At 69.5% G+C, this 108,297-nt stretch carries 116 protein-coding genes and 1 pseudogene; 45 read left to right on the plus strand and 72 right to left on the minus strand.

Features of this window, described 5'->3' with window-relative positions:
• The first annotated feature begins 434 nt into the window (after positions 1-434).
• Positions 435-1,460: an Hsp33 family molecular chaperone gene (locus MKK67_RS28105; protein ID WP_243971749.1), complete on the plus strand. Its 1,026-nt coding sequence runs from the start codon at positions 435-437 to the stop codon at positions 1,458-1,460.
• Between the two features lie 241 nt (positions 1,461-1,701).
• Here the strand turns inward: MKK67_RS28105 and speG are convergent, their stop codons facing one another.
• Genes speG through apaG form a run of 3 tightly spaced genes read right to left on the minus strand, consistent with a single transcriptional unit; the run spans position 1,702 to position 3,862 of the window.
• A complete protein-coding gene (gene speG, locus MKK67_RS28110) occupies positions 1,702-2,250 on the minus strand; it encodes a spermidine N1-acetyltransferase (protein WP_313899049.1) in 549 nt (182 codons plus the stop codon).
• Between the two features lie 14 nt (positions 2,251-2,264).
• Positions 2,265-3,434: an acetylornithine deacetylase gene (gene argE, locus MKK67_RS28115; protein ID WP_243971753.1), complete on the minus strand. Its 1,170-nt coding sequence runs from the start codon at positions 3,432-3,434 to the stop codon at positions 2,265-2,267.
• Positions 3,435-3,469: 35 nt separating this feature from the next.
• Complete coding sequence (gene apaG / locus MKK67_RS28120) at positions 3,470-3,862, minus strand: Co2+/Mg2+ efflux protein ApaG (protein WP_007562424.1); 393 nt, start codon at positions 3,860-3,862, stop codon at positions 3,470-3,472.
• Between the two features lie 262 nt (positions 3,863-4,124).
• Between apaG and MKK67_RS28125 the strand changes: the two genes are divergently transcribed.
• On the plus strand, positions 4,125-5,279 hold the full coding sequence (locus tag MKK67_RS28125; protein WP_243971755.1) for a 2'-deoxycytidine 5'-triphosphate deaminase: 1,155 nt from the start codon (positions 4,125-4,127) through the stop codon (positions 5,277-5,279).
• 38 nt (positions 5,280-5,317) lie between these two features.
• Positions 5,318-5,779 carry an Lrp/AsnC family transcriptional regulator gene (locus tag MKK67_RS28130; protein WP_243971757.1) on the plus strand — a complete coding sequence of 154 codons (462 nt, stop codon included), beginning with the start codon at positions 5,318-5,320 and terminating at the stop codon, positions 5,777-5,779.
• Positions 5,780-5,914: 135 nt separating this feature from the next.
• On the opposite strand, the gene MKK67_RS28135 is transcribed toward MKK67_RS28130, so the two are convergent.
• The 8 genes from MKK67_RS28135 to MKK67_RS28170 form a co-directional block, all read right to left on the minus strand.
• Positions 5,915-6,436: a cysteine dioxygenase family protein gene (locus MKK67_RS28135; protein WP_243971759.1), complete on the minus strand. Its 522-nt coding sequence runs from the start codon at positions 6,434-6,436 to the stop codon at positions 5,915-5,917.
• Between the two features lie 390 nt (positions 6,437-6,826).
• Positions 6,827-7,894, minus strand: coding sequence for an HD-GYP domain-containing protein (locus tag MKK67_RS28140; RefSeq protein WP_243971761.1), 1,068 nt, complete (start codon positions 7,892-7,894; stop codon positions 6,827-6,829).
• A 114-nt stretch (positions 7,895-8,008) separates the two neighbouring features.
• The gene (gene pgl / locus MKK67_RS28145) at positions 8,009-8,734 is read right to left on the minus strand and encodes a 6-phosphogluconolactonase (protein ID WP_243971763.1); all 726 of its coding nucleotides are present in this window, start codon (positions 8,732-8,734) and stop codon (positions 8,009-8,011) included.
• Between the two features lie 10 nt (positions 8,735-8,744).
• Positions 8,745-9,725 carry a phosphogluconate dehydrogenase (NAD(+)-dependent, decarboxylating) gene (gene gnd, locus MKK67_RS28150; RefSeq protein WP_243971959.1) on the minus strand — a complete coding sequence of 327 codons (981 nt, stop codon included), beginning with the start codon at positions 9,723-9,725 and terminating at the stop codon, positions 8,745-8,747.
• A 273-nt stretch (positions 9,726-9,998) separates the two neighbouring features.
• Positions 9,999-12,845 (minus strand): bifunctional transaldolase/phosoglucose isomerase, encoded by a 2,847-nt coding sequence (locus tag MKK67_RS28155; protein ID WP_243971765.1) that lies wholly within the window; start codon positions 12,843-12,845, stop codon positions 9,999-10,001.
• Between the two features lie 161 nt (positions 12,846-13,006).
• A complete protein-coding gene (gene tkt / locus MKK67_RS28160) occupies positions 13,007-15,082 on the minus strand; it encodes a transketolase (RefSeq protein WP_243971767.1) in 2,076 nt (691 codons plus the stop codon).
• A complete protein-coding gene (locus MKK67_RS28165) occupies positions 15,079-17,007 on the minus strand; it encodes a glycoside hydrolase family 15 protein (protein WP_279601880.1) in 1,929 nt (642 codons plus the stop codon). Before MKK67_RS28165 ends, tkt begins: the two co-directional genes overlap by 4 nt.
• A 99-nt stretch (positions 17,008-17,106) precedes the next feature.
• Complete coding sequence (locus tag MKK67_RS28170) at positions 17,107-17,694, minus strand: hypothetical protein (RefSeq protein ID WP_243971771.1); 588 nt, start codon at positions 17,692-17,694, stop codon at positions 17,107-17,109.
• Between the two features lie 198 nt (positions 17,695-17,892).
• Between MKK67_RS28170 and MKK67_RS28175 the strand changes: the two genes are divergently transcribed.
• From MKK67_RS28175 to MKK67_RS28220, 10 genes are all read left to right on the plus strand, one after another.
• A complete protein-coding gene (locus MKK67_RS28175; protein WP_007562443.1) occupies positions 17,893-18,480 on the plus strand; it encodes an ANTAR domain-containing response regulator in 588 nt (195 codons plus the stop codon).
• Positions 18,477-19,490, plus strand: coding sequence for a CmpA/NrtA family ABC transporter substrate-binding protein (locus MKK67_RS28180; RefSeq protein ID WP_243971773.1), 1,014 nt, complete (start codon positions 18,477-18,479; stop codon positions 19,488-19,490). The genes MKK67_RS28175 and MKK67_RS28180 overlap by 4 nt, the downstream gene beginning before the upstream one ends.
• Before the next feature lie 987 nt (positions 19,491-20,477).
• Positions 20,478-21,731 carry an NAD(P)/FAD-dependent oxidoreductase gene (locus MKK67_RS28185; protein WP_243971775.1) on the plus strand — a complete coding sequence of 418 codons (1,254 nt, stop codon included), beginning with the start codon at positions 20,478-20,480 and terminating at the stop codon, positions 21,729-21,731.
• A gap of 102 nt (positions 21,732-21,833) precedes the next feature.
• Positions 21,834-23,645, plus strand: coding sequence for a NirA family protein (locus MKK67_RS28190; protein ID WP_243971777.1), 1,812 nt, complete (start codon positions 21,834-21,836; stop codon positions 23,643-23,645).
• Positions 23,642-25,246, plus strand: coding sequence for a sulfite reductase subunit alpha (locus MKK67_RS28195; protein WP_243971780.1), 1,605 nt, complete (start codon positions 23,642-23,644; stop codon positions 25,244-25,246). The genes MKK67_RS28190 and MKK67_RS28195 overlap by 4 nt, the downstream gene beginning before the upstream one ends.
• A gap of 266 nt (positions 25,247-25,512) precedes the next feature.
• A complete protein-coding gene (locus MKK67_RS28200; RefSeq protein ID WP_243971782.1) occupies positions 25,513-28,209 on the plus strand; it encodes a nitrate reductase in 2,697 nt (898 codons plus the stop codon).
• A gap of 211 nt (positions 28,210-28,420) precedes the next feature.
• Positions 28,421-29,899 (plus strand): siroheme synthase CysG, encoded by a 1,479-nt coding sequence (gene cysG / locus MKK67_RS28205; RefSeq protein WP_409568455.1) that lies wholly within the window; start codon positions 28,421-28,423, stop codon positions 29,897-29,899.
• Positions 29,900-29,990: 91 nt separating this feature from the next.
• Positions 29,991-30,242: a DUF4926 domain-containing protein gene (locus tag MKK67_RS28210; protein WP_243971786.1), complete on the plus strand. Its 252-nt coding sequence runs from the start codon at positions 29,991-29,993 to the stop codon at positions 30,240-30,242.
• Positions 30,239-30,577, plus strand: a complete 339-nt coding sequence (locus tag MKK67_RS28215) for a DUF6883 domain-containing protein (RefSeq protein ID WP_243971788.1) — start codon at positions 30,239-30,241, stop codon at positions 30,575-30,577. The genes MKK67_RS28210 and MKK67_RS28215 overlap by 4 nt, the downstream gene beginning before the upstream one ends.
• 184 nt (positions 30,578-30,761) lie before the next feature.
• Positions 30,762-31,256 (plus strand): cupin domain-containing protein, encoded by a 495-nt coding sequence (locus tag MKK67_RS28220; protein WP_243971790.1) that lies wholly within the window; start codon positions 30,762-30,764, stop codon positions 31,254-31,256.
• A 15-nt stretch (positions 31,257-31,271) separates the two neighbouring features.
• Here MKK67_RS28220 and nudC read toward each other — a convergent pair whose 3' ends face one another.
• The 5 genes from nudC to MKK67_RS28245 form a co-directional block, all read right to left on the minus strand.
• On the minus strand, positions 31,272-32,171 hold the full coding sequence (nudC, locus tag MKK67_RS28225; RefSeq protein ID WP_243971792.1) for an NAD(+) diphosphatase: 900 nt from the start codon (positions 32,169-32,171) through the stop codon (positions 31,272-31,274).
• 7 nt (positions 32,172-32,178) lie between these two features.
• Entirely contained in the window at positions 32,179-32,598 is a 420-nt protein-coding gene (locus MKK67_RS28230; protein ID WP_050732864.1) for an HIT domain-containing protein, read from the minus strand.
• Between the two features lie 82 nt (positions 32,599-32,680).
• Complete coding sequence (locus MKK67_RS28235) at positions 32,681-33,286, minus strand: hypothetical protein (RefSeq protein WP_243971795.1); 606 nt, start codon at positions 33,284-33,286, stop codon at positions 32,681-32,683.
• Between the two features lie 61 nt (positions 33,287-33,347).
• On the minus strand, positions 33,348-34,211 hold the full coding sequence (locus tag MKK67_RS28240; RefSeq protein WP_243971796.1) for a universal stress protein: 864 nt from the start codon (positions 34,209-34,211) through the stop codon (positions 33,348-33,350).
• 27 nt (positions 34,212-34,238) lie between these two features.
• On the minus strand, positions 34,239-35,387 hold the full coding sequence (locus MKK67_RS28245; protein WP_243971798.1) for an acyltransferase family protein: 1,149 nt from the start codon (positions 35,385-35,387) through the stop codon (positions 34,239-34,241).
• Between the two features lie 210 nt (positions 35,388-35,597).
• Here MKK67_RS28245 and MKK67_RS28250 point away from each other — a divergent pair, with 210 nt between their 5' ends.
• The gene (locus MKK67_RS28250) at positions 35,598-36,302 is read left to right on the plus strand and encodes a DUF4142 domain-containing protein (RefSeq protein WP_243971800.1); all 705 of its coding nucleotides are present in this window, start codon (positions 35,598-35,600) and stop codon (positions 36,300-36,302) included.
• A 483-nt stretch (positions 36,303-36,785) separates the two neighbouring features.
• Here the strand turns inward: MKK67_RS28250 and MKK67_RS28255 are convergent, their stop codons facing one another.
• The 3 genes from MKK67_RS28255 to MKK67_RS28265 all read right to left on the minus strand — a co-directional run bounded on the left by MKK67_RS28255 (position 36,786) and on the right by MKK67_RS28265 (position 38,842).
• Positions 36,786-37,448 (minus strand): carbonic anhydrase, encoded by a 663-nt coding sequence (locus MKK67_RS28255; RefSeq protein WP_243971802.1) that lies wholly within the window; start codon positions 37,446-37,448, stop codon positions 36,786-36,788.
• A 44-nt stretch (positions 37,449-37,492) separates the two neighbouring features.
• On the minus strand, positions 37,493-38,008 hold the full coding sequence (locus tag MKK67_RS28260; protein WP_243971804.1) for an NUDIX hydrolase: 516 nt from the start codon (positions 38,006-38,008) through the stop codon (positions 37,493-37,495).
• Between the two features lie 93 nt (positions 38,009-38,101).
• Positions 38,102-38,842, minus strand: a complete 741-nt coding sequence (locus MKK67_RS28265; RefSeq protein ID WP_243971806.1) for a DUF429 domain-containing protein — start codon at positions 38,840-38,842, stop codon at positions 38,102-38,104.
• 118 nt (positions 38,843-38,960) lie between these two features.
• Here MKK67_RS28265 and MKK67_RS28270 point away from each other — a divergent pair, with 118 nt between their 5' ends.
• Positions 38,961-39,842: an HpcH/HpaI aldolase/citrate lyase family protein gene (locus MKK67_RS28270; RefSeq protein WP_243971808.1), complete on the plus strand. Its 882-nt coding sequence runs from the start codon at positions 38,961-38,963 to the stop codon at positions 39,840-39,842.
• Positions 39,839-40,309: a dUTP diphosphatase gene (dut, locus tag MKK67_RS28275; RefSeq protein WP_243971811.1), complete on the plus strand. Its 471-nt coding sequence runs from the start codon at positions 39,839-39,841 to the stop codon at positions 40,307-40,309. The genes MKK67_RS28270 and dut overlap by 4 nt, the downstream gene beginning before the upstream one ends.
• A 302-nt stretch (positions 40,310-40,611) precedes the next feature.
• Here the strand turns inward: dut and MKK67_RS28280 are convergent, their stop codons facing one another.
• Positions 40,612-41,478, minus strand: a complete 867-nt coding sequence (locus tag MKK67_RS28280; RefSeq protein WP_243971813.1) for an ATP-binding protein — start codon at positions 41,476-41,478, stop codon at positions 40,612-40,614.
• A gap of 156 nt (positions 41,479-41,634) precedes the next feature.
• On the opposite strand from MKK67_RS28280, the gene MKK67_RS28285 reads away from it, so the two are divergent.
• From MKK67_RS28285 to MKK67_RS28305, 5 genes are all read left to right on the plus strand, one after another.
• The gene (locus tag MKK67_RS28285; RefSeq protein ID WP_243971815.1) at positions 41,635-42,078 is read left to right on the plus strand and encodes an OsmC family protein; all 444 of its coding nucleotides are present in this window, start codon (positions 41,635-41,637) and stop codon (positions 42,076-42,078) included.
• Between the two features lie 343 nt (positions 42,079-42,421).
• A complete protein-coding gene (locus MKK67_RS28290; protein WP_243971817.1) occupies positions 42,422-42,787 on the plus strand; it encodes a YybH family protein in 366 nt (121 codons plus the stop codon).
• A gap of 85 nt (positions 42,788-42,872) precedes the next feature.
• On the plus strand, positions 42,873-44,300 hold the full coding sequence (gene serS, locus MKK67_RS28295; RefSeq protein WP_243971819.1) for a serine--tRNA ligase: 1,428 nt from the start codon (positions 42,873-42,875) through the stop codon (positions 44,298-44,300).
• The gene (gene surE / locus MKK67_RS28300) at positions 44,300-45,070 is read left to right on the plus strand and encodes a 5'/3'-nucleotidase SurE (protein ID WP_243971821.1); all 771 of its coding nucleotides are present in this window, start codon (positions 44,300-44,302) and stop codon (positions 45,068-45,070) included. Before serS ends, surE begins: the two co-directional genes overlap by 1 nt.
• 4 nt (positions 45,071-45,074) lie before the next feature.
• Positions 45,075-45,722: a protein-L-isoaspartate O-methyltransferase family protein gene (locus MKK67_RS28305; RefSeq protein ID WP_243971823.1), complete on the plus strand. Its 648-nt coding sequence runs from the start codon at positions 45,075-45,077 to the stop codon at positions 45,720-45,722.
• Positions 45,723-45,856: 134 nt separating this feature from the next.
• Here MKK67_RS28305 and MKK67_RS28310 read toward each other — a convergent pair whose 3' ends face one another.
• From MKK67_RS28310 to MKK67_RS28335, 6 genes are all read right to left on the minus strand, one after another.
• The gene (locus MKK67_RS28310) at positions 45,857-46,735 is read right to left on the minus strand and encodes a phytoene/squalene synthase family protein (protein ID WP_243971825.1); all 879 of its coding nucleotides are present in this window, start codon (positions 46,733-46,735) and stop codon (positions 45,857-45,859) included.
• The gene (locus tag MKK67_RS28315) at positions 46,735-47,133 is read right to left on the minus strand and encodes an Mth938-like domain-containing protein (RefSeq protein ID WP_243971827.1); all 399 of its coding nucleotides are present in this window, start codon (positions 47,131-47,133) and stop codon (positions 46,735-46,737) included. The genes MKK67_RS28310 and MKK67_RS28315 overlap by 1 nt, the downstream gene beginning before the upstream one ends.
• 11 nt (positions 47,134-47,144) lie before the next feature.
• On the minus strand, positions 47,145-48,086 hold the full coding sequence (gene secF / locus MKK67_RS28320) for a protein translocase subunit SecF (RefSeq protein ID WP_243971829.1): 942 nt from the start codon (positions 48,084-48,086) through the stop codon (positions 47,145-47,147).
• A gap of 232 nt (positions 48,087-48,318) precedes the next feature.
• Positions 48,319-49,923 (minus strand): protein translocase subunit SecD, encoded by a 1,605-nt coding sequence (gene secD / locus MKK67_RS28325; protein WP_243971831.1) that lies wholly within the window; start codon positions 49,921-49,923, stop codon positions 48,319-48,321.
• A gap of 57 nt (positions 49,924-49,980) precedes the next feature.
• Positions 49,981-50,316, minus strand: a complete 336-nt coding sequence (gene yajC / locus MKK67_RS28330; RefSeq protein WP_243971834.1) for a preprotein translocase subunit YajC — start codon at positions 50,314-50,316, stop codon at positions 49,981-49,983.
• A 120-nt stretch (positions 50,317-50,436) separates the two neighbouring features.
• Positions 50,437-51,321 carry an alpha/beta fold hydrolase gene (locus MKK67_RS28335; RefSeq protein ID WP_243971837.1) on the minus strand — a complete coding sequence of 295 codons (885 nt, stop codon included), beginning with the start codon at positions 51,319-51,321 and terminating at the stop codon, positions 50,437-50,439.
• A 123-nt stretch (positions 51,322-51,444) separates the two neighbouring features.
• Between MKK67_RS28335 and MKK67_RS28340 the strand changes: the two genes are divergently transcribed.
• Both MKK67_RS28340 and MKK67_RS28345 read left to right on the plus strand, forming a co-directional pair.
• Complete coding sequence (locus tag MKK67_RS28340) at positions 51,445-51,837, plus strand: YidB family protein (RefSeq protein WP_243971839.1); 393 nt, start codon at positions 51,445-51,447, stop codon at positions 51,835-51,837.
• Positions 51,838-51,918: 81 nt separating this feature from the next.
• A complete protein-coding gene (locus MKK67_RS28345; protein ID WP_243971841.1) occupies positions 51,919-52,260 on the plus strand; it encodes a YidB family protein in 342 nt (113 codons plus the stop codon).
• Between the two features lie 90 nt (positions 52,261-52,350).
• Here MKK67_RS28345 and MKK67_RS28350 read toward each other — a convergent pair whose 3' ends face one another.
• A complete protein-coding gene (locus MKK67_RS28350; protein WP_243971843.1) occupies positions 52,351-53,829 on the minus strand; it encodes a peptidoglycan DD-metalloendopeptidase family protein in 1,479 nt (492 codons plus the stop codon).
• A 190-nt stretch (positions 53,830-54,019) separates the two neighbouring features.
• On the opposite strand from MKK67_RS28350, the gene MKK67_RS28355 reads away from it, so the two are divergent.
• Positions 54,020-54,586 carry a GNAT family N-acetyltransferase gene (locus MKK67_RS28355; RefSeq protein ID WP_243971961.1) on the plus strand — a complete coding sequence of 189 codons (567 nt, stop codon included), beginning with the start codon at positions 54,020-54,022 and terminating at the stop codon, positions 54,584-54,586.
• 48 nt (positions 54,587-54,634) lie between these two features.
• Here the strand turns inward: MKK67_RS28355 and MKK67_RS28360 are convergent, their stop codons facing one another.
• The 7 genes from MKK67_RS28360 to MKK67_RS28390 form a co-directional block, all read right to left on the minus strand.
• Positions 54,635-54,952 (minus strand): hypothetical protein, encoded by a 318-nt coding sequence (locus tag MKK67_RS28360; RefSeq protein WP_243971845.1) that lies wholly within the window; start codon positions 54,950-54,952, stop codon positions 54,635-54,637.
• A gap of 292 nt (positions 54,953-55,244) precedes the next feature.
• Positions 55,245-56,522 carry a porin gene (locus MKK67_RS28365; protein WP_243971847.1) on the minus strand — a complete coding sequence of 426 codons (1,278 nt, stop codon included), beginning with the start codon at positions 56,520-56,522 and terminating at the stop codon, positions 55,245-55,247.
• Between the two features lie 224 nt (positions 56,523-56,746).
• Positions 56,747-57,595, minus strand: a complete 849-nt coding sequence (locus MKK67_RS28370) for a 23S rRNA (adenine(2030)-N(6))-methyltransferase RlmJ (protein ID WP_243971850.1) — start codon at positions 57,593-57,595, stop codon at positions 56,747-56,749.
• A 66-nt stretch (positions 57,596-57,661) separates the two neighbouring features.
• Entirely contained in the window at positions 57,662-58,324 is a 663-nt protein-coding gene (locus MKK67_RS28375; RefSeq protein WP_243971852.1) for a ribonuclease T2, read from the minus strand.
• A gap of 2 nt (positions 58,325-58,326) precedes the next feature.
• Complete coding sequence (locus MKK67_RS28380; protein WP_243971854.1) at positions 58,327-58,788, minus strand: hypothetical protein; 462 nt, start codon at positions 58,786-58,788, stop codon at positions 58,327-58,329.
• A 133-nt stretch (positions 58,789-58,921) separates the two neighbouring features.
• Positions 58,922-59,128, minus strand: a complete 207-nt coding sequence (locus tag MKK67_RS28385) for a hypothetical protein (protein WP_243971856.1) — start codon at positions 59,126-59,128, stop codon at positions 58,922-58,924.
• Between the two features lie 64 nt (positions 59,129-59,192).
• On the minus strand, positions 59,193-60,182 hold the full coding sequence (locus MKK67_RS28390) for an extensin family protein (RefSeq protein WP_243971963.1): 990 nt from the start codon (positions 60,180-60,182) through the stop codon (positions 59,193-59,195).
• Between the two features lie 213 nt (positions 60,183-60,395).
• Between MKK67_RS28390 and MKK67_RS28395 the strand changes: the two genes are divergently transcribed.
• Complete coding sequence (locus tag MKK67_RS28395) at positions 60,396-61,628, plus strand: amidase (protein WP_243971858.1); 1,233 nt, start codon at positions 60,396-60,398, stop codon at positions 61,626-61,628.
• A 630-nt stretch (positions 61,629-62,258) separates the two neighbouring features.
• Here MKK67_RS28395 and MKK67_RS28400 read toward each other — a convergent pair.
• Together MKK67_RS28400 and MKK67_RS28405 are read right to left on the minus strand one after the other, a co-directional pair.
• Positions 62,259-62,735, minus strand: a complete 477-nt coding sequence (locus tag MKK67_RS28400) for a BLUF domain-containing protein (RefSeq protein WP_243971860.1) — start codon at positions 62,733-62,735, stop codon at positions 62,259-62,261.
• A 266-nt stretch (positions 62,736-63,001) separates the two neighbouring features.
• Positions 63,002-64,147: an AI-2E family transporter gene (locus tag MKK67_RS28405; protein ID WP_243971863.1), complete on the minus strand. Its 1,146-nt coding sequence runs from the start codon at positions 64,145-64,147 to the stop codon at positions 63,002-63,004.
• Between the two features lie 165 nt (positions 64,148-64,312).
• Here MKK67_RS28405 and MKK67_RS28410 point away from each other — a divergent pair, with 165 nt between their 5' ends.
• Positions 64,313-64,453 (plus strand): hypothetical protein, encoded by a 141-nt coding sequence (locus MKK67_RS28410; protein ID WP_243971865.1) that lies wholly within the window; start codon positions 64,313-64,315, stop codon positions 64,451-64,453.
• A 246-nt stretch (positions 64,454-64,699) separates the two neighbouring features.
• On the opposite strand, the gene MKK67_RS28415 is transcribed toward MKK67_RS28410, so the two are convergent.
• On the minus strand, positions 64,700-65,170 hold the full coding sequence (locus tag MKK67_RS28415; RefSeq protein WP_243971867.1) for a molybdenum cofactor biosynthesis protein MoaE: 471 nt from the start codon (positions 65,168-65,170) through the stop codon (positions 64,700-64,702).
• A 152-nt stretch (positions 65,171-65,322) separates the two neighbouring features.
• Between MKK67_RS28415 and MKK67_RS28420 the strand changes: the two genes are divergently transcribed.
• Entirely contained in the window at positions 65,323-66,342 is a 1,020-nt protein-coding gene (locus MKK67_RS28420; RefSeq protein ID WP_243971869.1) for a gamma carbonic anhydrase family protein, read from the plus strand.
• A gap of 31 nt (positions 66,343-66,373) precedes the next feature.
• Here MKK67_RS28420 and MKK67_RS28425 read toward each other — a convergent pair whose 3' ends face one another.
• From MKK67_RS28425 to MKK67_RS28475, 12 genes are all read right to left on the minus strand, one after another.
• A complete protein-coding gene (locus MKK67_RS28425) occupies positions 66,374-66,622 on the minus strand; it encodes a hypothetical protein (RefSeq protein WP_243971871.1) in 249 nt (82 codons plus the stop codon).
• Entirely contained in the window at positions 66,619-66,864 is a 246-nt protein-coding gene (locus MKK67_RS33005; RefSeq protein ID WP_409568456.1) for a colicin E3/pyocin S6 family cytotoxin, read from the minus strand. Before MKK67_RS33005 ends, MKK67_RS28425 begins: the two co-directional genes overlap by 4 nt.
• A 187-nt stretch (positions 66,865-67,051) precedes the next feature.
• On the minus strand, positions 67,052-67,780 hold the full coding sequence (locus MKK67_RS28430) for an amino acid ABC transporter ATP-binding protein (protein WP_243971965.1): 729 nt from the start codon (positions 67,778-67,780) through the stop codon (positions 67,052-67,054).
• A 152-nt stretch (positions 67,781-67,932) separates the two neighbouring features.
• Positions 67,933-68,625: an amino acid ABC transporter permease gene (locus MKK67_RS28435; RefSeq protein ID WP_243971873.1), complete on the minus strand. Its 693-nt coding sequence runs from the start codon at positions 68,623-68,625 to the stop codon at positions 67,933-67,935.
• Between the two features lie 63 nt (positions 68,626-68,688).
• Positions 68,689-69,411: an amino acid ABC transporter permease gene (locus MKK67_RS28440; RefSeq protein WP_243971875.1), complete on the minus strand. Its 723-nt coding sequence runs from the start codon at positions 69,409-69,411 to the stop codon at positions 68,689-68,691.
• Between the two features lie 247 nt (positions 69,412-69,658).
• Entirely contained in the window at positions 69,659-70,582 is a 924-nt protein-coding gene (locus MKK67_RS28445; RefSeq protein ID WP_243971882.1) for an amino acid ABC transporter substrate-binding protein, read from the minus strand.
• A 393-nt stretch (positions 70,583-70,975) separates the two neighbouring features.
• Positions 70,976-72,118, minus strand: coding sequence for a branched-chain amino acid ABC transporter substrate-binding protein (locus MKK67_RS28450; protein ID WP_243971884.1), 1,143 nt, complete (start codon positions 72,116-72,118; stop codon positions 70,976-70,978).
• Between the two features lie 50 nt (positions 72,119-72,168).
• Positions 72,169-72,537 (minus strand): DUF6867 family protein, encoded by a 369-nt coding sequence (locus MKK67_RS28455; protein WP_243971967.1) that lies wholly within the window; start codon positions 72,535-72,537, stop codon positions 72,169-72,171.
• A gap of 5 nt (positions 72,538-72,542) precedes the next feature.
• On the minus strand, positions 72,543-73,340 hold the full coding sequence (locus tag MKK67_RS28460) for an ABC transporter ATP-binding protein (RefSeq protein WP_147854151.1): 798 nt from the start codon (positions 73,338-73,340) through the stop codon (positions 72,543-72,545).
• On the minus strand, positions 73,337-74,266 hold the full coding sequence (locus MKK67_RS28465; protein ID WP_243971886.1) for an ABC transporter ATP-binding protein: 930 nt from the start codon (positions 74,264-74,266) through the stop codon (positions 73,337-73,339). Before MKK67_RS28465 ends, MKK67_RS28460 begins: the two co-directional genes overlap by 4 nt.
• Positions 74,266-75,672, minus strand: a complete 1,407-nt coding sequence (livM, locus tag MKK67_RS28470; protein WP_243971888.1) for a high-affinity branched-chain amino acid ABC transporter permease LivM — start codon at positions 75,670-75,672, stop codon at positions 74,266-74,268. Before livM ends, MKK67_RS28465 begins: the two co-directional genes overlap by 1 nt.
• Entirely contained in the window at positions 75,672-76,589 is a 918-nt protein-coding gene (locus tag MKK67_RS28475; RefSeq protein WP_243971890.1) for a branched-chain amino acid ABC transporter permease, read from the minus strand. Before MKK67_RS28475 ends, livM begins: the two co-directional genes overlap by 1 nt.
• 244 nt (positions 76,590-76,833) lie before the next feature.
• On the opposite strand from MKK67_RS28475, the gene MKK67_RS28480 reads away from it, so the two are divergent.
• The 5 genes from MKK67_RS28480 (at position 76,834) to MKK67_RS28500 (ending at position 81,746) form a co-directional block, all read left to right on the plus strand.
• Positions 76,834-78,114, plus strand: coding sequence for a dicarboxylate/amino acid:cation symporter (locus MKK67_RS28480; RefSeq protein ID WP_243971892.1), 1,281 nt, complete (start codon positions 76,834-76,836; stop codon positions 78,112-78,114).
• A 104-nt stretch (positions 78,115-78,218) separates the two neighbouring features.
• The gene (locus tag MKK67_RS28485; protein WP_243971894.1) at positions 78,219-79,124 is read left to right on the plus strand and encodes an amino acid ABC transporter substrate-binding protein; all 906 of its coding nucleotides are present in this window, start codon (positions 78,219-78,221) and stop codon (positions 79,122-79,124) included.
• Between the two features lie 110 nt (positions 79,125-79,234).
• Complete coding sequence (locus MKK67_RS28490) at positions 79,235-79,909, plus strand: DUF1007 family protein (RefSeq protein WP_243971896.1); 675 nt, start codon at positions 79,235-79,237, stop codon at positions 79,907-79,909.
• A complete protein-coding gene (locus MKK67_RS28495; protein WP_243971898.1) occupies positions 79,900-80,892 on the plus strand; it encodes a nickel/cobalt transporter in 993 nt (330 codons plus the stop codon). Before MKK67_RS28490 ends, MKK67_RS28495 begins: the two co-directional genes overlap by 10 nt.
• Positions 80,893-81,029: 137 nt before the next feature.
• Complete coding sequence (locus MKK67_RS28500) at positions 81,030-81,746, plus strand: hypothetical protein (RefSeq protein WP_243971900.1); 717 nt, start codon at positions 81,030-81,032, stop codon at positions 81,744-81,746.
• On the opposite strand, the gene MKK67_RS28505 is transcribed toward MKK67_RS28500, so the two are convergent.
• Positions 81,747-82,334 (minus strand): histidine phosphatase family protein, encoded by a 588-nt coding sequence (locus MKK67_RS28505; RefSeq protein ID WP_243971902.1) that lies wholly within the window; start codon positions 82,332-82,334, stop codon positions 81,747-81,749. It abuts the gene before it with no gap.
• 38 nt (positions 82,335-82,372) lie between these two features.
• Positions 82,373-82,768, minus strand: coding sequence for a VOC family protein (locus tag MKK67_RS28510; RefSeq protein ID WP_243971904.1), 396 nt, complete (start codon positions 82,766-82,768; stop codon positions 82,373-82,375).
• Between the two features lie 403 nt (positions 82,769-83,171).
• On the opposite strand from MKK67_RS28510, the gene MKK67_RS28515 reads away from it, so the two are divergent.
• Positions 83,172-84,863, plus strand: a complete 1,692-nt coding sequence (locus tag MKK67_RS28515) for a methyl-accepting chemotaxis protein (RefSeq protein ID WP_243971906.1) — start codon at positions 83,172-83,174, stop codon at positions 84,861-84,863.
• A 301-nt stretch (positions 84,864-85,164) separates the two neighbouring features.
• Here the strand turns inward: MKK67_RS28515 and MKK67_RS28520 are convergent, their stop codons facing one another.
• On the minus strand, positions 85,165-85,875 hold the full coding sequence (locus tag MKK67_RS28520) for a L,D-transpeptidase (protein ID WP_243971908.1): 711 nt from the start codon (positions 85,873-85,875) through the stop codon (positions 85,165-85,167).
• A 247-nt stretch (positions 85,876-86,122) separates the two neighbouring features.
• On the opposite strand from MKK67_RS28520, the gene MKK67_RS28525 reads away from it, so the two are divergent.
• Positions 86,123-87,241: a metallophosphoesterase gene (locus tag MKK67_RS28525; protein WP_243971910.1), complete on the plus strand. Its 1,119-nt coding sequence runs from the start codon at positions 86,123-86,125 to the stop codon at positions 87,239-87,241.
• Positions 87,242-87,296: 55 nt separating this feature from the next.
• On the opposite strand, the gene recF is transcribed toward MKK67_RS28525, so the two are convergent.
• From recF to dnaN, 4 genes are read right to left on the minus strand one after another with little or no spacing between them, the layout of a single operon-like run.
• Positions 87,297-88,433 (minus strand): DNA replication/repair protein RecF, encoded by a 1,137-nt coding sequence (gene recF / locus MKK67_RS28530; protein ID WP_243971912.1) that lies wholly within the window; start codon positions 88,431-88,433, stop codon positions 87,297-87,299.
• Positions 88,426-88,722, minus strand: coding sequence for a type II toxin-antitoxin system RelE/ParE family toxin (locus tag MKK67_RS28535; protein ID WP_243971914.1), 297 nt, complete (start codon positions 88,720-88,722; stop codon positions 88,426-88,428). The genes recF and MKK67_RS28535 overlap by 8 nt, the downstream gene beginning before the upstream one ends.
• On the minus strand, positions 88,719-88,970 hold the full coding sequence (locus MKK67_RS28540; protein ID WP_243971916.1) for a type II toxin-antitoxin system ParD family antitoxin: 252 nt from the start codon (positions 88,968-88,970) through the stop codon (positions 88,719-88,721). Before MKK67_RS28540 ends, MKK67_RS28535 begins: the two co-directional genes overlap by 4 nt.
• A gap of 12 nt (positions 88,971-88,982) precedes the next feature.
• Positions 88,983-90,104: a DNA polymerase III subunit beta gene (dnaN, locus tag MKK67_RS28545; protein ID WP_243971918.1), complete on the minus strand. Its 1,122-nt coding sequence runs from the start codon at positions 90,102-90,104 to the stop codon at positions 88,983-88,985.
• A 221-nt stretch (positions 90,105-90,325) separates the two neighbouring features.
• On the opposite strand from dnaN, the gene MKK67_RS28550 reads away from it, so the two are divergent.
• Positions 90,326-91,636 (plus strand): MFS transporter, encoded by a 1,311-nt coding sequence (locus MKK67_RS28550; protein WP_243971920.1) that lies wholly within the window; start codon positions 90,326-90,328, stop codon positions 91,634-91,636.
• 24 nt (positions 91,637-91,660) lie between these two features.
• Here the strand turns inward: MKK67_RS28550 and MKK67_RS28555 are convergent, their stop codons facing one another.
• Both MKK67_RS28555 and MKK67_RS28560 read right to left on the minus strand, forming a co-directional pair.
• Positions 91,661-91,870: a hypothetical protein gene (locus MKK67_RS28555; RefSeq protein ID WP_243971922.1), complete on the minus strand. Its 210-nt coding sequence runs from the start codon at positions 91,868-91,870 to the stop codon at positions 91,661-91,663.
• A gap of 62 nt (positions 91,871-91,932) precedes the next feature.
• The gene (locus MKK67_RS28560; RefSeq protein WP_243971924.1) at positions 91,933-93,180 is read right to left on the minus strand and encodes a hypothetical protein; all 1,248 of its coding nucleotides are present in this window, start codon (positions 93,178-93,180) and stop codon (positions 91,933-91,935) included.
• Between the two features lie 330 nt (positions 93,181-93,510).
• On the opposite strand from MKK67_RS28560, the gene flgB reads away from it, so the two are divergent.
• From flgB to flhB, 6 genes are read left to right on the plus strand one after another with little or no spacing between them, the layout of a single operon-like run.
• Positions 93,511-93,915 carry a flagellar basal body rod protein FlgB gene (gene flgB / locus MKK67_RS28565; protein WP_243971926.1) on the plus strand — a complete coding sequence of 135 codons (405 nt, stop codon included), beginning with the start codon at positions 93,511-93,513 and terminating at the stop codon, positions 93,913-93,915.
• 57 nt (positions 93,916-93,972) lie between these two features.
• Positions 93,973-94,380, plus strand: a complete 408-nt coding sequence (flgC, locus tag MKK67_RS28570) for a flagellar basal body rod protein FlgC (protein ID WP_243971928.1) — start codon at positions 93,973-93,975, stop codon at positions 94,378-94,380.
• A 19-nt stretch (positions 94,381-94,399) separates the two neighbouring features.
• Complete coding sequence (fliE, locus tag MKK67_RS28575; protein WP_243971930.1) at positions 94,400-94,714, plus strand: flagellar hook-basal body complex protein FliE; 315 nt, start codon at positions 94,400-94,402, stop codon at positions 94,712-94,714.
• A gap of 56 nt (positions 94,715-94,770) precedes the next feature.
• A complete protein-coding gene (fliQ, locus tag MKK67_RS28580; protein WP_243971932.1) occupies positions 94,771-95,037 on the plus strand; it encodes a flagellar biosynthesis protein FliQ in 267 nt (88 codons plus the stop codon).
• A 51-nt stretch (positions 95,038-95,088) separates the two neighbouring features.
• Positions 95,089-95,850: a flagellar biosynthetic protein FliR gene (gene fliR, locus MKK67_RS28585; RefSeq protein ID WP_243971934.1), complete on the plus strand. Its 762-nt coding sequence runs from the start codon at positions 95,089-95,091 to the stop codon at positions 95,848-95,850.
• A gap of 32 nt (positions 95,851-95,882) precedes the next feature.
• The gene (gene flhB, locus MKK67_RS28590; protein ID WP_243971936.1) at positions 95,883-96,950 is read left to right on the plus strand and encodes a flagellar biosynthesis protein FlhB; all 1,068 of its coding nucleotides are present in this window, start codon (positions 95,883-95,885) and stop codon (positions 96,948-96,950) included.
• A gap of 78 nt (positions 96,951-97,028) precedes the next feature.
• On the opposite strand, the gene MKK67_RS28595 is transcribed toward flhB, so the two are convergent.
• Both MKK67_RS28595 and MKK67_RS28600 read right to left on the minus strand, forming a co-directional pair.
• Positions 97,029-97,670: a Shedu anti-phage system protein SduA domain-containing protein gene (locus MKK67_RS28595; protein ID WP_243971938.1), complete on the minus strand. Its 642-nt coding sequence runs from the start codon at positions 97,668-97,670 to the stop codon at positions 97,029-97,031.
• The gene (locus MKK67_RS28600) at positions 97,670-98,008 is read right to left on the minus strand and encodes a hypothetical protein (RefSeq protein WP_243971940.1); all 339 of its coding nucleotides are present in this window, start codon (positions 98,006-98,008) and stop codon (positions 97,670-97,672) included. The genes MKK67_RS28595 and MKK67_RS28600 overlap by 1 nt, the downstream gene beginning before the upstream one ends.
• A gap of 180 nt (positions 98,009-98,188) precedes the next feature.
• Here MKK67_RS28600 and cckA point away from each other — a divergent pair, with 180 nt between their 5' ends.
• From cckA to MKK67_RS28620, 4 genes are all read left to right on the plus strand, one after another.
• Positions 98,189-100,921 carry a cell cycle histidine kinase CckA gene (cckA, locus tag MKK67_RS28605; RefSeq protein ID WP_243971942.1) on the plus strand — a complete coding sequence of 911 codons (2,733 nt, stop codon included), beginning with the start codon at positions 98,189-98,191 and terminating at the stop codon, positions 100,919-100,921.
• A gap of 193 nt (positions 100,922-101,114) precedes the next feature.
• Positions 101,115-102,182, plus strand: coding sequence for a recombinase RecA (gene recA / locus MKK67_RS28610; protein ID WP_409568200.1), 1,068 nt, complete (start codon positions 101,115-101,117; stop codon positions 102,180-102,182).
• A 106-nt stretch (positions 102,183-102,288) separates the two neighbouring features.
• Positions 102,289-102,513 (plus strand): hypothetical protein, encoded by a 225-nt coding sequence (locus MKK67_RS28615; RefSeq protein ID WP_243971945.1) that lies wholly within the window; start codon positions 102,289-102,291, stop codon positions 102,511-102,513.
• The gene (locus MKK67_RS28620; protein ID WP_243971947.1) at positions 102,510-102,791 is read left to right on the plus strand and encodes a type II toxin-antitoxin system RelE/ParE family toxin; all 282 of its coding nucleotides are present in this window, start codon (positions 102,510-102,512) and stop codon (positions 102,789-102,791) included. The genes MKK67_RS28615 and MKK67_RS28620 overlap by 4 nt, the downstream gene beginning before the upstream one ends.
• Before the next feature lie 43 nt (positions 102,792-102,834).
• Here the strand turns inward: MKK67_RS28620 and rpsQ are convergent, their stop codons facing one another.
• From rpsQ to tuf, 12 genes and pseudogenes are all read right to left on the minus strand, one after another.
• Positions 102,835-103,101: a 30S ribosomal protein S17 gene (gene rpsQ, locus MKK67_RS28625; RefSeq protein ID WP_243971949.1), complete on the minus strand. Its 267-nt coding sequence runs from the start codon at positions 103,099-103,101 to the stop codon at positions 102,835-102,837.
• Positions 103,102-103,121: 20 nt separating this feature from the next.
• The gene (gene rpmC, locus MKK67_RS28630; RefSeq protein WP_243971952.1) at positions 103,122-103,337 is read right to left on the minus strand and encodes a 50S ribosomal protein L29; all 216 of its coding nucleotides are present in this window, start codon (positions 103,335-103,337) and stop codon (positions 103,122-103,124) included.
• A gap of 12 nt (positions 103,338-103,349) precedes the next feature.
• Positions 103,350-103,763: a 50S ribosomal protein L16 gene (gene rplP, locus MKK67_RS28635; protein ID WP_007569280.1), complete on the minus strand. Its 414-nt coding sequence runs from the start codon at positions 103,761-103,763 to the stop codon at positions 103,350-103,352.
• 11 nt (positions 103,764-103,774) lie between these two features.
• Positions 103,775-104,521: a 30S ribosomal protein S3 gene (gene rpsC, locus MKK67_RS28640; RefSeq protein ID WP_007569278.1), complete on the minus strand. Its 747-nt coding sequence runs from the start codon at positions 104,519-104,521 to the stop codon at positions 103,775-103,777.
• A 10-nt stretch (positions 104,522-104,531) separates the two neighbouring features.
• The gene (gene rplV / locus MKK67_RS28645) at positions 104,532-104,918 is read right to left on the minus strand and encodes a 50S ribosomal protein L22 (RefSeq protein ID WP_243971954.1); all 387 of its coding nucleotides are present in this window, start codon (positions 104,916-104,918) and stop codon (positions 104,532-104,534) included.
• Between the two features lies 1 nt (position 104,919).
• A complete protein-coding gene (gene rpsS / locus MKK67_RS28650; RefSeq protein WP_007569276.1) occupies positions 104,920-105,198 on the minus strand; it encodes a 30S ribosomal protein S19 in 279 nt (92 codons plus the stop codon).
• A 5-nt stretch (positions 105,199-105,203) separates the two neighbouring features.
• Complete coding sequence (gene rplB, locus MKK67_RS28655; RefSeq protein ID WP_243958206.1) at positions 105,204-106,040, minus strand: 50S ribosomal protein L2; 837 nt, start codon at positions 106,038-106,040, stop codon at positions 105,204-105,206.
• A 25-nt stretch (positions 106,041-106,065) separates the two neighbouring features.
• Entirely contained in the window at positions 106,066-106,362 is a 297-nt protein-coding gene (locus tag MKK67_RS28660; RefSeq protein WP_007569272.1) for a 50S ribosomal protein L23, read from the minus strand.
• A complete protein-coding gene (gene rplD / locus MKK67_RS28665; RefSeq protein WP_243971957.1) occupies positions 106,359-106,979 on the minus strand; it encodes a 50S ribosomal protein L4 in 621 nt (206 codons plus the stop codon). Before rplD ends, MKK67_RS28660 begins: the two co-directional genes overlap by 4 nt.
• Positions 106,979-107,716: a 50S ribosomal protein L3 gene (gene rplC, locus MKK67_RS28670; protein ID WP_058194332.1), complete on the minus strand. Its 738-nt coding sequence runs from the start codon at positions 107,714-107,716 to the stop codon at positions 106,979-106,981. The genes rplD and rplC overlap by 1 nt, the downstream gene beginning before the upstream one ends.
• 50 nt (positions 107,717-107,766) lie before the next feature.
• Positions 107,767-108,075 carry a 30S ribosomal protein S10 gene (gene rpsJ, locus MKK67_RS28675; RefSeq protein WP_007569268.1) on the minus strand — a complete coding sequence of 103 codons (309 nt, stop codon included), beginning with the start codon at positions 108,073-108,075 and terminating at the stop codon, positions 107,767-107,769.
• 79 nt (positions 108,076-108,154) lie between these two features.
• Positions 108,155-108,297: pseudogene (tuf, locus tag MKK67_RS28680) on the minus strand (elongation factor Tu); the annotation flags it as partial.

The following is a 108,297-nucleotide window of genomic DNA, read 5'->3' on the forward strand; positions in this document are numbered from 1 at the left end:
GATTTTGGCGTTTTGCCTGGGCGCGGGCGAGTCCTGATCCCGGGCTCGCGCTTTTCTGGACTGCGCCCCATATAGGCGGCGGCGGGCCACTTCTGTGGCCGGCTTTGCGCGCCCTCTCCCTCCCCCCTCTGCGGGGGAGGGTGGCCCCTGCGTTAGCAGGGGTCGGGAGAGGGGAGCGACGCTTCCGGATCGGTCCCGACGGGCGACACATCCTGAACCGTCGCGCTGCCCCTCTTGCGGGACTTCGTCCCGGCCCGACCCCCTTCGGGGGCCACCCTCTCCCGCAGAGGGGGGAGGGAAGGCGCGTAGCATCTCCGGGCTAGGTTTCCTTTCCAGCCGGGGATGATCCGGAAACCGATGCGAGACCACCCTGTCCGAGCGAGCAAGGGCAGAAGCGGCCGCCGCGGGAACCGGACCTATCGATCGGAGCGGGCATGACCTCAGGACCAGAGTCGCAATCCCAGTCGCAGGCGGTCGGCAACGGCCATGACGGTGCGGACGATGCCGTGCTGCCCTTCGCCGTCGAGGCCCTCGACGTGCGTGGGCGCCTGGTCCGGCTCGGCCCCTCGGTGGACACGATCCTGCGCCGTCACGGCTATCCGGATGCCGTCGCCCGGCTGCTGGGCGAGGCCGCGGCGCTCACGGTGCTGCTCGGCTCGTCGCTGAAGTTCGAGGGCCGCTTCCAGCTCCAGACCAAGACCGACGGCCCGGTGGCGATGATCGTGGTCGATTTCGAGGCGCCGGATCGCCTGCGCGCCACCGCCCGGTTCGACGCGGAGCGGGTCGCGGCGCTCGGCGAGCGCCCGCTGAAGGATGCCGACCTGATCGGCGCCGGCCACCTCGCCATGACCATCGACCAGGGCTCAGCGGCCAGCCGCTACCAGGGCGTCGTCGCCCTCGAAGGCCAGAGCCTGGAGGAGGCCGCGCACCAGTATTTCCGCCAGTCCGAGCAGATCCCCACGCAGGTGCGCCTCGCGGTCGCCGAAGCGGTGGAAGAGGGCACGGGCCGTTGGCGCGCCGGAGGCCTGATCGTGCAGTTCCTGCCGCAATCGATCGACCGGGCCCGCCTCGCTGACCTGCCGCCCGGCGACATCCCGGAAGGCCACACCCACCTGTCCGGACAGGCGGTCGAGGACGATGCCTGGGTCGAGGCGCGGTCGCTGGTCGGCACCGTGGAGGATCACGAGCTGGTCGATCCGAGCGTATCGAGCGAGCGCCTGCTCTACCGGCTGTTCCACGAGCGCGGCGTGCGGGTGTTCGACCGCCAGCCGGTGCACGAGGCCTGCCGCTGCTCGCGGGAGCGGGTGATGGGCATGATCCGCTCGTTCTCGCCGCAGGAGCGTCGCGACATCGTCGCGGATGACGGCCGCATCGTCATCACCTGCGAATTCTGCTCCCGGCGCTACGATCTCGACCCGCAGGAGGTCGAGGCCGAGATCGGCGCGCAGCCGAACCAGTAGAGTTTCGGCCGATGGCGCCGATCGACCCGTCGATCGGCCTTCCCAATCACACCCTCATCCTGAGGTGACCGCGCAAGCGGGCCTCGAAGGAGCCCTCCAGAAGCCTCAGGGCGTCCTAGAGCCCTCCTTCGACGCCTTCGCTACGCTTCGGCACCTCAGGATGAGGGGAAGATCTGGATTGCACGGGCATCGTGAGCAAGGACGATGACGCCCGCGGCACCTTCTTTACCGGGAAAACCCATCACACCTTCAGCACCGGCTCGGCGATATCGCCGCCGCCGCGGGCCTTCAGATATTCCGGCTGGAACAGGCACATCCGCACGGCGTCGCGATAGCGGCCGTTCACGAAGAACTCGTCCTTCAGGACGCCCTCGGGGTGGAAGCCGCAGCGCTCGTAGATGCGCACCGCCCGGGCATTGTCCCGGTCCACGTGCAGGTACAGCTTGTGGATGTTGAGGACGCTGAAGGCGTAATCCATGGCGATCCGGGTCGCCTGCCAGGCATAGCCGCGGCCCTGGAAGTTCGGGTGGATCGCGATCTGGAATTCGCAGCGCCGGTGCAGGTGGTTGATCTCGACGAGCTCGATCAGCCCAGCGGGCTCGCCGCTCGGGTCGGCGACGATGAAGCGGCGCTCGGTCTGGTTGTGGATGTTGCGCTCGTAGAGCTGCTGCAGCTCGGCGAAGGACTCGTAGGCCTCCTCGAACCAGTAGCGCATGATGCTGTCGTTGTTGTTCAGCTGGTGGACGAAGCGCAGGTCCTCGCGTTCGAGCGGGCGCAGCTTGATGGTGATGCCGATGAGCGCGTTCATGACGCGTAAGCCTCGATCAGGGCCCTCAGGAACCGCTCGCCCTTGCCGAGCGCGTCGAGGGTGATGAATTCGTCGGGTTGGTGGGCCTGGGCAATGTCGCCGGGTCCGCACACGACGGTCGGGATCCCGGCCTGCTGGAAGCGCCCGGCCTCGGTGGCGTAGGGCACCGCGATGGTCCGGTTGCGCCCGGCAAGCCGCAGGCACAGCAATTCGGCCTCGGAGCCGGGTTCGGGTGCGAGCCCCGGAATGTCGACCTCCTCGATCGTCTCGATTCGCCCGTAATCACCGTAGCGGTTCAGGCGCTCGCGCGTCACCCGCTCGACCTCCTCGGCGAACAGGCGCGGGATCTCGCCCGGGTCGAGGTCCGGCAGGCCGCGATACTCCCAGTGGAAGCGGCACTCCTTGGCGAGGATGTTGCGCGCCGTGCCGCCGTGGATCGTCCCGACATGGACCGTGGTGGCGGCCGGGTCGAACCGCCCCGACGCGTCGCCGCGCTCGATCATCCGGTCGGCGATCCGGCTGAGGCCGGCGACCAGCTCGCAGGCCGCCGCCACCGCGTTGGCCCCGAGGGCCGGCCGGGCGGAATGGGCCTCGCGGCCGTGCACGATGGTCAGGCAGGTAACGATGCTCTTATGCGCGTCCGCCACCTCCATCCCGGTCGGCTCGCCGACGATCACCGCGCCGGGGCGCGGCAGGTCCGCGCCGAACCGGGTGATCGCATCCATGGAGCCGAGGCAGGTGGTCTCCTCGTCGTAGGAGAGCAGAATGTGGATCGGCCGCTTAAGATCGGCGGCCAGCATGTCGGGCACCAGGGCCAGCGCCAGGGCGTCGAAGGCCTTCATGTCGACCGCGCCGCGGCCATAGGCCCGGCCGTCGGCGACCCGCAGGGTGAACGGATCGCTGGTCCAGGCCTGGCCCGCCACCGGGACCACGTCGGTATGGCCGGAGAGGACGACACCGCCCTCGACCATCGGGCCGACCGTGGCGAACAGGGCCGCCTTGTCGCCGGCCGCGTTCGGCAAACGCAGATAGGGGACGCCCCAGCCGTCGAGATAGGCGCAGACGGAGTCGATGAGGGCGAGGTTCGACTTGTCGCTCTCGGTATCGAACGACACGAGGCGGGCGAGCATGTCGAGCGGGCTGAGCCGCTCGCCGTTCCCAGACATGGATCCCTCCGGAGCGAGGCCCCGGCGCCGGGACCTCAGTGCAGGCTGCGGCGGACATGGGGGCTGTCGAGGGAGAAGGCGGGAATCTCGGCCTCGAAGCTCTCGCCGGCCACCGTCGCCATGGTGTAGCTGCCGGCCATCAGGCCATCGGGCGTGTTAAGCGGGCAGCCGCTGGTGTAGCAGAAGGACTCGCCCGGCTCCAGCACGGGCTGCTTGCCGACCACACCCGTCCCCCGCACTTCCTGGCAGGCGCCGTGGCCGTCGATGATCCGCCAGTGGCGGGAGCGCAACTGCACCTGCTCGCTGCCGGTGTTCACGATCTCGACCGTATAGGCGAAGAAATAGCGGCTCTCGTTCGGGGAGGATTCCTCCTCGACGAAGCGGGGCTGAACGGTCACTCGAATTCCCCGCGTCTCGGCCTTGTACATCGCCCTATTAGGCCCTTCTTCGAACGGTGCGATTCGATGAAGACGAATTGAACGCGCTTCACTCGCGGTGGTAGTGGGCGGTGAAATCGGCGTCAATTGCGGCGGACTACCTCGCGCGGATGATGTCGCAGGCCTATCGGACCGTGGCGGGAAGCGGCACTGGACGGCCCGCGCTCTCGGTTAAGCCGGCATTAGCCAGTCCCAGCGGAGAACGTGTAGGAACGCGGATCCACCCGGAGGCGCGCGAAGGAGTCGATGCGCGATGAACGCGGGCGCAGGCACGGATGCCGCAGATTCGCAGGCCGCCAAGTCGGGCGACGCCGATTCGAGCGCCGGGACCCGCTCCGGCATCCTGCCGGCCGAGGCGATCGCCGCGCTGGCCCAGGCGGGCGGCATACGCGTGGCCGAGGCCTTCGCGGGCGACCAGATCCAGCCCGCGAGCCTCGATCTGCGCCTCGGCGCCACCGCCTACCGAGTCCGTACCAGTTTCCTGCCGGGCGCGAGCCGCACGGTCCAGGCCTGCGTCGAGCGCCTGTCGCTGCATCGGATCGACCTGCGCCCCGGCGCGGTGCTGGAGACCGGCTGCGTCTACATCGCCGAACTGCAGGAGAGCCTGGCGCTGCCGGGCAACTTGGCGGCCGCAGCCAATCCAAAAAGCTCCACCGGCCGCATCGACGTGTTCACCCGGGTGATCACAGACCGGGGCGAAGCGTTCGACCAGGTCGAGCCCGGCTATACCGGGCCGCTCTACGCCGAGATCTCGCCGCGCACCTTTCCGGTGCTGGTCCGGACCGGCTCGCGCCTGTCGCAGATCCGCTTCCGCCAGGGGTCACCGCGGCTGACCGAGGCGGAACTCGGCCAATTGCACCTGCGCGCGCCGCTGGTCGATTCCGACGCCCCGTCTTTCCACGGCGGCGTCGCGGTGTCGGTGGACCTGTCCGGGTTCGACGGGCTGATCGGCTACCGGGCCAAGCGCCATACTGGCCTCGTCGATGTCGACGCCCCGGGGCGCCACCGGGCGGTGGATTTCTGGGAGCCCCTGGCGGCGGACGGATCGGGCGCCCTGATCCTCGATCCCGGCCAGTTCTACATCCTGGCGTCCAAGGAATCGGTGCAGGTCCCCCCGGACCACGCCGCCGAGATGGTGCCGTTCGATCCCCTGGTCGGCGAATTCCGGGTCCATTACGCCGGGTTCTTCGACCCCGGCTTCGGCCATGCCGGGGCCGGCGGCGCGGGCGCCCGCGCGGTGCTCGAAGTCCGCTCCCGCGACGTGCCGTTCCTGCTGGAGGACGGCCAGATCGTCGGCCGGCTGGTCTACGAGCGGATGCTGGCGGTGCCCAAAACCCTCTATGGCGCGGGGGCCGGCTCGAACTATCAGGCCCAGGGGTTGAAGCTCTCGAAGCACTTCTTCCTGTAGACCCGTCAGCCCGGACCCCGCGCGGGAGCAGCTTTCGCATGGACGCGGTGGACCGAAAAATCCTGGACGTCCTCCAGCAGGACGCGACGCTGCCGGTCGCCGAGCTGGCCGAGCGGGTCGGCGTCAGCGCCGCCCCGTGCTGGCGCCGGGTCAAGAACCTGGAAGCCTCAGGCGTGATCCGCGGCCGGGTCGCCCTCGTGGACCGGCGCAAGGTCAACGTCCCGACCACGGTGTTCGTAGCGGTGAAGGCGCCCCGCCACGCGGCCGACTGGTCCGACGCGTTCCGCCGGGTGGTCGCCGGCTTCCCGGAGATCGTCGAGGCCTGGCGGCTCACCGGCGAAATCGACTACCTGCTGCGCATCGTCGTGCCCGACATCGAGACCTACGACGCCGTCTACCAGCGGCTCATCGCCAAGCTCGAATTCTCGAACCTGTCCTCCTCCATCGCCATGGAGGAGATGAAGTACACGACCGCCGTGCCGACCATTTATATGGAGTGACGGTTTCGGGTCGGGCGGCCCCCTCCACCGTCATTGCGAGCGCAGCGAAGCAACCCAGTGTCGCGCACGGTCTCAGAACGCTGGCGTTTCCCTAGGTTGCTTCGCTCCGCTCGCAATGACGGCGTGGGTGTCACATCACCCCGCCGCGACCTCATAGGTGCGGTGGACCGAAGAAGCCTGCGCCCGGTGGTCGTAGCCGTAGACGTGGATCGAGATCGCCGGGTCCGGACCGTCATTGGCGATCCGGTGCAGGTTCGGCCCCGAGGGCATCATGCAGGCCACGTAGCCGGGTACCCGGACCACATCCAGGGTCGCGACCGCATGCGTGTCGCTGATCGGGCGATACCAGGTCTCGCGCAGGCTGCCGCTGAGCAGCCCGAAGCAGCAGGAACAGTGGTGATCGTGCACGGGCGTCACCGCACCGGGGCTCCACACCATGGCCCAGACGCTGAGCGCCCGGGTGCCGAACAGCAGATTGCGGCCGAGGCCCTCCGGCGGCGCGACGAGCCGCGTCGGGTCCAGCAAGTCCGGCCGCGCCAGGATCTTCAGCAGGGTCGCCCGGGCTGAAGCGAGATAGGCGTCCGGGGAGCGCCGGGCCGAGAGCGCGAGATCCGCCAACATCGCCTCGACTTCGGCTGGATGGGTCAGCGGGGTCATGCGCACTCTCCTCAAAGGCCCTCCGTCAGGCTGCGTGAAGCCTAGCGCGGAGGGGCCGGAGACGGGTTGCGAAGATCGTGGTCGGATGGCCTGCCTGAGCAATTGGATTGCGCGGAAGGGCGAAAGGTAGAAATGTCATTTCAACCTCACCGGAAGATGTGCAGTGAGTTCGCGCGTCGGCCTGATGTAGCGCAATGAGACCAGCGCGCGTCTCATGCGATTTTTGGTCGATCCGTGCGCAGCTCAACCCCGTCATTGCGAGCGCAGCGAAGCAACCCAGGGAAACGCCACATTCGGAGATCGCGCGCTGCCCTGGGTTGCTTCGCTGCGCTCGCAATGACGGCGCGGGGTGGAGGGGCCGGATCGTGCTTCGGCACCCGCAAGCGCCGGTCAGGACCCGGCGACGGAGCGCTCGAAGGCGCGCACCAGAGTCCTGTCGAGCTTGCCGTCCATGCCGTGCAGGATCGCCATGGCTGCGGCGGCCGGCATCGGGGCGCGGTAGGGGCGACGCTCGACCAGGGCCGCGTAGACGTCGCAGACGGTGATCAGGCGGACGATGTCGTCGATGGCGTCCCCGGCGAGGCCGTCCGGGTAGCCGGAGCCGTCGAGCAATTCGTGGTGGTGGCGCACCACCTTGAGCACGGCGTCGTCGAAGCCGCCGGCCTGGACCAGGATCTGGTGCCCGAGGGCGGCATGCGTGCGCATCACCGCCCGCTCGGCCGGGTCGAGGGGGCCGGCCTTGTTCAGGATCGCCAGCGGGATCCTGGCCTTGCCGACATCGTGGACCAGGGCGGCGCGCACGAGCTGCTGACGGTCGGCCGGCGAGAAGCCGAGGTCGATCGCGAAGGTCGCGGCGAGGCCCGCCACCAACAGGCAATGCTGATAGGTGGCGTCGTCGTAGGCGCGCACCGTGTCGAGCCAAGCGGTCAGCCCGCCTTGGCCGATCGCCCCGAGGATCGGCTCCAGGCCGTCATTGACCAGGGCGGCATCGACGCTGCCCGTATCCCGCGCGGCATCGAGCAGGTTGGCGATGACCGCGCCGGCCTTGTCGGCGGCCTGGACGACCAGCGGAGACTTACTGCGCGCGCCGGGCTTGGGGACGTCCGAGACGGGTGAGAGCTGCGCCCGAAGGGCCTCGACCACGGTTCCGACCGGCGTGTCCTCGGGCAGGCAGAGCCGCGCCCCGAGCCCGCGCGCCGCCGACAGGCTGCGGGTGCCCATGCTGCGCATCAGGAAGATCCGCGGCAGGGCCGGGGAATCGGCGATCAGCGTCCGCAGGCCGACGAGCGGGGAGGGCTGCAGCAGGTCGAGATCGACGACCAGGGCGCGGCATGGACTGGAGGGCGCTGCCGCGGCGGCGTCCAGCACCGTGCAGGGGGCGACCTGTTGCAGCGCCAGCAGCAGATCGGCGCGGCGGGCAGCCTGATCGGTGTAGAGGACGACGGTGCCCGCGCGCATCTGGCCCTTCGTGGCATGGAACCGCCGCCGCGACGCGATCGGATCCGGACCACGCAGCAGGCAACCCCATCTAGCGCGACCGTCTTGCCAGACCGTAACGGCCCGCGCAGGCCTTCAACCGGCGGCGGCCGCGTCGAGCAGCCAGGCTACGTCACCGACACTGGTGACCCGGCCCGCGGGCAGATCCTCCCCGGCGGCGAGCCGGGCCAGGGGTTCGCGCTTGCCGGCGCCGGTGACCAGGAACAGCACGTGCCGCGAGGAGGCCAGGGCCGGGAGCGTCAGGCTGATACGCGGCACGAACGGCGCCAGGCCAGCTTCGGGCACGGGCGCGACCAGGCGCGCGGTCTCCTCGACCGCCGGCTTGCCGGGGAACAGGGAGGCCGTGTGGCCGTCCTCGCCGAGGCCGAGCAGGACCAGATCGAACAGCGGTCGGGCCGGATCGAGGGTTTCGGCCCCGTAGAAGTCGAGGAGGGTTCGCTCGTAGGCCCGAACCCCGATCTCGGCGCCCTCGTCGGAGGGGATGAAGTGCAGGTGCGTCGATGGGATCCGGGACCCGTGCCCGAACGCCTCGCGCACCATCCGGACGTTGCTGCGCTCATCGTCCCAGGGGACCACCCGGTCGTCGCCGAAGAACCAGTTAATCCGCTCCCACGGCACCCGGGCGGCATAGTCCGGGCCGGCGAGGAGGCCGTAGAGCACTTTTGGGGTCGAGCCGCCGGACAGGCAGATCGCGATCCGCTCGGCCTCGGTCTCGCCGCAGGCCACGATCAGCCGCTCGGCCGCCTCGCGGGCGACCGCCTGCGGGTCGGGCAGGACATGGGTACCGGTCGGAAGGCTCATCGGCCTTTCCTCACGACTTCTTCGGTTCCTGGTGGCCGCCGAAGCCCTTGCGCATGGCCGAGAGCAGCTTGTCGGCGTAGCTCTCCTGCTCGCGGGAGCGGAAGCGGCGATACAGGGCGTTGGACAGGACGGTGGCCGGCACGCTCTCCTCGATGGCGGCGTTGATGGTCCAACGGCCCTCGCCGGAATCCTCGACGTAGCCGGAGAAATCCTGAAGGTTCTCGTCGCCGGCGAGCGCCTGGGCGGTCAGGTCGAGGAGCCAGGAGGAGACGACGCTGCCCCGCCGCCAGACCTCGGCGATGTCGCCCATGTTCAGGTCGAAGCGGCGCTCGGCCGGGAGCGCCTCCGAGTTGGCGTGCTTCAGGATGTCGAAGCCCTCGGCATAGGCCTGCATCAGGCCGTACTCGATGCCGTTATGGACCATCTTGACGAAGTGGCCGGCGCCGGTCGGGCCGGCATGGATGTAGCCCTGCTCGGCGCGGGGATCGCGACCCTCGCGGTTGGGGGTCTTGGGGATGTCGCCGACGCCCGGCGCCAGGGTCTTGAAGATCGGGTCGAGGCGGTCGACGGTCTCCTTGTCGCCGCCGATCATCATGCAATAGCCGCGCTCCAGCCCCCAGACGCCGCCCGAGGTGCCGACATCGACGTAGTGCAGGCCCTTGGCCTTCAGCTCGATGCCCCGGCGCACGTCGTCGCCGTAGAACGAGTTGCCGCCGTCGATGACGCAGTCGCCGGACTGCATCAGGCCGGCCAGCGCCTTGACCGCCTCCTCGGTGATCGCGCCCGCCGGCAGCATCACCCAGGCCGTGCGCGGCACTTCGAGCTTGGAGACCAGATCCTCCAGGCTCGACGCGCCGACCGCGCCGGCTTCCACCAGCCCGGCCACCGCCTCCGGGTTCTGGTCGAACACCACGGCCGTGTGCCCGTCGCGCAGGAGCCGCCGGACGATGTTGCCGCCCATCCGGCCGAGGCCGATCATGCCGAGTTGCATTGCTGCCATCCCTTACCGATCGCCCCCGCGGCGCGGGGTTTGAGTGCTTCGCCGGCTACGCCAACATTGAACAATGTGGCGCACCCTTTTCCCGGACACCTGTAACGCAGTGAAAGGTGACCCGGGACCCAGTGAGAAAAGCGCCGCACAGCGGCTCACATTCGACGCTGGGTTTAGATGTCTCGACGCTTCGCGCGCTCTTGTGCTGGGTCCCGGGTCGCATTCCGCTGACGCTGCATGCTCCCGGGAAAGGGCGGCCAGACCGTCCGCCCTCTAAGCCACCGCCGCCTTGAGCGCCGCCGCGATGCGCTTCAGCCCGGTATCGAGGTCGCCCTTGATGTGAACCCGCAGCGCCCGGCGGCCACGTTCGGCGAGCACCGCGAAGTCGCCTCGGGCCTGCGCCGCCACCACGGTGGCGAAGCCCAGCGCCCGACCGGGGATCGGCAGGTCCTCGGTGGGCTCCGCGGTGATCTGCAGGAACACGCCGGTATTCGGGCCGCCCTTGTAGGCCTGCCCGGTGGAGTGCAGGAACCGCGGCCCGAATTCCAGGCAGGTCGCGACCTTGCGGGCGTCGCGCACGGCGAGCCGCGCCTCCTGCAGGATACCGGCGGCCTTCGCGTCGCGGGGCACGTAGGCGAGGAGCCCAAGATAGTCGCCGTCCTTCAGGCGGGCGACCTGCGCCTTCAGCGCCGCCTCCAGCCCGTCGGTGGCCTGGGGCAGGGCCTCGGCATTCTTCGGGTCGGCGTAGAGGGCGATGGCGTCGTCCGCGAACAGCGGCGTCTCAGCGGGGAGGGCGCCGTTGCGCTCGGCCTCCGAGAACAGCTTCTTCGTCTCGATCTTGCTGGCCTCGACATCGGGCTGGTCGAACGGGTTGATGCCGAGCACTGCGCCCGCCACCGCAGTGGCCATCTCCAGGCGGTAGAATTCCTGCGGCAGTTGCTCGACGGAGTCGAGGGTGATGCGGGCGATCGGATGGCCTTCGCGCTCCAGGGCGCGCAGGGCCTCGTCCTGCGCCTCCTCGGCGTGGCCGTCGAGGCGGAGATAGATGAAGAACCGGTCGCGGCCGTAGACCGCCGGGACGCTCGCCGGCTCGCCATCCACGGGCACCAAGCCCTTGCCCTGCTTGCCGGTGGACTCGGCGATGAGCTGCTCGGCCCAGGCGCCGAAGCTGTCGATGCCCGGCGAGGCGATGACCGTCACCTTGTCGCGGCCGGCGAGACCCGCCGCTCCCATGGCGGTGCCGAGCAGCACGCCCGGGTTCTGGGAGGGGGGCACCACCGGCCCGCAAGAGCGGACCATGATCCGGGCCGTCTCCAGCAGCGCCTTCACGTCGAGCCCTAGGGCCGCGGCCGGCACAAGCCCGAAGGCCGACAGCACCGAGTACCGCCCGCCGATCTGCTTCACGCCATAGAAGATTTTCTTGAATTGATCGGCCTGGGCCGCCCGCTCCATGTCGGAGCCCGGATCGGTCACGGCGACGAAGTGATCGCCCGCCCGGTCGCCCAGCTTTGCCTTCACGCGCCCCAAAAAGTAGTCGCGAAAGACGTTGGGCTCCAGCGTCGAGCCCGACTTGGACGAGACGATGAACAGGGTCCGGCCGAGATCGATGTTCGCCTCCAGGGCGCGCACCTGATCCGGATGGGTCGAGTCGAGGATCTGGAGCTTCGGGAAACCCTCGCGCTGGCCGTAGGTCAGGCTCAGCACCTCGGGGCCGAGGCTGGAGCCGCCCATGCCCAGCACCACGGCATCGGTGAAGCCCTCCTGCTTCACCCAATCGGAGAAGGCGGCGTAGTCGGCGGCCTTCTCCAGCTCTTCCTCGACGATGTGCAGCCAGCCGAGCCAGCTCGCCTCGTCATGGCCGGACCAGACGGTGGCGTCGCCGGCCCAGAGCCGGCGGATCGAACCGCTCGCCCGCCAGGCCTCGACGGTCTTCTTCGCCTCGGCGGCGAGGGTGTCGTCCATGACAAGGCTCTGGCCGTCGAGGCGCTGGCCGAGCAGCGCGGCGCGCTTGCCCGCGACCGCGCCGAGCAGGTTGTCGGCGGCGTCGATGAAGAGCTGCACGCCCTCCTTCACCAGCTGCTCAGCGACAGCCTCGATGTCGATGCCGGCGCGGGCCAGCCGAGCCATGACGGCCTCGGCGCCCGGCACATCCTCCTCGATCGTCGCCCGGACGGTGCCGTGGTCGCGGAACGCGTCCATGGTGGCGGGCGGCATGGTGTTGACGGTGTTCGGCCCGATCAGCTCCTCGACGTAGAGCACGTCGGAATAGGCCTTGTTCTTCACCCCCGTGGAGGCCCAGAGCAGCCGCTGCGCCTTGGCACCTTTCTCGGCCAGGGCCGTCCACTTCGCCTCGGAAAAGATCTTCCGGTAGCGCTGGTAGGCGAGCTTGGCGTTGGCGATCGCGACCTTGCCCTTGAGCTGGCCGAGCGCCGCCTTCTCGTCGGGGTCGTTGGCCTCGGCGATCTTCTCGTCGAGCAGCTTGTCGACCAGCACGTCGATCCGGCTGATGAAGAAGCTCGCGACGCTCGCGATTTTCGACACGTCGTGGCCGGCCTTGGCCCGCTCGTCGAGCCCGTCGACGAAGGCGCGGGCCACCGCCTCGTAGGCCTCCTGCGAGAACAGGAGCGTCACGTTGATGGAGATGCCCTCGGCCGTGAGCCGGCGGATCGCCGGAATGCCCTCGGGGGTGGCGGGCACCTTCACCATCAGGTTGTCGCGGGCGACCGCCTTGTGCAGGCGCCGCGCCTCGTGGAGCGTCGCCTCGGTGTCGAGCGCCAGGTAGGGCGATACTTCGAGGCTGACGTAGCCGTCGGCCCCGTCGCTCGCCTCGTAGACCGGGCGGAGCACGTCGGCGGCGGCCTGGATGTCGGCGATGGCCAAGCCCTCGTAAAGGTCGATGACGCGGCTGTCGCCGGTCTCCTGCACAGCCTTCAGGCTGGCATCGTACTCCTCCGAATGGCCGATCGCCTTCTCGAAGATCGAGGGGTTGGAGGTGACCCCGCGCAGGCCGTCCTCCTCGACGAGGCGCTTCAGCTCACCCTTCTGGATGAAGCCGCGGGCCACGAAGTCCAGCCAAACCGCCTGATCCTGTTCGTCGTGCAGGGCCTTGAGCGCGTTCATGTCGGTTCCTCGTCGACGGTCTGCGAACCGCACCGCTTCCGTCTCTCCTCCCCCTTGTGGGGAGGAGCCGGAGGTGGGGGTCGGTCAGGATGGGGCGCTCCGGTGCCTTCTGCACCACCCCCACCCCTTGCTTCTCCCCACAAGGGGGAGGGGAATAAGCGTTACGTCTTATGCTTGGCGAGCTGCGCCCGCGCGGCTTCCAGCACCTTCTCGGGGGTAAAGCCGAACTTGGTCTGGAGATCCTTGATCGGGGCCGAGGCGCCGAACGTGTCCATGCCGATGACCGTGCCCTCGGTCCCGGCGTAGCGGTCCCAGCCGATGATGCTGCCCTGCTCGACGGTGACCCGCGCCTTGACGGCGGGGGGCAGCACGGAATCCTGGTAGGCTTTGTCCTGGCGCTCGAACAGCTCCCAGGACGGCATCGACACCACTCGCGCCTTCACGCCCTCGGCCTTCAGCGCCTCGTAGGCGCCGACGCAGAGCTGCACTTCCGAGCCGGTGCCGATCAGGATCACCTCCGGGGTGCCGTCGCTGTCGGCCAGGACATAGGCGCCCTTGGCGGTGCCGGCGGCCGCGCCGAACTTGGTGCGGTCAAGGGTCGGCAGCGGCTGGCGCGAGAGCGCCAGCACCGCCGGCTGGTCCTTCAGCGAGAAGATCACCCGGTAGGCCTCGGCGACCTCGTTGGCGTCGGCCGGGCGCAGGGTGACGAGGCCCGGGATGCAGCGCAGCGACAGCAGCTGCTCCACCGGCTGGTGGGTCGGCCCATCCTCGCCCACGCCGATCGAGTCGTGGGTGAAGATGTGGAAGATCGGCAGCTCCATCAGCGAGGCGAGCCGGATCGGCGGGCGCATGTAGTCGGCAAACACCAGGAAGGTGGCGCCGTAGGCCCGCAGGCCGGACAGGCCGAGGCCGTTCACGATCGAGCCCATCGCGTGCTCGCGCACGCCGAAATGCATGTTGCGCCCGCCCGGCGAGAACGGCCCGAACGAGCCGGCCCCCTCGAAGGTGAGGTTCGACTTGTTGGACGGCGCCAGGTCGGCCGAGCCGCCGAGCATGAACGGCACGTGCTGTGCGATCGCGTTGAGCACCTTGCCGGAGGATTCCCGGGTGGCGATGCCCTTGGCGTCGGGCTCGAAGACCGGGATGTCCTTGTCCCAGCCGTCGGGCAGGCGGCCTTCCAGCAGGGCGGCGAGATCCTCGGCGTGGTCGGCATCGGCCGCCCGCGCCTTGGCGAGCAGGCCCTGCCAGGCATCGTAGAGGGCGGCGCCGCGCTGGCCGATGCCATCGCGGAAGTTCTCCTGCACGCCGTCCGGCACCAGGAACTGCGCGTCCTCGGGCCAGCCATAGGCGCGCTTGGCGCCCTTGACCTCGTCCTCGCCGAGCGCGTCCGAGTGCGCCTTCGGGGTGCCCTGCTTCTTCGGGGCGCCGTAGCCGATCACCGACTTCACGACGATCAGGGTTGGCCGGTCGTTGGTGGCGAGGAACGTCTCGAGCGAGCCGGCCAGCGCGTGCAGGTCGTTGGCGTCGGCCACCCGCAGCACCTGCCAGCCATAGGCCAGGAACCGGGTCGCGACCTCTTCGCCGAAGGCGAGTTCGGTGTGGCCCTCGATGGTGACGGTGTTGTCGTCGTAGATCCAGCAGAGGTTGCCGAGCCGCAGATGGCCGGCCAGCGAGGCGGCCTCGGAGGCTACGCCCTCCATCAGGTCGCCGTCCGAGCAGATCGCGTAGACGTTGTAGTCGAACAGCGGCAGCTCGGGCCGGTTGAGTCGCGCGCCAAGGAAGCGGCCGCCGATCGCCATGCCGACCGAGTTGGCGACACCCTGGCCGAGGGGACCGGTCGTGGTCTCGACGCCGGTGGTGAAATGGTACTCGGGGTGCCCCGGGGTCCGGCTGTCGAGCTGCCGGAATTTCTTGATCTCCTCCAGCGTCACCGCCGGCGCGTTGCCGCCATCGCTCTCGGCGACGTTGGCGAGGTGCAGCAGGGCGTAGAGCAGCATCGAGGCGTGGCCGCAGGACAGCACGAAGCGGTCGCGGTTCGGCCAGTGCGGATGGGCCGGATCATAGCGGAGATAGCGATTCCACAGGGTGTAGGCGACCGGGGCCAGGCCCATCGGCGCGCCGGCATGGCCGGAATTGGCCTTCTGCACCGCGTCGATCGCGAGCGTCCGGATGGTGTTGATGCTGAGCGTATCGATCTCAGCGAAGCCCGCCTTGGCGGGAGTGTCAGCGCCGCTCATGATGTCGCGTCTTCCAGTTCGCCTCTTGCGTGCCGCTTGTCGGCTTCACGCTGCCGAAGGACGGCGGGAGGGGCTCCGTTGGCCTTACCACCCTGCCGATCCGCCGGCCCTTCGCCGCGCGTATAGCTGAGCAGCGTGTTGACGAGCGCGACATGGGTGAACGCCTGGGGGAAGTTACCCACAAGCCGCTTGGCTTGCACGTCGTATTCCTCGCTGACGAGGCCGAGATCGGTGCAGATGCCGATCAGGCGCTCGATGATCGCCCGCGCCTCGTCCCGCCTTCCGAGGCCGATCAGGTTGTCCGCGTACCAGAACGTGCAGGGCAGGAAGGCGCCCTCGTTGCCGGACAGGCCGTCGGTGGTCTGGCCCTCGGTCTCGTAGCGGAGGATGAAGCCGTCGCGCATCAGGTCCCGGCCGATCGCCTCGACGGTGCCGACCACCCGGGGATCGTCCTGCGGCAGGAAGCCGGTATGGGCGATGAGCAGCAGGCTCGCGTCCAGCGCCTTCGCCCCATAGGATTGGACGAAGCTGTTGAGCTCGGGGTCGAAGCCCTTGGCGCAGACCTCGGCATGGATCTCGTCGCGCGCCGCGCGCCAGCGCACGGCCTGCTCCTCGGTGGCGCCCGATTCGTGCATCTCGTGCATGCGCAGGGCCCGGTCGAAGGCGACCCAGGCCATCACCTTCGAATGCGTGAAATGGCGCGAGCCGCCGCGCACCTCCCAGATCCCCTCGTCGGGCTTGCGCCAGGCCTTTTCCAGGTGGCCGAGAATCGCCAGCCCGACCCGCAACCCGTCCTTGCTCACCGGTAGGCCGCGGGCATGGGCCTGGTAGAGCGCGTCGAACAGCTCGCCGTAGACATCGATCTGGAACTGCGAGGCCGCAGCGTTGCCGATCCGCACGGGCTTCGAGTTCTCGTAGCCGGGCAGCCAGTCGAGTTCGATCTCGGGCAGCAGGCGCTCGCCGCCGATGCCGTAGAGGATATGCGCCTGTTCCGGGTTGCCGGCCACCGCCCGCAGCAGCCAGCCGAGCCAGTTGCGCGCCTCGTCGATATAGCCGCCATCCATCAGGGCGATCAGCGTCAGCGTGGAGTCGCGCAGCCAACAGAAGCGGTAATCCCAGTTGCGCTCGCCGCCGAGGCCCTCGGGCAGGGACGCGGTCGGCGCGGCGACGATGCCGCCGGTGGGCTCGTAGATCAGCGCCTTGAGGGTCAGGAGCGAGCGCTGCAGCATCCGGTCCCAGGCCGTGCCGCCGGCGCAGCGCTCGGACCATTCGCGCCAAGCCTGATCGGTTGTCTCAAGGCTCCTGCGCGGCTCGATCGGGGTCGGATCGTCCTCGTGGGACGGGCCGTAGCTCAGCACGAAGCGATGGCGCTCGCCGGCATGGACGGTGAACTCGGAGACGGTGGTCTGCGTCTCAGACCCCTTCAGGTGGACATCGGTGCGCAGCACGACCTTGTGCGGGCCGGAGACGGCGCGCAGGTCCCCCAGCTCCGAGCGCGAGACCCACGGCACCGCGGAGCCGTAATCGAACCGCACCGCCATCTCCATGCGCATGGCGACGCGGCCGTGCACGCCCTCGACCAGGCGCACTAGGTGGGAGCCGTCGCCGACCGGCATGAAATCGGTGACCAGGACCTCGCCAAGCCGGGTCTTGTGCCGGGTCTCCAGCACGAGGCTGCCGGGACGATAGGCCCAGCTGGTCTCGACATGCTCGGCCTCGGGAAAGATCTTCCAGAAGCCGTGCGCCTCGGTGCCGAGCAGGCTCGTGAACAGGGCGGCGGCGTCGAAGCGCGGCCAGCACAGCCAGTCGACGCTGCCCTGCCGGCTGATCAGCGCGGCACTGCGGCAATCCCCGACGAGTGCATAATCCTCGATGCGTGCAGCCATCCGGCCTCCGCTCCAGCGCGAAGCCGGGTCCCCGACCATCCGCTGCAACGCACCTAGGACGCCCGGTTGCGAGGTCCAGAGGTGGTCACGCGCTAAGCCACGCTAATAGAATGCCGTGCCGTCGGACCGGCGTGCGCGTCAGCGCAGGCAGTCGGCCACCACCAGGGCGACGGAGCCCTGTACGGCCGCCGCGCCGTCGCGCATCAGGCTGGCCGCATCGCCGACGGCGCGGGCCGCGGGCGCCAGCCGTTCGGCCACCGAGGCGGCGAAGGGCAGGGCGGCGGGCGGCAGAAGCCCGGCCTCGTCCGACTCCGGGGCCTCGGCGCGGCCGGCCGCCAGCGGATCGGTCACGCGCAGGGGTGTCTCCGGGCAGCGGCGGCCGGGGCAGGGATGGCGGCCCGCGGTCGCGATATGCGACGTCGCCCGCGCCGCGAGCGCAGGCCTTGCGGGCTGCATCGGGCCCAGGGGATACATTTCGGCGAAGGCCAGGGAGGCCGGGCGCCGAACCGGCTCCGGGATCGCCACCGGCTTGGCGAAGGCGGTGGGCGACGGAGCCGCGGGCGCGATCAGGTCGGCGCGGGCCTCCGGCGGCGTCGGCTGCGGCGATGACGGGCAATAGAGGGAGGCGATGCCCAACATCGCCACCACCGCCACGGTCGGCAGGAACGGCATCGACACGCGCCCGGTGGCGGCGTCCGTCAGGGCAAGCTGGTCTGGCCTGCGCATCCGTTTCACCATCCCCGCGATCGTTCCGAGAGGGCCAGCATGCCCCCAGCATTGCGGCGGAAGCTGGACCGTTTCTTTGCCTGGCGGTAACGCTGGCGATCCCCGCGGGGCATACACCTTGCTTGGGCTATTGGCTTGGCCGGGGGCGCCCGAACCGGGCCGCCCCCTCTTGAGAAGACCCGCGCCGACCGGGCCCCGATGACCGAATCCAACCTCACCGTCGCCGTGATCGACCCGAGCCGCGCCCGTGCGGCGATCCTGGAGGAGGGCCTGCGCGCGGCCGGCATCGGCCGGATCGTGGTGATTCCCGACACGGCCGATCTGCTGGAGCGGATCACCGCCCTGAAGCCCGACGTGGTGGTGATCCACCTGGAAAGCCCGAGCCGCGATATCCTGGAACAGATGTCGGGGGTCTCCCGGCAAGTCGAGCGGCCGGTGGCGATGTTCGTCGACCGCTCGGACACCACCATGATGCAGGCCGCGGTCGATGCCGGGATCTCGGCCTACGTGGTCGACGGGCTGCGGGCGGAGCGGATCAAGTCGATCCTCGACATCGCGATCCTGCGCTTCAACGCCTTCGCGCGGCTCCAGCGCGAATTGTCCGAGGCCCGGGGCGAGCTTGCCGACCGCAAGCTGATCGAGCGCGCCAAGGGCATCCTGATGAACCTGAAGGGGCTGACCGAGGACGAGGCCTACAAGCAGCTCCGGCGCAAGGCCATGAACGAGAAGCGCAAGATCGCCGACATCGCCCGGGCCATCGTCACCACGGCGGATCTGCTCGGATGAGGCTCCAGCTCGGCTACATCCCGCTCTGCGATGCCGCGCCGCTGATCGCGGCGCACGAATTCGGCTTCGCCCGCTCCGAAGGCCTGGAGCTCGACCTCACGGCCGAACCGTCCTGGGCGACCCTGCGCGACCGCCTGGCGCTAGGCCACCTTGACGGTGCGCACATGCTGGCGCCGCTGGCCCTGGCAAGCCGGCTCGCTCTGTCCGGGCCGCCCTCCGACCTGATCGTGCCGCTGCAGCTCAGTGCCAACGGCAACGCCATCACGGTGTCCCGCGCGCTCTGGGCCGCGATGGAACCGGAGAGCGAGGCCCTGGCCGACGTGGCCCGCGCCTTCGCCCGGGTGGCGGCCGAGCGCCGGGATGCGGGCCGGCCGCTGACGCTCGGGACCGTGCATCCGTTCTCCTGCCACACCTACCAGCTGCGGCTGTTCGCCGAGGCCGGCGGCCTCGATCCCACGGCCTTCCGCACGGTCGTGGTCCCGCCCCAGCACAGTGTCGAGGCCCTGGCCCGGGGCCTCGTCGACGGCTACTGCGCCGGCGCCCCCTGGAACGACGTGGCCGTGGCGGCGGGCCACGGGAGGATCGCGGCCTTCGGCTGCGACCTCGCTCCGGACGCCCCCGAGAAAGTGCTCGCCCTATCCGCGCGGCTCGACGGCGCGACGCTGCCCCTGGTCCGGGCGGTCGCCCGCGCGGGGCAATGGTGCGCCGACCCGGCCAACCGCACCGACCTGGTCCATCGCCTGGCCCACCGAAGCTACCTCAACCTGGATGCCGAGCTGATCGGCCGGGCCTTCGCGGGGGACGCGGTCCTGGATTCGGCTGGCGCCACCCGGCCGGTGCCGGGACATCTCGACCTCGGCGCCTCCGTGCAGGCGCCGCGTCCCGAGGCCGCAAGCTGGCTCGTGGCGCAGATGCGCGCCTCCCGGCAGATCACCCGGGACGACCGCCTCGATACGGAGGCGGCCACGGTCTTCCGGCCCGATCTCTACCAAGCCGCTCTGGCGCCCTGAGGGCGATAGACAAAACGGCACTTTCGTCAGCGACGTGATGTCCGAACACAGTCGAGCGCGGAACGTTACCGGGTCTCGGCCGTTTTCCGATCGCCATGCCCGGATGCCGTAAACTCGATACCGACTCGTCGACATCGCATCCGCCCAGGCGGGTCGAGCTTCGACGCTATGTTCGTCGCGGCGCCAAGGCCCCGCGCGCCAGCAACGACAACCGTCGTCCCGGCGGCGTCCCAGCCTGGTATTGGGTCCTCGTGGCCGGCGCGATGCCGACTCTGGGCCTGCTGGCGATGCTCTCGACGCTGATCTGATCCGGCCCAAGCGTCGGATCCGATTTAGCTGGGTAAAGCGCTTCTCCCACTCCTCACCTCATCCTGAGGTGCCCAGCGATCGCAGATCGCTGGGCCTCGAAGGAGCCCTCCAGCCAGCCGCGCGATCCCTGGAAGTCTCCTTTGAGGCTCGCTTCGCTCACGCCTCAGGATGAGGTGGAGGGTTGGACTTCGCTGTGACGGGCCTATCGGTCCTAGCGAAGCAACGCAGCGCGGCGCACGATCTTGGCGCACTGAATCCCCTACGGCGCTGCGCTCGCGATGATGGCGTCAAACGATCTGGCCACTCTCAAGCTTCGATGATCAGACGGTAGCCCAGACACCCTCCCTTGCCGCCGCGCTGATCGTTTAAGCGACCGCCCGCCTGCTTTTTGTGCAGTGCGGTCTCGCCCCTCATGGCGCGAGGGCGTCTCTGTGACGGCGACATTTAATCAACACTTATAATAACTTGGAACTGCGCCTCGCGCTTGGCACGGGATCTGCTTTGATACTCGCGTCCGTCAACGACGACGGGCAGCGCCGTCAGCGAGGCCGCTGATCCGGTTCTCCTGAGGCTTAGAGCCTGCCCGGGGGATGACCGGCAGCGGCTTTTTCGTGGGCGGTCCGCCGACGATCCTGCACTCGAGGTTCCAGACGCGATCCAGAGATGGCGACATCCCCCATGGACACCAGCGCACACGATGCGCGCGCCGAGACCGGCTTGCCGCGCGAGCGGCTCGTCGTGGTCGGCAACGGCATGGCCTCGCTCCGATTCCTCGAGCGCCTGACCGAAGGGTCGCCCGGCCGCTTCGACGTCACCTGCGTCGGCGCTGAGCCGAAGGCCGCTTATAACCGGGTGCTGCTGTCCTCGCTGCTCGGCGGCGAAGTCGACGAGGCAGCCTGCGAATTCCGCGGCCTCGACTGGTACGCCGCCCACGGCATCCGCCTCATCACCGGCGCCCCGGTCACCCAGATCGACCGCGAGAACGGCTTGGTCATGGTCGGCGAGACCCATGTCCTGCCCTTCGATAAATTGGTCCTCGCCGTCGGCTCCCTGCCGATCCGGCTGCCGAAGCCCGGGATGGACCTACCCGGAGTCATCACGTTCCGCGACCTCGCCGACGTGGCTGCGATCCGCAAAGCCGCCGTGCAGCACGCCAGGGCGATCGTCATCGGTGGCGGCCTGCTCGGGCTCGAGGCGGCGGTCGGGCTGGCGCGGCTGGGGGTCGACACCACGCTGCTCCACGTCATGGACCGGCTGATGGAGCGCCAGCTCGATCACCACGCCGCCGGGCTGGTGAAGCGCGCCATGGAAGCCCGCGGCGTCCGCGTGATCCTCAAGGCCGATACAGCCCGGGTCGAGGGCGACGGCAAGGTCGAACGGCTCGTCTTGGCCGATGGGACCGTGCTGCCGGCCGACCTCGTGGTGATGTCGGTGGGGGTACGCCCCTCGGTGGCCCTGGCCCAGGGCGCTGGACTGGAGATCGGCCGCGGCATCAAGGTCGACGACCGGATGACCACCTCGGATTCCCGCGTCTTCGCCCTCGGCGAATGCGCCGAGCATCGCGGCCTGATCTACGGGCTGGTCGAGCCGGCCTACGAGCAGGCCGACACCCTGGCCCGGCACCTCGCCGGCCACAACGCCGCCTATGCCGGCACCTCGCTCGCCACCAGCCTCAAGGTCTCCGGGCTGCCGGTTTTTTCCGCCGGCCTCGTGGATACCCCCGAGGATGCCGAGGCGATCGTCCTGTCCGATCCCGGGGCCGGGCTCTACCGCAAGCTGCTGGTGCGGGAGGGCAAGCTGATCGGCGCTGTGTTCGTGGGCGACATCGCCGAGCAGGGTGCCTGCAAGGGCCTGATCCGCTCCGGCGATCCGGTCGAGAACCTCGATGATCTGATGTTCGGGCGCCCGGCGCCCGAGCAATTGGCTGCTTAGTTCCTGCTGCCGATCGGCAGGAGAACTAAGCCTTTGATTTCACACGCTCGCTTACGCCGAACCGGCATCCGCTTCGGCGGCGAGCGATCCAGGGAGGCGCAGATGGCCGAGACCACCACACAGACCGCCCCGGACGGCTTCAACCCCGAGCAGAAGCGCTACCTCGAAGGCTTCGCCTCGGGCGTCGCCGCGGCGCGCCTGACCGGCGGCCTGGCGATCGGGCAGGGCCCGGCTGCGCCGGCCGAGCCCACCGGGCCGGACGCGATCCACCTCAAGGCGCAGGACAAGACCGTCAAGGACGGCGGCAAGCTCTGCGAGCAGGAGAAGTGGAAGCGCGCCGAGAACCCGTTCGACGGCCATAACCGCCTGATCGCGGACGCGGCCGCCGGCAAGCAGCCGAAGCCCGAGGACAATTTCCGCTGGCGCTACCACGGCCTGTTCTGGGTCGCCCCGAACCAGGTGAGCTACATGGCCCGCCTGCGGATCCCCAACGGCATCCTGCACCATTGGCAGTTCGCAGGCGTCGCCGACCTCGCCGACCGGCACGGTGGCGGCTACGTCCACGTGACGACCCGCGCCAACCTCCAGGTGCGCGAGATCAGCCCCGAGCACGCCCAGCCGTTCCTCGACGGGCTCGTCGATATCGGCCTCACCGCCCGCGGCTCGGGGGCCGACAACATCCGCAACGTCACCGGCTCGTCCACCGCCGGCATCGACAGCCAGGAGCTGCTGGACACCCGCCCGCTGGCGAAATCCTGGAACAACTGGATCATCAACGACCGCTCGCTCTACGGCCTGCCGCGCAAGTTCAACGTCGCCTTCGACGGCGGCGGCGTGATGCCGACCCTGGAGGAGACCAACGATATCGGCTTCCAGGCGATCGAGGTGCTGGAGGGTGCCGCGGTGGCGCCGGGCGTGTGGATGCGCCTCGTGCTCGGCGGCATCTCCGGCCACCGGGACCTCGCCCGCGACACCGGCATCGTGCTCAAGCCCGAGGATTGCAACGCGGTGGCGGACGCGATCATCCGGGTGTTCATCGAGAACGGCGACCGGACCAACCGCAACAAGAGCCGGATGAAATACGTCCTCGACGCCTGGGGCTTCGACAAGTACCTCGCCGCCGTCGAGGAGAAACTCGGCCGCAAGCTCGACCGGGTCGAGCCCGCCCATGTGGCGCCGCGCCGGCCCACCGACCGGTTTGCCCATGTCGGCGTCCACGCCCAGAAGCAGCCCGGCCTCAACTGGATCGGGATCGTCCTGCCGGTCGGCAAGATGATGAGCGACCAAGTCCGGGCCTTGGCCGAGATCGCCCGGGATTGCGGCGACGGCCAGATCCGCCTCACCGTCTGGCAGAATTTTATTGTTTCGGGGGTCCCGGACGCGCGGGTCGCCGAGGTGGAGAGCCGGGTCGAGGCGCTGGGCCTCACCATCAAGGCGGCCGGCATCCGCTCCGGCCTCGTCGCCTGCACCGGCGCCCGGGGCTGCAAGTTCGCCGCCTCCGACACCAAGGGGCATGCGCTGATCATCGCCGACCATGTCGAGCGCACCGTCACCGAGCTCGACGTGCCGGTGAACGTCCACCTCACCGGCTGCCACCATTCCTGCGCCCAGCACTACATCGGCGATATCGGCCTGATCGGCGCCAAGGTGGTCGTCTCCGAGGAGGGCGACACCGTCGAGGGCTACGACATCGTGGTCGGCGGCGGCTTCGCCGAGAACCCGAAGATCGGCACCGAGATCTGGAAGGCCGTGAAGGCCGAAGACGCGCCGTTCCGCGTCGAAGCGCTGCTGCGCACCTACCTGGCCCGCCGGGAAAGCCCGGACGAGAGCTTCCAGTCCTTCACCGCCCGCACCGGCGCCGAAGCCCTGCGGGACGCCGCCGAGGAACAGCCAGCCCTGAAGGCCGCAGCATGAGTGAGCACGTCGCGCCCCCCCTCGTCCTGATCCCCGAGACCGCGCCCTTCGACGCCGACCAGCGCTCGTGGCTCTCGGGCTACTTTGCCGCCCTGCTCGGCCCCGCCGTCGCCGGGGCGACCGCCCTCGCGCCGGGTGAGGCGCTCCCGGGCGGCCCCAAGCTCGCCGACAACGACGACGCGCCCTGGCACGACCCCTCGGTGCCGATCGTTGACCGGATGGCGATGGCAAAAGATCGGCCCGAGCCGCAGAAGCTGATGGCCGCCATGGCCCAGCAGGATTGCGGCCAGTGCGGCTACAACTGCGCCGACTACGCCAATGCGATCTTCCTGAAGAACGAGGAGCGCCTGAATCTTTGCCAGCCCGGCGGCAAGGAGACCCTGCGCATGCTCAAGAAGCTGGAGGAGGAGTTCGTCGCCGCCGGCGGCGTGCCGGCTGCCCCGAAGGCCGAGGACGACGCCCCGAAGCCAGCGGCCGATCTCGGCCCGCTCGGCTTCTGCCGCGAGAACCCGGTCGAGGCGCTGTTCCTGTCCCGCCGCCGCCTCAACGATCCGGGCGGCGAGAAGGAGACCTGGCACATCGAGATCGGGCTCGACGGCACGCCGATCACCTACGAGGCCGGCGACTCACTCGGTCTGTTCCCGGCCAACGCCCCGGCGCTGGTCGACGCCGTGATCGCCGAGCTCGGCGCCCGGCCCGAGCGCATGATCGGGACCAAGACCCTGCGCGACCACCTGCTCAAGGATTACGCGCTCGGCGCCGCGCCGGACAACCTCTACCAGCTGCTGTCTCTGCTCACCTCGGGCGCGGCCCGCAAGAAGGCGCAGGCCTTGGCGTCCGGCGAGGATCCGGACGGCGACGCCGCCTACCTCGACGTGCTCGGCGCCCTGCACAAGTTCCCCGGCGCCCGGCCCGACGCGGAAGTCTTCTTGGAGGCCCTCGACGAGCTGCAGCCGCGGCTCTACTCGATCTCGTCCTCGCCGAAGATGGATGTCGGGATCGTGTCCCTGACCGTGGATGCGGTGCGCTACAACCACCGCTCGCGGCTTCGGCTGGGCGTCGCCTCCACGCATCTCGGCGAGCGCCTGCCCGAGCAGACCCACGTCAAGATCTACCTGCAGAAGGCCCATGGCTTCGCCCTGCCGGCGGACCTGTCCAAGGACGTGATCATGTGCGGCCCCGGCACCGGCATCGCGCCGTTCCGGTCGTTCCTGCGCGAGCGCGCCGCGACCCAGGCGCCCGGCCGCAACTGGCTGTTCTACGGCCACCAGCGCCAGGCCACGGACTTCTTCTACAAGGACGAGCTGAACACGCTGAAGGACGACAAGATCCTGACCCGCCTGTCGCTCGCCTGGTCCCGGGACGGCAGCGAGAAGACCTACGTCCAGGACCGGATGCGCGAGAACGGCGCCGATCTGTGGAAGTGGCTCGAAGGCGGCGCGCATTTCTACGTCTGCGGCGATGCCAAGCGCATGGCCAAGGACGTGGAGCGGGCGATCATCGACGTGGCGGCCAGCCATGGGGGCAAGAGCCCCGAGGACGCGGTCGCCTATCTCGCCGCCCTCAAGAAGACCGGCCGCTACCAGGCCGACGTGTACTGAGCCGCGCCCTCTCCGTGTGGGCCACGGTGGTCACGCCGCGGTCCATGCGGAGAGCGACGCGCCCCCTCTCCCATGCGGGAGAGGGTTGGGGTGAGGGGTCAGATCTCTCCGGAGAAGTCGCATCCCTCACCCTGTCCCTCTCCCGCACGGGAGAGGGGACCCGCCCCCATCCGGCAATGGGGGCGATCCACTCGCTGTCGGGTGACAGGGAGCGCGGCCCGCCTCTTGCGGCAGCCGTCGAACAAAAAACTTTCGAGGACCCAGCCATGACCCTGTCCGTGGCAGACCCGACGGTGCGGACGACCTGCCCCTATTGCGGGGTCGGGTGCGGCGTGCTCGCGACCCCGGACGGGAGCGGCGGCGCGGCGATCGCGGGCGACACCGAGCATCCGGCCAATTTCGGCCGGCTATGCTCGAAGGGCTCGGCGCTCGGCGAGACCCTGTCGTTGGAGAACCGGCTGCTCCACCCGCAGGTCGATGGGGTCCAGGCCTCGTGGGACGTGGCGCTGTCGACCGTATCGGAAAAACTGCGCGCGGTGGCCGAGGCCCACGGGCCGGATGCGATCGCCTTCTACCTCTCGGGGCAGCTCCTCACCGAGGATTATTACGTCGCCAACAAGCTGGCGAAGGGCTTCATCGGCACGCCCCACGTCGACACCAATTCACGGCTGTGCATGTCGAGCGCGGTCGCGGCCCACCGCCGCGCCTTCGGCTCCGACACGGTGCCGGGCTGCTACGAGGATCTCGACGAGGCCGACCTGATCGTGATGGTCGGGTCGAACACCGCCTGGTGCCACCCGATCCTGTTCCGGCGCATGGCCGACGCCAAGGCCCGGCGGGGCACGAAGTTCGTGGTGATCGACCCGCGCCGGACCCAGACCGGCCAGGAAGCCGACCTGTTCCTCGGGATCAAACCCGGCAGCGACGTGGCGCTGTTCTCAGGGTTGCTCGTACACCTCGCCGATAACGGCTTCCGCGATCGGGCCTTCGTGGACTCGCACACCGCCGGACTCGACGCTGCCCTCGACCGCGCCCGCGCCATCGCGCCCGATGTCGCCGCCGTCGCGGCTGCCACCGGCGTGCCGGCCTCCGACATCGCCGCCTTCTACGACCTGTTCGCCGGCACCCGCCGGGTGGTCACCGCCTTCTCGCAGGGGGTGAACCAGTCGGCGCAAGGGACCGACAAAGGCAACAGCATCATCAATTGCCACCTGATCACCGGCCGCATCGGCGAGACCGGGATGGGGCCGTTCTCGCTGACCGGCCAGCCCAACGCCATGGGGGGGCGCGAGGTCGGGGGCTTGGCCAACATGCTGGCCGCGCACATGCACTTCGCCCCCGAGGAGGTGGACCGGGTCCGCCGGTTCTGGGGCGCCCCCCGGATCGTCACCGGCGAGGGCATGAAGGCGGTGGCCCTGTTCGAGGCGGTCGCCCGCGGCAAGATCAAGGCCCTGTGGGTGATGGGCACCAACCCGCTGGTCTCGATGCCGCAGGCCGATCGGATCCGCGAGGCCCTGAAGGGGCTCGAGCTCTACGCCGTCTCCGAGGTGATGGCCGATTCCGACACGGTGCTGGGCCTCGGCAAGACCACGGTGCTGCTGCCGGCTCTCGCCTGGGGCGAGAAGGACGGCACGGTCACCAATTCCGAGCGGCGGATCTCCCGTCAACGCCGATTCCTGGCCGCCCCCGGCGAGGCGCGGGCGGACTGGGCGGTGCTGTCCGAGGTCGGACGCCGGCTCGGCCACGGCCGGGCCTTCGCGTTCGACTCGGCGGCAGCCGTGTTCCGCGAGCATGCCGGGCTCTCGGCCTACGAGAACAACGGCACCCGCGACTTCGATCTCGGCGCACTCACCGACCTCAGCGACGCCGCCTACGACATCAACCTGCCGGTGCAATGGCCGATCCCGAAGCGCTCCGGCCCGAAGGGCGCGCCGCAGGGCAAGGCCCGGCTGTTCGGCGACGGCCGGTTCTACACCTTCGACCGCCGCGCCCGCTTCGTGGCGGTGCAGCCGCCGGGCCTCGCCCAGGCGGTCTCGGAGGATTTCCCCTTCGTGCTCAACACCGGCCGGGTGCGCGACCACTGGCACACGATGACGCGCACCGGGAAGAGCCAGCGCCTCTCGGCCCACCGCGCCGTCCCGTTCGTTGAGGTGCACCCCGATGATGCGACCACCTTGGGCCTGACCGAGGGCGGCATCGCGCGTCTGCGCACCGAGCACGGCGAGGCCGAGCTCGAAGTGATGATCACGGACTCCGTGGTGCCGGGCGGCCTGTTCATGCCGATGCACTGGGGCAGCGCCTACGCGTCGAAGGCCCGGGTCGGCGCCCTGGTGCGCGGCGTGCCGGATCCGGTCTCGGGCCAGCCCGAGCTGAAGGCGACCCCGGCCGCCCTGGAGCCCGTCGCCTACCGCGCCCGGGGCTTCCTGCTGTCGCGCCGACAGGTGGCCCTGCCGGAGGGCTGGTGGTGGGCGCGGGCGTCGATCACCGGCGGCTGGGGCGTGCAATTCGCCACCGCGGCGAGTTCCAGCGCCGTGGCGCTGCTGGTGCGCGGGCTGATCCAGAGCGACGCGCTGGCCGGCTTCGAGCTCGCCGAATATGCCGATCACGCCCGCGACCGCTACCGCTGTGCCGTCTATGACGGCGCCCGGCTGGTCGCCTGCCTGGCCTACGCCCCGGCGGAGGCCCGCCCCGACTGGGAGGCGGCCAAGGCCCTGTTCGCCATCGAGGAGCCCGAGGCAGCCGAGCGCCGGGCGCTGCTCTCGGGCCGCGCCGCCACCGCCTCGGCGGGTCCGGTGGTCTGCGCCTGCCACGGCGTCGGCGCCGACGTGATCGCCGCCACGATCGGCGCGGGGGCCGGGTCCGTGGAGGCCGTGGGCGCCGCCTGCAAGGCCGGCACGAATTGCGGCTCCTGCATCCCGGAGATCCGCAAGATGCTGACCCGGGAGACCGCCCGCGCCGCGTGATTTTCTGATATGATGTCACCTTGAGGACGGACCGGTCTATCCCATCCACACCCTCATCCTGAGGTGCGGCGAAGCCGCCTCGAAGGAGCCCTCCAGCCAGCTCCGCGATTCCTGGAGATCTCCTTCGAGGCGCAGCGATCTTCGATCGCCGGGCACCTCAGGATGAGGGGTATGGATGGGACGGCCGACAGGGACGACCCAGGACAGATTCGTGACCGAGACACAGGCCCCCCTGCGCGCAGCCCGCGCCCCCCGCGAGACCCAATCCGCCGGCCTCGAGCCGTTGGCGGTGCTGCCGGTGTTCGTGCCCCTGCGCGGTAAGCGGGTGGTGCTCGCCGGCTCCTCCGGCGGGGCGCCGTGGAAGGTGAAGGTCCTGGCCGCGGCCGGCGCCCATGTCGACGTCTACGCGCCCGAGCCCAGCGAGGAACTGCGCGCGGTGCCGGGCGAGATCGTCGACGGGAGCGTCGCGCTGCACGAGCGCGCCTGGACGCCGAACGACCTCTGGGGCGCGGCCTTCTGCATCGGCGCCCTGGAGGACGAGTCCGACTGCGTCGCCTTCGTGGTCGCGGCCCGGGGGGCGGGCGCCATCGTCAACGCCGTCGACCGGCCGCACCTGTGCGACGTGAAGTTCGGCGCCATCGTCAACCGCTCGCCGCTGGTCGTCGGCATCTCCACGGAGGGCGCCGCCCCGGTCTTCGGCCAGACCGTGCGCGCGCGGATCGAGGCGATGCTGCCCCGTGGGTTCGCCCGCTGGGTCGGGGCCGCCCGCGACTGGCGGGACGGCGTCACCGCCCGGTTCCACGGGTTCAGTGAGCGGCGCAGCTTCTGGGAGCGGTTCACCGACCGCGCCTTCGCCGAGCCCGACCGGGCGCCGACGCAGCAGGATTTGGCCGAGCTGCTGGGCGAGACCGAGGCGGCGCCGAAGGGCGGCGCGGTGACGCTGGTCGGGGCGGGCCCGGGCGATGCGGAGCTCCTGACCCTCAAGGCCCTGCGGGCGCTGCGCAACGCCGACGTGATCCTGTACGACGATCTCGTCGCCCCCGAGATCCTGGACTATGCCCGCCGCGAGGCGCGGACCATGCTGGTGGGCAAGACCGGCCACGGCCCGTCGTGCCGGCAGGACGACATCAACGCCCTGATGGTGCAGCTCGCCCGCACCGGCAAGCAGGTGGTGCGGCTGAAATCCGGCGACCCGCTGGTGTTCGGCCGGGCCGGCGAAGAGATCGAGGCCTGCCGGGCCGCCGGCATCCCCGTGACCGTGGTGCCGGGCATCTCGGCCGCGCAGGGAGCGGCGGCGGCGCTGGGCCTGTCGCTGACCCACCGCGACGCCGCCCGCCGCCTGCAATTCGTCACCGGCCACGACCGCCGCGGCGCCCTGCCGGACGATCTGAACTGGGGCGCGCTCGCCGATCCGAGCGTGACCACGGTGGTCTACATGCCCAAGCGCACGCTGCGGGCGCTGCTCGCCCGGGCGGTGGAGGAGGGGTTGGCGCCCTCGACGCCGGCTTTGCTGGTTTTCAACGTCAGCCGCTCGAACCAGGCCTCGCTGCGCGGCACCGCCGCCGACCTCGCCGACCGGGTCGAAGCCGCCGGCCTCGACGGACCGGCGCTGCTGATGGTCGGCGAGGCGTTCTCGGAAATGCGAGCGGCGGTGCCGGTCGAGGCAGCGCCGGTGCGGGTGGCGATCTGAGGCTAGGCGGTACCGTTCTAGCATTGGCAATGCCGAAGCAATCACGCCCATAGCTTTTGCTGGCCGGCGTGATCCGCGGTAGAATGATCGCATGTCATTCGACTCGACCTTCTATGCTCGAACTTTGGGGCAGGGCGCCGCGATCCGCGAGCTGAGCCGAGTGACGCTTGTCGATCGTCACGAGACTGAGGACGGCCACATCCTGCCTGCGGGCAGCGAGGGCACGATCGTCGGCACTTGGGCGCGGGGGGCGGCCTACGAGGTTGAGTTCACCAAACCCTTCGCAGCCCTGGTCACGCTCGAGCCGGACCAGTTCCGGGTCACGACGGAACCCGCCTTTTGATCGACTCGCGTGTTCCATTCAGGAACGCGCTCGTTCCGCACGAGAAGATCGTTCACTACCTGCTCGATCTGGCGCATCCCGACGGCGGGTCCAAGGCCAAATTCTTCATCGCGCGCGGATTTCGCCTAGAAGATCCGAAAGCGCTAGCCGACGCTTTGCTCGATCATGTCGCCGCGAACCCAGTCGTCAGTGTCCGGCACGGACGCTACGGTGCTCAGCTCGCCGTCGAGGGCCCGATGGCGATGCCGGATGGCACGAGCCGGAACGTCCTGTCGGTGTGGCTCCATCAGGAAACGGGCGACGGCGTCTTCGTCACGGCTTACCCGCAGAGCTAGAGCGCGCCGCTCCTCTCCCGAACAGCGGGGCAGTGGGTCTATTGAGGCGCGTTACGCCAACGAGCCGCAGCGCACCCAACCCCGCGGCGATCTGCGCCAGCCCCCGCGCCTGGGAAACCGCCAAGCCGACCCCAGAAAAAGCCTGCGGGCGCGAAAGACGCCCGCGGGATCTGGGAGGCGCACCATGACAACACGCTCTTGGCTCGGTGTCGCGGCTCTGCTGATCGCGGCCGGGCCGGCCCTGGCGGCGGATCACGATGCCCCCGGGATGGTGGTGAAGCCCGACGGGGCGTCAGTCGTCTACGGGCCGGGGCCGGCGAACCTGCCGAAGGGCACGCAGATCAGCCAGGTCGCCGGCGATCCGGCCAAGCCCGGGCCATTCGTGCTGCGACTGAAGTTTCCCGCTAACACGGTGATCGCCCCGCACACGCATTCCAAGGCGGAAACGCTGACGATCCTGTCCGGCTCGATCTACCACGCGCATGGGGAGACCCTCGACAAGGCCAAGGGCGCGGCGCTGAAGGCCGGCGGCTTCGTCTACCTGCCGGAGGACATGCCCCATTCCCTCTGGACCACCGACGAGCCGGTGGAACTGCAGGTCAACGGCTCCGGCCCGTTCGGGCTGAACTACATCAACCCCGCCGACGACCCGAGCCGACAGGCCGGCGGGAAGGGCTAGAACGGCGCGAGAACATCAGGTCTCGCCAGCCACGAAGGCCCGCATCAGGTAGTTGGCGATCGCCATGGGCGGCGGGGCCTGGATGCCCTCGGGATGGGTGCCGGCCAGCATGGCGGCGACGGCGGCGCGGTCGAACCAGCGGGCATCCTCCAGCTCGGTCGGGTCGGTCACGATGGTACCGTCGAGGGCCTCGGCGGCGCAGCCGAGCATCAGCGAGGATGGGAACGGCCAGGGCTGCGAGGTCCGGTAGGTGACCGCGCCGACCCGGATCCGGGTCTCCTCGAAAACCTCCCGTCGCACCGCATCCTCGATGGTCTCGCCGGGCTCCAGGAAGCCGGCGAGGCAGGAATACATGTGCGGGCGGAAATGCGGGCCGCGCCCGAGCAGGCAGGTCTCGCCCCGGCGCACCAGCATGATCACCACCGGATCGACCCGGGGGAAATGGTGGGCGTTGCAGCTCGGGCATTCCCGGCGGAAGCCGCCGGCCTTCGGGACGGTGGCGGTGCCGCAATTGGCGCAGAAGCCGTGCCGGGCGTGCCAGTCGAGCATCGACTTCGCAACCGCCAGCAGGCCCAGCTCCTCGGCCTCGACGGCGGATTCGGTGGCGATGGCGCGCAGGTCGAGGGTGCGGGCCTCGGCATCCGAAAACCCCTCCGCGGCCTCGGCCGGGGCGGACGCGGCGAAGACGGGCCTTCCATCCCGATGCCCCAAGAAGATCCGCGTCCCGGAAAGCTCGGGCGCGTCGGCGGGGGTGATCAGCGCGGTCGCCCCGCGCAGCACGATCCGGTCGCCGCAGATCAGGACGAGGCGCGCATCCGGCGCATCGAACGGCGGCACCGCCTCCTCGGGCTGTTCGGCCGAGTGCCGGTCGAGGCGGTTGCGGACGAAGCCGAGGGTGTCGCGGGGATCGGTCATGGAAGGGTCAGGCCGCGGAGAACAGGGCACCGGCGCGCTCGATCAGCTGGGCGCGGGCATGGAACGGGTAGGGCTTTCGCGTCTCGAAGCCCCAGACCGGGCCCGGCCAGGCCGGGTCGGAGCGGAAGCGGCCGACAACGTGGACGTGGAGTTGCGCCACGACGTTGCCGAGGGCTCCGACATTGACCTTGTCGGGCTTCGACAGCGCCTGCATCACCCCGGTTGCGATGCGGGTCTCCCGCCACAAATCCGCAGCGTCGGCCTCGGACAGGTCGGTGATCTCGGAGACGTCCGGGCGGCGCGGCACCAGGATCAGCCAGGGGAACCGGGCATCGTCCATCAGCAGCACGCGGCACAGGGCGAGGTCGCCCACCTCGACGGTGTCGGCAGCCAGGCGCGGATCGAGGGCGAAGGCAGACTCGGTCATGGCACGACGATGTAGCGCAGCTTGCGCCGCGGCGCGCCTCCCCGATGCGCGGAGCGATGACGCAACCGCAGCAGAGCCATCGTCAGAACGACGGCACGGCGCCCTGGCGGCCCACCGCGATCGTGCCGACCGAGAGGGCGCCGTCCGGCCCGGACTGGGTGAACAGGGTGACGGCCGCGCCGGGTTCGAGCAGGGCCTTTTCGCCGGGGGCGATCGCGGTGACCGGGGTCCCGGCCGGGATCTCGAAACTCGCCTGCCCGCCGCCAAAGCCCAGCGTCAGCCGGAGCGGGCGGCCGCCCTTCAGGTCGGCGACCCAGCCAGCCGTGAAGGTCGCGCCCGGATCGGTATCCCAGGGCTGCGTCCCGGCCTCGAAGCCGCGCTCGGAGGGGGAGTACAGCGTCACGGCCTTAGCCCGCAGCGGCGCGGCCCCGGGGGTTGCCAGCACGCTGACGTAGCTCTCGGGCTTGATGTTGCGCAGGGCCGCTTCGGTCACCGCGAAGACCCGGGTCCGCGGGTTCATCCGCAGGGTCAGGGTGCTGCCGCCTGGGCGGCGGATCTGGATTCGGTCGGCCTCGGCCCATTCGACGATGCCGCGGAACCGGGCGGTGGTCGGTTGCGCCCAGGCGGCAGTCACCGCCGAGACGGCCAGCAGGGAAGCGAGGAGGAGGCGGGTCACGGCTGTCGTCACGGGGATCCTGATCCGGCTGCGGTGGCCGAACGCCAGGCGCGCGCGGCGGTTCCAGATCCCATCAATGGGCCAGCAGCACCGGCATGTCGGCATGGGCCAGGACGTGGCTGGTGACGCCGCCGAAAATCATCTGGCGCAGTCGGCTTTGGGTGTAGGCGCCTTTGATCAGCAGATCGCAGCCGAACGCCTTGGCCTCGCCGAGAAACGTCTCGCCCGGCGCCCGCCGGCCGGCCGGGAGGGCGCGGTGCGAGGCCGCCACACCCTCGCAGGCCAGGGCCTGAGCGAGGTCCTGGGCGCTCGGCCCCGGCACCATGCCGCCCTCGACGCTGAGCACCAGCACCCGCTCGGCCCGGCGCAGGAACGGCATGGCGAAGGCCACCGCCCGGGCGGTCTCGGTGGAGCCGTTCCAGGCGATCAGGATCGCGTCACCCAGCGTCGTGGGGGCGAGGGGCGGCGCCAGCAGGATTGGACGGCCGCCCTCGAACAGGGCGGTCTCGAAGGTGGTCATGCGCGGGGCGTTGTCGGTGGTCCCCGGGCGTCCGACCACGGTGGCCGAGAACAGCCGGGCATATTGGCCGAGGAATGCGTCGCCGGTGGGCACGTCCTGCCGCCAGCGGTAGCGCGGGCCGGCATCAGCCACCTTCTCGGCGATGCAGAGCCCGTCGCGGGCGTGCCGCGGGATGCCGGCCGCGTCCATGAAGGCGACGAAGCGCCCGCCGGCCTCCTCGGCCTCGGCCCGGTCGGCCTCCTCGTCGCGCAGCCAGGTCATGCCGCCGACCATGTCGACCGGCACGTATTCGGCGAGCGCCGGGCGCAGGGACACGCCCTCGATCAGGCTGCCGAAGCGTGACGCCGCGAGCCGGGTGGTCTCGAACACGGAGGTCAGGCCGTCGTGCATCGCGACGGGAACGAGCAGGGTCTTCATCGCGGCATCCTCCTCCGGTACGCGAGGCTAATCCGACCGACGCCCGGGGGGAACCGGGGCGGGGACGGCGCGCACACGGTTTTGCGCGGCGCCGGGATCGAGACGCGCCCGGGCCCACCGGGTCAGGGGCCGCTCGATGCAGCGGTGGACCAGCAGAGCCGCCACGACGCTGCCGGCGACCATCACGGCGAGGCTGCCCCAGGGATGCAGGCCTGGGGCGAGGCCGAGCCGTAGCAGGGCCTCGCGCCCGAGGCGCAGGGCGAAGGGATGCACGAGGTAGAGGGCGTACGAGGCATCCCCGAGGCGCGCGAGCCCGCGCAGCGCCACCGGCAGCGCCGCGATCTCAGCGGCCTGCCGCTCCGGCCCGAGGGCGGCGGCGACCAGCAGGGATGCCGGCACGCCGACCAGCAGCGGGCGCAGGACCCCGTCGGCCGCGCCGTCACCGACGAGCAGGCGGGCGGCCAGGCCCAGCCCGAGGAGCCCCAGGATCGCGAGCCCCAGGCGAAGCGAAACGCCTGGCCGAAAACCTTCTCGGTGGGCGAGGGCGAGCCCGGCGCCAAGCAGAAACTCCAGCACGATCGGGTTCGCCCAGAACCGGACCGGCACCGGCAGTCCGGGCACGAGCGCGCCCAAGGCAACCAGCGTCACCAGGGCCAGGGCGAGCCAGGCCACGGCACCGCGCCGGCCGAAGCCGAGCCCGATCGCGAACAGGCCGTAGAAGAACGCCTCGTAGTTGAGGGTCCAGCCGAGGCCGTAGAGGGGCTGGACGATGCCGTCCGGCCGGGCCGCCGGCCAGAACAGGAACCCCGTCAGGATCGTGCCGGGCTCGTTCACCAGGGCCGCCGCATCCCCGAGGAGGTCGGGGCGCGCCAGGGCGAGGGCGAGGTAGACTAGGCTCACCAGCCAGTAGAGTGGCACCACCCGGGCGACCCGGTGGGCCAGGAAGCGGGCGCGTCCGCCCGGCACCCCGAACAGCCGGCCGCTCGCATGCACGATGACGAAGCCCGAGATCACGAAGAACAGATCGACCCCGCCCCACCACGGCAGCAGCGTGCCGGGATCGAGGGCCGGACCCGCGCCGCGCAGGGCCAGCAGCCCGGCCTCGTGCCGGGCATGGTGCCAGACCACCATCAGGGCAGCCGCGGCGCGCAGGATCTGGACTTCGATCAGGATCACGGAGCCGTCTGCACCAATAGAGTCGCTTTAATCCAAGGCCCTAAGCACAAAACGGCAGGAACCATAGGCCGATGGCCCCGTTGTCGAACCAATTCGCGAACGTGTCGCCGCACGGTTTCGGCCGCGAGATCTTGGTCCTCCAAAGAGGTCCAGGCTTCCGCCCCTGGCCCCGCGTGCCGGTTCGCGTCTTCACTCGTACTCGAGGTTCTCATGTTGAAGAATTACGCTGCCGCGTCCGCGCTCGTCCTGGCCCTGTCGACCCCGGCCTTCGCGCAGGGCGCCAACGATTTCCGCCTGCAGTCGATGCAGGCCAATGCGTTCGAGATCCAGTCCTCGCAGATCGCGCTGTCGAAGTCGCGCAGCCCGAAGGTGCGGTCCTTCGCCCAGGAGACGATCCGTGACCACCGCGCCGCCAACGTGGCGCTGGCCGGCGGCGAGAGCAATTACATGGCGGCCCGTGACGAGGGCCTCGGCGGCCTCGTGACCGCCCCGCTGTCCGTGGCTGGCAGCGCTGTCGGCGCCGGTGTCGGCGCGGCGACCGGCGTGGTCGGCGGCACCCTGGCGGGCGGCCCGGTCGGCGGCCTCGAGGGTCTCGGATCCGGCGCCGCCAACGGCGCACAGGCGGGCGGCCGTATGGGCCGCGGCGATGCCATGGCCACCGGCGCGTCCACGGTCGTCCCGCCGAGCCCGGAGCAGCAGGCGATGCTCGCCGAGCTGTCGGCGACCCCGGCCGGCCCGCGCTTCGACCGTCTCTACGCGACCCAGCAGATCCAGGCGCACCAGATGACGATCGCCATGACCCAGGCCTACGCCCAGGGTGGCCCGAACCCGGCCCTGCGCAACTACGCCCAACAGGCCCTGCCGGCCCTGCAGGCGCATTACGACCACGCCCAGCGCCTGCCGGGCGCCATGTAATTTTTGGGATCGCCCGGCTTCGGCCGGGCGGTACGGCAAGAGGCGGTGGGCGCGAGCCCGCCGCCTTTTTTGTGTCTGGTCGCGCCCCCACCGTCATTGCGAGCGCAGCGAAGCAACCCAGGGCGGCGCTCGCTCGCAGACCGTGGGTGTGTCCCTGGGTCACTTCGCTGCGCTCGTGATGACGGTGCGAGGCGGCAAGCAGAGCGCTTCTGCCGAAAGTGCGCGAGAGCGATGGAAGGGTCTAACCCCCAACGCCTGCAGGCGGTCTCAAGCCCACTCCGCCGTGTTGGCCCCGTTCCTCACACCGGTTTGTGAAGGCCGCAACAGGCCCCTCTCCCCAGCGGGAGAGGGGACCCACGCCGGATCCGGCGACAAGTGGGTCTGCCGGTCCAAGCTTGAGCGACGGAGCGTCGAGCTTCGCAAGCAGCCGAAGCCCCTCGGCTTGAGGTGTCGAACAAGCACCTCAAGCCGCTCAATAATCGCTCAGTCGCAGGCCACCGCCGTCGGCAGCACCTTGCGCCCCGCATTGTCCACCGCCGGGTGGAAATCGCCGGTCTCGGGATCGCGCACCAGCAGCACGCCGTTGGCCACGCCGAAATGCGCGCCGTGGAGGTTGAGCCGGCCGTCCTCGACCCGTTCCTTCACGAACGGGAAGCTCAGCAGGTTCTCGATGCTCTGGCTGACCATGGCGTGCTCCATCCGGGTCAGGTAGTCGGGCGCGCTCGAATCGCCGGCCTTGGCCTCGGCGGCGCCCACGAGCGAGACCCACTTGCCGATGAAGTTGCTGCTCGAAAGCGGCGCGGCCTTGCTGGCGAAGGCCTTGATGCCGCCGCAGGTGGCGTGGCCGAGCACGACGATGTGCTTCACCTCCAGGGCCTGGACTGCGAACTCGATCGCCGCCGAGGTGCCGTGATAGGCGCCGTCCGGCTCGTAGGTCGGCACGATGTTGGCGACGTTGCGGATCACGAACAATTCGCCCGGGCCGGCATCGAAGATCGCCTCGGGGGCGACGCGGCTGTCGCAGCAGCTGATCACCAGGATCTGAGGCTCCTGGCTCTGGGCGAGCTGCGCGAAGCGCCGGCGCTCGGTGGGAAACCGGTCCGCCAGGAACGCGCGGTAGCCCTCGGTCAGGAATTCAGGGAACATGCCATCTCCTCAAGGTTGCGGTCTTCGCAGGTGCGAGATCCGGATCAGCGATCGTGCCAAGTCAGAACGTGCGGCTGGGTCGGAATAGTCCCTGCGGCGAGATCGCCCGCCAGGTCGGCGAGACCCACCGGCTCGACGCGCTCGCCGCTCGCCCGGAGCTCGGCCAGCGGCCACCAGCGGGTCCCGATCACCGGGTTGTCCTCGGTCTCGGCCAGCCGGCTGGTATCGACCCGGTCGTCGGGCAGGCGAACGAGAAAGTAGCGCTCGCGGGCGTCCCGCGACTGGCGGAACAGGTGGAACGGCCCATCGCAGGCCGCGACCTGCGGGCCGATCTCCGCATCGTCACGGCCGATCTCTTCGCCCAGCTCACGCCGGCAGGCAGTGACGTGGTCCTCGCCGGGCTCCAGCCCGCCCCCGGGCATGAACCAGAACCGCAGCGGCTCGCCGTCCGGCCCCTTGGCGTGGACCGACGCGTAGGCGATCAGCAGGATCCGGTCCTGCGGATCGAGGACGATCGCCCGGGCAACGTGGCGGATCGGGAGGGGGTTCGGCGCGCTCATGAGGCTGAGCTAGAGCGCGCCTACCCGGACGGACACGGGTCGCGCGCGCGATCAGGAGGAATTGAGCGCCTCACCTGACCTCGAAACCACCGATCATGGCCCCCGAATAGCCGGCGCCCAGATCACCACCGGCAGCCCATGCGCATCCCGATCCGGCGGGTCCGGCAGCGGCACGGCGCGGCCTTCGAGGATGTCCCAAGCCACCACCAGGGCGGCCAAAGCGTCGAGATGATCGTCGGCCGGCACGCCCTTCGCCCGGGCGTCGAGCAGGGTCACCGGCAGGCCGACCGCTTCGAGCAGGCTCCGGCGCAGGGCCAGGCCCTCGCGGGCGCGGGCGCCCTTCTTCGGCAGGCCGAGGGGGCGGCCGCCGTTGAGCGCGTGGAACGCCACCTCCGGGTGGACCTCGTGGACCCGCGCCAACGCCTCCGGCCGCGCCCGCAGCAGGGTGTCCACGGCGCGGACATAGCGGAAGATGTTGTAGCCCTGGATCGAAGGCGCGAAGGGCGGCTCGCTCGCCGCCCGGGAGGCGGCTTTCGCGGATTCGTAGTCGGGCGCGTCGATCGCCGCCCGGGGCGGCATCGAGAAGACCGAGGATCGCGCGGCCCCGAGCCGGACCCGGGCGGCCAAGTCGGCAGCCCTGCCGCCCCCGAAAACCCGATCCGGCAGGCCGATCGGCACGTCGATGCCGACGATCAGCGGCTGCTCCGGCGCGTCGAGGAGCGCCGCCACGTCGGGAAACAGGGCGCAGCGGTGCCGCTCCGGATGGTCGAGGTCGAGGAGCGCCCCCGCCCAGGCGCCCCGGCAGCCGTCGAGCCCCGCGACCCAACGCGCCATCCCGTCCCCGCCATCGCTCGCGAACGCATCGTCTCGTCCCGCGATGCGTTCTTGCCCGGGACGCGGCGGAAAGCTATCGGCGATCCGAAGGGCGCCCCGCCGGCCCGGGAGAAGCGTGATGAGCGAGATCCGTCCCCGCCGCAGCGTGCTGGCCATGCCCGGCTCGAACGCCCGCGCCCTGGAGAAGGCGCGCACGCTCCCCACCGACGTGATCCTGATCGACCTGGAGGACGGCGTCGCCCCGGAGAAGAAGGCCGAGGCCCGAGCCTCGGTGGCCGCCGCAGTCTCAGGCGCCGGCTTCGGCCCGCGCGAGGTGGTGGTGCGGATCAACCCGCCCGAGACCGAGGACGGCGAGGCCGACCTCGCGGCGCTCGCCGGCGCGGGTCCCGACGCGATCCTGGTGCCGAAGGTGCGCAGCTCCGACGCGCTGATCACGGTCGGCTCGCGCCTGCGCCGGCTCGGGGCACCGCTCGCGACGCGGATCTGGGCGATGATCGAGACCCCGATGGCGGTGGTCAACGCCGCCGAGATCGCCGGCGCCGCCCGGGACGTGGACGGCCGCCTCGCCGCCCTGGTGATCGGCCCCAACGACCTCGTGAAGGCGGCCCGGATCCGGCCACCGGGGCGGGCCGCGCTGCGCCCCTGGCTGATGACCGTGCTGGCCGCCGCCCGGGCCTACGAGATCGAGGCGATCGACGGCGTGTTTTCCGGCCTCGACGACGCGGCCGGGTTCGAGGCGGAATGCGCGGAGGGCCGCGATCTCGGCTTCGACGGCAAGATGCTGATCCACCCGAGCCAGATCGGCCCGGCCAACGCCGCCTTCGGGCCCGGCGAGGCCGAGATCGCCGAGGCGCGCCGGGTGGTCGCGGCCTTCGCGGCGCCGGAGAACCAGGTGCACGGGGTGATCGCGCTCGACGGGCGCATGGTCGAGCGCCTCCATGTCGAGGCCGCCCGGCGCACCCTGGCGCTCGCCGAGGCGATCGAACGGCTCGGCGCATGAGCGATCTGCCGGAGGTCGGTCTCCGCCTCCTCGACCCGCGCCTGACCGGCTGGGGGTTCCCACGCTGGGGCTCGGCGGCGGCGGCCGGCCTCGACCTCCATGCCTGCCTGGACGAACCCCTGATCCTGCCGCCCCGGGGGGCACCGGCCCTGATCCCGGCGGGTTTCAGCGTGCTGATCCGCGATCCCGCTTGGTGCGGCCTGATCTTCCCCCGCTCCGGCCGCGGCCACCGCGACGGCCTCGTGCTCGGCAACGGCACCGGGGTGATCGACGCGGATTACGAGGGCCCCCTGATGGTCTCGGCCTGGAACCGCGACGATGCGCGGCCGATCCGGATCGAGCCGGGCGACCGGATCGCGCAGCTGGTGTTCACCCGCGTGACCCGACCTCTCCTGACCGTGCTGGCCGATGAGGCCGGTCCGGGCTCGGGTCGTGGGGAGGGGGGGTTCGGGTCGAGCGGGCGGTAGGCGACGCGCTTCGGATTTGGGACCGTGCAGGAGAGCCGGATATCCAGATCGCCGCCCCATCCCGCGATAGCTGGGCGACTCCACCCCACCGCCGCATCCTGAGCGGTCATCAGACGGGTCCTTCCCATCCACCCCCTCATCCTGAGGCGACGGAGCGCAGCGAAGGCCTCGAAGGAGGCCTCCGGGGATCGCAGAGGCTTCTGGAGGGCTCCTTCGAGGCCCCGCGATCTTCGACCGCCGGGCATTTCAGGTTGAGGCCGCGGGTGGGATACCTCAGATCGATCAGGCCCTTATAAGAATCCTCACTCCATCACCTTCCCCATTCGCCCGGCGAGATCCTGGATGAACTGGAAGGCGGTGCGGCCCGAGCGGGAGCCGCGGGTGGTGGCCCATTCCAGAGCCTCGGCGCGCAGGCGCTCGGGCGGCAGGTCGAGGCCGTAGCGCTCGGCATAGGCGCGGATCATCGCCAGAAACTCGTCCTGGCTGCATTTGTGGAAGCCGAGCCAGAGGCCGAACCGGTCCGAGAGCGAGACCTTCTCCTCCACGGCCTCGCCGGGGTTGATCGCCGTGGAGCGCTCGTTCTCGACCATGTCGCGGGCGAGCAGGTGCCGGCGGTTCGAGGTGGCGTAGAACAGCACGTTGCCGGGGCGGCCCTCGATGCCGCCGTCCAGCGCGGTCTTGAGCGACTTGTACGAGGTGTCGTCGCCGTCGAAGGACAGGTCGTCGCAATAGACCAGCCAGCGATGCGGGTCGGGCCGCAGCAGCGCCATCAGGTCGGGCAGGGCCTCGATGTCCTCCCGGTGGATCTCCACCAGCTTCATCGGCAGCGCGCCCTCGGGCCGGCGGGCGTTGATCTCGGCATGGGCCGCCTTGACCAGCGAGGACTTGCCCATGCCGCGCGCGCCCCACAGCAGGGCGTTGTTGGCCGGCAGGCCGCGGGCGAAGCGCTCGGTGTTCTCGATCAGGGTGTCGCGCGCCCGGTCGATGCCGGTGAGCAGGCCGATCTCCACCCGGGCCACCTGCGGCACCGGAGTGAGCCGCCGCTCCGGACCCCACAGGAACGCGTCGGCGGCGTTCGGGTCGAAGGCTGGCGGGGCGGGCGGGGCGGCCCGTTCCAGCGCGGTGGCGATCCGCTCCAGGAGCGGCATCAGGGTCTCAAGGCTCGTCATCGGATCGGGGGGCTCGCTGCCGGATCGGTGGAGTAACCGTACTACGGCGTTCGGTTACGGAAATCATCCGGCTGACGATTGCGTCGGCCCGGTGCCGAACGCGGCTCGGGATCGGACGTTGGTCCTCCGCGGGGCCGAGGGCCGGGGAGGGCGCCGATGGAAGCGGGACCGACGATCCGGATCACCCAGGTCGGCGCTTACGTCTTCACGGTCGATTTCGGCGCCGCCTTGCCCGATCTCCTCACCGACGAGGCGCTGCCAGTCGGAGCAGGCACCGGCCCGGTGCCGGAGCAGATGCTGATCGCCGGGGTGGCGAACTGCCTGTGCGCCAGCCTGGTCTTCGCCCTGGGCAAGTTCCGGCAGGACGCCCAGGGCGTCACCGCGGAAGCCACCTGCCGGGTCGCGCGCAATCCGGAAGGCCGTCTGCGGATCACCGGGATCGACGTGCGCATCCGGCTCGGCGCGCAGGCCGCCGCGATGCCGCGGATCGACCGGGTGCTCGACCAGTTCCAGCGCTTCTGCACGGTCTCCGAGAGCGTGAAGGCCGGGATCCCGGTCTCCGTCTCGGTGGAGGATGGCGGCGGGACGCGGCTCGCATGAGTGCGGGTGGGAGGGATGGGGCGCGTGCATGCTGCAGCCTCACAAAACGGGTTTTGAATTGTTCGCGGCCTGAGAGAATGCCCAGTTCAGAGACGGTACGCGCTTTCCCTCCCCCTTCTGCGGGGGAGGGTGGGCCGGCCGTCAGGCCGGGTCGGGAGAGGGGCAGCGCGACGGTTCAGGATCTCGCGCCCGTCGCGCCCTTTCCGGAGACGGCGCTCCCCTCTCCCGACCCCCTTCGGGGGCCACCCTCCCCCGCAGAGGGGGGAGGGAGACGCGCGTATCCGACCGACGCCCTCATCCATCAACGATGGGCCAACACGACAACCCGTACGGGAGCGAACCCATGGCAGACGATCCAAAAAAACCCGCCCGCGAGCCGGGGGACCTGGCCCGGCTCTTCAACCAACGCGCCAATACCGGCGACGTCGAGGGGCTGGTCGCGCTCTACGAGCCGAGGGCGGTGCTGGCGGCCGGGCGGGTGGTCGCGACCGGGCATGACGAGATCCGGGCCTTCTATGCCAACCTGCTGGGGCGCAAATCCGACTTCCCAGCCCCCGAGACGCTGGAACCCGTGCGCAACGGCGATCTCGCCCTGACCTTCGCCCGGCTGCCCAACGGTGCGCTCTCGGTGGAGGTCGCCCGGGCGCAGCCGGACGGGACCTGGCTCTGGGCGATCGACCAGTTGAAGATCGCGCCGCCGAAGGACTGACAGCCCCGCGCTTGTCCCACCGGACGCGATGCGGCAAAGCGGGGGCCGCGCGCCCCGAGCCTGCGCGCCGATCCGAGCCGACACGATGCACGACATCCGCGCCATCCGGGACAACCCGGACGCCTTCGACCGCGACCTCGCCCGCCGGGGCCTCGCGCCGCTCTCGGCCGAGCTGATCGCCCTCGACGAGGCGCGGAAATCGTCCGTGTCGGCGGCCCAGGCCAATCAGGAGCGGCGCAACGCCCTGGCCAAGGAGATCGGCGGCGCCAAGAAGGCCAAGGACGAGGCCCGCGCCGCCGCCCTGATGGCGGAGGTCGGCGCCCTCAAGGCCGCCGAGCCCGCCCTGAAGGCGGCGGAGGCCGAGGCCGACAGGGCACTCGCCGAAAGGCTCGCCGCGATCCCGAATCGCCCCAAGCCCGACGTGCCGGACGGCGCCGACGAGCACGGCAACGTGCTCTACCGCAGCCACGCCTCCACCCGGGAGCGGCTGACCGAGGGCAAGGAGCATTTCGAGCTCGGCGAGGCCTCCGGGCTGATGGATTTCGAATCCGCCGCCAAGCTCTCGGGCTCGCGCTTCGTGGTGCTGAAGGGTCAGCTCGCCCGGCTGGAGCGAGCGCTCGGCCAGTTCATGCTCGACCTGCACACGCAGGAGCACGGATATCTGGAGGTGGCGCCGCCGATTCTGGTGCGCGACGCCGCTATGTTCGGAACTGCTCAGCTCCCAAAATTTTGGGACGATCAGTTCGAAACATACCCCGGGCATCAATACAAGAAAGTCCTACAAGATAATTGGCGTATATCTTGGAATAGTGCACTCGATAGCGCTTCGAAAGTTGGAATAGATTCCGCAAGGAAGATAGTCGAGGCTGACCTTATATTCGGAGATCCGATCGAAGATAGTCAACGACTATGGCTCGTCCCCACCGCCGAGGTGCCGCTCACCAACCTCGTGCGCGAGTCGATCCTGAAAGAAGAAGAACTGCCCCTGCGCTTCACAGCCCTCACGCCCTGCTTCCGGGCCGAGGCCGGGGCGGCGGGGCGGGATACCCGCGGCATGCTGCGCCAGCACCAGTTCAACAAGGTCGAGCTGGTCTCGATCACCACGCCCGAGGACTCCGCCAACGAGCACGAGCGGATGCTGACCTGCGCGGAGGCCGTCCTCAAAAAACTCGATCTGCCCTACCGGGTGATGACGCTCTGCACCGGCGACATGGGCTTCGCGAGCCAAAAAACCTATGACATCGAGGTCTGGGTGCCGGGCCAGCGCACCCACCGGGAGATCTCTTCGTGTTCCGTCTGCGGTGAGTTCCAGGCCCGGCGGATGAACGCCCGCTACCGGGGCAAGGACGGCAAGCCGGCCTATGTCCATACGCTGAACGGCTCAGGGGTCGCAGTCGGCCGCGCCCTGATCGCCGTGATGGAGAACTACCAGAACCCGGACGGGAGCATCACGATCCCGTCGGTGCTCCACCCCTACATGGGCGGGCTCAACCGGATCGAAGGGGCCCGCTGATGCGCATCCTAGTCACCAACGACGACGGCATCCACGCGCCGGGGCTCGCCACCCTGGAGGAGATCGCCCGGGAGCTGTCCGACGACGTCTGGGTGGTGGCGCCCGAGAGCGACCAGTCCGGCGTGTCGCACTCGCTGTCGCTGAACGACCCGCTGCGCCTGCGGCAGGTCTCGGAGAAGCGCTTCGCCGTGAAGGGCACGCCCTCCGATTGCGTGATCCTGGGCGTGCGCCACATCCTGGGCGATCACGGGCCGGACCTGGTCCTGTCGGGGGTCAACCGCGGCCAGAACGTCGCCGAGGACGTGACCTATTCGGGCACGATCGCAGCCGCCATGGAGGGCACGATCCTCGGCATCCGCTCGATCGCCCTGAGCCAGGCCTACGGGGCGGGCGGGCGCAGCGCGCTCAAATGGGATTGCGCCCGGGAGCACGGGCCGAAGGTCGTCCGCAAGATCCTGGAGACGGGCATCGAGCCCGGCATCCTGATCAACGTGAACTTTCCGGATTGCGAGCCCGACGCCGTGCAGGGCGTCGCGGTGGCGGCGCAGGGTTTTCGCAACCAGGCGCTGCTGTCGATCGACGCCCGGGTGGACGGGCGCGGCAACCCGTATTTCTGGCTGGCCTTCGCCAAGGCCCGGTTCGAGCCGGGCCACGGCTCGGACCTGAAGGCGATCGCGGAGAAGCGGATCTCGGTGACGCCGCTGCGCCTCGACCTCACCGACGAGCCGACCCTGACCCGCTTCGCGCAGGCCTTCGCCGAAGGATCATAGGCAAGTGATCGACCTGGGCGGCCTTGAGGAGGCTGCCGGCAACGCGGCCTTCGTCATGGCGCTCCGGGGCCGGGGCCTGCGGGACACCGCGATCCTGCGGGCCATGGAGCAGGTCCCGCGGGAGCCGTTCGCCCCCGCCGCCCACCGTGCCCAGGCCCGGCGGGACATCGCCCTGCCGCTGCCCTGCGGCGCCTCGATGACCGCGCCGACCCTGGTGGCGCAGATGCTGGCGCTCCTGCGGGTCGAGCCCGGCCACCGGGTGCTGGAGATCGGCACCGGCTCGGGCTACGCCACGGCGCTGCTGGCGAAGCTCGGGGCCGGCGCGGTCCTGAGCCTGGAGCGCTACGCGACGCTGGCCCGGGAGGCCGCCGCCCGGCTCACCGACCTTTCCGAGGTCCACGTGGTCCAGGCCGACGGCCTCGCCCCGGAGCTACCGGATGGCGGCTTCGACCGGATCCTGGTCCACGGCAGCGTCGAGTTCATACCACCGCACTGGCGCGCGGCCCTGGAACCAGGCGGGCGGCTGGTGACCGGCCTCCTCCACGATGGCCGCTGCCGGATCGCAACCCTCGCGGCCCCCGAGGCCGACCCGGAGCTCGGCCCGCCGATCCGCTTGGCGGCGCTGGTGCCGGGGTTGGCGCGGGTGCTGTGACGTCCCCGTTCCACGCCGTAATTGCGAGCGTAGCGAAGCAACCTAGGGAAACGCCTCCATTCTGAGATCGCGCGATGCACTGGGTTGCTTCGCTGCGCTCGCAATGACGGTGAGGGTCGTTCGCTCGAAGGTGTTCACCCAATCCGCCGCGAAGCCCGCCACAACCGCCACAGCCTCCGCCAGCGCGGAAGGTCGGTGAGTGTGTTGAGCGGGTCGTAGCTCGCCCGCTCCATCGTCGCGAGATAGGGCTCGACCAGGGCCACCGGCAGGAAGGCCGTGCCGGCGAGCGGCGCGATGGCCGGGCGGGCGGCCTCGAAGGCCTTGAGATGGGTGCGGGCGAGGTCGCGCAGGTCGGCGCAGGCCCGGCGCAGGCCGGGGCCGCCGCGGCCGCTGGTGATGTCTTCCCGGGTGACGCCGTAGCGGGCCAGCACCTCGGCCGGCAGGTAGACCTGGCCGGAGCGGGCGTGCCAGGGCAGGGCGCGCAGCAGGCCCGTGAGGCCGTAGGCCACGCCGGCATGGCCGGCGGCTCCCGCACCGCCCGGCTCGGTGCCGTTGCCGATCACCAGGCTCGCCAGCCGGAAAAGGGCCGAGGCGGTCTCGCCGCAATAACCCTCCAGGTCGTTCACCCGGGGCATCGGGTCCTCGTAGAGGTCGAATACCCGGGCGTCGATCAGGTCCACGAAGGGCTGGCGCAGGAGGCGGTTGACCCGGATCGCCTCTTCGAGGGCCGCCGCCACCGGGTTGGCGCGGACATCGCCCCGGGCCTCGCCCTGGAGGGCGTCGCGCCACCATTGCAGGCGGATCTCCCCGGCCATCGGGTTCGAGGCGGCCTCGCGCACCCGCGCGATGGTCAGGCTGAAGGCGTAGAGGGCGAAGAGGTGCGGGCGGGCGGCGGCCGGGGCGAACAGGGTCGCGTAATACCGGTCGGGGTCGCCGTCGCGGACCAGCTGCTCGCAATGGGCCTGCGCGAAGGCCAGGCCGGTCTCTGCAGGCTTGTCGTCGACCTCCGGCATCACGCGACCACGATCAGGGCGGCCGCGACCTTGCGGTTCTCGGCAACCAGGATGTTGTAGGTGCGGGCCGCCGCCCCAGTCTGCATCACGTCGAGGCCGATTCCGGCATCCTTGAGCCAGCCGCGCAAGGACGGGTCGATCGCCGCGATGTCGAGGCCGGTGCCGACCAGCAGCAACTCGATCCCCGCCGCCTCGACCTGGACCGGGCGCAGGGACGTGCGGTCGATCGCCTGCGGGGACGTCACGTCCCAGGCGCGCACCCCCGAGGGCAGGAGCAGGAGCGAGCCACGATGCGACATCCCGGCGAAGCGGAAGCCGCCATTGCCGTAGGTGTCGATGATGTGGCGCCCCGGCACGAAGCCGGAGTCAAAGTTTTTCGGACTCGCCGGCTCGGCCATCGCGTTAAAAATTACTCGGCGGGTTGCGGGACGCCGGAGCGCTCGGCCGCCGCCCGGGCGCCCGAGAGCATCAGCCCCAGATAGATCAACACCGGAGTCGAGACGAAGATCGCCGAGTAGGTGCAGATCACGACGCCGCAGAGCATCACGATGGCGAAGCCCTTGATCGCCTCGCCACCGAACAGGACCAGCGCAAGCAGCGACAGGCCCGACGAGATCGAGGTCATCACGGTCCGCGACATGGTCGAGTTGATCGACAGGTTCAGCAGGTCGACCGTGGGGATGGTCTTGTAGCGCCGCATCAGCTCGCGGGTCCGGTCGAACACCACGACGGTCTCGTTGAGCGAGTAGCCGACGATGGTCAGGATCGCGGCGATCGAGGTCATGTTGAACTCGATGCGGGTGATGATGAACACGCCCACCGTCAGCACGATATCGTGGAGCGTGCCGACGATGGCGCCGAGCGCCAGTTCCCGCTCGAACCGGAACCAGAGGTAGAGCAGCACCGCGACCACCGACAGCACGACGCCGAGCGTGCCGGACTGGACCAGCTCGCCCGACACGCGCGGGCCGACGGTCTCTGTGCGGCGGAAATCGTAATCGGCGTCGAAGGCGGCATGCGCCTTGTTCATCACCGCGGTCTGGCCCTGCTCACCGGGCTGGAGCGGCAGGCGCACCAGCACGGTGCCTTGGTTGCCGAGCTCCTGCACCTCCGGCTCGCCGAAGCCGAAGCCCACCGCGGTGTGCCGGATCGCGGCCACGTCGGCGGTGCCGGACTTGGCCTGGAGCTCGACCAGGGTGCCACCCTTAAAGTCGATGCCGAAGTTCAGCCCGATGGTGAGGAACAGCACCACGGTCGCGAGCGACAGCAAAGCCGAGAGCGGAAAGGTGAGCCGCCGGAAGCGCATGAAGTCGAAATGCGATTCATCGGGCCAGAGGCGGAGCAGGCGCATTGTTTCGGACCTAACGTGTGGAAGATGTCAGCACCGGCACGATCCCGTCCCACCCGCGACCTCATCCTGAGGCGCTTGCGCCCCGCGCAAGCCTCGAAGGAGGCCTCCAGGCTGCGCGCGGTCCCTGGATCCCTCCTTCGGAGCCCGCTGGCGCGGGCACCTCAGGATGAGGTTCGGGGTTTGGATCGGCGGATCACACCGGCGGCGATGCATCTCCCGAAAGGAAGTTCATTCAGAACGGCAGGGCCTTCGGCCTGAACGTCTTATACCACACCGCGATCATCATCCGGGTCAGCGTCACGGCGGTGATGACGGTGGTGAGGATGCCGAGGATGAACACCACGGCGAACCCCTTCACCGGCCCGGAGCCGAGGAAGAACAGGATCAGCGCGGCGATCGCCATGGTCGAGTTCGAGTCGATGATCGTCGCGAAGGCGCGGTCGAAGCCGGCCTGGAGCGCGGAGATCAGCGAGCGGCCGGCATGGCTCTCCTCGCGCATGCGCTCGTAGATCAGCACGTTGGAATCCACCGCCGTGCCGATGGTGAGCACGATGCCGGCGATGCCCGGCAGGGTCATGGTCGCCTCCAGCACCGACATCAGGCCCAGGATCAGCCCGACATGGACCATCAGGGCGATGTTGGCGATGAAGCCGAAGGTGCCGTAGGTGGCGAACATGAAGCAGACCACCAGGCCCGCCGCCACCAGGGTCGCGAGCTTGCCAGCCTGGATCGAGTCGCGGCCGAGGCCGGGGCCGACGACGCGGCGCTCGACCACGGTGAACTTGGCCGGCAGCGCGCCGGCCCGGAGCAGGACAGACAGGTCGTTGGCCTGCTGAACCATGAAGTTGCCGGTGATCTGACCCGAGCCGCCGGTGATCGCCGAGCGGATCACCGGGGCTGAGACCACCTCGTTGTCGAGCACGATCGCCATGCGCCGGCCGACATTCTCCGAGGTCGCCTGGCCGAAGCGCTGGGCGCCGCGCAGGTTGAATTTGAAGCTGACCATCGGCTCATGCGACTGCTGGTCGAAGGCCGGCTGGGCGTCGGTCAACTCGCCGCCATCGGCCATGACCCGGCGCTCGACCGGGACCTTGGCGCCCTTCTCGTCCTTGGAGGGCAGCATGTCGACATCGCCGGAGGGGCTGTCGGCGAGCATGCGGAACTCGAGCTTGGCGGTGGAGCCCAGCAGCTTCTCCAGCCGCTCCGGATTCTGCTCGCCCGGGACCTGGATCAGGATCCGGTCGGCACCCTGCTGCTGGATCGACGGCTCGGTGGTGCCGGTGGAATCGAGCCGGCGGCGGATGACCTCGATGCCCTGGCTGACCGCCCGGCGGGTGCGCTCGGTGATGCCGACATCGGTGAGCGTCAGCCGGATCACGCCGCCGGGCTGCTCGGTGATGTCGAGGGTGCGGGCAGCAGTCTGGCCGATCGACGTGGTGATCGGCAGCGACAGCTCCTGCAGCTTCGGCAGGACCTTGGCCCGGGCTGCGTCGTCCGCGACCTTCACCTGGACGCCGCGCTGGAGCAGGCCGATGCCGCCGTCGGCGCGGACGTTCTCCTGCTGGAGGGTGCGGCGCACGTCGTCACGCAGGGCCTTGGCCTGGGAGGCGACCAGCTCGTTCTGATCGACCTCCAGCAGCAGCTGCGAGCCGCCCTGGAGGTCGAGGCCGAGCACGATCGCCCGGGTCGGCACGATCCAGGCCGGGAACCAGGACGGCAGGCTCGCCATGAAGCCCTTGCGCTGCTCGGGCGAGAAGAAGCTCGGCACCGCGAGCATCAGGCCGATCAGGATCGCCGCGAGGGTCGTGATGATCTTCGCACGGGAGAAGCGCAGCATCGGCCGGTGTTTTCTCTATCAAGCCGGCGGGTTACGCCGGCCGCTTCATGGAAGGTGTCAGGCGGCCTTGGCCGGTCCGCCCTTGGCGCGGACCTCGGAGATCATCGTCCGGACGACCCGCACGCGGACGTTCGGGGCGATCTCGACCTCGATCTCGGACTGATCGTCCACGGCCTTCACGACCCGCCCGACCAGGCCGCCATTGGTGACGATCGTGTCGTCCCGGCGGACCGCCTTGATCAGCGCCTGGTGGTCCTTGACCCGTTTCTGCTGCGGTCGCAGGATCAGGAAATACATGATCACGAAGATCAGGACGAACGGGATCACCTGAAAGGCGATCTCCGCTCCGCCAGCGGCCGTAGCGGCCCCTTGCGCGAAGGCGGGGGTGATCAACGAGCGTCTCCTGCGATTGGCACGCAGGCCTGCTGCCGATTGCGGCGTGTGCAGACCTGTCTGAAAGCGCGCGGACTATAGCCAGGGGCTTCCCGAAAGCAACGCCCCGCGCTCAGGCCATCACAGCAGGCCGAGCACAGCCTCCGCGAAGGCGTCCGGCGCCTCCTGAGGAAAGTTGTGGCCGACCCCCGCGACGACGGCGCGCCGGTACGGCCCGGTGAAGTGCTCCGCGTCTGTGTCGGTCGCCGGCGGCGGCCCGACGCCGTCGTCGGCCCCGAGCAGGACCACCGACGGCACGGCGATCTCGGGCTGGGCCGCCAGCCGGGCCTCGATCTCGATGAGCGCCGGATCGCCGGGGACCAGGCCGAAGCGGTGGCGGTAGGAATGGACCACCACGTCGACGAAGTCCGGGTTCGCTTCGAAGGATCGGGCGGTCCGCGCAAACGTCTCTTCGGAGAACCGCCAGGTCGGGGACCAGAGCCGCCACAACAATTCGCAGAACTGCGCGCGGTTGGCCGCCAGGCCGGCGCGGCCGCGCTCGCCGTGGAGGTAATACTGGTACCACAACCTGTGCTCGACGTCCGGCGCCGCCGGGTTCCCAGCGGCTGGGATATTCTGGATGTTGTAGCCCACGCCGCAGCTCACGAGACCCGCCGCCCGACCCGGCCAGAGCGCCGAGACCACGCAGGCCGCCCGGCCGCCCCAATCGTAGCCCGCGAGCACGGCCCGCTCGATTCCGAGCGCGTCCAGGAAGGCCAGGAGGTCGGCCCCGAGGGCCGCCTGCTCGCCGGAGCGCAGGGTGGCGGGATCGCGGAACCGGGTCGGCCCATAGCCCCGCAGATACGGGATCAGGCAGCGCACGCCTTCGGAGGCGAGGCGCTCGGCCACGGCGTCGTAGGCGTGGATGTCGTACGGGAAGCCGTGGAGCAGCACCGCCGGCTTGCCATCCGGCGGCCCGACCTCCCGGTAGGCGACGTCGAGGACTCCGGCCTGCACGCGCTTCACGGATCGCTCCCTCGCTGACTCACCATCCTAACCTGATCCCCGCACAATTGCCGCATATGCTCTTGCCGACGACCCGATCCGCCCGACCTTGGGCGCGGTGACGGAACCGGGAGATACGACACGATGGGCCTGCTCGACGGTGTGAAGACCCTGATCGGCGACGTGGTCGCGGCGGCCGACCGGGCGGTCGTGAGCACCGGCAGCGGCAAGCTCGCCCTGGCGCTGGCCAAGTTCTATCCCGGCGGCCTCGTCGCCTTCCTGGACCGGCTGCGCGAGACCGGCCATGGCGAGGCCGTCGACTCCTGGATCGCGCCGGGCGAGAACCGCCCCGTCCCGGTCGACGCCGTCGCGCGATGCCTGCCGGATGCGGTCACCGAGCGGCTGGCCTACGACCTGAACCTGCCCGCCGGGCGGGTGGCGACGGCGCTCGCCGAGTTCCTGCCCGCGGCGGTCGCGGCCCAGAGCGAGGACGGCCGGCTGAAGCCGCAGCCGAACTTCAGCACGCAGGTCCGCTGATCGTTTTGTCGGCGGCGGCCCTCGGCCGGACCCGGTCGCGCCCTATGATCCTCCCGTACGGGGATCGACAGGAGGACCAGGATGAGCTTGCTCGATAGTCTCGGTGGTTCGCTGGGGCAGATGGCGCTCAAGGCACTGCCCGGTATCATCCAGCAGGTCCTGCCCGGCGGCCTCAACGCGCTGCTCGATCAGCTCCGCCGGTCCGGCTACGAGAGCCAGGTCAATTCCTGGCTGGGCCGCGGCCCGAACGAGCCGATCACCGCCGACGACCTCCAGAAGGTCCTGGGCAACGAGCAGATCCGCCAGATGGCGCAGAAGCTCGGCATTCCGGTCGACCAGCTGTTCCCGACCCTGGCCAAGGCCCTGCCGGAAGCGGTGGACCACCACAGCCCGGACGGAACGCTGCAGGTGCCCAAGGTCTGATCGCGGGGGCCTGACGGCGCAACAGGGGCCGTCGCGAACGAAAACGGCGGCCCCTCTCGGGACCGCCGCGTTGAGGCGTGTAGCGTCGCCTCAGTTGCTGGCGAGCTGGGACATCGGGTCCACCGGCGAGCCGCCCTTGCGGATCTCGAAGTGCAGCTGCGGCGAGGTCACGTTGCCCGAGGCGCCGGACTTGGCGATGGTCTGGCCGCGCTTGACCTTGTCGCCGGGCTTCACGTCGATCTCGCCGTTATGGGCGTAGGCCGAGACGAAGCCGTTGGCGTGGCGCACCAGCACCAGCTTGCCGTAGCCCTTCACGTCCGAGCCGGCATAGGCCACCGTGCCTTCCTCGGCGGCCTTGACCGGCGTGCCTTCCGGCACCGCGATGTTGATGCCCTCGTTGCCCGAGGTGCCGTAGCCCGAGATCACCCGGCCCTTGGCGGGCCAGCGGAAGCTCTCGGACGGGGTCGCATCGGCGACCGAGCCGGTGGCGGCGGGCTCGGGCTTGGCCGGCGCGGCCGCGGCGACCGGCTTCGGCGCCTCCTTGGCGGCGACCTTCTCGGGCTTCTCCGCGGCGGCGGCCTTCTGGGCCGCCTCCTTGGCGGCCTTGGCCTCGGCGAGTTTCTGGGTGGCCTCGGCCTTCGCGGACGCCTTGGCTTCGGCCTTGGCTTCCTGAGCCTTCGCCTCGGCCTTGGCCTTCGCATCCGCCTTCGGATCGGCCTTCTTCTCATCCGCCTTGGCGACCTGGCCCGGGCGGACGTGCTTCTTCTTGTCGGCCTCCTTCAGGGACGCCTCCTTGCGGGATTTTTCTTCCGCGACCTTGCGGGCGGCGGTATCCCGGGCGAGCGCTTCCTTGCGGTCCGCTTCCTTCTCGGCGGCGGCCCGCTTGGTCTCTTCGCGCTTTGCCTCTTCGCGCTTTGCCTCTTCGCGCTTGGCCTCCTCACGCTTGGCCGCCTCCTTGGCGTCCTCGCGCTTGGTGGGAACCTTGGCTTCGATCTGCCGGGCGTCCTCGCGCTTCTCCTCGGCGGCCCGGGCCGGACGCGCGGTCATCGGGGCCGCGGCCGGGTTCAGCCCGGAGGCGTTGTAGACCGGGATCACGATCTGCCGGCCGGGGGTGATCTGGCTGGCGTTGGACAGGCCGTTGGCCGACAGGATCGCCGAGGCCGGGACGCCGAAGCGCGTCGACATCTGGTTCAGGCTGTCGTTCTTCGACACCGTGATCTGGGTGCCGCCCTGCGCGCTCCAGCCCGGCGTGCCGGTGGAGGCGACGCGGGTGGCCGGTGCGGCCGCCGGAGTCGGGGCCGGGATCGCCGTGGCCGCCGGGCGCGGGGTCGCGCCGGGGGCGCCGAGCGCCTCGGACTGGATCCGGCCGGTGCGGATCGCCGGCGCCGGCTTGAGGCCGCCCTCCGGCAGGCTGCCGGTGGCGGCAGGCTCCGACGAGAAGGGGTTGGAGAATGGGTTGCTCAGGCGCGATGCGTCCGAGGAACAGGCGGCGGCACCGCCGCCGATGATGCCGATGAGGGCGACGCGCGACAGCGTCCGTAACCCTCGACCCGTACCGCGCACCCGCATCGACGCACCCGTTTGCCTGACGCAACTTGATGCCCCAATGAAGACGGATTCAGGTTAAGCAACCGTTCCCGTCCGGCCTATCCGTGACCACGCCGCGCTCTGTTCGACGAGTCGTCGAAGTCTTCGCGGGATGAAACCCGGGGGCATGACCGTGCCTTTTCCGGCCCGGCTGCCACCCCACATCGGAACGATGTTTACCATCCGCGCCACCCGCGACAGCCTCGCCGACCTGCCCCGGCTCGAGACCGCCCGGCTGTCGATCGCGGCCCTGCGGCCCGAGGATGCCCAGGACCTGCGCCGGCTCACCGACGATCCGGCCATCACCGCGGCGGTCGATTTCCTGCCGGCGCCCTTCACGGTGCGCGATGCCGAAGACCTGATCCGCAGCGGTGCGCGCGGCCAGGACCGGTTCCTGGGGGCCTGGATGCGCGGCAGCGGCGCGCAGGACGCCGATGCGGAGCCATTGCCGGCCGCAGCCAGGTCGGACCTTGTCGGCGTCGTCGGGACGCATCTGCGCGGTCCCGGCGCGATCGAGATCGGCTACTGGGTCGGCGGCGCGGCACGCGGGCGCGGCTTCGCCTTCGAGGCGGTCTCGGCGATCCTAGGGCTTCTGGCCCGGCGCTTCCCGGCGCGCATCATCGTGGCGGAATGCCGCCCCGGCAACGTCGCCTCCTGGGGCCTCCTCCAGAAGCTGGGCTTCCGCGATACCGGGGAGGAGGGGCACCGGCCCGGCCGGCGCTTGCTCCGGCGGGACTGAGCGGCACCGATCGCGAGACCCCACGACGCAGGACGGCCGCTGCCGCCTTCAGTTCAGCGCCTCGGCCAATTCGGCGGTCGCAGCCTCGGCCGTCTTGGCGACCCGGCGCTTCTTCTTGTGGCCGTCCACCTTGATGGTCCGCTCATCCTCGGACACGCGCTCGACGAGGGCGAAGCCGTGCAATTCGGCCAGGCAGGCCAGATCCTGCGATTGCTCCTCGGTCAACGCATAGAAGGCGGCCCGCACGATATCTCTCTTGGACGCATCGGGATGCTTCTCCCGGACGGCGGCACGCAACGCCTTCGGCGACATGCCGGGCGCGGCGACACTCCGCAACGTGTCCGACAAAACCTTGATCACCGGCATTTCCAGAGGCCCTCAACATTCACGCGTTACGAGCGAAGGACAATAGGTGATACGCCCATACCATCGCAAGTTCCGAGCGCCTTAAAGCTTGCTCGAACCGTCCTGATAACCCGCCATAGATCGCGATCATTGTGAGTTTGGAAGATTTTCTATATTAAAATTCGCGGATCAACGCGAGATAATCTCGGTTTTTCGGAAGACGTTCAGGTTTTTTTACAGGCAAGAAAAAACCCCCGGGCTCGCGCCCGGGGGTTCAAAACATCCGGCCCGAAGGCCGGTATGGGGAATCGGATCAGAAGGTGATGCCGGTCTCGACCATGTAGCGGTCCTGCGTGGTGCGGTTGCCGGTGCGGCCGAAGCCGCTGCCCAGCGTGCCCTCGGCGAGATTTCCGCGGGTGATGCCGCCGAGTTCGACATGGGCGTACTCGACCCGGAAGAAGTAGCGGTCGAACGTGAAGGTCGGCGTGACGGTGACCGAGAAGGCGTTGCTGCCGGCACCGAAGCCGAGCAGGTTCGTTCCGCCGGAGCCCCGCACGCCGGTCTGCTCGGTGTATTCGACGCGGCCGGCCAGCGAGAAGTTGTCGGTGAAGGAATAGGCCGCCAGCAGGGCACCACCGTAGGTCGATGCGGTGTTGTTGATCCCGACGCGGACGTCACGTTCGACGTTGGTGAACTGGAAGTACGGCGAGACGATCCAGGGACCGTTCGCGTAGGTGTAGTTGATGTTGAAGATGCCGCTGTTCTGCTGCGCGTTCGGCGTCGCGAACTGGTAGCGTGGGCTGCGATCGAGAGCATTGGTGCGCCCGACGTTGAGGCCGCCGTTGACGCCGATCGTGTTGAAGTCGTCGAGCTTGTAGGCGACGTTGCCGGTGAACCAGGTGATCTCGTTGGAGAAGAAGCCGTCGGTGCCGGCGAGCGAGACCGAGAGCGGGCCGCTGGCGTAATTGACCTGCACACCCTGGTTGATGAAGTTCTCCTGCACGAACAGGAGGCCGCGGTTGATGTTCAGGTTCTGATAGGTGAACAGCAGCTCGGTGCCGATCAGGGTGAACATCCGTCCGCCCTGGACCGACCATTCATCGTTGATCTGGATCTTGCCGAAGGCGACCGGGACCGGGCCGAACAGCAGGTCGGTCTGGGTGAACGTCCCGAGGGTCGGGAAGCCGAGCTGCGGGATCGAGTAGCCGCCAGCCTGGATGTAGAACTGGAACGCGCCCTCGGGTTTCTGAATGATGCCCTGGATGTTCGAGAAATCGAACCGCGCGGAGCGATCTCGGTCATTGGGGGCGGCCGGCGTCGAGAACGACGCGAACGGGTTGGTCTGCGTGTAGCCGTAGCCGGTGACGGCACCGCCGACATAGAGGTCGCCCAGCGGACCGGCCGAGAAGCAGGTCGGGTTCGGGTTGGCCTTGATCGTGCCGCTATAGGTCGGGCCCAGGAGCGTGGCCTTGCAGGGCTCGGCCGGGGGCGGCACCGGCACGGGCGCCTTGGTCTGCAGGTCGGCCGCGAGGATGCTGGTCGTGGAGAGCAGCACGGTGGCCAGGCCGGCCAGGGTGGATCGCTTCAGCATGATGTCGCAGCTCGTTCGAATTGGTTCCCGGCCAAGCTGACACCGACCCGTGAATGATACAAAAGCAAACTAACGGCACTTGCCTAGTTTTTAGTCATTCCGGGGCTCACAACGCGGGTCGGCCGGGAAATGTGGCTTTAGCGCCACAACAGAGTTGGCCGCACTTGAGCGAAATCTCTTAAAGAATTGTTCCGGCCTTGCCGTCCCGAATCAATAGTGACGAATCAGCTCTCACGACCGAGCGAATCGCAGCGAAATCCGCCGAACGCCTCCCGAGCCAGCCGCTGTGCTAGGGCCGGCAAGAACAGAAGCGCCTCTTCGGCCAGGCGCCAGGGCGGATTGACCACGATCAACCCGCTGCCGGAGAGCCGCGTCGGGTCGTCCGGCCGGTCGATCAGCAGGTCGAGGCGCAGGGCCGGACGGGGCAGGGCGGCGTCGAGATCGCGGACCATGCGGTCGATCGCGGCCGCGTCCTTGATCGGATACCAGGCCAGGAAGATCCCGGTCGGCCATTTCGCCACCGCCCGGGCGAGATGGCTGCCGAGGCGCTCGATCTCGCCCGGCACCTCGTAGGGCGGGTCGATCAGCACGAGGCCGCGGCGCTCCGGGGGCGGGATCTGGGCGTTGACGGCGGTCCAGCCGTCGAGGTTCAGGACCTTGGTGCGCCCGTCGCGTTCGTAGCGGTCCCGCAGGGTCGCGGCGTCCTCCGGGTGGAGCTCGACGAACACGCCCTTGTCGCCGGGCCGCAGCGCCTCGCGGATCATGGCCGGCGAGCCGGGATAGGCAGTCGCGCCATAGCGGGCCTGCACCGCCGCCACGGCCTCCCGGTAGGGCGCGAGCAGCGCCTCGACCTCGGCCGCGAAGGGCTCGGCCATCCGGCCCCAGCCGTCCCGCCACTCGCCGGTGCGGGAGGCCTCATCGGCCGTGAGGTCGTAGATCCCGAGGCCCGCGAAGGCGTCGAGCGCGCGGAACGGCTTGTCCTTGAGGCAGAGATGCGCGAGCACCCGCGCCAGGACGAGATGCTTGAGCACATCGGCATGGTTGCCGGCGTGGAAGGCGTGCCGATAGTTCATGGCTGCGCCCTCAAGCGGATCCCGCGGTCCGGGTCCAGCCTCGAACCGCCAAACCGACCAAATAAATCAGCGGGCGGCGTCCAGCGTGATCTCCGGCGCGCGACAATTGCCGCGGGCGACATCGGGGCAAGGAGCGAAGCCGCGCAGGTCCTTGGAGAAGCAGATCCGCACCTCCTGGAGTTGCCCGCGGGTGCAGGTCACCGCCATCATGTCGGGGCGCAGGCCGCGGTTGGCGGCCACGAATTGCCGGGCGATCTCGATCGGCGCCAAAGTTTGCGGAGCTCCGCCGCCCTTCAGGCCGTCGGGGATCGTCACGGCGAGGCGCGCATCGCGGGCGGCCTGGAAGTAGCTGGTGGGGTCGAGGCCGGAACAGGTGCCATGGGCGCGCCACTCGTGCCGGGCGAGCCCCTCGCTCGGATAGACCTGCCCGGCCACCTCCAGTGCCTGCCGGGTCGGCGCGCGCTCCACCGCGGAGCAGTTCTGCGGGTAGCCGCGGGCGTATTGCGGCCACAGTCCGTGCACGACGAAGCCGAGGCCCCGGCCGGGGGTGCATTGCACGTCGTTCCGGCGCTCGCCGACGCCGGCGCAGTAGGTCGGCGACCACGACAGGGCCAGCACGTAGAAGTCGAACGCGCCCGGCTCGCTCCGGCGGCTGAAGCCGCCGACATCCTGGGCGGCGGCCGGCCCCGCGAGCAGCAGGCCGGCGAGGCAGGCGGCGCGGACGCGCATGGTCAGGGGCGCGCCATCCGGCAGGCGGTGGCGTAGGCGTAGGCCAGGTCGCGGTCGAGGCCGTGGACGCAGAACTCGACGCCCCAGCTCGCCCCGATGATGCCGAGGCTCTCGCGGACCGAGTAATCGACCTTGCGGCGCACCCCGTCCGACGTGGTGACGGTGGCCGAGCAGAACCGGCGCGGATAGGTGTCGAGCCCCCAGGGCCGCCAGGCGGTGCGCTCGATCGTGTCGAAGGACCGGATCGTCATCGACGAATTCCAGTACTTCGCCTCCTTCTCGGCGAAGTTGGTCGAGACCCGCTCCAGGACGCTCGGGTCCTGGCAGCCGGGGATCTGCGCGTCGAACGGAAAGATCCGCTCTTCGGCGGGCTCGATATCCTCCCGGGCCGAGCGGGCCAGGGCCGGCTGCGCGACGGAGAGGAGGGCCAGCCCGAGGGCCAGGCTGTGAAGGATCGGGCGCATGGCGCGTGCCTCGGCGGGGGTGCTGTCCTGCATGCGCGAGACGATGGCTTGGCGGGGGCGCCAGTCAAGTCGGCTTAGGGTTGAACCGGCGGTTTACCGGGCGGTGCGGCGCGGCGGCCACGGTCCCGAAGTGCTACGCGCCGGTCGGCCCAGTCCTGGCGCGCGGATACCGAATGGTCCCGCTCTCGACGGCGGCCAAGCGGCGCCGGCCCTCGGCCTTCAGCGCTTCGATATCCAACGGCGCCGAGGGGCCGCTTTCGATTCCCGCGCGGATATCTCGCCGCAACGCATCCAGTTTGGCCGCCCGACACCGCTCGTCCAGGATGTAGCTCGACGACATCGCCCCCTCCGCGAATGCCGCGAGACTACCACTTGGCGATCGCCCCGCAATCCGGGGTCACGGTTCAGTAGATCGGCCCCGTGCTCGGCGGCGGCGCGCCGAGCTGCAGCGGCTCGTCGTAATCCTGCACCGGCTCCTCCGGGGCAGCCGCGGCGATGCGCGGCGCGGGCCGGACCGGCGGCGCGGAGGTGTAGGCCGTGGCAGCCGGCACGCGCGCCGGGGCGCGGGCGACCTGGGTCGGGCTCGCGGCCTTCGACATCGGCGAGACGCCGTAGGGATCGTCCTCCTCGATATCCACCGGCGCCTGCGGAGCGGCCGGCTGGCGCGGCGGCGGGACCGGGCGCGACAGGGGCCGCTCGACCCCGGTGCCGAGCTGGGGCGTGAACTTGATCAGCGGCTGGCAGATCCGCTTGAGGCCGCGCGGGTCGTGCCGGGCGAGATCGACGTGGATGTGATCGTAGTGGAACACGTTGGAGCCCGGGGCCAGCACCGTGGTGAAGCGCTGGCAGGCGCCGAGGAAGATCTCGCGCAAAAAGCCCTGCTCGGCCTCCGTCCCGCGCCAACCGCCTTTGACGGTGATGACGTGGCCGTCGGCCAGCTTGATCGACATCACGTCGATCGCGTTGCCGAAACCGTGCTCGGAGAGCTTGGCGCCGGGCTGGTTGTTGCGCCCGCGGCAGGAATAGGAGCCGGCGTTGATCTCGGCCACCGGCACGCCGAAATACAAGTCGGCGGCGGGCTGGATCGTGTCGGCGAGCCAGGCCTCGGCCTCGGCCAGCGCCGGGCAGCCCAGCGTCATCCGCTGCTTCATCACCACCGTGCCGCCGGCCAGCCGCGTCACCCGGAAGGGCTGCTGCATGCCGCACGGGCCGGGCCCGTCCATCGCCGCGATCGGCGTGATGAACTCGGTCGGCTCGACCAGTTTCTTCGCCAGGCAGACCTGCTCCGCCTGATCGCGCCACGGGTCGCGCCGCTCGAACCGGTTGATCGAGCACGCGGTGAGCCCCGCGCCGAACAGCGCCAGAGCCGAGAACAGGGATACGCCACGCCACATGACCCGGACGATGCGCACGACCGCGTAAAGCGTTCGTCAACGCCGATTCGGGAATGGCCCGGCCTGTGGCCTCCGAGAACCGTCCCCGATCGCCATGCGATCGAGGACGGTTCTCAATCCTCGATGTAGCGCGCTCGCTGACGCCGAACCGGCCTCCCCTTCAACGGCGAGCGCTTGAGTTGACAGAGCGCCGGCCCGGGGACTGAATACAGAATGCTGTCAATCCTCGATCTCCGCGCCCGCATCGAAGCCGGCACCCTGACGCCCTCGGGCGCGATCGACCTGTGCCGTGCGGCCATCGCCGCGCGGGAGCCGGAGTTGCGCACGCTGGTGACGCTGGACGACAACCCGGCCATCCCGGCATCCGGGCCGCTCGCCGGCATCGCGGTGGGCGTGAAGGACATCATCGACAGCGCCGGCCTGCCGACCCAGATGGGCTCCGCGCTCTACGAGGGCTGGCGGCCCCGGGGCGATTCCGCGGTGGTGGCGCGTCTGAAGGGCCTCGGCGCCGTGGCTCTGGCCAAGACCACCACCACGGCCTTCGCCAGCAGCGACCCCACCGAGACGGTCAACCCGCACGATCCCAGCCACACCCCGGGCGGATCCTCGGCGGGCTCCGCCGCCGCGGTGGGGGCGGGGCTTCTGCCCCTGGCGCTCGGCACCCAGACGGCGGGCTCGGTGATCCGGCCGGCAAGCTATTGCGGCTGTGCGGCGGTGAAGCCGTCCTTCCGGCTGATCCCGACGGTCGGGGTCAAGACCTATTCCTGGGCGCTCGACACGGTCGGGCTGTTCGCCGCCGGGGTCGCGGACGTCGCCCACGCCTTGGCGCTGGTCACCGGCCGCCCGGAGATCGCGCAGGCCGAGGCCGGCTCTGCCCCGCGCATCGGCCTCGTGCGGCAGGATTTCGCCGAGGCGCCAGAGCCCGCCGCCGAGGCTGCCCTGGCCCGCGCGCGGCAGGCCGCCGAGCGGGCCGGCGCGCAGGTCACCGACCTCGCGCTGCCGCCGGAGCTGGCGCTCGCCTGGGAGCGCCACCGAATCATCCAGAACTACGAGGGCCGTCTGGCGCTGGCCTGGGAATACGACTCCCATCGCGACGCGCTGCCGCCGCGGGTCCGGGAGCATCTCGACGCCGGCGCGGCGATCGCGGCCGCGGCGTACGACGAGGCCCGCCGCCACGCCCACCGGGCTCGCCGGGTGCTCAAGGGCCTGTTCGCCGAGTACGACGCGATCCTGACCTTCTCGGCCCCCGGCCCGGCCCCGGCGACCCTGGCCTCCACGGGCGATCCGCGCTTCAACCAGCTCTGGACCCTGATGGGCGTGCCCTGCGTGAACGTGCCGGTGCCGGGCGACCATCTGCCGGTGGGCGTCCAGGTGATCGGCCGCTTCGGCGATGACGGCCGCGCGCTGGCGGTGGCCCGGATGATCGAGGATGCGCTGCGCGGGTGACTGGCTCGCCTGCGGCGCCCCGGAATGACGGGCGTTCGCGTAGGGCCGGCGGATCCGTAGGAGCCCATAGGAGCGAAGGCGCGGCGTGCCGGACACGTCCAGGACTCGCCTCAGTCGGCTCGCCTGCGCACCGGATGCTTCCGGCCCAACTGAGTCGGACCCATTGCTGCACGTGCGGCCTGAAAGCGGATACAGGCCCGGGGCCTGATTGACGGTAAGAAATGCCCCTCACCGATCCTTGAGCCCGTCCGCTTTTAATAGCGACGCGACCGCTCTCAGAGCCTGTTTGACTGCGTGATCGCAGTCGCGTGACGGTTCTGACTGACGTGTATCCCAATCTCTCCCCTCATCCTGAGGTGCTGCACAGCAGCCTCGAAGGAGCCCTCCAGGGATCGCGCGGCTGGCTGGAGGGCTCCTTCGAGGGCTCCGCTCCGCTACGCCACCTCAGGATGAGGTCGAGAATGGGAACAACCAGTCAAACGGGCTCTCAGTGTCATCGTTCGGAGCAGATCATCACAACATGCCATTGGCATGGCCGCAGCGAGCAACCAGCCAAAAGACGTCGCCGCGGATACATGTCGCCACGACGCCAGTGGCGGATCGGCTGGAGGCGACCGGGTGCTGGCCCGATCAGCTTCGCCCAAGCGAAACCAGCGGCCCCGAATCGAGTTGCTTGAGAATCCGCGTCAGTGCCGCGACGTTGTTCTTGTCTTCGGCGCTGTCCAGCGCGTCCTGCAGTACCAGGCGGATGTCCTCGGCTTCGACCCTCTCCATGTCCCAGTTCGGATAGAGACGCTCCCGCTCTTCCTCGCTCTGGCTCAGCGAAACGATATCGTAATGGCGCGGATCGCCATGAAGGCTCGTGATCAGCGTCTGGATCTCGGCGGCCGGCCCCTCGATCCACTGGAAGAAGACGCCGCTGCCGTAAACCAGCACCCCGGTGATGCCGCGCGCGAGATTGTGGCGCTGGGCCGCCTCGACGATGCGGCCGACCTCGGCGTCGTCGAGGCCGTCGGCGGCACGGCTGCAGTAGACGAAATGATAAAGCGCGGGCAGCGCGGGTTCGTCCAACTCAGCGCCGCGTGGAATGCCGTATTCGTCGAACATGGGTCGGCGCGCTCCGTTTGTGCCAGGCAGGCCGTTCCGCCCAGCGCGTGAACGGCAGGATAACGCAACTGACCGAATTTGGAATTGAATCCGGCCGCCCAATACCTCGGTCGGACACCGAAGGCACTGCTACTCGACGGGCCGACAAGCGCGCTCGCCCTCGGCCAAACCAATTCGGTTTTGACCGACATTGTCACGGCCAAGCGGGTTGGGTTCAGACTTGAGTGGCGACACCACCCGCCGTCCCGCGCATCATAACCCGCGCCTCAACTGCTCGGCTGCTCGTGCAACGTGTCCTCCACGTAGAGCTGCTCCAGCAGCACCTTGATCACCGCCATCAGGGGCAGCGCCAGGGCGATGCCCCAGAGCCCAAAAATCACGCCCAGGATCAGCTGGCCGGCGAAGATCGTGGCCGGGGGGATGTCCAGGGCTCGCTTCTGGATGAACGGGGTCAGGCCGTAGCTCTCCAGGCACTGCACCGCCAGGTAGACGCCGATGGCGCCGATCACCGCCTTGAGGCCCGAGGCCAGGGCCGCCAGGATGATCACGATTCCCGCCACCAGCGGTCCCACGGTCGGCACGAAGGCCAGCAGGCCGGCCTGGAGGCCGAGGATCAGCGCGCCGCCGATCCCCAGGAAGGCCAGCCCAGCCCAGGTGCACAGGAAGATCACCGCCATGATGATCAGCTGGCCGAACAGCCAGTGCCGCAGGGTCTCGCCGGCACCGTCGAGGACCTTGGCCGCGCGCGGGCGCTTCTGCGGTGGGACGAAGCGCAGCGCACCGTCCCGGTAGGCCTTCGGGTCGGCCGCGAAGGCCAGCCCCAGGAAGGCGATCACCAGCAGGTTGCCCAGCGCGTCGAACAGCCCGAGGATGACGGCGGCGGCCGGCCCGAGGACGCTGCCCGCGTCGGAGACGATCGAGCTGCTGCCCTTGAGCAGGCCGTTGGCGAGGCCGCCGAGGCCACCCTCCTTCTGGCTGGACTCGGTCGAGCCGTCCTTGCCGCCGCCCTGGGGGGCGAGGCTCGGCACGTCGATGCCGCGCTCGGCGAGCCAGCCCGAAACCGTGCCGGCCTGGTCCTTGATCGTGGTGCCGAGGTCGCGCCCCTGCTGCACGATGGTGGCGCCGCCATAGGTCCCGAAGCCGAGTGCCGCGACGGCGACCGCGAGGCTGGCGATGGTCAGGCGCAGGCCCCGGGGCAGGGGCAGGACATGGCCGAGCCCTCGGGTCAGGCCGTCGAGGAACACGCCGAGCAGCACGCCCGCGAAGATCAGCAGCAGCGTGCCCACCGACATCCAGGCCAGCGCCAGCAACGCCGTGAAGCAGACGACGGCGATCCCCGAGGCCGCCAGCGGCAGGGCACCGCGCCAGGGCCCGACCGGGCCGTCCAAGTCCCGAAGTTGACCGTCCGTCATCACCGCTCCTGCATCGCGGGCTCACGAACGCCCCGGGCCGGCCGGGGTCAAGTGCGGCTCTCTACCAAGCTTGTGCGCAGCGCACCGCGACCGGAGGACGTTTCACGCGTTGTCTGCCCGCGCAACCGCTCCCGCGGGGAGCCGGGCGCATCCGGGAGAGACCACGTGAGCAGCAACGAGCCCCACACCCATTCCCTCGGCCCCGGCCGGACCGTGGACACGGGAGATCAGCTCAGCAGCGTGGTCATCCTCGGCCTCGCGATCGCCGGCGCGCTCGCCGCGGTGCTGTTCAACGCGATCCTGTAAGGCAATTCCGGACCGTTGGATCATCGGCTTCGGGAGCGGCTGTATCGGATGACCCGCTCCCCCTTTCCCGGACGCCTGGAACGCAGTGAAAGGTGATCCGGGACCCCGCAAGGACAGCGCCGTGCAGCGGCACCATCGAGACAGGGCGGACGCTTCGCGGTGTCGTGCGCTGGGTCCCGGGTCGCATTCCGCTGCCGCTGCATGCCCCCGGGAAAGGGCGCGGTGAAACCGCCGGACTGCGAGATTCTACGTGCCCCAGCGCTCGGCCGCGGCATCGTCGTGGGCGGCGGCCTCGACCCAGCCGCCGGTGGTGCCGTCGGCGAGGTGCTCGCGCTTCCAGAACGGCGCGCGGGTCTTGAGATAATCCATCAAAAAGTTCGCCGCCTCGAAGGCCGCGACCCGATGGCTGGAGGCGGTCACCACCAGCACGATGCCGTCGCCCGGCGAGACGCGGCCGTGGCGATGGATGACCCGAACGGCCTGGAGCGGCCAGCGGGCCACCGCCTCCTCGGCTACCCGAAGGATCTCGGCCTCGGCCATGCCGGGATAATGTTCGAGCTCCAGGGCCGCGAGGCGTCCGGCCTCGTCCCGGCACAGGCCCGTGAAGGTGACGACCGCCCCGGCCCGGCCGCCGAGTTCGGCGCCGATCCGGGCGATCTCGGCAGCGGTGTCGAAGGGCTCGGCCTGGATGGCAACGCTCGGGGCGGGGGCGCTCATGGTCCGGTCCAACGATCCTCGTCCGGCAGTGCGGGGGCGGCGCGGGACCGTCCCACGCCTGTCACACCCGGCCGCGCCTCTATATGGCACATCGATCCGCCTTCGCCCCGGTCGCGGGCGCGGCGGTGTGATCGGCGGAGAAGGATACCAATGTGACCCCCGACCTGATCCTGCCCTACGCGGGTGTCCTGCCGGATTTCGCCAGCCGCCCGGTCTGGTGCGGGCGCGGCAGCACGGTGATCGGCGCAGCCCGGATCGGCGCGCAGGCCTGGATCGGCGACGAGGCGGTGATCCGCGCCGACGGGCAGACCATCACCCTCGGGGACAGGTTCTGGCTCGGCCACCGCTCGACGGTGCATATCGCGACCCTCACCCACGGGACGCAGGTCGGCGACCGGGTGACGGTCGGGCGCAACAGCGTCGTGCATGCCTGCACGGTCGGTTCCGATGTCGTGATCGAGGACGATGTCGTGATCCTCGACGGGGCGGAGATCGGCGATAATTCGGTGATCGAGGCGGGCGCGACCGTGTTCCCGCGCATGAAGCTCGAAGGCGGCTACGCCTATGCCGGCAGCCCGGCGCGACCGAGCCGGCCGATCGACCCGGACGAGGTCGCCGAGCGGGCCGAGCGCCTGCGCGAGCGGATGGGCGACGGCTCGGCCGCCGATCCGGGCCTTCCCCCGGAGGTGGAGGACAGCGTGTTCGTGGCGCGGACCGCGCGCCTGCGCGGGCGGGTCAGCCTCGGGGCCGGCGCCAGCGTGCTGTTCTGCTGCGATCTCAATGCCGAGGTCGGGCCGATCGTGGTCGGGGCCGACACCAACATCCAGGACAACACCACGATCCGCACCCGGGGGGAGGGCGTGGTGATCGGGCGCGACACCACCATCGCGCATAACGTCCGGATCGCCGATTGCCGGATCGGCGCCCGGGCGCTGATCGGCATCGGCGCCAGCATCGCCCCCGGCACGCTGATCGCCGACGACGTCATGCTGGCGGCCGGGGCCACCACCGATCCCGGGCAGATCCTGGAGGCCGGCTATCTCTGGGGCGGCCGCCCGGCGCGGATCCTGTCGCCCCTGGACGCCGAGAAGCGCGCGATGATGATCCGCATCGTCGAGGGCTATTGCCGGCACGGGCGGGAGTATCGGGCGGCGCAGGCGGCGTTGGGTTAGCGCAAGCCGGTCGAGGCCGAGATAGGACCAGTCAGGATTCGGTAGGGACCGGCTCCAAGTACCAGTCGTAGGCGTCGACGTTCAGCGGCGCGGCGATCTGGGAGGCGATTCTGCGGACCGCCGACAGGCTGAGCGGGTACGAGCCGAGAGCCAGCTGATCGGTGTCAGGCACTTGGGCGAGGCTTCGCACCTCAGCGAAGAGAGAGGCCGGAACGTCGTGCTCGATGGTCAGGCGTTCCGTGCCCTTGTCGTATCCGGCGACGATATGGTCGACCTTCATGGCTCCACGCGCCTCGTGCCGTCGGCCCTCGCTATACGCCAGCCTGTGACCGGATCGTATCCGCCGAGATGGCTTCCGCGCGCATCGTACTTCTCGACGTGCCCGTGCTGGTAGTCCCATTCATAGATCGCGCCGCTCGCGTCCTTCCACCGCATCCTCAAACCTCCGCCGGGCCGTGCCGTCTTCGGCTTCACCCTTACGGCGTCCGGAAAGCCCGGTAGGTTGCGCGGCGGCGGCACCATCGTGGCGGGTCAGGCCCATCAAGACACCCGGCCCACGACGGAGGCCTCGCTTCTCGCGCTTAATCTTCATGCGTCGGACCAGCCGCTGCAAGCCCGATCGGACGGTCGCGCGCAGGAAATCGCCGGGCGGGGGAGAAGCAATCCCGGCTCCCGCCCCGGGGTGTCGGTGATCGCGTGTGGAGGTCCCTCAGTGCTGCAGGATCTTCGACAAGAAGGTCTGGGCGCGCTCGGAGCGGGGGCTGCCGAAGAAATCCTCCTTCTTGGCGTCCTCGACGATCTCGCCGCGATCCATGAAGATCACCCGGTCGGCGACCTTGCGGGCGAAGCCCATCTCGTGGGTCACGACCATCATGGTCATGCCCTCCTTGGCGAGCTCGACCATCACGTCGAGCACCTCGCCGACCATCTCGGGGTCCAGCGCCGAGGTCGGCTCGTCGAACAGCATCACCACCGGGTTCATGGCGAGCGCCCGGGCGATCGCCACGCGCTGCTGCTGGCCGCCCGAGAGCTGCCCCGGAAATTTTTCCGCCTGGGCGCTCAAGCCGACCCGGGCCAGCAGGTCGAGGCCGCGCTTCTTCGCGTCCTCGGCGCCGCGGCCCAGGACCTTGCGCTGGGCGATGGTGAGGTTCTCGGTGATCGAGAGGTGCGGGAACAGCTCGAAATGCTGGAACACCATGCCGACCCGGGAGCGGAGTTTTGGCAGGTTGGTCGCCTTGTCGACGACCTTGGTGCCGGCGACCGTGATCTGGCCCTTCTGGAACGGCTCGAGGGCGTTGACGCACTTGATCAGGGTCGACTTGCCCGAGCCCGAGGGGCCGCAGACCACCACGACCTCGCCCTTGGCGACCTTGGTGGTGCAGTTCGTCAGCACCTGGAAATCGCCGTACCATTTGCTGATGTTGTCGATGGCGATCATCGTCTCGCCGGGCGCCGCCGCGGGCACGCCGGAGATGAGGCTGCCGGGCTGCAACCCGGCATCCCGGGGCGCGTGGGCGGCGTCGGCGACGGGTTCCTTGACGGACGGGGCCGGCATCGGGGTCGAGGTCATGGCGCGGACTCCAGTGTCGGTCAGCGAATGATGGCGACGCGGCGCTGCAGGCGACGCACCAGGAACGAGGCCGTGAAGCAGATCACGAAGTAGACGATGGCGGCGAAGATATACATCTCCACCAGGCGGCCGTCGCGCTGCGCCACCTTCGAGGCGGCGCCCATGAAGTCGGTGAGCGAGAGCACGTAGACCAGGGAGGTATCCTGGAACAACACCACGGTTTGGGTCAGCAGCAGCGGCAGCATGTTGCGGAAGGCCTGGGGCAGCACGACGTTGGCCATGGTCTGCCAGTAATTCATCCCGAGCGCCAAGGCCGCCCCGGTCTGTCCCTTGGGGATCGACTGGATACCCGCGCGCATGATCTCGGAGAAGTAGGCCGCCTCGAAGGCCATGAAGGTGATCAGCGCCGACGGGAAGGCGCCGACCTGGATCGGGGTCGTGGCGCCGGTCACGTAGGCGCCGATATACGGCACCAGGAAGTAGAACCAGAAGATCACCAGCACCAGCGGCAGCGAGCGGCACAGCTCGACATAGCCCTTGGCCACGTGGCTAAGGCCCGGCACGCTCGAGAGCCGGGCCATCGCCAGCAGGGTGCCGATCACCACGCCGCCGACCGCCGCCATGGCGGTGAGCGTCACGGTGAAGACCATGCCCTGCCCGAACAGGTAGGGCAGGGAGGAAAGGATGACGGTGTAGTCGAAATTCGAGAGCATCGGGGCCTGTTCGCGGTGGCCGGGTGCCGGCGGAGCGGGGAAATCGAGGGGCGGGCCGGCGCCTCAGCGCTGGCCCGGGATCGCGACGGCGCGCTCCAGGTAGGTCGCCGCGGTGACCACCACGAGATTGATGATCACGTAGAGCAGGGTCGCGGCCGTGAACGCCTCGAACACCTGGAACGAGAATTCCTGCATCGACCGGGCCCGGGCGGTCAGCTCGAGGAGCCCGATGGTGAGGGCCACGGAGGTGTTCTTGAGATTGTTGAGGAATTCCGAGGTCATCGGCGGCAGGATGATCCGGTAGGCGTTCGGCAGCAGCACGTACCGGTAGGTCTGGTAGACCGTGAAGCCCATCGCGGTGCCGGCCATGCCCTGGCCGCGCGGGAGCGACTGGATGCCGGCGCGGACCTGCTCGGCCACCCGCGACGCGGTGAAGAAGCCCAAGCACACGACCGCGGTGTAGAACGGTGCGTCAGGCAGTTGCTTGATCGCGTCGCCCACCTGCGTCGGCACCACCTCCGGCAGCACGAAGTACCAGAGGAACATCTGCACCAGCAGCGGCACGTTGCGGAACAGCTCGACATAGGCCGTGCCGATGGCGTTGGCGGTCTTCGACGGCAGGGTCCGCAGCACCCCGATCAGGGAGCCGAGGAAGAACGCGATGAGCCACGAGCACAGGGCGGTGGCGATCGTCCACATGAGCCCGGAGAGCAGCATGTCGAGATAGGTGCCGTTGCCCTCGGGCGAGGCGTCGAAAAAGATTCGCCAGTTCCAGTTGTAGTTCATCGCGCTGCTTCTGAGATGAAACGTGTAAGTCCGGTGTTTCCCAATCTCACCCTCATCCTGAGGTGCTGCGCAGCAGCCTCGAAGGAGGGCTCCAGATGCCAGCGCTATCCCTGGAGGGCTCCTTCGAGGCCTCCGCTGCGCTTCGGCACCTCAGGATGAGGGTGAGGATGGAATTGCCGTCTGCTTCGGACCTGTCGTGACGCATCGCGGGCGAACCCGCGATGCGTCATCGTTGACTGAATCGATCTCAGTAGGCCGCCGGATCAGGGCTCGCGATCGGCGTCGTGAACTGCTTCTGCATCTCCGCGCTCATCGGCAGGTTGAGGTTGATGTTGCGCGGCGGGATCGGTTGGGTGAACCACTTGTCGTAGAGGGCCTTGCCCTCGGGGCTGGTGTAGAGCTTGGCGGTGGCCTCGTCGGCGACCTTCTTGAACGGCGCGTCGTCCTTGCGCACCATGATCCCGTAGGGCTCGGGCTTCGACAGCGCCTCGGTGGAGATCTCGAAGGCCGACGGATCCTTCGCGGAGGCCGCCAGCGAGGCGAGCAGCACGTCGTCCATCACGAAGGCCACGGCGCGGCCGGTCTCGACCATCAGGAACGCCTCGGCATGGTCCTTGGCCGGCAGGATCGTCAGGCCGAGCTTGCGCTCGGTGTTGGCCTCGTTGATCTGCTTGATGTTCGTGGTGCCCGAGGTAGACACGACGGTCTTGCCCTTCAGGTCGTCGATCGTGTGCAGGTTGGCTGACTTCTTGGAGACGTAGCGGGTCGCGGTCAGGAAGTGCGAGTTGGTGAAGTTCACCTGCTTCTCGCGCTCGGCGTTGTTCGTGGTCGAGCCGCATTCGAGGTCGATCGTGCCGTTCGCCATCAGCGGGATGCGGGTGGCGGAGGTGACCGGGTTGAGCTTCACTTCGAGGTTCGGCAGGCCGAGATTGGCCTTCACGGCGTCGGCGATCTTGAAGCAGATGTCGAGGGCGTAGCCGACCGGCTTCTGGTCGCCGCCGAGATAGGAGAACGGCACGGAGGCGTCGCGGTAGCCGATGACGATGGCTCCGCTATCCTTCACCTTCTTGAGGGTACCGGTCAGGTCCTCGGCCCGCAGGCTGAGGGGGGCCAGGGCGAGGCTCAGGCCGAGCGCCGCGGCAAGGCCGCGGCGAGCGATATCAGACTGCATCGGTACGGAACTCCTGGATCAGGCCGAACGGGATCGGCTGGCGGCTTGGCGCTCGGGCCCGCCCGCTCGGGCGACGCCTTTGCAATGATGGTGCCGGGAGGCTGGCAGCGGTGCCACACGGGACCGTGGCAGACGACGTAAGGACGACCGCCACCGGTGCGCGAGCATCCGCAGTTGCGTGTCCCGCCGCCGTCATTCGGTCCCCTCCGGCTCGTCGAGGCACCCTGCTCGTCCGCGCCGCCGGCATCATGCACAATTCTTGGGCGTACGCACGGGGTGGCGCACGCGGAACAGCGATTAAGGCTGACGAATCCACCGCGCCGAACACACAGACGCCGCCCCGCATAGTCATGCGGGACGGCGCCGGTTCGGAATGCGGTCGGAACGACTTGGTCAGTTCACTTTGGTCAGTTCGTTGCCGGTGTAGTCGATCTTGCCGTCGGCGCCCTTCTTCCACTCGTACAGGACGTAGTCCGGCCGGGTGATGTCGCCCTTCTTGTCATAGGCGATCGGGCCGACCACGGTGTCGACCGCCTTGCCCTGGTGCAGCCACTCGGCGAGCTTCTTGCCGTCGCTGGAGCCGGTCTCGGCCATCGCCTTGGCCAGCACCTGCACGGCCGCGTAGGAGTAGAGCGTGTAGCCCTCGGGATCGATGTTCTTGGCCTTGAACGCGGCGAGCGCCGCCTTGGCGTTCGGGTTCTTGCGGGCGTCCGGCGGGAAGGTGGTCAGGGTGCCCTCGGCGGCCGGACCGGCGATCGCCACCAGCTCACGGTCGACCATGCCGTCGCCGCCCATCAACGGGGCCTTCAGGCCCTGATCGCGCATCTGGCGCAGGATCAGCCCGGCCTCGGTGTAGTAGCCACCGAAATAAACGATGTCGACGTTGGCCGATTTCAGCTTGGAGACCAGCGCCGAATAGTCCTTCTCACCCGGGTTGATGCCCTCGAACATCACCGGCTTCACGCCCTTGGCCTTGAGCACCATCAGGGTCTCGTCGGCCAGGCCCTTGCCGTAGGGGGTCTTGTCGTGGACGAAGGCGATCTTCTTGTCCTTGTAGTTCGCGACGAGGTAGGTGCCCGCCACGGCACCCTGCTGGTCGTCCCGGCCGCAGGTGCGGAACGTGTTCCACATCCCGCGCTCGGTGAACTTCACGTTGGTGGAGGCCGGGGTGACCTGGATGATGCCGGCGTCGAGATAGACGTCGGAGGCCGGGATCGACACGCCCGAGTTATAGTCGCCGACCACCACCTTCACGCCGTCGCTGGCGAACTTGTTGGCCACCGAGACGCCCTGCTTCGGGTCGGAGGCGTCGTCGCCGACCGTGACCGTCAGGGTCGTTCCCTTCAGGGTGCCGGCCTTGTTGAGATCCTCGACGGCCTGGCTGGCGCCGTTCTTGATCTGCGCCCCGATGGCGGCGCTGTTGCCGGTGATCGGCGCGGCGATGCCGAGCTTGACCTCAGCGGCGAAGGCTCCCGTCTCTCCGGCCGCAGCGATCAGCGTGCCGAGGGCGAGCCCGGCCAACAGAATCGATCTCATCGCGAACATCCCCTTCGATCGTTAGTCCGCCCCGGTGGATCCGGCCGAACTCACCCGACCTCACCGGAGACGGGCGCCCGCTCGCGCCACGTCAGGGGAGAGGTCTTCTCGTAGAGCCAGCGGTACTGGCTCGTCATCTGGCGCGTGCGCGTGACCCGAAAGCCGACCGTGCCGATGATCATGACCACGATCGCGTCGATCGCATAGTAGTGCGGCGAGACCAGCGTCCCGGAAAACAACGCGAAATGGATGAAGCGCACGGCCGCGGCCACGAGGAGCAGCGCGGCCGCGCATTGCCAGAACGGCCGCCAGCCCCGGGCGACCGCGCGGGCGGCCATCCAGCCGGCCCAGCCGCCCATCACCACGGTGACGAGCAGGAACAGCCAGGCCGATTCCTCCTCGTACAGGATCCCCTGCAGCATGCTCATGCGCCGACCGGGCCGGTATGGCCCCCCTCCAGATAGGCGGCCTTGACGTTCGGATCGTCGAGCAGCGCCCGCCCGGTGCCGCTCATCGTGACCCGGCCGTTGACTAGCACGTAGCCGCGATGGGCGAGCTTCAGGGCGTGGTAGGCGTTCTGCTCGACCAGGAAGATCGTCATGCCGTCCGTGCGGTTCAGCTCCTTTATCGCGTCGAAGATGCCCTTCACCACCAAAGGCGCCAGGCCGAGCGACGGCTCGTCCAGGAGCAGCAGGCGCGGGCGGCTCATCAGCGCGCGGGCGATGGCGAGCATCTGCTGCTCGCCCCCCGACATCGTGCCGGCGCGCTGGTGCAGGCGCTCCTTCACGCGCGGAAACAGGGTGCAGACCTTCTCCAGATCCTCCTGGAAGTAGCGCTCGCCGTGAAGCGAGGCGCCCATCTGGAGGTTCTCGAACACGCTCATGCGCGGGAAGACCCGGCGGCCCTCCGGCGACTGGGCGACGCCCAGCCGGGCGATGGCGTGGGTCGGCAGCCGGGTGATGTCGCGCCCGTCATAGGTGATCGTCCCCGTGCGCGCCTGGGGGCTGCCGAAGATCGTCATCATCAGGGTCGACTTGCCGGCGCCGTTGGCGCCGATCAGGGTGACGATCTCACCGTCGGCGACATCGATGTCGACGCCCCGGAGGGCGGCGACGCTGCCGTAATAGGTGGAGACGTCGCGCACCGCGAGGAGCGGAGGCTTGCCCCCCGCCTGGATCGCCCGGGTCTCCTCGACCAGGACGTTGATGCCGGCCACGCTCATACCGACGCCTCCGAGCGGTTCACGTCCGGAAGAGTCGGATCCCCGTGTGGCACGGTGATGCCGACCTCGGCCTCCACGGCTTCCACCTCATCGTCCTCGACGCCCAGATAGGCGGCGATCACCTTCGGATCCGCCCGCACCTCGGCCGGGGAGCCGTCGGCGATTTTTTGTCCGTAATCCAGCACGACCACGTGGTCGGAGATCTCCATCACCACCGACATGTCGTGCTCGATCAGCAGCACGGAGGTGTCGTGCGCGTCGCGGATGTGGCGCAGCAACGCGTTGAGCTCGGCGGATTCGCGCGGGTTGAGGCCCGCCGCCGGCTCGTCGAGGCAGAGCAGCACCGGATCGGTGCACATCGCCCGGGCGATCTCCAGCCGGCGTTGCGCGCCGTAGGGCAGGGCGCCCGCCGGGTCGTCGGCCCGCGCCATCAGGTCGATCCGGTCGAGCCAGGCCTTGGCCCGCTCGATCGCCTCGGCCTGCGCGTCCCGGTAGCCCTTGAGACCCAGGAGCCCGAACAGGGTGTAGCCCGAGGCGCGCATCAGCGGCTTGTGCTGGGCGACCAGCAGGTTCTCCAGCACCGTCATGCCCTGGAACAGGCGGATGTTCTGGAAGGTCCGGGCCACCCGGGCGGTGCGGTTGACCGCGTGGTTCGGCAGCCGCTCCAGGAGGTGCGTGGTGCCGTCGTCGTGGGCCAGCCGCAGCATGCCCTCGGTCGGCTTGTAGAAGCCGGTGATGCAGTTGAACACCGTGGTCTTGCCGGCCCCGTTCGGGCCGATCAGGGCGGTGATGTCGCCGCGCCGGGCCTCGAAGGACAGGTCGGAGACGGCGGTCAGGCCGCCGAACCGCATGGTCAGGTGCTCGACGGCGAGCACCGACGGGGCGGGGGCCTGCGCCGCCGCCCGGGGATCCGGATGAAGCGTCATCAGCCGTGCCCCTCGCTCACATGCGCGCCCGAGACGGCGCGGCGCTCGCCCAGCGACACCGAGGGCAGGCGCACCGAGATCAGGCCGCGGGGCCGCCAGACCATCATCGCCACCATGGCGAGGCCGAACAGCAGCAGGCGATACTCGTTGGGGTCGAAGCCCTCGCCGAACACGGCTTTGAGGAAGCCGAGATTGCGCAGCATCTCCGGGCCGCCGACCATCGCCACCGCCGCGATGGCGACGCCGACCTGGCTGCCCATGCCGCCCAGCACCACGATCGCCAGGATGATCGCGCTCTCCAGGAAGTTGAAGCTCTCCGGGCTGATGAAGCCCTGGCGCACCGCGAAGAACGAGCCGGCGATGCCGCCGAACGCCGCCCCGAGCGCGAAGGCCGTGAGCTTGGTTGCCGTCGTGTCGATGCCGAGGGACCGGCACGCGATCTCGTCCTCGCGGAGCGCCTCCCAGGCCCGCCCGATCGGCAGGCGGCGCAGGCGCAGGGTCACGAAGTTGGTGAACAGGGCCAGCGCCAGGATGAGGTAGTAGAGGAACACCAGCCGGTGCATCGAATCGTACGGGATGCCGAACCGGGCGGCGAAGCCGTCCTCGCCGGCGCTGAACGGGATGCCGAAGAAGGTCGCCCGCGGGATCGACGAGATCCCGGCGCCACCGCCGGTCACGTCCGTCCAGTTGATCAGCACCAGCCGGATGATCTCGCCGAAGGCCAGCGTCACGATGGCGAGGTAGTCGCCCCGCAGGCGCAGGACGGGGAAGCCGAGCAGCATCCCCCACAGGCCGGCGAAGACGCCCGCCAGCGGCAGGCAGATCCAGAACGACAGGCCGAACGTGGTCGACAGGAGCGCGTAGGAATAGGCCCCGACCGCGTAGAAGGCGACGTAGCCGAGGTCGAGCAGGCCGGCGAGGCCGACCACGATGTTCAGGCCCCAGCCGAGCATCACGTAGGTCAGGATCAGGATGCCGAGATCGATCCAGTAGCGGGCCGAGGACAGGCCGCCGGTGGCCGCCGCCGCGAGCGCCGGCAGGGTCAGGGCGATGCCGACGAACAGCCAGAGGCCGAGCTTGGAGGTCTTCTGGCCGGCATCGGGCTCGCCGTGGACCGCCTCCGTGGCCTGGGCCGGGGAGGGGGTCAGGGCGCGGCGGGCATCCCGGCGCAGGAGAATCAGGCGCTGGAGGATGCGGACGACGAAGACCGCCGCGCACAGGCACGCCACGAGGCCCCAGCGCGGGGTGAGCAGGAGGTCGCTGCCCGGGCCGGGATCGGTCCGGTACGCGATGATCGGCACGCAGAGGCCGAAGGCGACGAGCGCGTAGAGCGCGGCGTCGCGCAGGATGCCGGCCATCGCGGATCCGGGGATGGCGGCTTGGGTCGCAGGCTTGGAGTGCGCCATCAGACCTTCTCGACCTCCGGCCGACCCAGGATACCGGACGGCATGAAGATCAGCACGATGGCCAGGATCGAGAACGCGGCGACATCCTTGTACTCGATGGAGAAGTAGGCCGACCAGAACGTCTCGATCAGCCCGATGATCAGGCCGCCGAGCACGGCGCCGGGGAGGGAGCCGATGCCGCCGAGCACCGCCGCGGTGAAGGCCTTCACGCCGGGCACGAACCCGTCCGAGAAGGACACGACGCCGTAATACATCAGGTAGAGGACGCCCGCGACGGCCGCGAGCGCGGCGCCGAGCACGAAGGTCAGCGAGATCGTCCGGTCGACGTCGATGCCCAGCAGCGCCGCCATCTTGCGGTCCTGCTCGCAGGCGCGCTGCGCCCGGCCGAACGGGGTCCGCTGCACGAGATACCAGAAGCCGGTGAGCAGCACCGCCGTGACCGCCATGATCAGGCACTGCTTGTAGGACAGGAACACCGCGTAGCCGTCACGCTCGAACAGCGTGATTCCCCCCGACAGCATCGGCGGGGTCGGCTTGTTGCGCGCGCCCTGCACCACCTGGACGAAGTTCGACAGGAAGATCGAGACGCCGATCGCAGAGATCAGCGGCGCCAGGCGGAACGAGCCGCGCAGGGGCCGGTAGGCGATGCGCTCGATCGCCCAGCCCCACAGGGCGGTCAGCACCATGGCGACCACGAGGACGATCAGGAACGCCAGGGCGATCGAACTGATCCCCAGCCACGTCGTTAGAAGAAGGAAGGTGATCAGCGCGATGAAGCAGGACACCATGAACACATCGCCGTGGGCGAAGTTCACCATGCCAATAATGCCGAACACCATCGTGTAACCGATCGCGATCAGACCGTATATCGAGCCGAGCGTAAGCCCGTTGATCAGCTGCTGTACGAAAACGTCCATGTACTCTCGCGGGCGTAGGTTTTTCGTCCAGCCTGCACAAACGGCAGGCGAGCCGGGAGAGCAAGTCCCGTACCGCAGCTGCGGCGCTCCGGCCACAGGTTTCAACCCCGCACGAACGTCCCGCAAAAACAGTTAGGCGGGTCAGTAACAACCTGCGAATGGGCTTGCATCTGGCGTAGTTCCTGCTTCACGTTAACGAAAATCAGTGCTTGTCCATCCCGGGCGGCGACGAGGAGCAGTACCGATGTCGGGTTCACGGCTCACGACGTTGATTTTCATCGGCATGCTGCTCGGCATCGCGGTGGGCTACGCCTGCAGCATCACCTGGCCGGATCCGCAGACGGCCAAGGAGATCGCCGGCTACATCGCGCTGGTCTCCGATATCTTCCTGCGGCTGATCAAGATGATCATCGCGCCGCTGGTGTTCTCGACCCTGGTGGTCGGCATCGCGCATCTTGGCGACACCGCCGCGGTCGGCCGGGTCGGCGGCAAGGCGCTGCTGTGGTTCGTGGGCGCCTCGTTCTGCTCGCTGATGCTGGGCCTGGTCCTGGTCAACCTGATGCAGCCGGGCCACAACCTGAACCTGCCGCTGCCCGATGTCGGCGCCGGCACCGGCCTCAAGGCGGCCTCGCTGTCGCTCAAGGAATTCGTCACCCACCTGGTGCCCAAGAGCGCCGTGGAGGCGATGGCCAACAACGAGATCCTGCAGATCGTGGTGTTCTCGATCTTCTTCGGCGTCGCCCTGGCGGCGCTCGGCGAGAAGGGGCACTTCCTCGCCCAAGGCATCGAGGGCCTGGCCGACGTCATGCTCAAGGTGACCGGCTACGTGATGCTGTTCGCGCCCGTGGCGGTGTTCGCGGCGATCGCCGCGACGATCACCACGCAGGGGATCGGCGTCCTGATCACCTACGGCAAGTTCCTGGTCGAGTTCTACACCGGGCTCGCGGTGCTCTGGGGGCTGCTGATGGGCGTCGGCTTCCTGATGCTCGGGGGCAGCGGCATCATGCGGCTGTTCAACCTGATCAAGGAGCCGTTCGTCCTCGCCTTCTCGACCGCGTCGAGCGAGGCGGCCTACCCGAAGATGCTGACCAACCTCGAGCAGTTCGGCGTGCCCAACCGCATCACCTCGTTCGTGCTGCCGATGGGCTACTCGTTCAATCTCGACGGCTCGATGATGTACTGCACCTTCGCGGTGATGTTCATCGCGCAGGCCTACAACATCCCGCTCACCTGGGGTCAGCAGCTCACGATGCTGTTCCTGCTGATGGTCACCTCGAAGGGCATGGCCGGCGTGCCGCGCGCCTCGCTGGTGGTGATCTCGGCGACGCTGACGCAGTTCAACATCCCCGAAGCCGGCCTGCTGCTGATCATCGGCATCGACCAGTTCCTGGATATGGGCCGCTCGGCGACCAACGTGCTCGGCAACAGCATCGCTACCGTGGCGGTCGCCAAGTGGGAGGGCCAGCTGACCGCGACGGACCAGCGCCTCGACCATGTCGGCACGGTCCCCTCGCCCGCCGAGTAGGGGAGGGCCGTCGAACGCATTCCCCCTCAGGATGAGGTGGGTGCGTGAGATGGCCCGGGCGCTCGGCGCCTTCGGATATGATGGTGCGGTACGGGGTGCGGGTTATGGCGATGCGTCTCGTCGCGTTTCTGGTCCTGACATTGGCGGCGTCCCCGGCTTCCGCCATCGAGGTGCTCACCGGCACCCTGAAGCGCGTGGCCGAGCGCGGCGAGATCGTGCTCGGCTACCGGGAGAGTTCGGTGCCGTTCTCCTTCGTGGAGGGCAAGCACCGGGACGGCAGCCCCCGGGCGATCGGATACGCGATCGACCTGTGCGGCGAGATCGCCGACGACATCCAGGCGGCGATCGGCCGAAAGGTGAAGGTCCGGTACGAGCCGATCACCGCCGAGACCCGCATCCCGGCCCTGACCTCGGGCCAGATCGACCTCGAATGCGGCTCGACCACCGCCAATGCCGAGCGGCGCCGGAGCGTCGCGTTCTCGCCGGTCGATTACATCAGCGCGACGCAGCTGCTGGTGAAGAAGGCGTCCGGCATCGCCTCCTACCGGGACCTCGCCGGCAAGACTGTCGTGGTCACCGCCGGCACCACCAACGAGAAGGCGGTGCGCGACCTCCTGGCCAAGCTCAAGATCCAGGCGCAGGTGGTCACGGCCCCCGACCATGCTGCGTCCTACGCCCTGGTGAAGGCCGGCCAGGCGGACGCCTTCGCCACCGACGACGTTCTGCTCTACGGCCTGATCGCCACCGACGGCCAGGACGGGGCGAACTACACGGTGCTACCCGACAAGCTCTCCTACGAGCCCTACGGCATCATGTTCCGCAAGGACGACCCGGAACTCGCCGGGATCGTCGCCCAGACCTTCACCCGGCTCGCCGAATCGCGCGAACTGCGCTGGACCTACGAGCGCTGGTTCGTGAAGCGCCTGCCCAACGGCGAGCGCCTCGACATCCCGATGTCGAACGACCTGCGGACGAGTTTTCAGCTGATGGGCCTCGACGCGCAGGAGTGATGTTTTGGGAGGATCGGCGCGCCGCGGCGCCTCGCTTTCGCCCAACCAGGGGATGAGGAAGGGATCCCGTTTCCCTCCGTCCGCCTCTGCCGCGAGCGTGCCCCCGCCCCATGCCGATCGCCGCGCCTTTCCCGAAGATCGTCGCCGTCCTCCTGGCGGCCGGCCTCGCCTGCGCAGCCACGGCGGCTTGTGCCCATCCGCACGTCTGGGTCACCGCGAAGGCTGAACTCGTCTACGAAAACGGCAAGCTCGTCGGCGTGCGCGACACCTGGAGCTTCGACCCCGAATACACGGCTTTCCTCGTGCAAGGGCTCGACGCCGATAAGGACGGCAAGCTGTCGCCCGACGAACTGGCCGGACTCGCGGCCACGAACACGGAAGGGCTTGCTCCGTACGGCTACTTCACCAAGCTGAAGGTCGGCGGCAAGGAGCAGGCTTTCGCCGACCCGAAGGAGCCGGCGATGCGCCTGGAGGGCAAGGCCCTGGTGCTGAGCTTCCTGCTGCCGCTCAAGGCGCCGGTCCAGCAGGGCCGGGACGTCGCCGCCCTGGAGGTCTACGACCCGACCTATTTCGTCGCTTTCTCCTTCGCGGAGGGCGCGGATGCGGCCACCCTTGCGGGGGCGCCGCAGGGCTGCGCCGCCACCGTCACCCGGCCGAAGACCGAGCAGCCCAAGACCGCCGAGGCCGGCTCCGCGGGCATGACCGAGGCGTTCTTCGAGGCGCTCACGGCCGCCTCGTCCTACGGGGTCCAGTTCGCCAGCCGGGTCCTGGTCGCGTGTCCGTAGGGATCGGCATCGACGCGCCGCCCCGGGTCGGGCGGCTGGGGCTGCGGCTGGGGCTCATGGCCGGCGCCATCGTGCTGGCCGCCGGGGTGGCCGCAGCTCTGGCCTGGCTGATCGCCCCCGGGATCGCCGCGCCGCCGGCGCGCTCGCCCTTCGGCATCGGTTTTCGCGAAGCGGCCCCGGCTGCCACCGGCCTCGGCGGCGTGATCCTGGCCCTGCAGGCGAGCTTCTCCCGCAGCCTCAACGCCGCCGTGGCGGCCCTGAAGGGCGGCGGCGACTGGGAGCCGCTGATCGGGCTCGCCTTCGCGTATGGCGTGTTCCACGCCGCCGGCCCCGGCCACGGCAAGGCGGTGATCGCCGGCTACATCCTGGCCGGGGAGCGGGCCCTGCGCCGGGGCTGCACCTTGAGCGTCTGCGCGGCCCTGCTCCAGGCGCTGGTCGCCGGGGCGATCGTCGGGATCGGCACCGTCGTGCTGAACGCCACCGCGGCGGGCGTGACCCGGGCCGGAACCGTGATCGAGACCGTGAGCTTCACCCTCGTCGCCCTCGTCGGGCTGGCGCTGACCTGGCGCAAGGCCGGCCAGCTCGTCCAGCTCGGGACGCCCTGCGGCCCCGGCTGCACCCACCTGCCCGATGCCAGGACGCTCGACGCCCTCGACGGCTGGCGCGCGCGCGCCGGCGTGGTCCTGGCCGCCGGATCGCGGCCCTGCGCCGGGGCCGTGCTCGTTTTGGTGTTTGCGGTGTCGCAGAATGTGCCGGGGGCTGGGATCCTGGCAGTGCTGGCCATGGCGCTGGGGACGGCGCTGACCACCACGGCCCTGGCTTGCCTCGCGGTCTTCGCCAAGCGCGCGGCCCTGCGCCTCGCCGGCGGCCGCGGCCAGGCGGGTCTGCTGGCGATCGGCGGCCTGGAACTCGTGGCCGCCGCCTTCGTGCTGGTGCTGGGCGCGGCGATGTTGTCCGGCCTCGCCCTGAACCTCGGCGGCTGAACCTCGGATTCAAAAGGTCGAGACCTTTTGCGGGTCCAGGGCGGAGCCCTGGCATCTCGGGGCCCCGGACGCGAAATCGCGTCTCGCCAACGGGACTTAAGCGTGTCACGCTGCCGTCTCGAGGCGGAGGAGCGCGGATGCACGCCGACTTCCACACGATCCTGAACTGGCGCCTGCTGGCCGGATCGCATCCCTTCCCGGGTCCCGATGGCGGGACCTGCATCAACGAGGCGGCGATCGTGGCCGCGGGGCTGCCTTACAAGGCGATCCGGTCCAGTGCCGATTGCCCGCCCTGCTTCTCCCGGCCGATCGCGGCCTACGCGCTGGGCCTCAACGACGCGATGCCGGACGAGGCCCGGCCGCAGTTGATCGCCTTCGTGCTGCGTCTGTCGGGCAGCGCCGACCGGCCGGAGGTCGAGGCCGCCCGGACCCGGCGCCTCGCCCTGGACAGCATCCGGCAGATCCTGGCGCCGCTCTGCGCGCGGGCCGGCATGGCCGAGCATGCCGAGGCCTGCGCGGGCGCGCCGGACTTGGCCCTGGCGCTGGCCGCCGCGCGCTCGGCCGAATGGCAGGGCGGCGCGCTCGCGCAGGAGGCGGCCCGGGCGCGGCGCTGGCGCGACGGGGCGCTGCAATCCGCAGTTGCCCGGACCGCGACGGCGGCCCAGCGCGCCGCCGAGGATGCCCGCTGCGCCGCCGAGGTCGCCGAGGGCGCGGCGCCGTTCGTGCCGGACACCTGGGTGCGGGCCTGCGCCATCCTCGACGCCGCGCTCAGCATCGGCCGGCAGGCGCCGGCAATCGACCTGCCCGGCGCCCGCGCGCGCCTCGATGCGGCCCGGGCCGGGGCTTTGGCCTGATCAGGCCAGCGCTGGCTCGGCGGCGAGGTCCAGCTCGATGGAGGCGCAGTTCTCCAGGAACGTGCTGGTGAGGTGATAGAAGAACGTCCCATGGCCGACCACCGCGATGGTCGTCTCGGGACGCGCCCGCAGCCACTCCCGGAACCCGGCGACGCGGGCGTCGAACAGGTGGCGCGGCTCAACCGGGTATCCGCCGACCTCGCAACCGGGCTCGGCATGCCACCAGATCTCGGGCAGGTGCCCGACATCGAGATGCGGAAATTCGGCGGCGATCTCGGAGGCCGCCCGGCCGACATCGCAGCTGCTCTCCTGGCATTCCCGGTGCAGAACCTCGACCAGCACCCGCGGCCGGCTCGGGTGGTCGCCGAACACGATCGCGGCGGTCTCGATCGCCCGGGTCAGGGGCGAGACCACCACCAGCTCGAACGGGATGTCCGTCAGACGCTCCCGCGCCTCCCGGGCCTGGGCCTGGCCTCGCGGGGTCAGCCGGGCATCGAGGAGGCCGGGATCGCCGCCCCCGTGCCGGTGGGCGGCGTTGAAGGTCGATTCGCCGTGGCGAATGCAGATGATGCGGGTGGTCTCGGACATGAGGCTCGGCTGTGTCGCGTGTCGGGAGGGTGGGGCGCTCAGGCGAAGCGGCCGCCGCGCTGGATGACCTCGATCTTGTAGCCGTCCGGGTCGGTGGCGAAGAAGAACCGCGCCAGCGTGGTGTCGCCGTGCTTGAGGGTCTTCACGTCGGTGGCCGAAAAACCTTCGCGGAGGTGGCGGGCGTGCTCGGCCTCCACGTCGTCGACCACAACGGCGATGTGGCCGTAGCCGTCGCCGAGATCGTAGGGCTTGTCGCGGCTCTTGTTCACCGTGAGCTCCAGCTCGAACGGCGAGGCCGGGTCGCGCAGGTAGACCAGGGTGAATTCGTCGAACTCGTAGCGATCCGCAGCCTCGAAGCCGAAGGCGCGCGCGTAGTAATCCCGCGCACGCTCTTCGTCGCGGACGCGGATCATGGCATGGACAGGCTTGGACATTCCGGTTCCTGCGAAGAATTCGGGACGCGGCCTATGTGGCGCCATGACGGCCCGGCGGAAAGGGCGGACATCCCGTCGCGGCGCTCAACCACCGTGGCACGGCCACCAAACTTCCCTTACAAGTTGATCCTTGGCGGCCGGGCCCGAATTATAGATGTATTTCGATGTGACCCGCTACGCCGCCGCGATCGATCATGTTTTCGGATCATTTTAATTCTAAATCCGTCTCTATCGGCATCGATTTTTAAATCGATTGGCTGAAGTATTTCACTGAAATCACAAAACTTCTTCGTTACGCGCGAAGATTTCAAATTTTAGGGCAGAATTAACCGGGCCGTGGCATCATGGATCCTGATCAGGTCCGCGATTCGGGACCGACCTGGCCTGCTGGAACCGAACAGACATGCTGCGCCTGTCGAACCTCAAGATCATCACCAAGCTGGTGACGATCGTCTCCCTGATCGGCGTGATGGTCGGCGCCGGCGTCTGGTACGCCCAGTCGCGGATGAGCCAGATCGACGACGCCTACAGCGCATTCATCACCAACGAAGCCGTCGCCGTCGCCCAAGGCCGCCGCCTCAACCGCTTCGTCTTCGAACTCAACTATTACGTCTATCGGATCATCGCGGAGACCGACGCGTCCCAGATCCAGGCCGCCAATGCCGGCTTCGAGGCCGCCGTGCCGAACCTGAAGGCGGCGCTCACGTCGCTGCGCGAGCGCGCACCCAAATTCGCCAGCCGGATCGACGCGCTGGGGGGGCGCGTCGACCGGTTCCTGCAGGACGTGACCGAGGTGCGCCGGCTCGGCAGCGGCAACCAGAACGACCAGGCGATCGCGCTGGTCCATTCGGCGATCGACCCGACCTTCTCCAGCCTGGCGGTGGACGGCAACGCACTTGCCAATGACATCAACGCCTACATGCAGAAGGGCTCCGACGACCTGACGGTCCAGACCAACGACACCCGCTTCGCCCTGATGATCTTCAGCACCGTCGGGATGCTCGCGGGCCTGATCGCGGCGGCGTTCATCGCGATAGTCGGCATCACCGGCCCGCTCAACCGCCTCGTCGCCGTCCTGCAGCGGATGGCGCGGGGCGAGATCGATGCCGAGATCGCGGAGGCCGCCCGCAAGGACGAGATCGGCGCCGTCGGCAAGGCCGTGGAGGGCATCAAGGCGATGGTCGCCCGGAAGGCCGCCGAGGAGGCCGAGGTCCGGCGCGTCGCCGAGGAAGCCGCCGCGGCCGCACGCAAGCGGACCATGCTGGAGCTGGCCGACGGGTTCGAGCGCGCCGTGGGCGGCATCGTCGGCCTGGTCTCGTCCTCGGCGACGGAGCTGCAGGCGACCGCCCAGACCATGACGGCGAGCGCCACCGAGACCGCCAGCCAGTCCACCACGGTTGCGGCCGCCGCCGAGGAGGCCGCCGCCAATGTCGAGACCGTGGCGGCCGCCGCCGAGGAGCTGGGCTCGTCCGTGCAGGAGATCGGCCGGCAGGTCCTCGGCTCGGCCAGCCTCGCCCAGACGGCGGTCGGCGAGGCGGACCAGACCCATCATCTCGTGCAGGCGCTGAGCCAGGCGGCCACCCGCATCGGCGACATGGTCGGGCTGATCTCGACCATCGCCGGCCAGACCAACCTGCTGGCGCTCAACGCCACGATCGAGGCGGCCCGGGCCGGCGAGGCGGGCCGTGGCTTCGCCGTGGTGGCGTCCGAGGTGAAGGAGCTGGCCGCCCAGACCGCCAAAGCGACCGAAGAGATCAGCCAGCAGATCGGCCAGATCCAGAGCGTGACCGGTCAGGCCGTCACGGCGATCGGAGGCATCACGGCACGCATCCGGGAGATCGACTCGGTGGCGACCTCGATCGCCGCCGCCGTGGAAGAGCAGGGCGCCGCCACCCAGGAGATCGTGCGCAACGTCGCCCAGGCCGCCACCGGCACCAACGAGGTCACGACCAACATCGCCGGCGTCGCCCAAGCCTCCGAGCAGACCGGCTCCGCCGCGAGCCAGGTGCTCGACGCGGCCGGCGAGCTGTCCCGCCAGTCGGAGCATCTCGGCGCCGAGGTCTCGCGCTTCCTCGCCACCGTAAGGGCGGCGTAAGCCGCGCCGCCCTTACGGGGACCCGAGCGGGCTTGCGGAGTCGCACATCCCGTTCGGCGGCAAGCGCTTTAAAAAATATCGCCTTTTTCCCTCCCCCTTGCGGGGAGGGGTCAGGGGTGGGGGTGGTGCAGGATTGCGCGTCACGGTGCCTTCTGAACCACCCCCACCTCCAGCTCCTCCCCGCAAGGGGGAGGAGAGCGCGTTCCGCCTTCAACTGGCCGATGTGTGAAGATCGTAGCCCGACCGGATGAGACCGACGCGTGGCACCGTCCGCACCGGGCGCGAAGCGAAGGTCCGCTCCCTACGCCGGCAGGACGACCACCTTCGTCTTGACCGGCGTGCGCGCGTAGAGGTGGATCATGTCCTGGCTGAGCAGGCCGACACAGCCGCTCGTGATCCCCGAGCCGATCGTCTCGGGATCGCTGCTGGCGTAGATCGTGTAGAGCGTATAGGCGCCGTTCTGGTAGAGATGGAGGGTCCGGGCGCCGAGCGGGTTGTCGAGGCCGCCGGGCATGCCGCGGGCGTATTTGGCCGCCTCGGGCTGGCGCTTGATCATCTCCTTGGGCGGCGTCCAGGTCGCCCATTCGGACTTGCGGCCGACATAGGCGTCGCCGCTCCACAGGAACCCGTCGCGGCCGACATTGGCGCCGTACCGGGTGGCGGATCCGTCGCCCTCGACGCGGTAGACGTAGTAGTTGCCGGGATCGACGATGATCGTGCCGGCGGCCTCCTTCGTGTCGTACCGGACCGTCCGGCGATAGTATTTCGGATCGACCTTGCTGACGTCGACCGCCGGGATCGGGAATTTCTCGTCCGGCATCGGCCCGTAGACCTTCGCGGCCTCGGCGAGGATCAGCCCGTCGGATGTCGCGCAACCGGCGAGTCCGAGCGCGCCGAGACCCGCGGCCGAGCCGGCCAGAAACGACCGGCGGCTGAGAAGCTCCGCCCGGTGCCCGCGCAGCGCGACGTCACCCCTGTCGCCGCCATCGGCGTCCCAACCGTCCCTGATCATGATCCTGGACTTCCTATGATCCGCGGCCCGATGCGGTAACGCCCCGGCCTCTATCAATCGCGCGTACGGCTAAGCTTTAGATTGGCAAGGCCGCTGGTCACTGGCAAGCTCGGCCTTTACGTCGAGAGTGTGGCCGAACCTTTTCGCTGCCCGGATCAGGCAACGGATCCGAACGCGGCCCCGCACAGTCCGGATACCGTGCGGCAAGCTTTGCCTTGAGGGCGCTGCCCGGTCCTTGGAAAGGCCCATGATCCGCCTCATCCCCAGCCTGCCCGCTGTCTACGTCATCGCGCGGGGGGTGTGGCCGCTGCCATGGCCGCTCGCGCTCAAGCTCGGCTTGGCCGGCGTTCTGCTGGTCGCGTCCCAGTTCCACCTGTGGAGCCGCCTCTCCTCCGGCTCGGTCTTCGCGCCCGAATTCCCCCGCCCGGTGGTGATCCTGTTCAATTGGGCGTTCGGCGGGATCGCGCTGGCGGCCCTCATGCTGCTCGCCCTCGACATGGCGGCGTTGGCCTCCCTGATCCTGCCCGGGGATGGTTGGGCAATCCCCGCCGCCTGGCGCTACGCGGTGGCCCTCGCGGCCGCGCTCCTGGCGGCGATCGCCGTGCGGCAGGCGGTGCGCGTGCCGCCGTTGAAGGACCTCACCGTCGCGATCCCGGACCTGCCCCTCGGCTTCGACGGCACCACGATCCTGCACCTGACCGACCTGCATATCAGCCGGCTGTTCCCGGCCGCCTGGGCGCAGGCCGTCGTCGCGCGGGCCAACGACCTCGGCACCGACCTGATCGTGGTGACGGGCGACTTCATCGACGGTTCGCTCGCGTCCCGACGGAGCGATGTCGAACCCTTGCGCGCCTTGCGGGCGCGGGACGGCGTCTGGGCCGTGCCGGGCAACCACGAGTATTTCTTCGATCACGATGCCTGGATGCGCCACCTCGCGGGGCTGGGGATCCACATCCTCGCCAACGCGCACACGGTCCTGCTGCGCGACGGCGGCGCGCTGGTGCTGGCGGGCGTGACCGACCGCTCGGCCCCCGCCACCGGCCACCCGGGACCGGATCTCGATGCCGCCCTGGCCGGTGCTCCGGCGGGCGCGCCGATCGTGCTGCTCGATCACCAGCCGGCCCGGGCCGCGCGGGCCGCTTCGCGCGGTGTGGCGTTGCAGCTCTCCGGCCATACCCATGGCGGCATGATCCGCGGCCTGGACCGGCTGGTGGCGCGCGGCAATGCCGGGTTCGTCTCCGGCGCGTACCGGGTCGGTGCCATGCTGCTCTACGTCAGCAACGGCACCGCGCTGTGGCCCGGCTTCGCCCTCCGGCTCGGTCGCCCGTCCGAGCTGACGCGGATCACCCTGCGGCGCGGGTCATGACGGCGATCCGATCCTGACGTTCAGGCGGGACGACCGATAACCCGCTCGCCGCCCGTCACCCCCCGATCCGCAGCACCTCGGTCCGGTCGCCCGCCTGTTCGAAGGCGGCCGGGTCGGCGCCGGTCATCCAGACTTGGCCGGGCAGCGCGTCGAGGGCCTCGAACAGGCCGGCCCGGCGGCGGGGGTCGAGATGCGCCGCGACCTCGTCGAGCAGGATCATCGGGGCGATGCCGCTCATCGCCCGCACCAGCCGGGCATGGGCCAGGACCAGGCCGATCAGCAGCGCCTTCTGCTCGCCCGTGGAGGCGGTGCCGGCCGGGACATCCTTGGGCCCGTGGCGGACCACCAGATCCGTGGTCTGCGGCCCCGTGAGCGTGCGGCCGGCGGCCCGGTCGCGGTTGCGGCCGTTGCGCAGGGCCAGGCGGAAGCGGTCCTCCGCCTCGATGGCCGGCCAGACCGCCACGAGGTCGTCGAGATCGCCTTCCAGGCGGATCGATGCCCAGGGGAAGGGCTGCGCGTCGTCCCGGGTCTCGGCGATCAGCCGGTCCAGGCGCTCGGCGGTCTCGCGACGGGCGAGCGCCACGGCGACGCCGAGCTCGGCCACCTCCCGCTCCACGGCGTCGAGCCAGCGGCCGTCATCGGGCCGGTCTTCCAGGAGACGGTTGCGCGAGCGCAGGGCCCGCTCCATCGCGGAGACCCGCGCGCCGTGGCCGGCATCCACCGCCAGGACCAGCCGGTCGAGGAACCGGCGCCGGTCGCCGGCGGCGCCGCGGAACAGCCCGTCGAGATCCGGGGTCAGCCAGACCACCCGGACGAACTCGCTGAATGCCACCGGCGAGGGGGCGGGGGCGCCGTCGATCCGGCAGAGCCGGCTCGTGCGCCCGTCCGGCCCCGGGGGCTCCAGCCCCGTGCCGAGGCGATGCTCGGCGCCGTCCCGGTCGAGGGTGAGCGACACGGCAAAGCCCCCCGGGCCGTCCGCGCGCGCCATGGCGGCGAACTCGGCCCGGCGCAGGCCCCGCCCCGGCACGAACAGGGAGATCGCCTCCAGCAGGTTGGTCTTGCCGGCGCCGTTCTCGCCGACCAGGGCGACGAAGCGGGCGCCGGGGTTCAGTTCGAGATCGGCGTGATTGCGGAAGTCGCGGGCGATCAACCGGGTGAGGCGTGTGGATCCAGCCGTGTCGAGTTCACTCATAAGGCGGCACGATGGAGCGGTCGCGAGCCGAATGCAGCACGCGATCGATCGAAATGCGGTCGTCGAGGACGCGATGAAGGATCAGATAAGATCGGAATATGAGGATCCGTACGTTGAGAGCAATCTCCGGCGCGGGCCTGCCCATCATCGGCTGGCGACCGAGCGCCTGACAACGGGTGCGCAGCTCCGAGACGAAGCTGCGGGCGCGCGTCGGATTGTCAGCCGCGCTGAAGTCACCGATCTCGCGCAGGTCGGCTCGGGCTTGTCGCGACACAACGACAGGCTTCAAGGGCCGGCCTTTTCCATGGCGGCGTAGCGGGCCTCCAAGGCATCCAGCGTGGCGTCGAGCGGTTCGTAATCTCCGCTCTCGACGCCCTCCCGCCAAGCCTCCCGCATCGTCGCAAGGCGATCCTCGTGCTGGAGCAGCAACGCGACACCGGCGGCGACCGCCTCCTCCGGCGAACCGTAGCGCCCCGCCGCGATCAGACGATCGAGCGAGGCTTCCTGGGTCGGATCGAGGATGACGGCTTTCGGCATGGCAGCCTAATACTACACCCGCATCGGCATCAGCACGTACAGGGCCGGGGCGCCCTCGCGGTCCTGGATCAGGGTCGGCGAGCCCGGGTCGGCGAGCTTGAACAGGGCGGTGTCGCCCTCGAGCTGGGCGGTGATGTCGAGCAGGTAGCGGGCGTTGAAGCCGATATCGAGGCCGGCGGCCTCGTAATCGACGTCCAGCTCTTCCGTGGCGCTGCCCGAATCCGGGTTGTTGACCGAGAGCGCCAGGCGCCCCTCGGTGAGGCCGAGCTTCACGGCGCGGCCGCGCTCGGACGAGATCGTCGAGACACGGTCCACCGCCTTGGCGAAGGCGTCGCGCTCCACGGTCAGGCGCTTGTCGTTGTTGGCTGGGATCACCCGCTGGTAATCCGGGAAGGTACCGTCGATCAGCTTCGAGATCAGGGTCAGGCCGCCGGCGAAGCGCAGGCGGATCTTGGCGGGCGACAGGTCGACCGCGACGGTCTCGCCGCCGTCGTCCAGGAGCTTCTGGATCTCGGCCACCGCCTTGCGGGGCACGATCACGCCGGGCATGCCGACGCTGCCCTGCGGGGCCGGGATCTCGACCCGGGCGAGGCGGTGACCGTCGGTGGCGACCGCGCGCATCACCGGGCCGTTCTCGGTCTCCAGCGTGTGCAGGTAGATGCCGTTGAGGTAGTAGCGCGTCTCCTCGGTGGAGATCGCGAACTGGGTCTTGTCGATCAGGCGCTTGAGGTCGGCGCTCGCGATCTCGAAGCCGTGCGGCATCTCGCCGGCGGCGAGATCCGGGAAGTCGCCCTCCGGCAGGGCGCCCAGCGCGAAGCGCGACCGGCCCGAGCGGATCGTCATCTGGCCGGATTCGCCGCCGGTCTCCAGGGAGACCTGGGCGCCGTCGGGCAGCTTGCGCACGATGTCGTAGATCACGTGCGCCGGCACCGTGGTGGCGCCGGGATCGGCCACGTCGGCCGGCACGCTCTCGGTGACCTCGATATCGAGGTCGGTCGCCCGCAGTTGCAGGCTCGAACCGTCCGAACGCAGCAGCACGTTCGACAGGATCGGGATCGTGTTGCGGCGCTCGACGACCCGGTGCACGTGGCCGAGCGACCTGAGCAGGGCCGCGCGCTCGACGGTGACTCTCATCGCAGTACTCAAGTGATGGGGGAGGGCGCCGCGGCCGGCATCCCTCACGAAAACAGGCCGATCAGCTTGGCGAACGGGACACGCGAACGCAAGGCCGCCGTCGCGGCATCGCACAGCTACACCGCCGGCCGGTGGGATTCAGGGTTTCCGCCGGGGCCGCCCCGTGCGAAAGCGCCGCGATCAATCTTAAGCGGCACCGCACCGCCCGAGTCCCACAGATCATGCTGCAAACCGTCGAGACCGCGGGCCCGCAAGGCGCCGCCCCGAGCGCCAGTCCTGGCCGCATCCTGGCCGCGAGCTTCGTCGGCACGGCAATCGAGTTCTTCGATTTCTACATTTACGCCACCGCGACCGCGCTGGTGATCGGCCCGGTCTTCTTTCCGGCGGGCGCCCCCGGGGTGCAGCAGCTCAGCGCCTTCGCGACCTTCGCGATCGCGTTCATCGCGCGGCCGTTCGGGGCGGCCCTGTTCGGGCATTTCGGCGACCGGGTCGGCCGCAAGGCGACCCTGATCGCCTCGCTGCTGATCATGGGCCTGTCCACCGTGCTGATCGGCTGCCTGCCGACCTACGCCACGGCCGGCTGGTGGGCGCCGGCCGCCCTCTGCGTCCTGCGCTGCGGCCAGGGCATCGGCTTCGGCGGCGAATGGGGCGGAGCGGCCCTGCTCGCCGTGGAGAACGCGCCGCCGGGCAAGCGCGCCTGGTACGGCATCTTCCCGCAGCTCGGGGCGCCGGTCGGCTTCATCCTGGCCAATCTCGGCTTCCTGGCCCTCAGCTTCGGCCTGTCGCCGGAGAGTTTTCAAGCTTGGGGCTGGCGGCTGCCGTTCCTGGCCTCGGCCGCCCTGGTCGGCGTCGGGCTCTACGTGCGCCTGAAGCTCACCGAGACGCCCGCCTTCAAGGCGGCGCTCAACGAGGCGCGGCCCGAGCGCGTGCCCTTCGCCACGATGCTCACCCAGCACGGGGGGGCGGTCCTGATCGGCACCTTCGCCATGGTGGCGGTCTACGCGGTGTTCTACCTCTCGACGGTGTTCGCCCTGGGCTACGGCACCGGGACGCTGGGCTACACCCGGCCGACCTTCCTGCTGTTCGAGTGCATCGCGGTCTGCTTCATGGCGGTGGGCACCGTGATCTCGGGGGCCGCCGCCGACCGGTTCGGCCGTAAGCCGGTGCTGCTCTCCGGGATGGTCGCGGTGTTCGCCCTCGGCTTCCTGATGGGGCCGATGCTCGGGAACGCTGCCGCGGCCGGGACCTGGCCGCCGGTGCTCGGCTTCCTGTGCCTCAGCCTGCTGACGATGGGCTGGGTGTTCGGACCGATGGGCGCGGTCCTGCCCGAGCTGTTCCCGACCCGGATCCGCTACACGGGCGCCTCGGTGACCTACAACCTCGCCGGGATCCTGGGGGCCTCGGGCGCGCCCTACATCGCCCAGGAGCTGGCGTCCTATGGCGGCATCGGCTTCGTCGGCTTCTACCTCGCGGCCGCGGCTGTGCTGAGCTTCGTCGCCGTGCTGGCCATGCGGGAATCGGCTTACGACTGAGGGGTCTCTCCCTCCGGCGCGGGGTTAGGCGGCCGGCTCGTAGCGGGCGAGGAACCGGGTGCGGTCCCACAGTTCGACCGCCGCGTCCCGGACCATGGCCCGTGCGCGCCGACGGGCCTGTGTGTCGTCCTCGGCCGGGACGATCTCGGCCGACGAGACGCGGCCGGCGCGGTCGAGCATGAACGCCCGGTAGGCGCGGCTTCGCTGAGCGGTCTGTGCGTCCAGGTTGAGCATCGGATCCTCCTGAGGGCCCGAGACTTCCGAAAAGCGGTTAACCGTCCGTTACCCCCAGGGCGTCAGCTCCGCTTGTCGAGCGGACGACCCAGCAGGCGCGCGAACTCGGCTTCGATCTCCTCCACGGAGAACGGGTTGCCGGCGGTCTTCGGCTCGGGCCGCGGCGGCGCGGGGGGCGCAGTCGGCGGGACGGGCGCAGGCGGTGCCACGGGTGCCGCCGGCCGGGGAGCCGGAGGCTCGGGCGTCGGAGGCACGATCGGCGGCAGCTCGGGCGGTCCCGCGGGCGGGGGCGACGGCATCCGCGGCGCCGGCGGCGGAGCGACCGGCGGGGCAGGGGGTGGAGGTGGTGCAGGGGGCGGCGGCGGCGCAGCGGCCATCATCGCGGCCACCGGATCCACCGGCTCGGGCGCCGGCGCGAGCGGCGCGGGCGTCACCGCCGAGGCCGGGCGCGACAGGGCGGCCTGGAGCTGCCGGGCCATGTCGGAGAGCACCGCCGGATCGACGGTTCGGCGCTCGGACGGAACATTCAGGCTCGGCGTGGGCCGGAAGGGCTGGGGGGCAGGCTCGGGGGCGGGCTCGGAGATGGGTTCGGGCGCGGGCTCGAACTTGCGCTCCGAGGCGGGATTGAGCCGCGGCTCGGCCAGAGGCGGCGCGGTGCGGCTCAGGATCCGCCGGGGCGAGAGCGTGTCGCGGAGGGCTGCCGGGACCGGTTCCGCCGCCCGGGGTAGCAGCAATGCGGGCGTCGACACCTCCTGCCCCGGCTCGTCGCCGCCCAGCAGGTTGACGTCGAGCGGGAAGGTGACCGGCGGCGCGGTTCCGGAGCGCGGGACCGGTGGCGGTACGACGACCGGCATCTCGAAGCCCGGGTCGAACAGCGGCTCGGAGCGGCGGCCGGCGATCTCGGCGAGAGCCCGGGGCGGCTCGGCCAGGCGGCCGCCCTCCGCCATCGGATCCGGCAGCGGCTCGGCCAGGGGCTCCGACCCGCCGTCGGCGCGCAGCGTCGCCTCGGGTATCGGGCGCTGAGTGCGCTGGATGTTGCGCTCGACCACCACGTCGTTGGGGCCGCCCACCAGCAGCAGGTGCTCGACATTGTCCCGGCGCAGCAGGATCAGCTGCCGGGCCCGATCGAGCTCGTACACGTCGACAATCCCGAGCCGGGGCTGGCGGCCGCGGGCTGGCGTGCGCCCGGGCAGGGCCAGGCTGCGTCCGGTCAGGCGCCGCACCGTGAACACGATCGCGGCCAACGCCGTGAAGATGACGGCGAAGATCACGACATACTGGACGATGGGGGAGCCCTCAGAACCGAACACGGATTGCAGCCATGGCAAGGTTACGCACTCGCACGTTTCGGCCGCCGCAGGGCCGCGCCCGGCACGAGCCTCGCTCATACCACGCCGGCGGGCCCGCAAGGCAAACGACGTTAAGACTTCGTTAACAGGCCCTTAAGTTTAGCGCCATCAAGACAAGAGGTTGTGAAGGACCTGCCGGGGCTATCCCCAGAAACGTCACCCCGCGCCCGCGCCGCGGATGTCCGGACGGGACACGACGGCGCCCGCACTTAACGGTGCGTTAACCACGCAGGCGGCAGATTTTGCCGAGCCCGCCCGATCCCGCGCGGCGTCGCGAGACCGGAGGCGAACGTGGCCCTGACCGACCTGCCCATCCTCGGGATGCTGCGCACCCGGATGCAATGGGCCCAGGCGCGCCAGGGTCTGATCGCCGAGAACGTCGCCAACGCCGACATGCCGGGCTTCAAGCCCCGCGACCTGGCCGAGCTGCGCTTCGACCAGGCCACCGGGGCGGCGGTTTCCGCCTCGCCCGGCCTGGCGCTGACGAGCCCGGCCCATATCGCGCCGCCCGGACAGTCCGAGGCCGGGGCCGATGCCAAGGGCGCCAAGCGCTTCGAGGTCCGCCCGAGCGGCAACGCGGTCAACCTCGAGGACGAGATGATGAAGGCCGGCGACAACCAGTCCGACTACCAGCTCGCCGCCTCGCTCTACCAGCACAGCCTGACCACCCTGAAGATCGCCATCGGCAAGAGCTGATCGTTTCGGAATTCGATCGGACGTGCCGTCGAAACGCGGCGGAGGAGGCCCTGAGCCATGGAATTCAGCAAGTCGCTCACGGTCGCGGCCGCCGGCCTCAAGGCGCAGTCCGGCCGGATGCGGATCATCGCAGAGAACATCGCCAACGCGGATTCCGCACCGGCCTCGGCCGGGGCCGAGCCGTACCGGCGCAAGATCCCGTCCTTCACCAGCCACATGGATCCGGAGACCGGGGCCAAGCTGGTGGAGGCCGGGCGGGTCCGGCGCGACCAGACCGCGTTCCGGACCAAGTACGAGCCGGGCAATCCGGCGGCCAACGCCCGGGGCGAGGTGCAGATGCCCAACGTCAACGCGCTGATCGAGAACATGGACCTGCGCGAAGCCCAGCGCTCCTACGAGGCGAACCTCAACATGGTGACGTCCACGCGCAAGATGCTGTCGCAGACGCTGTCGATCCTGAAGTGAACGCGAAGGATAGCGAGCGATGGCGACGAGCAATTTCGCGGCCGGTGCCTACGCCGCCGTCCAGGGCATGGCCAACGGCCGTCCCGCCCCAAAGGTCCAGTCGACCGGCGAGGCCGGCGGCAACTTCATGCAGCTCCTCGGCAACGCCCTGGACACTGTCGGCGATGCCGGGCGGCGGGCCGACGGCCAGGCGGTCTCGGCGGCCTCCGGCAAGGCCAACGTCGTCGACGTGGTCACGGCGGTGGCCGAGAGCGAGACCGCCCTGCAAACCATGGTCGCGGTGCGCGACCGCATGATCTCTGCCTACGAAGAGATCATGCGGATGCAGATCTAAGCATAGCCCGGCCGGATCCCGGATTTCCTCTGCCTCCCTTTTGAGCACGTCACCCCATGACCGGCCTGGCCATCCTCGACGTCGCGCGCGACGGCATCTTCGTGTTCCTCAAGGTCGCCGGCCCGCTGATGCTGGTCGCGCTCGCGGTCGGGCTGGTCGTCTCGCTGGTCCAGGCCCTGACGCAGGTCCAGGAGCAGACCCTGATCTACGTGCCCAAAATCGTCGCGGTGTTCGCCGCGCTCCTGCTGATGCTGCCGTTCATCGGCGACGCGATGGCGGGCTACATGACCCGCATCGCCGCCCGCATCGCCACGGGCGGGTGATGGCGACCTCCGGCGCGACAGGGGTGGCGCGCCCGTGCCATAGGGGCGGCGATGAACCTGCTCCTGCCCGGCATCGCCTCGGCCTACCTGATCACCTTCGCCCGGGTCGGCACGCTGATCATGCTGCTGCCCGGCGTCGGCGAGCAGATGGTGTCGCCGCGGCTGCGGCTGGCCTTCGCGCTGCTGACCACGCTGGTGCTGTTCCCGTCCGTGCGCCCGCTGCTGGGCGGCACCGAGGGCCTGGCCGGACCCCGGCTGATCGGGCTCCTGTTCGCCGAGACGATCGTCGGGCTGGTCCTCGGCCTGTCGGTCCGGATGGTGCTGGCCGCCCTGCAGACCGCCGGGCTGATCATCTCCCAGCAGCTCGGCCTGGCCTACGCCATGACGGTGGACCCGAGCTATGGCGGGCAGCAGGCGGCGCTCGGAAACTTCCTGTCGCTGCTCGGCATCACGCTGATCTTCGCCGCCGACCTGCACCACCTCGCTATCGAGGGCCTGGCGCAGAGCTACGTGGTGCTGCCCCCGGACGGGGTCCCGGCCTTCTCGGACGCGCTGATGCTGGCGCTGAAGGCGCTCACCCGGGGCTTCACCCTGGCGGTGCAGATCTCCGGGCCGTTCATCGCCTTCGGGCTGCTGTTCAACCTCGGGCTCGGGGTGCTGTCGCGGCTGATGCCGCAATTGCAGGTGTTCTTCCTGGCGGTTCCGGCCTCGGTGCTGATCGGCATGCTGATCCTGATGGGCTCGCTCGGCGTCATGATGGGCGTTTTTCTGGACGATCTCGGCCGGTATCTCGGCGAGTTCGTCGGGCGCTGAGCGTCCACACGCACTGAGGTCGAGCGGACAAGATGGCCGAGGGCGCGGAGCAGGAAGACAAGACCGAAGAGCCGACCCAGCGGCGCCTCGACCAGGCAATCGAGCGCGGCGACGTCGCGACCAGCGCCGAGATCAACACCTTCGCGATCCTCGGCGCGTTCACGCTGGCCCTGGTGATCGCGGCCCCGACCATCGCCCAGAACCTGACCCAGGGCCTCAAGGCCTACCTCGCCAACGCCCACACCCTCCCGGACGACGCCACCGCCATGAAGCAGGCGGCGACCCGGGGCCTGTGGCTGTGGCTCGAGGCCGTGGCGGTGCCGGTCGGGATGGCGGCGGCGGCCGGCCTCGCCGCCGGCCTCCTCCAGCACCCGCTGGTGCTCACCACCGAAACCCTGATGCCGAAATTCGACCGCATCTCGCCGATGGCCGGGATCAAGCGGCTGATGGGGATCGAGGCCCTGTTCCAGTTCGGCAAGGGGCTCGCCAAGATCGGCGCGGTCGGCATCGTCGGCGGCGTGCTGCTGTGGAACGACCGCGACCGGCTGGAGGTGTTCGCCCGGCTCGATCCGGCCGGCAGCCTGCCCGCGATCCTCTCCCTCAGCCTGCGGCTGCTCGCCGGCATGCTGTGCATGCACCTGGCGATCACGCTGGGGGACGCGCTCTATGCGCGCTTCCGCTGGCGCAAGCGCCACCGCATGTCGAAGGAGGAGATGAAGCAGGAGATGAAGGAGTCGGACGGCAACCCGGAGATCAAGGGCCGCATGAAGCAGATCCGCATGGCCCGGGCGCGGAAGCGGATGATGACGGCCGTGCCGACCGCCACCGTGGTGGTGACCAACCCGACCCACTACGCGGTGGCGCTCCGCTACGAGGCCGGGATGGCGGCGCCGATCTGCGTCGCCAAGGGCGTCGACGCCCTGGCCCTGCGCATCCGCACCGTGGCGGCCGAGCACGGTGTCGCGGTGATCGAGAACCCGCCGCTCGCCCGCGCCCTGCACGCCACCGTGGAGATCGACCGCGAGATCCCGGCCGAGCATTACCGGGCGGTGGCGGAAGTGATCGGCTTCGTCCTGCGCCTGCGCCGGAGAGCGGCGTAGCGTTGGACGGGCAACGATCGGCGAGCGGCGCGTTTCGGCCGGTCGCCGACGCGCGGCCCTCGACAGGTCCGCGATCCGTCAAGAGATTCCGGCATCCATCCTTCTGAGGCCGAGCCACCTGTCGAAGTCGCGATACAGCTCGTCGAACGTCACGAGGATCAGCGTGAAGCTGTCGGCCTTGACCTTGTTGCGCCGCCACTCCCACCGATCCTTGCGGACCGAGGTCGATAAGGAGGTGGAGCGGCCGATGACGAGCACGCCCACGATGTTGGGCCGCTCGCCGCCGAAGGCGTCCACGTAATCGGCGGTCTTGCGATAATGATCGAGCGCCCAGGTCCAATCGACGACTTGGCTGAATCCCTTCTCGAATGCGCGTGCCCATGTGTCGATGCCGCGCCCGCCAACTTCGAAAATATGCCGGCCGGACGCGCCCTCGAACTCAACCAAGCAAATATTGTCGGTCCCGGCGCGGCGGACGGTGAGATCGGTCCGGAAATGGGGGAGAATCCGGAACTCCCGCCTGATCAGATCGCCGATGCCCAGCCGGGAATTGTACTGACCCATTAGGGCGCAGAGGTTGGGCCAGGTCTTGAAACTGCCGAGCACCTGATCGCGCTCGGCAAGGTCGGCGTTGGTGTCGAGGAGGATTCTGAATTCCGCGAGTTCGGCCTCCGCGTCGGTCAGATTGAAGACGTGGACGTCGAAATAGGGCTTCGCCATCAGTCTCGGGCGACGATCGAGGTGATGACGATCGAGTCGCCCTCGTTCTCGAAGAGCACGCGCAGATCGCCGGCAGGCGCGACGAAGGCGTTGTCGACCCCGACGATCTTCCTGACTTTCGCCTCGTCGAGCACGCTCGCCTTGATCGTCGCCAGCGCGGCGTCGGCCTGGGCCTTGTCGAACGGGTGCAGCGACGCAATCATGTTCGCTGCCGTGTTGCTGACGCGCACGCGCCGACCACTCGAGCCGCTCTGCTGTCGCTGTGCCGTAGCCATAGCTGAATCCCATGCCCTCGACGGGGTGCGCGCAATATGGGGGCTGCCGATATCGCCGTCCATCGCGCTCGCGTGGCATCGCTCTTCCAAAAGCACTGAAAAGCCACGCTTCCTCCACCTTTTTTCGCGAGGCTGCATCAAGGCTTGGCGCGACACGACCGGCGCGACGAGAGTGATGCCGTGCTGCCCGAGCCCTGCTATGGCCGGCGGGCCTAACCGGGTGATTGTTCTGGAATGATGCCGATGGCCGACGTCACTGGACCTCCGGCGCCCGCGACGGGCACGCAGATCTCGAATTCGCAGGGGAACGGCGCGATCGACCGCTCGGAGCAGCCGGGCCGGGTCGGGCTGCTGCTCGTGCTCGCGGGCCTGCTGGTCGGGGCCGCGATCGGCCTGTCCTTCGTGGCTAACGAGCAGGCGCAGTCGCTGATCGTCTGGCTGCTCGCCCTGCTGGCGATGGCCGGCGTGTTCTTCCTGTTCGCGCTCGCCATCGGGGCGCTCCAGCTCAGCGGCACCGCCACCCGCGACGACATCACCAAGGGCATCGTCGACGCCTCGCCGGACGGGGCTTTGGTGGTCGAGGATGGCGGCCGGCTGATCTACGCCAACGAGGCCTATCTGCGGGTGGCCGGGGGCGACGCCTTCTCGAACCTCGTGCCGGTGGAGCGCATCCTGGTCGGCTCGCCGGAGGTCTCGGAGGCGGTCTACCGCCTGTCGCAGGCGTCTCGCGATGGACGCGCGCACACCGAAGAAATCCGGATGTCGCCGCCGCTCGGGCCGCAGGCGCACGAGCGCGGCTTCGGCTGGTACCGGGTCTCGGTGCGGCCCCTGGCGCGCCCGCGCCGGGCCGCCTCGCTCTGGACGGTGGCCGACATCACCGCCGAGCGCGAGCGCCAGGAGAACGTCTTCCAAGAGCTCCAGCACGCGATCGACTATCTCGACCACGCCCCGGCGGGCTTCCTGTCGATCGATCCGGCCGGCGCGATCGTCTACATGAACGCGACGCTGGCGGCCTGGCTCGGCTACGACCTGGCGAGCGTCGGCCCCGGCGGCCCGCACCTCACCGAGATCGCCCCGGAAGCCGATGTTCTGGTGCGCACCGCCGGCCTGCCGGGCGAGGTCCGCACCGACCGGTTCGATCTCGACCTGCGCCGCCGCAATGGCCACACCCTGCCGGTGCGGCTGTACCACCGGGTCGCGTTCGGCAAGGACGGCAAGCCCGGCTCGTCGCGGACCTTCGTGATCAACCGCTCGGCCGGGGCCGAGACCGACGAGCCGCAGCGCGCGGCTGAGGTGCGGCTCGCGCGTTTCCTCAACAATTCCCCGATCGCCATCGCGACCCTCGACCGGTCCGGGCGGATTGCCCGGGCCAACACCTCGTTCACCCGGCTGTTCGGCACGGTGCCGCGCCAGGCCGACGAGAGCGGCCCCGAGGGGGAGGGCAATCAGGGTGCCGAGCCCAACGTCGCCGACTCGGTGGTCGACCGGGCTTCCGTGGAAGCCGGCCTCGCCCGGGCCGCCAGCGGCCTGTCCGATCCGGAGCCGATCGAGGTCCAGCTCAGCGGCCCCGGCGGCCGCTCGGCGCGCCTCTGGCTCAGCCCGGCCGACAGCAGCGACGCGACCCAGAAGGCGGACGAGGCCGAGCGGGTCATCCTGTACGCCCTCGACACCACGGCGCAGCGGCAGTTGGAGCAGCAGGTCGCCCAGGCCCAGAAGATGAATGCGGTCGGCCAGCTCGCCGGCGGCATCGCGCACGACTTCAACAACGTGCTGCAGGCGATCATCGGCTATTCTGACCTGCTCCTGGCGAGCCACCGGCCGACCGATCCGGCCTTCCAGGACATCATGCAGATCAAGCAGAACGCCAACCGGGCGGCGGGCCTCGTCCGCCAGCTCCTGGCGTTCTCCCGCCGCCAGACCCTGCGCCCGGAGGTGATGCATGTCGGGGAGGGGCTCTCGGAGCTGACCCTGCTGCTCAAGCGGCTGCTCGGCGAGCGCGTCGCCCTGGAGCTGAAGCACGGCCGCGACGTCTGGCCGGTGAAGGCCGACGTCAATCAGTTCGAGCAGGTGATCGTGAATCTCGCGGTCAACGCCCGCGACGCGATGCCGGACGGCGGCAAGCTGATGATCCGCACCGAGAACGTGACCGATCCGGGTCCGTCCGCGGCCGTGGAGGGACGGGGCGGGGCGCCCGCGGGCGACCACGTGCTGATCGAGGTGCGCGATACCGGGCAGGGCATCCCGGCCGAGCTGATGGAAAAAATCTTCGAGCCGTTCTTCACCACCAAGGAGATCGGCAAGGGCACCGGCCTCGGGCTCTCGACGGTGTTCGGCATCGTCAAGCAATCCGGCGGCACCATCGACGTGCAGTCGAAGATCGGAGAGGGGACGGCCTTCCGCATCTACCTGCCGCGCCACATCCCGGTGGCGGAGCCGGAAGAGGCCGCGCCCGCGGTTCCGGCCCTGCCACGGGCCGACATGCCGGCGCCGGCCTCCGCGCGCTCGGCCAAGCCGAACGGCGAAGGCGAAGCCGCCAAGGCCGGCGCCCAGACGAGCCCGGCCTCGGAGAAGCCGGCCCCGCGCAAGCCCGCGGCCGACCATACCGGGCAGGGGACGATCCTGCTGGTGGAGGACGAGGATCCCGTCCGGGCGGTCAACAGCCGGGCGCTCTCGGCCCGGGGTTACACGGTGCTGGAAGCGGCCTCGGGCCTCGAAGCCCTGGCGATCGTGCGCGAGGGCAGCCAGCCGATCGACCTCGTCGTCTCCGACGTGGTGATGCCCGAGATGGACGGGCCGACCCTGCTACGCGAGGTCCGCAAGCACCAGCCGGACCTGAAGGTGATCTTCGTCTCGGGCTACGCCGAGGACGCGTTCCGCAAGAACCTGCCCGAGGGCGAGGCCTTCAACTTCCTGCCGAAGCCCTTCAGCCTGAAGCAGCTGGTCGAGACCGTGAAGAAGACCATGGCCGCCGACTGACACCGCGCCGGCATTGGCCCGGTGGAGAACCTGCACGCCGCCCCCACAAGGGCGGCGTTCTCGTGTCGGGAGCCCTTGCCGAAATAGAACAAAACAGGTACATAGGCGTGGTGTTGACGCGCGTTGTGAATGGCGCGCAACCCCTTCATAAGGAGCCCGCCAGATGGCCCAGCCTGCATTGAAAGTGGTCGACATGCCCCCGGCGGACAAGGACAAGGATAAGTCCAAGGCGATCGATGCCGCCCTGTCCCAGATCGAACGTGCCTTCGGCAAGGGCTCGATCATGCGGCTCGGCAAGAACGACAAGGTGCAGGAGGTCGAGACGGTCTCCACCGGCTCGATCGGGCTCGACATCGCCCTCGGCGTCGGCGGCCTGCCCCGGGGCCGGGTCGTGGAGATCTACGGGCCCGAATCGTCCGGCAAGACCACCCTGGCCCTGCACACCATCGCCGAGGCCCAGAAGAAGGGCGGCGTCTGCGCCTTCGTGGATGCCGAGCACGCCCTCGATCCGATCTACGCCCGCAAGCTCGGGGTCAATCTCGACGACCTGCTGATCTCGCAGCCCGATACCGGCGAGCAGGCGCTCGAGATCACCGACACGCTGGTGCGCTCTGGCGCCATCGACGTGCTGGTGGTCGATTCGGTCGCCGCGCTGACCCCGCGGGCCGAGATCGAGGGCGAGATGGGCGAGAGCCAGCCCGGCCTTCAGGCCCGCCTGATGAGCCAGGCCCTGCGCAAGCTCACCGGTTCGATCTCGCGCTCGAACTGCATGGTGATCTTCATCAACCAGATCCGGATGAAGATCGGCGTGATGTACGGCAGCCCGGAGACCACGACGGGCGGCAACGCGCTGAAGTTCTACGCCTCGGTGCGCCTCGACATCCGTCGGATCTCGACCCTGAAGGACCGGGACGAGGCGATCGGCAACCAGGTCCGCGTCAAGGTCGTCAAGAACAAGGTCGCGCCGCCGTTCAAGCAGGTCGAGTTCGACATCATGTTCGGCGAGGGCGTGTCGAAGGTCGGCGAGCTGATCGATCTCGGCGTGAAGGCCGGCATCGTCGAGAAATCCGGCGCCTGGTTCTCCTACAACAGCCAGCGCCTCGGCCAGGGCCGCGAGAACTCGAAGGGGTTTTTGCGCGACAACCCCGAGATCGCCGCCAAGATCGAAGCCTCGATCCGCCAGAATTCCGGCCTCGTCGCCGAGAAGATTTTGGAGAACGCCAAGCCGACCGAGGACGACCTCGACGAGGGCGAGGCTTAAGCCGCCTGCAGCTCAAACCCTTGCCGCGCGACCGCGCGCGGACGACAATCAACGGCCCCGGCGAGGCATTCGCCGGGGCCGTTCGTCATTGAGGATGCAGCTGACTGTGACCGACCTTCTGGAAAAGGCCGTCGAGACAGTTCGGCGGATGCCGCCTGAGGCGCAGGATGCCATCGCACAAGCCATGCTTGACATGGCGCAGGTTGGCGCGCCGAGCGAGATTGATCTCGACCATCTGAAGGATGTCTTGGAAGGGCTCGACGAGATCGCTCACGGAGACATCGCGTCGCCCGAAGAGGTCGAGGCTGCCTTCCGCCGTTTCAGAGCGTGAAGCTCGTCTACGCACGCCGTGCGGTCCGGCGCCTAACGGAAATCGCCGACTACGTTCGGGAGCGAAATCCCGGCGCCGCGGACAAGGTCGAGGGTGCGATCCGCGAGACGGCCGAGCTTCTCAGGCGCCACCCATACGTGGGCCGAAGCGTCCGACCGGGGGTACGCGTTTTCGCGGTGCCCCGAATGCCGTATCTCATCTACTATCAGGTCGACGAGCGGCGGGAGATCGTGACAATCATCACGCTCCGGCACGCCGCACAGGACCGATTGGCCTAACGGACGGACGCAGACATCTCCGCGGCCGTCGAGAGAAGACAGCTCAGGCGGCTTCGCCGGTCTCAACGATCGCGGCAGCCTGGTCCTCGACCAGCTTCCAGGTCTTGGTCTTCGAGAAGGGGCGGCACTCCTCGATGAACACCGTCTGCCCGACCTTGGCGACATTCGCCTCGTCATGGGCATGGTAGTTCTTCGAACGGCGCACGGTCTTCTTCATCACCGGGTGCGTGAAGCGACGCTCCACCTTCACCACGATGGTCTTCTCGCCCTTGTCGCTGACGACGGTGCCCTGCAGGACGCGCTTCGGCATGGTGTTCTCCTAAGCCCCTGTCAGCTCTTGGCAGCCTGCAGCGTCTTCGAACGCTGCAGGGTGCGGACGCGGGCGATGTCGCGGCGGACCTCACGGACGCGGGCGACGTTCTCGAGCTGGCCGGTAGCCCCCTGGAAGCGCAGGTTGAACTGCTCCTTCTTGAGGTTCAGCAACTCGTCATTCAACTGATCCGGCGACAACGCCTTCAGATCAGACACTCTCTGGGTCGACTTCACGATAGCCTCCGTTCAGTCGGCGATGCGTTGGACGACCCGCGTGCGGATCGGGAGCTTGGCGGCGCCGAGGCGCAGGGCCTCCTTGGCGATGTCCTCGGCGACGCCGTCGACCTCGAACATGATCCGGCCCGGATGGACGCGAGCGGCCCAGTAATCCGGGGCGCCCTTACCGGAGCCCATGCGGACTTCGGTCGGCTTCGAGGAGACCGGCACGTCTGGGAACACCCGGATCCAGACGCGGCCCTGGCGCTTCATCTCGCGGGTGATCGCGCGGCGGGCCGCTTCGATCTGCCGGGCGGTGACGCGCTCGGGCTCCACCGCCTTCAGGCCGAACTGGCCGAAGTTCAGCTCGAAGCCGCCCTTGGCCGCACCGTGGATGCGGCCCTTGAACTGCTTACGGAAGCGAGTCTTTTTCGGTTGCAGCATGGCTTCCTACCTTACGCGTGCTCGCGCTCGCGGCGTCCGCGCTCGCGGCCGCCCTCGCCATCGCGCTCACGGCGTCCGCCGGAGCGGCCGCCCTCTTCCTGGGCCTTCTTGTCCTGGGCCATCGGGTCGTGCTCAAGGATCTCGCCCTTGAACACCCACACCTTGATGCCGCAGGTGCCGTAGGTCGTGAACGCCGTCGCGGTTCCGTAATCCACGTCCGCACGCAGGGTGTGCAGCGGGACGCGGCCCTCACGATACCATTCCTGGCGGGCGATCTCGGCGCCGCCGAGACGACCCGAGCAGTTGATGCGGATGCCCTCGGCACCGAGACGCATCGCCGACTGCACGGCGCGCTTCATGGCGCGACGGAAGGCGACGCGGCGCTCGAGCTGCTGGGCGATCGAGTCGGCCACCAGGGTGGCGTCGATCTCGGGCTTGCGCACCTCGACGATGTTGATCGTCACGTCGGCCTTGGTCATCGTGCCGACGAGCTTGCGCAGCTTCTCGATATCCGCGCCCTTCTTGCCGATCACCACGCCCGGACGGCCCGAGTGGATGGTGACCCGGCACTTCCGGTGCGGACGCTCGATGACGATCTTCGAGACGGCGGCCTGCTTCAGCTGCTTCATGAGGGCGGCGCGGATCGCGACGTCCTCGTGCATCAGCTTGGCGTACTCGCCCTTGCCGGCGAACCAGCGGGAGTCCCAGGTCCGGTTGATACCGAGACGGAGACCGATCGGATTGACTTTCTGGCCCATGAGATCCTCCTTAAGCCGCTTCGGCCTGGCGGACTTCGCGAACCACGATGGTCAGGTTCGAGAAGGGCTTCAGGATGCGCGCGCCACGGCCGCGGGCGCGGGCATGGAAGCGCTTGAGCACGAGGGCCTTGCCCACGAAGGCCTGGGTGACGACGAGATCGTCGACGTCCAGGTCGTGGTTGTTCTCGGCATTCGCGATCGCGCTCTCGAGGCACTTCTTGACCTCGGTCGAGATGCGCTTGCGCGAGAACTCCAGCTCGGCCAACGCGGTGTCGACCTTCTTGCCGCGGATCATCTGCGCCACGAGGTTCAGCTTCTGCGGGCTGACACGCAGCATGCGCGCAACTGCCTTGGCCTCGTTCTCGGGGAGCGCGCGGGGGGTGGCTTGCTTGCCCATCTCAGCGCCTCTTCGCCTTCTTGTCGGCCGCGTGCCCGTGGAAGGTGCGGGTCGGCGAGAATTCGCCGAACTTGTGCCCCACCATCTCCTCGGAGACGTAGACCGGGATGTGCTTCTGCCCGTTGTGCACACCGAAGGTGAGCCCGACGAACTGCGGGAGGATCGTGGAGCGGCGGCTCCAGATTTTGATGACCTCTGAGCGCGAGGAGCCCCGCGCCGCTTCGGCCTTCTTGAAGAGGTAGCCGTCGACGAACGGCCCCTTCCAGAGAGAGCGTGCCATAGCGATTACTTCTTGCGGTTGTGGCGGCTGGACAGGATGAACACGTCGGTCCGCTTGTTGGACCGGGTCTTCTTCCCCTTGGTGGGCACGCCCCACGGCGTGACCGGGTTGCGGCCGCCCGACGTACGGCCCTCGCCGCCGCCGTGCGGGTGATCCACCGGGTTCATGGCCACGCCGCGGTTATGCGGGCGCTTGCCGAGCCACCGGTTGCGCCCGGCCTTGCCGAGCGAGATGTTCATGTGGTCCGGGTTCGACACCGCACCGACGGTCGCGAAGCACTGGCCGTGCACGAGGCGCTGCTCGCCCGAGTTCAGGCGCAGCGTCACGTAGCCCTGGTCGCGTCCGACGATCTGAGCGTAGTTCCCGGCCGAGCGGGCGATCGCGCCGCCCTTGCCGATCTTCAGCTCGACGTTGTGGACGATCGTGCCCACCGGCATCGAGCCGACCGGACCGGCATTGCCAGGCTTGATGTCGACGCTCTCGCCGGTCACCACCTTGTCACCCGGCTGCAGGCGCTGCGGAGCCAAGATGTAGCTCTGCTTCCCGTCGGGGAAGTTGATCAGGGCGATGAAGGCCGTGCGGTTCGGATCGTACTCGATCCGCTCGACGGTCGCGGCGACGCCCGGCTGCTCGCGGCGCTTGAAGTCCACGTTGCGCAGCACGCGCTTGTGCCCACCGCCGCGGAAGCGGACGGTGATGCGGCCCAGGTTGTTACGGCCGCCGGAGGAGCTCTTGCCCTCCGTCAGCGCCTTCACCGGCTTGCCCTTGTAGAGCTCACGGCGGTCGACGAGCACGAGCTGGCGCAGGCTCGGCGTGACCGGTTTGAATGTCTTCAAGGCCATCGGCTTGGATCCCTAAAACCCGTCCTCAGAGCCCGGTCGTGACGTCGATCGTGTGGCCCTCGGCCAGGGTCACGATCGCCTTCTTCACGTCGGAGCGCTGCCCGCGGAGACCGCGGAAAATCTTCTTCTTGCCCTTGGTCACGAGGGTGTTCACCGCCGTGACCTTGACGTCGAACAGCTTCTCGACCGCCTCCTTGATCTGAGGCTTGGTCGCCTTGGGGCCGACCCGGAAGACGACCTTGTTCTGCTCGGTCAGGTTCGTCGCCTTCTCGGTGATGACCGGGGAGACGATGATATCGTAGTGGCGCGGATCGGCACTCATTTGAAACGCTCCTCCAGCGCGTCGACGGCGGCCTTCGTCAGGACGAGCGTATCGCGGCGCAGGATGTCGTAGACGTTGATCCCCTGCACGGGAAGCACGTCGATCTGCGGGATGGCACGCGCGGCGCGGCCGAAATTCACGTCGACCTCGGCACCGCCGATGATCAGCGCGTTCGAGAGGCCCATCTTGCCGAAGCGCTCAATGAGACCCTTGGTCTTGTGATCCTCGATCTTGATGTCGTCGACGACGATCAGGGTCGAGGCCTTGGCCTTGGCCGACAGGGCGTGACGCAGGGCGAGCGCACGGACCTTCTTGGGAAGGTCGTGGCCGTGGTCGCGCACGACCGGCCCGAAGGCGCGTCCGCCGCCACGGAACTGCGGCGCAGAAGCAGCGCCGTGACGCGCGTTGCCGGTGCCCTTCTGCTTGTACAGCTTCTTGCGGGTCCGGTTCACCTCCGAGCGGTTCTTCACCGCGTGGGTGCCGGCGCGCCGCTTGGCGAGCTGCCAGCGGACCATGCGCTGAAGGAGGTCGGCCCGCGGCTCAAGGCCGAAGATCTCCTCGTTCAGCTCGACCGAGCCGGCGCCGGCGCCGTCGAGAGTGGTGATATCGAGCTTCATCAGGCGGTCTCCTCAGCCGCAGGGGCCTCGGGGGCAGTCTGGGCGGACTCGGTGGACGCGCCGTTCTCGCGGAACTTGCCCGGCAGCGGCACGTCGGCGGGGAGCTTGCGCTTCACCGCATCGCGGATCTGGATCCAGCCGCCGGCGACGCCCGGAACCGCGCCCTCGACCAGGATCAGGCCGCGCTCGGGATCGGTGCGCACGACGCGCAGGTTCTGCGTGGTGACACGCTCGACACCGAGGTGACCCGGCATCTTCTTGTTCTTGAAGGTCTTGCCCGGGTCCTGACGGCCGCCGGTCGAACCGATCGAACGGTGCGAGATCGACACGCCGTGGGTGGCGCGCAGACCGCCGAAGTTCCAGCGCTTGATACCGCCGGCGAAGCCCTTACCCGTGGTCGTGCCCGTCACGTCGACGAACTGGCCCGGGATGAAGTGGTCGGCCGTGATCTCGGCGCCGACCGGGATCAGCGCGTCCTCGGACACGCGGAACTCGGCGAGCTTCTTCTTCGGCTCGACCTTGGCGACCGCGAAGCGACCGCGCTCGGCCGCCGACACGTTCTTCACCTTGGCCTTGCCGACGCCGACCTGGAGGGCGACGTAACCATTCTTCTCGACGGTGCGGTGGGCCACCACCTGGCACTGATCGATCTTAAGCACTGTGACGGGGACATGCTCCCCCGCGTCTGTGAAGACGCGGGTCATGCCGACCTTCTGTGCGATGACGCCTGAGCGCATAGGTCTCTCCCTCGCGCGATGAAACGGTAAGCTCTAAATCCCGGCGGGACTTAGAGCTTGATCTCCACGTCCACGCCGGCGGCGAGGTCGAGCTTCATCAGCGCGTCCACGGTCTGCGGCGTCGGATCGACGATATCGAGCACTCGCTTGTGCGTGCGCATCTCGAACTGCTCGCGCGACTTCTTGTCGATGTGCGGCGAGCGGTTCACGGTGAACTTCGCGATATGCGTCGGCAGCGGGATCGGACCCCGGATGGTCGCGCCGGTGCGCTTGGCCGTGGAGACGATCTCCTTGGTCGACGCATCGAGGATGCGGTGATCGAACGCCTTGAGGCGGATGCGGATGTTCTGACCGTTCATAATCCTGAAACCTTGAGAGGGACGGCGGGGAGTGCGAGGACGTATCCCCGCCGCGCCCTGCTAAGGATGCTGTTCTGGCTTAGTCGTTGATGGCGGCGACGACGCCGGCGCCGACGGTGCGGCCGCCTTCACGGATGGCGAAGCGCAGCTTCTCCTCCATGGCCACCGGCACGATCAGCGTGACGTCCATGGTCACGTTGTCGCCCGGCATCACCATCTCGG

It is taken from the genome of Methylobacterium sp. J-072 (assembly GCF_022829425.1).
Classification (GTDB): Bacteria; Pseudomonadota; Alphaproteobacteria; order Rhizobiales; family Beijerinckiaceae; genus Methylobacterium.

Coding starts and splice junctions, on each gene's coding strand:
- MKK67_RS28105 (WP_243971749.1), top strand. CDS start 435: ATGACCTCAGGACCAGAGTCGCAATCCCAGTCGCAGGCGGTCGGCAAC.
- argE (WP_243971753.1), bottom strand. CDS start 3,434: ATGTCTGGGAACGGCGAGCGGCTCAGCCCGCTCGACATGCTCGCCCGC.
- apaG (WP_007562424.1), bottom strand. CDS start 3,862: ATGTACAAGGCCGAGACGCGGGGAATTCGAGTGACCGTTCAGCCCCGC.
- MKK67_RS28125 (WP_243971755.1), top strand. CDS start 4,125: ATGAACGCGGGCGCAGGCACGGATGCCGCAGATTCGCAGGCCGCCAAG.
- MKK67_RS28130 (WP_243971757.1), top strand. CDS start 5,318: ATGGACGCGGTGGACCGAAAAATCCTGGACGTCCTCCAGCAGGACGCG.
- MKK67_RS28135 (WP_243971759.1), bottom strand. CDS start 6,436: ATGACCCCGCTGACCCATCCAGCCGAAGTCGAGGCGATGTTGGCGGAT.
- MKK67_RS28140 (WP_243971761.1), bottom strand. CDS start 7,894: ATGCGCGCGGGCACCGTCGTCCTCTACACCGATCAGGCTGCCCGCCGC.
- pgl (WP_243971763.1), bottom strand. CDS start 8,734: ATGAGCCTTCCGACCGGTACCCATGTCCTGCCCGACCCGCAGGCGGTC.
- gnd (WP_243971959.1), bottom strand. CDS start 9,725: ATGCAACTCGGCATGATCGGCCTCGGCCGGATGGGCGGCAACATCGTC.
- MKK67_RS28155 (WP_243971765.1), bottom strand. CDS start 12,845: ATGAACGCGCTCAAGGCCCTGCACGACGAACAGGATCAGGCGGTTTGG.
- tkt (WP_243971767.1), bottom strand. CDS start 15,082: ATGAGCGGCGCTGACACTCCCGCCAAGGCGGGCTTCGCTGAGATCGAT.
- MKK67_RS28165 (WP_279601880.1), bottom strand. CDS start 17,007: ATGGTCGGGGACCCGGCTTCGCGCTGGAGCGGAGGCCGGATGGCTGCA.
- MKK67_RS28170 (WP_243971771.1), bottom strand. CDS start 17,694: ATGCGCAGGCCAGACCAGCTTGCCCTGACGGACGCCGCCACCGGGCGC.
- MKK67_RS28175 (WP_007562443.1), top strand. CDS start 17,893: ATGACCGAATCCAACCTCACCGTCGCCGTGATCGACCCGAGCCGCGCC.
- MKK67_RS28180 (WP_243971773.1), top strand. CDS start 18,477: ATGAGGCTCCAGCTCGGCTACATCCCGCTCTGCGATGCCGCGCCGCTG.
- MKK67_RS28185 (WP_243971775.1), top strand. CDS start 20,478: ATGGACACCAGCGCACACGATGCGCGCGCCGAGACCGGCTTGCCGCGC.
- MKK67_RS28190 (WP_243971777.1), top strand. CDS start 21,834: ATGGCCGAGACCACCACACAGACCGCCCCGGACGGCTTCAACCCCGAG.
- MKK67_RS28195 (WP_243971780.1), top strand. CDS start 23,642: ATGAGTGAGCACGTCGCGCCCCCCCTCGTCCTGATCCCCGAGACCGCG.
- MKK67_RS28200 (WP_243971782.1), top strand. CDS start 25,513: ATGACCCTGTCCGTGGCAGACCCGACGGTGCGGACGACCTGCCCCTAT.
- MKK67_RS28210 (WP_243971786.1), top strand. CDS start 29,991: ATGTCATTCGACTCGACCTTCTATGCTCGAACTTTGGGGCAGGGCGCC.
- MKK67_RS28220 (WP_243971790.1), top strand. CDS start 30,762: ATGACAACACGCTCTTGGCTCGGTGTCGCGGCTCTGCTGATCGCGGCC.
- nudC (WP_243971792.1), bottom strand. CDS start 32,171: ATGACCGATCCCCGCGACACCCTCGGCTTCGTCCGCAACCGCCTCGAC.
- MKK67_RS28230 (WP_050732864.1), bottom strand. CDS start 32,598: ATGACCGAGTCTGCCTTCGCCCTCGATCCGCGCCTGGCTGCCGACACC.
- MKK67_RS28240 (WP_243971796.1), bottom strand. CDS start 34,211: ATGAAGACCCTGCTCGTTCCCGTCGCGATGCACGACGGCCTGACCTCC.
- MKK67_RS28250 (WP_243971800.1), top strand. CDS start 35,598: ATGTTGAAGAATTACGCTGCCGCGTCCGCGCTCGTCCTGGCCCTGTCG.
- MKK67_RS28255 (WP_243971802.1), bottom strand. CDS start 37,448: ATGTTCCCTGAATTCCTGACCGAGGGCTACCGCGCGTTCCTGGCGGAC.
- MKK67_RS28260 (WP_243971804.1), bottom strand. CDS start 38,008: ATGAGCGCGCCGAACCCCCTCCCGATCCGCCACGTTGCCCGGGCGATC.
- MKK67_RS28265 (WP_243971806.1), bottom strand. CDS start 38,842: ATGGCGCGTTGGGTCGCGGGGCTCGACGGCTGCCGGGGCGCCTGGGCG.
- MKK67_RS28270 (WP_243971808.1), top strand. CDS start 38,961: ATGAGCGAGATCCGTCCCCGCCGCAGCGTGCTGGCCATGCCCGGCTCG.
- dut (WP_243971811.1), top strand. CDS start 39,839: ATGAGCGATCTGCCGGAGGTCGGTCTCCGCCTCCTCGACCCGCGCCTG.
- MKK67_RS28280 (WP_243971813.1), bottom strand. CDS start 41,478: ATGACGAGCCTTGAGACCCTGATGCCGCTCCTGGAGCGGATCGCCACC.
- MKK67_RS28285 (WP_243971815.1), top strand. CDS start 41,635: ATGGAAGCGGGACCGACGATCCGGATCACCCAGGTCGGCGCTTACGTC.
- MKK67_RS28290 (WP_243971817.1), top strand. CDS start 42,422: ATGGCAGACGATCCAAAAAAACCCGCCCGCGAGCCGGGGGACCTGGCC.
- serS (WP_243971819.1), top strand. CDS start 42,873: ATGCACGACATCCGCGCCATCCGGGACAACCCGGACGCCTTCGACCGC.
- surE (WP_243971821.1), top strand. CDS start 44,300: ATGCGCATCCTAGTCACCAACGACGACGGCATCCACGCGCCGGGGCTC.
- MKK67_RS28310 (WP_243971825.1), bottom strand. CDS start 46,735: ATGCCGGAGGTCGACGACAAGCCTGCAGAGACCGGCCTGGCCTTCGCG.
- MKK67_RS28315 (WP_243971827.1), bottom strand. CDS start 47,133: ATGGCCGAGCCGGCGAGTCCGAAAAACTTTGACTCCGGCTTCGTGCCG.
- secF (WP_243971829.1), bottom strand. CDS start 48,086: ATGCGCCTGCTCCGCCTCTGGCCCGATGAATCGCATTTCGACTTCATG.
- secD (WP_243971831.1), bottom strand. CDS start 49,923: ATGCTGCGCTTCTCCCGTGCGAAGATCATCACGACCCTCGCGGCGATC.
- MKK67_RS28340 (WP_243971839.1), top strand. CDS start 51,445: ATGGGCCTGCTCGACGGTGTGAAGACCCTGATCGGCGACGTGGTCGCG.
- MKK67_RS28345 (WP_243971841.1), top strand. CDS start 51,919: ATGAGCTTGCTCGATAGTCTCGGTGGTTCGCTGGGGCAGATGGCGCTC.
- MKK67_RS28350 (WP_243971843.1), bottom strand. CDS start 53,829: ATGCGGGTGCGCGGTACGGGTCGAGGGTTACGGACGCTGTCGCGCGTC.
- MKK67_RS28355 (WP_243971961.1), top strand. CDS start 54,020: ATGTTTACCATCCGCGCCACCCGCGACAGCCTCGCCGACCTGCCCCGG.
- MKK67_RS28360 (WP_243971845.1), bottom strand. CDS start 54,952: ATGCCGGTGATCAAGGTTTTGTCGGACACGTTGCGGAGTGTCGCCGCG.
- MKK67_RS28365 (WP_243971847.1), bottom strand. CDS start 56,522: ATGCTGAAGCGATCCACCCTGGCCGGCCTGGCCACCGTGCTGCTCTCC.
- MKK67_RS28370 (WP_243971850.1), bottom strand. CDS start 57,595: ATGAACTATCGGCACGCCTTCCACGCCGGCAACCATGCCGATGTGCTC.
- MKK67_RS28375 (WP_243971852.1), bottom strand. CDS start 58,324: ATGCGCGTCCGCGCCGCCTGCCTCGCCGGCCTGCTGCTCGCGGGGCCG.
- MKK67_RS28380 (WP_243971854.1), bottom strand. CDS start 58,788: ATGCGCCCGATCCTTCACAGCCTGGCCCTCGGGCTGGCCCTCCTCTCC.
- MKK67_RS28385 (WP_243971856.1), bottom strand. CDS start 59,128: ATGTCGTCGAGCTACATCCTGGACGAGCGGTGTCGGGCGGCCAAACTG.
- MKK67_RS28390 (WP_243971963.1), bottom strand. CDS start 60,182: ATGTGGCGTGGCGTATCCCTGTTCTCGGCTCTGGCGCTGTTCGGCGCG.
- MKK67_RS28395 (WP_243971858.1), top strand. CDS start 60,396: ATGCTGTCAATCCTCGATCTCCGCGCCCGCATCGAAGCCGGCACCCTG.
- MKK67_RS28400 (WP_243971860.1), bottom strand. CDS start 62,735: ATGTTCGACGAATACGGCATTCCACGCGGCGCTGAGTTGGACGAACCC.
- MKK67_RS28405 (WP_243971863.1), bottom strand. CDS start 64,147: ATGACGGACGGTCAACTTCGGGACTTGGACGGCCCGGTCGGGCCCTGG.
- MKK67_RS28415 (WP_243971867.1), bottom strand. CDS start 65,170: ATGAGCGCCCCCGCCCCGAGCGTTGCCATCCAGGCCGAGCCCTTCGAC.
- MKK67_RS28425 (WP_243971871.1), bottom strand. CDS start 66,622: ATGAAGGTCGACCATATCGTCGCCGGATACGACAAGGGCACGGAACGC.
- MKK67_RS33005 (WP_409568456.1), bottom strand. CDS start 66,864: ATGGTGCCGCCGCCGCGCAACCTACCGGGCTTTCCGGACGCCGTAAGG.
- MKK67_RS28430 (WP_243971965.1), bottom strand. CDS start 67,780: ATGATCGCCATCGACAACATCAGCAAATGGTACGGCGATTTCCAGGTG.
- MKK67_RS28435 (WP_243971873.1), bottom strand. CDS start 68,625: ATGCTCTCGAATTTCGACTACACCGTCATCCTTTCCTCCCTGCCCTAC.
- MKK67_RS28440 (WP_243971875.1), bottom strand. CDS start 69,411: ATGAACTACAACTGGAACTGGCGAATCTTTTTCGACGCCTCGCCCGAG.
- MKK67_RS28445 (WP_243971882.1), bottom strand. CDS start 70,582: ATGCAGTCTGATATCGCTCGCCGCGGCCTTGCCGCGGCGCTCGGCCTG.
- MKK67_RS28450 (WP_243971884.1), bottom strand. CDS start 72,118: ATGAGATCGATTCTGTTGGCCGGGCTCGCCCTCGGCACGCTGATCGCT.
- MKK67_RS28460 (WP_147854151.1), bottom strand. CDS start 73,340: ATGAGCGTGGCCGGCATCAACGTCCTGGTCGAGGAGACCCGGGCGATC.
- MKK67_RS28465 (WP_243971886.1), bottom strand. CDS start 74,266: ATGACGCTTCATCCGGATCCCCGGGCGGCGGCGCAGGCCCCCGCCCCG.
- livM (WP_243971888.1), bottom strand. CDS start 75,672: ATGGCGCACTCCAAGCCTGCGACCCAAGCCGCCATCCCCGGATCCGCG.
- MKK67_RS28475 (WP_243971890.1), bottom strand. CDS start 76,589: ATGGACGTTTTCGTACAGCAGCTGATCAACGGGCTTACGCTCGGCTCG.
- MKK67_RS28480 (WP_243971892.1), top strand. CDS start 76,834: ATGTCGGGTTCACGGCTCACGACGTTGATTTTCATCGGCATGCTGCTC.
- MKK67_RS28485 (WP_243971894.1), top strand. CDS start 78,219: ATGGCGATGCGTCTCGTCGCGTTTCTGGTCCTGACATTGGCGGCGTCC.
- MKK67_RS28490 (WP_243971896.1), top strand. CDS start 79,235: ATGCCGATCGCCGCGCCTTTCCCGAAGATCGTCGCCGTCCTCCTGGCG.
- MKK67_RS28500 (WP_243971900.1), top strand. CDS start 81,030: ATGCACGCCGACTTCCACACGATCCTGAACTGGCGCCTGCTGGCCGGA.
- MKK67_RS28505 (WP_243971902.1), bottom strand. CDS start 82,334: ATGTCCGAGACCACCCGCATCATCTGCATTCGCCACGGCGAATCGACC.
- MKK67_RS28510 (WP_243971904.1), bottom strand. CDS start 82,768: ATGTCCAAGCCTGTCCATGCCATGATCCGCGTCCGCGACGAAGAGCGT.
- MKK67_RS28515 (WP_243971906.1), top strand. CDS start 83,172: ATGCTGCGCCTGTCGAACCTCAAGATCATCACCAAGCTGGTGACGATC.
- MKK67_RS28520 (WP_243971908.1), bottom strand. CDS start 85,875: ATGATCAGGGACGGTTGGGACGCCGATGGCGGCGACAGGGGTGACGTC.
- MKK67_RS28525 (WP_243971910.1), top strand. CDS start 86,123: ATGATCCGCCTCATCCCCAGCCTGCCCGCTGTCTACGTCATCGCGCGG.
- recF (WP_243971912.1), bottom strand. CDS start 88,433: ATGAGTGAACTCGACACGGCTGGATCCACACGCCTCACCCGGTTGATC.
- MKK67_RS28540 (WP_243971916.1), bottom strand. CDS start 88,970: ATGCCGAAAGCCGTCATCCTCGATCCGACCCAGGAAGCCTCGCTCGAT.
- dnaN (WP_243971918.1), bottom strand. CDS start 90,104: ATGAGAGTCACCGTCGAGCGCGCGGCCCTGCTCAGGTCGCTCGGCCAC.
- MKK67_RS28550 (WP_243971920.1), top strand. CDS start 90,326: ATGCTGCAAACCGTCGAGACCGCGGGCCCGCAAGGCGCCGCCCCGAGC.
- MKK67_RS28555 (WP_243971922.1), bottom strand. CDS start 91,870: ATGCTCAACCTGGACGCACAGACCGCTCAGCGAAGCCGCGCCTACCGG.
- flgC (WP_243971928.1), top strand. CDS start 93,973: ATGGAATTCAGCAAGTCGCTCACGGTCGCGGCCGCCGGCCTCAAGGCG.
- fliE (WP_243971930.1), top strand. CDS start 94,400: ATGGCGACGAGCAATTTCGCGGCCGGTGCCTACGCCGCCGTCCAGGGC.
- fliQ (WP_243971932.1), top strand. CDS start 94,771: ATGACCGGCCTGGCCATCCTCGACGTCGCGCGCGACGGCATCTTCGTG.
- fliR (WP_243971934.1), top strand. CDS start 95,089: ATGAACCTGCTCCTGCCCGGCATCGCCTCGGCCTACCTGATCACCTTC.
- flhB (WP_243971936.1), top strand. CDS start 95,883: ATGGCCGAGGGCGCGGAGCAGGAAGACAAGACCGAAGAGCCGACCCAG.
- MKK67_RS28595 (WP_243971938.1), bottom strand. CDS start 97,670: ATGGCGAAGCCCTATTTCGACGTCCACGTCTTCAATCTGACCGACGCG.
- MKK67_RS28600 (WP_243971940.1), bottom strand. CDS start 98,008: ATGGACGGCGATATCGGCAGCCCCCATATTGCGCGCACCCCGTCGAGG.
- cckA (WP_243971942.1), top strand. CDS start 98,189: ATGGCCGACGTCACTGGACCTCCGGCGCCCGCGACGGGCACGCAGATC.
- recA (WP_409568200.1), top strand. CDS start 101,115: ATGCCCCCGGCGGACAAGGACAAGGATAAGTCCAAGGCGATCGATGCC.
- rpsQ (WP_243971949.1), bottom strand. CDS start 103,101: ATGCCGAAGCGCGTCCTGCAGGGCACCGTCGTCAGCGACAAGGGCGAG.
- rplP (WP_007569280.1), bottom strand. CDS start 103,763: ATGCTGCAACCGAAAAAGACTCGCTTCCGTAAGCAGTTCAAGGGCCGC.
- rpsC (WP_007569278.1), bottom strand. CDS start 104,521: ATGGGCCAGAAAGTCAATCCGATCGGTCTCCGTCTCGGTATCAACCGG.
- rplV (WP_243971954.1), bottom strand. CDS start 104,918: ATGGGCAAGCAAGCCACCCCCCGCGCGCTCCCCGAGAACGAGGCCAAG.
- rpsS (WP_007569276.1), bottom strand. CDS start 105,198: ATGGCACGCTCTCTCTGGAAGGGGCCGTTCGTCGACGGCTACCTCTTC.
- rplB (WP_243958206.1), bottom strand. CDS start 106,040: ATGGCCTTGAAGACATTCAAACCGGTCACGCCGAGCCTGCGCCAGCTC.
- MKK67_RS28660 (WP_007569272.1), bottom strand. CDS start 106,362: ATGAGTGCCGATCCGCGCCACTACGATATCATCGTCTCCCCGGTCATC.
- rplD (WP_243971957.1), bottom strand. CDS start 106,979: ATGAAGCTCGATATCACCACTCTCGACGGCGCCGGCGCCGGCTCGGTC.
- rplC (WP_058194332.1), bottom strand. CDS start 107,716: ATGCGCTCAGGCGTCATCGCACAGAAGGTCGGCATGACCCGCGTCTTC.
- rpsJ (WP_007569268.1), bottom strand. CDS start 108,075: ATGAACGGTCAGAACATCCGCATCCGCCTCAAGGCGTTCGATCACCGC.